Below are 115,343 nucleotides of genomic sequence, written 5' to 3'. Positions count from 1 at the left end.
ACAGCGATACCGGCAGATGACTCAACGTAAGCGGCAGTTGGAGTAGTACCCATAACTGCACCACCTAACATAGAAATAGAATCAGCCATCAAAGCACGACCAATTCGAGGCATCTTGTTGTCCTTCATGAAGCCAGCTTGTTCAGCTAAGCCGATCAAAGTACCAGCAGTATCAAAGAAGGCAACTAATAGGAAGACTAGAACAACGGCCCAAAGTTTGGGATCAGATAGATCAGGTAAGTGAGCGATACTGACACCAAAAGTTGGTTTCATACTTGGGATGGTTGAGATAACTTGTTTTGGCAATGGAATTAATCTCGTTACCAATCCTAAAATAGTAGTCAACACCATACCGATGAAGATTGATCCGGGCACCTTTTTAGCCATTAATAGACCAGTTACGACTAGTCCAAAAATTGTTAACCAAGTTGTTGGAACAGTTAGTGAACCCATTGCGACAAGCGTTGACTTGCTGCTGACAACTAAGCCACCACCTTGCAAACCAACAAAAGCGATGAAGAGTCCAATACCAGAAGCCATGGCCAATTTTAAGTCATGTGGAATTGAGTCGATTACCAATTCACGCAATTTTAATACAGAAATCAATAAGAATAGAATACTGGACATGAAGACTCCAGCCATTGCGGTTTGCCAAGGAATACCCATGGCGAGAACAACTGAGTAGGTGAAGAAGGCATTATCACCCAAACCTGGAGCAATTGCAATCGGATAATTAGCTAATAATGCCATTAAAATAGAACCCAAGATTGCTGAAAGTGCAGTAGCTGTGAAAACAGCACCTTTGTTCATACCCGCGACCCCTAAAACTTGCGGATTGACAAAGAGGATGTAGGCCATTGATACGAAGGTCGTCAAACCAGCTAGAATTTCGCGTCTAACAGTAGTCTGAGCTTCTTGCAAGTGGAACAATTTTTCAATGAAGCTACGATTTGAACCTGTTGAAGAATCCATGATATAACCCCCTAGGTTTTTTTATTACTTAGAAAGTATTACAAAAATTATGGAAAATAGCAAGTAAAATACGATTTATTTGAGCTACGTTTTGGATAATTGTTCGGGATTATTGATATATAGATATAATTATTTACAAATTTAAATGTTTATTATAATTAAATAACGAATAATAACTATTATATACAAAAAAAGATAGCCTAATAGGTTATCAGTTCTTTATTGTGGGCTTGGAATGCGGCGGACGCGGCTTGAAGCTAATAATTTTTCACTTCGCGAAAAATCATGGATCTCCAAGTCCGGTCTTCTACTAACCTTGCTTCGCAAGCTAAGTAGAATTTCACCACTTAGGGCCCACAGATTTTCAACCACCGACTGGATTTCTGTTTCTATTGTTATTTATTGGAGATGCGATATATGGGTAGTTTTTAGTTCTATGTAAAATCAGATGAAGTTAGACTCAAAAAGGCAGCAGGGCTCATCAATTGAACTAATATGTCTGAATATCTGTTTTTATAAACGTTATTTCTACTATATTAGTATCCTAAGAATATATAAACGATAGAACAACACATTAGTCTGGAGTAACAAGGCCGATTGGTCTCAGCCGTGAAATTATACTTAGCGATTTATCGCTTAGTATAAGACCTGTATTTGAAACAGTTGTGGTCTTCAATTGGTTCAAATCAGTGTCCACAGCGTTCCAGACCAATCGGCCTTGTTGCGGAGGACGGGTACTTATTCTATACCGCCTTACTTAGCTAAAAATGTCTTCTTCTGGTTGATCTCCACTTGCAAAGGTGTATTCTTTGCCGATTGTGGATGAATTTTGGATGATTAGGGCGATTGCTTTGGCGACGTCTACTCTTGGAATTGTGTCATTTTCGTTTGGTCCCAACAGCTTGATTTTGCCTGTGCCGTCTTCATTAGTTAGGGTTCCGGGGTGAATGATTGTGTAATCTAGGCTGGTTCCACGTAAGTGATCGTCGGCATAATGTTTGGCAATCATATATGGTTTGATTCCAGAGGCACTCCATTTGTTGCGGTTATCGCTGTAAACAGAACTAACCATGATGTAGCGTTTGATCCCGATTGCTTCGGCTACCATCATCGTTTTGATAGCACCATCGAGATCTATTTCCATAGTTAAAGCATCACTAGCACCACCAGATCCAGCTGAGAAGACGATTACATCGGCATCGGATTCTTCTATTGAATTCTTAATATCGTCTAGAGAAGCGGTTAAATCGATAAATTGAGTCTCAATATTGTTTTCGTTGTAGGCCTTGATCTGTTCTTGACTACGCAATCCGGCAACAAATTCGATGTTCCTTGATTGCAATTCACCAATCAGTAAGTGTCCTATCTTGCCGTGGGCACCAATTATAAGAACTTTCATACTCAGACCTCCTTAGTTAACCATACTGTATCAACAAATTTTTAATAATGCTAGTGTTTTGAATCTTATATTTGAGTATATTAGACTTATATACAAAGGGGAAAATGCGTATGAAAATATTAGGGATTTTGGCTTCACATCAAGAACATGGTCTCAATGCCCAAATGTTGGATGAAGTGTTGAAAAATGTTGATAGTGGAGTCGAAACGGAGACAATTTTTTTAGAGAATTATGATATTACGCCACACAAGTATCATGAGGATAATCCTGTTTTGGATGAATTAGCTCAGAAATTAATGGACAGTGATGTCTGGGTCTTTGCTGCACCGACTTATTGGCGTGAATTGTCGGGTGTTTTGAAGAATTTCTTTGACTGCATGCGTCCAAAATTCGTTTACTTCAAACAAAATGGCGATACGATACCTGGTCAATTCAAGAATAAGCACTATTTGAGTATTTCATCTTGTTACGTTTCTACATTAGAGAACTTTGTCACCGGCGTCACCGACGATTCATTTAAAACCATCGATCGAGTGATGTCAGCTGCTGGCGTGATAAAAGTTGGAGAAATAGTTTTGCCTAATACATTTGGCATGAAAACCATTCCATATAATAAGAAGAAACTGTGTCAAAAATACGCTAAAAAGATTTCTGTCAGGAAGAGAAAGGATGATTCAACCGTGAAAAGATATATAGAGCTATTCTTTATGATTGCCGTTATGGCACTAATAACAATGGGGATTCAATTGCCACTCACAAACTGGATCGGTAATAATTTCTGGTTGAATTACGCTAGTTTTACGGTAATTTTCTTTGTCTTGCTGGCTTGCATCTTGCACTTTATGACTTTTGTTAAGCATCGTCGTCGCTAAAATAAAAAAATCTCGGTCAATTTGTTAGGAATTGATCGAGATTTCTTGTTATTATCAGGAATGGTTCAACGCATTTGTATAGGAATTTTTACAAATGTTGAATTAGTTCAATGGTTCTAGTTCATTTGGTTAATTTGATCCAGCACCTTGTCATAACTTGGTTCGTCAGTTTGCACCGGAACAACCTCAGAATAAGTGATTTCACCGTTAGGGTCAACTACCCAGACCGAACGTGCCAAGATGTCTAAGTCTTCGATCCAAAGATTCGATTTCTTAGCAAAGTCACGATCAACGTCAGCTAGCATTTGCATGTTCTTAACATTCTCGGCAGCACACCAGTGATTTTGCTCCTCAACGGTATTAGTGGAAATGGTGACGAAGTTGATAGCCGTGTGACCGTCGACTTCTTCATTGAAACGTTTAGTTTGAATACTGCAGACACTAGTATTGATATTAGGTACAACACTGATCAGAAGTGGTTTGTCGAGTAAATCACTGAGCTTAACTTCTTGATTGTTCTTATTATATACAGTAAAGTCAGGGAACTTGTCCCCAACAGCAAGAGGTTGACCAATAGTGGCAACAGTTTGTCCTTTAAATTCCAAATTCATACGAATATTCACCCTTTCTTTTTAAATACTAGATTTATTATAAGTTAGGGCTAAATAAAAACCTAGAAATTAGATTGTAAATTAGAGGTTACAACATGTTAATAGAAGGAAAAGATATCAAGATAAGAGATTTCCAAGAAACAGACTTTCCCCAGTTCCAAGCCTTAGTAGGTGATAGAACCAATCATGAGCTGGCAGGATTGGAATACAGCATCGATCCAAGCTATGTTCATGAGTTGTTTGAGATGTATAAGAGAAGAGATGATTCTCATGTGATTGCCGAAGTAAAAAACAATACAATGGTAGGAATAATCGAAATCAATCATCGAGGGGAGTACGCAGACCTTGCGGCAACAAGAGAAATTGGCTTTGTAGTCGATCAAAAGTATCGTCGCAAAGGTTACGCTACTCAAGCTATTCAATTAGTGGTTGATTACGGATTCAATCAAGAGCATTTAACCGAGATTTGGTCATCTACCGAAGAGAATAATCAGGTTCCACAAAAGGTTTTAGAAAAATTAGGATTCAAATACATTTATAGTGCCGACCAAGCGCTTCCATTCGCCACACAGAGCAATATGGTGAAATATTACCTTTTGAAGAAATGATTCACTTTTTGTAAGAAATTCTTAATTATTTCGGAGCAAGTAAACGATATACGGATGGTACTATACTTGTTGTAAGGAGAAAATAGACTGACTTTTGATGAGAGGTTTTTTATATGAAAAGAAAGATGAGAACTAGAAAAAGTCTCACAGTCAAAAAGCGAATAGTCGGTTTCTTCGCAATTGCCGTTATATTATTAGGTGTGGTTGCAGGATTCAGCATTAACAAAGTTATTGCTGAATCTAACAACACGGCAGGGAATGGCGCTGCAGCACCAGTTGCGGTACTTGCCAAGACGTCTGATAGCGATGCTTCAGGCGCAGGCGGGGGAGCAACCAATGCTAACGTCTTAGTTGGTGATAATACCGGAACAAGTACCGGTACACAAACACAGGCTAAAGATACTGACTATATTCCGTCAGTCAGCGTCAACAACATGTCGACATACCCACAAACGGGAGATGCACATGATACCGGATTAGTCATTTTAGGCTTTACTATTTTGATTGGTCTATTCGCTTTTTATGGATTGAAGTTCCGGAAAAGCTTTCAATCTTTACACGTTTCAAAGGTAACAAATTGATTCAATTCCGATAAATAACTTTTACAAATTATGAGATGTACGGTTCGTAAAATTTGTTATTATCTAATTGTAATCAAGAAAGACAAAAACAAAAATAATTTTCTATATCAGGGAGGATATATCATGAAATTATCTAAGAGTGTTTTAGCAGGATCATTAGCAACAGCAGGAATCGTTTTAGGAGCAATCGCACCAGCAGTTACAGCACAAGCCGCTACAGCAACAGGTGCTACAGCTAACGATGGTACTGTTACATATAAAGCAGGTACAAACGTTGGACCACTTGGTGGAGAAGATAGTAAATTAGCAATTGCCTTTGATTCAGCAGAAGGTAAAGGCGATGGTGAAGCAAGTGCAGAATCAAATGCTAACGTTAAGGTTCAATCAGGACTTCTAACATTAGATGCTGTTCCTGACTTTGGATTTGCTAACGCTGCTGAAGGTACAACAGTAGCATTGGATAACAATGATACTAATGGACATCTAGCAACAGATAGTGAAGGTCAAGATAAATTAACAGTTACTGATTCTCGTGCCGGTGCACCTGGTTTTACAGTTGATGCAGCTATTACAAAGTTCCTTGCAGAAGGTTCAACTGATGCTACAAAAGGTAAAGCTTATACATTGAATTTGGGTCAAGCAAAGCTATTGAATGATAAAGGTGATAACGTTTCAACAAATGGTGTTGCTCTTACAAATGAAGCTCACCTTGTTGGTAAGGCTGATGGTACAACAGGTGACACATCTAATGTTATTTCACTAGATAAAGATACATACAACAATGGACCTATCAATGCTTCATTCAATAAGGATGCTGGTAATGCAACTTTGAATTTGAATGATACTTCAGATCCTGCAGCAGGTAATGGTGTTAAATCATACAATGCTACAATCACATGGACATTGAAGACTCTTGCAACATCAACTGATAAAGCTTAATTAAATCAGAATAAAGTGAATAAATAACGACCACTACTACAATAGTAGTGGTTTTTATTTTATAATATGAATGGGTTAATAATCATTAGATAGGTGATTTAAATATGGAGGTTTCAAATGTTAAAAATTAAGTCAAAGATTACATTTATTTTGCCAGTAATTTTTGCATTTTTGTTAAGTTTACTGGGTGTAACAAATGTTAGTGCCGCAACTTCAGGAGATTATACAATTAGAGCTGCCGGAACTAGTAATGATGTCGTTAATGTTGATAACGGAAATTATTTTGTTACTGGAACTCCAGGTCAGACAACGGAAATAAAATTGCAGGTAATTAACAAGGCAAGTTCGACTCGTAATTTCATTTACTATGCTTCAACAGCATATACCAATGATAATGGTGCTTTGGCATATGATAAGTCAAAGGTAACAGATCCATCTCTAAAGATTCAGACAAAAGATGCTATCTCTCCAAATAAATCTACATTTAAAGTTCCAGGGAATACATCTGCTATGATAACTTTGAAGTTAACGATACCTAGCAAAAAGTATGATGGTACTATAATGGGTGGTGTTACTGTTGCACCTTATAAAGAAAAGGCTAAGGGGACTGTTGGAAGTAACGGTAATTTAATTAAGAATAAATTTAGTTACTCTATTCCTGTTCAAATTAAGCAAAAGGGATCTGAAACAGTTCAACCTAAATATTCAATTAGAACAGTTAAGCCTGATTTGACTACTACTTCTAAAGGACAGAAGCAAGGTGTCCAAGCTAATATCCATAATGCAACTAATTCTTACTCTGGATCCTTATCAGCCAAGGCGATAGTAACTAAAAAGGGTGATAAGAATTTTAAAATCACACAATTGTACGATGATCAGAATCTTGCTTCCACAACAAATTATAATCTAGGTATTTCATGGGGAAAGAAGACACTCCAAGCCGGTGATTATCATTTGAAATTAACTTATAAAACTCAAGGTGGTTTGAAGACTTGGGTTCTAAACAAAGACTTTACAATTACAAACAACGATGCTGCTAAGTACAACAAATTAGCAGGTATTAAGCCAAACTATCTATGGTTATACATCCTATTAGGTATTCTTGCATTGGCAATTATCCTAGGATTGGGTATTTACTTAGGTAAGAGAAACAACAATAAGAACAACAACGGTGGAAATGGTAGTCAACCAACAAGACGTCGCCGTTAATATTGTTTGATAAATAATTAAATATTAAGCTGTTCCAAGACTTGGAACGGCTTTTTTAGTATTATTAGAGGTGAAGTAATTATCAGGGGCAGAACAATGAATAAAAAAATAATCTATTTTCTATCAATGGTATTCTTTGCCTTTATAGGCTTTGTGACGATAAATGGTACAACTGTGAAAGCAGATATTAATAATGTTACGGTTACGCCTCTAATTGAAGATGACTCTGCTGATGTCACTGACAGATTCGATATTGTTGGAAAACCGAATGCCACTCGTACAGTTAAAATTTCTATTGGTAATTTCAGTATCAATAAGCTACATCTAAAAATTGTACCGACAAATGCAACGACTTCGATGGACGGTAAAATTGTCTATACTGATAAAGTTCGTGCAGGTCAATATGGTCTTAAGTATGCATTTGCTGATATGACTAAGTCCCAAACTCTAGTTTTAGCACCTAATAAGACCAAAGATGTGACTTTTAAAATTAAATTGCCATCTGAAAAGGTTGACGGTTTAGTTATGGGTGGTTTTAATGTTTACGATGCTTCTAAAGATGGTCTCAAAGGTAACGCTAATGTTCCAGTATGGATAACTGGCGACAATAAAGCGGTTGGTGGCATTGTCAGTTTGCACAACTTAGCTTTGGACGTTATTGATCGTAAGCCGCACGTTATTATTAATTTACAGAATAAAGAACCTGGTCAGATGAAGAATGTTATTGTTCATATGACTGTAAAACGTAAAAGTTGGTTAGATCGTTTTAACTTAGGACCTAAGGAAATGGTTGCCGATACGACGTATAATAAAGTTGCACCTAATTCCGCAATTCCGGTTGATTTTGATCAGAATCAAACGCCGATTCAAGCTGGAACTTACGTTGTTAAAGGTGCGGCCAGAAGTGGAAAAGCCACTTGGACTTTTCACAAGACATATAAAATTACGCAAGATCAAGCTAATGATATCAATAAACGTTGTAAAGGTTTGGTTTACAACAAAACTACAACTTACATCCTTATTGTCTGTGTCTTAGTTTCATTGATCTTCCTTATTTTCTGGGCTATTTGGTATTCAGGTAGGAGTTAAAAATATGAGAAAACGGATAATATTATTTCTTTCAACACTGTTGATGTGTCTGGTTGCCTTTCTGCCAGCGACAACAGTGAAAGCAGCACCAGATAAATCATATGCGATCCAAGCAATTTTACCCGATAATCAAGTTGACAAAAATGAGTCATATTTCGATTTGAAGATAACTCCTAAGAAGGAACAAACTTTGAAGGTGTTGATTGCTAATACTGGTACGAAACCAATCACGGTAACCGCTGAGGTCAATAATGCCTATACGGCGGACTCTGGTGTGATTGGCTATGACAAATACAACGCTAAATTGTACAAGTCAAAACTTCCTTCATTGACATCATTAGTTGATGGTTCAAGGAAACAAGTTGTAAAGTTAGGCACTGGTGAGAATAAGACTGTTTCATTCAAAGTTAAATCGCCAGATTCTGAATATGCTGGGATTATTCTTGGTGGTGTCACGACTACAGCCTCAGTTAGTCCCACTAAGTCAAAGAACATCAACATTAAGAACCAAGTACGTTACGTCAAAGGTGTTGTATTGCGTTCCAAAGATGATGGAGTAATGCCTGATATGCATCTAACATCAGCCGCTCCAAGAGCCGTAGCCGGTTCAACGGGTATTTCATATATGTTGGATAATACAGCTCCAATTAACGTCAACAAGGTCAAATTAACAGCACGTATCAAACATAATGGTAAAACTATTAAGTATAGTGCTGACAATTTACAGTTTGCGCCTAACTCACAATTCAATTATTTCATTCCGATTAGTAAGTTAAGTGCCGGTAGCTATAAAGCACACATTACTTTGAAGAATGATTCTGGATTCTCGAAATCATTCGATAAGAATATTTCGATCCAACAGAAGGAAATTGATAGTGTACAAAAAGCTGTTAATCCAAAACAGGAAAGCAATAATAAGCAGTGGATTGGTATTATTGTTGGAATTATCGTTCTAATTGTTATTGCAGTTTGGATGTACTTGTACTATTCACAACGTAATAAGAATGGTAAAGGACCTAAGGGTCGTAGTGGATTGAGGTTAGGTAAGAAACCTAAGAATGATCCTAATAAGACTACTAGATCTGGTAATACTAGAACCGAAAGACATAAGAAGTAGAGAGTGGAGCAGGGGTGGTTAGCCCACGAGGATTTGCCTAAGAAGTGAAATTATCCGCCGAACTTGCGGATGATTCCACTTCTGTAGCAAACCACAATGGGCTACCCCTGCGGAACTCGTTTCCACTATAAAACATAGGACCATGGTTATTTAAAAACAAAGGGACCAGTGAAGAAGTCATCAATTTTGGATGATTGCTTCACTGGTCCTTTTTTATTTAAGAAACTATTCACAAAATTAGTCAAATAATCATTTAATTAATTGAACTTTTTGATTATTATGGTAGCTAGATTTTATCATTGAGAATATAATCATTCACATAAGTAGTCTCAAGAGGGAGGGACTTACTATTGGAAGAATAGGGAAGTCAGTAAAAATAATTTGCCTACTTTTATTTATTTTGACATCATTTTTATTTATTGGAGGGACTAGAGTTTTGGCTGGTAGTACGCCATCGGGATTAAACTCAGATGATATTTTGGGATATAATCCTTCAGAGTCAATCGGTGGAAGACCAAAAAAAGATGGGATTTTTACATGCCCCACTAAATTAGTCACTGGTGGAGGTAATGGTGCAATTGTTTATACCAGTATTTCTAGTAATTCAACTCATATCAGTTTTTGGAACACTAGAAGCAATAACGGCGTTCTCTGGTCAAATGAAAAAAATAAAATGGATGTCACGAAGAATCATTACTTTTCTTTTTGGTTAAACGTTCCCGCTACAACTGAAGGGGGCGGAGGTCTAGCCTTTGTCATGCAAAATGATTCAAAAGGGACAAATGCATTATCAACTTTGAATGGCAACTTGATTTCACCGATGGAAACATTAGGAGTCTGGGCTGCTGATCAAAATAGTCCGCATATGGCTAATGCTATTCAAAACAGTTGGGCACTAGAATTTGATAATTATCCTAATACGACAGGGACAATTGATAATGCTTTTGACAAAGATTCGAGTTTAGATAACTCACAATTGGGTATCGGTAAACTACATATTGCCTCCAATTATCCGGCTGATGCGACTTCTTATGTGCCATTGAACAATAGAGCGTACACATTGATTCATCGTTCACCGATTTACCGTACGATCGGTTTTGACAGTGGCTGGCATCATGTTTCAATATTGTATAATCCTAATGATGATAAGACTGCAAATGTTACTTATAAATTCAATGATAAGAATATTGATGGGACTCCAAATGTGAATACTGGAGTGGATTCCGTTACGAATCCAATTGAAGAGGACAAAACGGTTCAGCTTGATTTAAGTAAATTCAATTTGGGTACTAATAAGAAACTTACTTGGGGTTTTGTCGGTGCTGGAAAAACAACACCTAGTGCCACTCAAGTAATTTATGAACAATTGTCGTCTCTAGCCGATGTTTCACAAGATGCTAAGATTTTTGATACTACTCAAAATAATCGTGAACTAACATCTAACTATAAAGAAATCAATGCTGGCGATGCTTTAAAAATGCAATATACTTTGAAATATAACGGCGGACAAGAAAATTTTGAAAATGTAAAAACGACGATAGGGTTACCAGAAAATGTTACCTTGAATCATGGGGCCTCGATTAAGTTTGCTAACGGTAATACTGAAGCTATTTCCGATACGGAAATTGATAAAGCCAATAATACTAGAGTCTTGAATCACACGATTAGTGCCACCAGCAATGCAATGAATATGACGAACAATCAGGCTACGATTACTTTAACTGGTACAACGCCAAGTACTGTGGCAGATAATACCGAAGTTCCTGCTAGCCACGCTCATTTTGTCAGTGATACTTATATTGGTGATGCGATGGCAACTGATTTTATTATTCGTAATCCCAAAATTAAGACGTTGAATTTGAGTGCTGATATGACGCCGACTGAGATTTCGGCAGTTACTAGTACCAACTTAACTGGTTCACTCAGTTATGCTGATGGCAGTGCCTTTGAAAGTGAAGGGGCCTTTCTCAACATAACAGTTGATGATAAGGATTTAAGTCAGATGGCGATTACAACTGATGATAATAGTAAAAGGATTGATTTTTCAATTCCCTTTTATGGTAGTGCAGATGCCGGTAATGATTTGTCCTCACAACAAATTTTAGGTGTAGGGACACATAAAATTACAATTTACGCTAATGACCATTACAATAATAAATCTGAAGTGAAGACTTTTAAGATTAAAGTCAATCCACAATCTTTGAAATTGGATTTAGGGAATAGAGTTTTTTCATTTGCTGATATCCAATCATATTATTATGGGGATGTACCTCGTAAAAATGATTGGCATGTAAATGTGATTGTTCAGGGGACTCCTTGGTCATTAATGGCCAGTGCCACACCTTTACATAACAGTAATAATGAAACTTTCGATGGTGAATTAGTTTATAAAGACAATCAAGGGAAAGTAGCTGATTTGAGCTCTCAAACATTAATTAGTAATTCAAAAATTGAGAATTCAGAGAATGGTACGATTGATATAACGCACGATTGGTCAAAGAGTACTGGAATTTTGTTGCATTCAAATGGAAATTTTATTAGTGGTGGGAAATATACTGGTAAGATTAATTGGACTTTGAATAATTCGGTTTAAATTGCATAACAAAAAAGATGAGCTCTCTTTATTGAGGGTTCATCTTTTTTTGTAAATAACCATGGTTCTATGTTTTATAGTGGAAACGAGCTGCACAGGCCAATTTCTTCCGGTTAAGTCAACTATCTCTGCCGGCACTTCGTTGCCGACTGAGATAGTAGTCTTAATCCTCGGAAATTCCCAGGCCTGTTACGCTCTCTGCTCTCTACAAAACTTTCTTCTTTTTATTTACAGTAATTTTATTCTTAAGCTTTTTAACGTAGATTTGGTTCAACTGGATCAACAACCAGATATAATCTGGTCTTGTGGAAGAAATATCCCAAGAAATTACTTTTAAGTTTTCTGGATATTTCTTTCTTTCGATATCTAATGGTAAGACATCAAGTGAGGTAATCAGCACGTCAACATTATCGTAAACGTCACTTGGTACTACTTCGACGAATTCGAGGTTACGGACGGTTCTTAAAACGACTTCGGCTGCTTGGTTACCTGGATCAATCAAGACTTTTACTCTGATGAAATCTTCTTCACGTATCGTTGAAATATAACTTGGCAAAATTTGATACAAATCTTTTGAAATCAATTCAGCTGCGTTATAAATGCCCGGAAATTCATTTTGATCAATGTTCGAGAAGAAGGTATAGACGTCTTTGTACAAGTCGGTATACGATTGCTCATTGCCTTCAGCGTACATTGTGTCTAGATGCATCAAAGAATATGGTGCCATGATGTAATAGAAGACTATATCACGGGTGACATAGGTCATAATGTGCTTTAAGGTCTTTTGATTATGATAAACAGTCATATCATCATGATAATGCTCTTTAAGGAAATCTATAAAGTGATAAACGAGCGCATAGAATTTCGGATTGATACGAGCATCTGCATTGATTGGTTGTTCAAAGGCGGTGTCACTAGGTTGAAAGGCTGTCTTTCTAAAGAGATTGATCAGCTTGTTCTTATTGTGTAAGGCATCCAGTGGCACGATTGGATAGTCATCATGAGTTACGATATCTTCGCCTAATTGTTGATTATCGAAGACATCACTGTAATATGGCAGATCTTCAATATAATTTCGTTTGATTAAACGAATTCTAGAGATTGCCAAGAAATATTTTAGCTGAAAATGCACGATTGGATTGTCAAAGGTGATTCCAGCTTTAGCAATAATTTGATCGATCGAATTCTCCTGAATTAAGCTAAAAGGCCATTCTTGAGCATGATAAGTGTACCAATAGACATAATAAGCCATCCATCGGATATTTTTCTCATTACCCTTAATCTCTAGGGTTGAATTGGAAATTTTAAGTCCGAAGTTCTTGAGAAAAGCTCTGAATTTGGACATTCGACGATTGAGAGTTGACTTACTAGTAAAGTGTTCGTTACTGAAGCTCTCAAAGGATGGATTTGCACTGGTCAAGCCGTAATTAAAGGCTTGGAAAACTACCGAGTTCTTAACTAAGTATAGGCGGTAAGTATCAATGGAAATCTTACTAAAGTCGATTGATTCGATCTTAGTGTCACTAGGATCGATATCAGGGGCGACATCGGCAAAATCTTCTAGCAGTGCTTGGAAAATGTTGTATGTTTTTTGGTAGGTAAATTGTAATCTACTACTAATATTACTCAAGTTTACTTCACGAGGTGGTAGCGACTTAATAACAGTTAGCATTCGATATTTTTCTACGTCTTGCTTAACTAAGAAAATTTGCTCCAACATGTTTGTTTCCCCCGGCAATGTTAAATTGTTAATTGAAAAAGATTAATAAATATAAGAAACACTACTTGCTACTATCTTAACATTTATTTATAATATTTTGTAATCAGATAGAGGCGCAATTTTTATTAGTCGTGTTTTTGAGTACGATAGGGTACCTTGAAAAAACATTAAAGGAAAAGTTGCCGAAATCGATTTATCCCTATTCGGTAGGTCGGTTGGGCTATTACTTAAGAGGTAGTAGACTGTCGTACGTCTAAAAAATAGAATAATTTTTATTTTTTGGAAAACGTTGAGCTATTGATTATTGGGATAATTATTATAATCCTTATTGTCAGTAGTTCCTCTGATAATAGGGACTTTTTTTTATGTCCAAATAAAAGGGGAATGAAAGATGGAAAATAATGATGTGAGTCGTTCGTTAAAGACTCGTCATCTATCAATGATTGCGTTAGGAGGTTCGATTGGAACTGGGTTATTCGTTGCCAGTGGTTCTTCAATCTCGACCGCAGGACCTGGAGGAGCTCTGATAGCTTATGTGGCTATTGGTGTCATGGTTTACTTTTTAATGACAAGTTTAGGTGAGATGGCAACTTACATGCCAGTCTCAGGTTCCTTCGCAACTTACGCAACCAAATTTATCGATCCAGCCTTCGGATTTGCATTAGGTTGGAATTACTGGTTCAATTGGGCCATTACCTTAGCGGTAGACTTATCAACAATTTCTTTAGTTGTTAAGTATTGGTTCCCAAGTTGGACATCATGGAAAATAAGTTTAACGTTCATGATTGTCTTATTAGTAATTAACTTTATTTCAGTTGGATCATTTGGTGAAACCGAATATTGGTTATCATCAGTTAAAGTTACCGCCGTTATTATCTTTTTGATTGTTGGTGTCCTAAGTATTTTAGGTGTATTAGGCAATCAAAATTTTGTCGGTTTAACTAATTTTACATATAAGAAAGCACCATTTGTTGGCGGAATACCAGCAATCCTGAGCGTTTTCGTTGTGGCTGGGTTCTCGTTCCAGGGAACTGAATTGATCGGTATTACTGCCGGTGAATCAGCTACACCTGAAAAGAGTATTCCAAAGGCCATCAAACAAGTATTTTGGAGAATTTTGTTATTCTACATTTTCTCAATCGCTGTAATTGGAGCCTTGATTCCTTATACAAGTCCTAACTTGTTAGGTTCAGGAGCTGGCGATATTGCTATCAGTCCATTTACTATCGTCTTTACAAAAGTCGGAATTCCATTAGCTGCCGGAATAATGAACGCCGTAATTTTGACATCAGTTATTTCTGCCGCTAATTCGGGATTATATGCTGCCAGTCGTATGCTTTGGTCAATGAGTAAACAAGGCATGGCACCAAAAGCCTTTGAAAGAACCAATAGCCGTGGCGTACCAGTATTTTCATTGTTGTTAACAGCCTTAGTAGGGGCAATCGCACTATTTACAAGTTTGTACGGAGATTCATTCTACGAACTATTAGTTGCTGCTTCAGGACTAACAGGATTCATAGCTTGGCTAGGAATAGCTTTTTCACATTATCGTTTTAGAAAAGCTTATTTGTACAAAGGATACGATTTAGACGATCTTCGTTACAAAGCAAAGTGGTTCCCATTTGGGCCAATTTTAGCCATTGTTTTAGGGATTATCATTATCCTAGGACAAGACGTACGATCAATGGTCGACTTCAATATTGGAAGATTATTGATTAGTTACAGTGGATTAATTATTTTATTTGTCTGCTGGCTATATTATAAACTCAGATATAAGACAAAATTCTTAAAACTAGAAGATATTGATGTAAAACAAGAACAAAAACAGAATCGCTATTGATAATTAGGTAAGTTTAAATTATCATTAGGAATGAATATAACGCTAAGAGAGTGCCTACTCATAAACCTTTCAGAGAAGCGATGGTTGGTGGAAATCGCTAAGGCTTTTATTCCAGCATTCTGGCAACGGGTAATGCCGTTCGGGTTGATCCGATAAAGTCTGAAAGTGCAGTGTATTTGTGTACACTGAAGCTGGGTGGTACCGCGAATGGTCGATTCGTCCCTTTATTGGGATGAATCGGCCTTTTTTTGTAGAGAGCGGAGCAAGGGCGCTTAACCCACGAGGATTTGCCTAAGACCTGGAATTAGCCGCTGAACTTGCGGATGATTTCAGGTCTGTAGCAAACCGGAATGGGTTCCCTTGCGAAGCTCGTTTCGGAATAGAGAGTGGAACAAGCCGCTTAGATTCTGAGCATTTGCAGGACTTTGCGAATTGACTGCGCAGCAGGCGATTTGTGAAGTCAGGCAAAGCACAGGAATCTGGCTTGTGGAACTCGTTTCCACTATAAAACATAGAACAATGGTTATTAAACAGAGAAACCCCAAAGTTCTATAAAAAAAGACACGTTACCCCAAAAACCAGCAGAGAAAAGCACTCAAAAGCGAAAAAAGAAAAAGGAGAGAGAACCCCAATGTTAGATATCAAATTGATCAGAAAAGATCCAGAATGGATCAAGAACAAGTTAGCATCAAGAGGCGTAACAAGTGAGGAAATCGATGAACTATTAGGTTATGACAGCAAACGTCGTGAACTATTAGTTAAGAGTGAAACACTTAAGGAAAAGAGAAATACTGTTTCACAAGGTATCGCTAACAAGAAACGTAATAAAGAAGATGCTAGTGAAGAAATTGCTGCAATGAAACAAGTTGGTTCTGATATTAAGAATTTGGATACAGAACTTGAAGAAACAGAAGGCAAGATGAACTACATCTTAGTTCGACTACCTAATATTCCTGATGATTCAGTTCCTGTTGGACCTGATGAAAGTACTAACGTTGAAGTTCGTAAAGTTGGTGCTATTCCTAAGGAAGGCTTCAAACCTCGTCACCACTGGGATATCGGTGAAGAACTAGGTATCTTAGACTTTGAACAAGCTACAAAAGTATCTGGTTCACGTTTTGTTTATTACATTGGTATGGGTGCTAGACTTGAACGTGCTGTTTACAACTTTATGTTGGATCAACACCAAAAAGAAGGCTATACAGAAGTTATCCCTCCATACTTGGTAAACAACAATGCCATGTTTGGTACTAGTCAATTCCCTAAGTTTACTGAAGATGTTTATACTGTTATGGTTGATGAAAACCCATTGACTTTGATTCCAACAGCTGAAGTTCCTTTGACAAACTACTTTGCTGACAAGATTTTGGACGAAAAAGACTTGCCTAAGTATGTTACAGCTCTAACACCATGTTTCCGTTCAGAAGCAGGTAGTGCCGGTCGTGATACTCGTGGTTTGATCCGTATGCACCAATTTAACAAAGTTGAAATGGTTAAGGTTACAAAACCAGAGGAATCATACAACGAACTAGAAAAATTGACAGCTAACGCTGAAAACATTTTGCAAAAATTAGGACTTCCATATCACGTTATCGTACTTTCAAGTGGGGATGCCAGCTTTAGTTCAGCTAAGACATATGATCTTGAAGTTTGGATGCCTGCTCAAGACAAGTATCGTGAAGTTTCAAGTTGTTCAAACTGTCTTGATTTCCAAGCTCGTCGTGCACATATCCGTTACCGTGACGAAAATGGCAAGACACAATTGGCCCACACATTGAATGGTTCAGGACTTGCTGCCGGACGTACAGTAGCTGCTATCCTTGAAAATTACCAAAATGAAGATGGATCAGTTACAATTCCTGACGTATTGGTACCATACATGGGTGGAGTTACAAAAATTACTAAAGAAAATGCTAAATAAGTATTGACTCAATCCGTATAGATTGATAAAATTTAATAGTTCTGTTAAAGAGCTATTGAATTATTCCGGATTAGCTCAGTTGGTAGAGCATCTGACTGTTAATCAGGGTGTCGTCAGTTCGAGTCTGACATCCGGAGTTATAAATACTTAGGAAATCCTAGGTGTCTTCAATAGAAATACATCTAGTTCATTTGAATTAGATGTATTTTTTTATAGGATTTCTTTTTCTTGCCGTGTTAGCTCAGTTGGTAGAGCATCGGTATCGTAAACCGGCGGTCACAGGTTCGACTCCTGCACACGGCATAATAAGAACGTCATAGAGAACATCAGCTAAAAATAAAAGAGCCTTTGAATGTTGTTAAATCAGCATTTAAGGGCTCTTTTATTATTTGTAGAAATCTGAGAACATAGAAAGTCAAAAGACTTTGCACAAAAGTTTGCACGGCTGACGATTTTTTTGATTTTTAAATTTGCTGTGCAAAATAATCGCTCTAATCCTTGTCCAGCAAGGCGACAATGTCTTTGTCGTGTATTTGCTCAGAAATTGAGATTTTTACAATTATGTGCACAAATTGTACACAATAAAAAAGAAAAACTAATATTGATATAATACCAATTGCTAAAGTTCTTCAAGAAAATCTAGTCTTGTGTTGGTTGGTTTGAAATAACCGTTAGGTTTTGTGTCTGCAGTATCTTTTTTGTATGGTCCAATGCAGTCATTTAATTTTGAAGATTAGTTAACAGCCCTAAATTATTTATAGCAATTATTCCCTGTAAGAAATTTTGTTTAGTAGTTGGAAAATCATGTTTATTACAGCTAATGGACAATTCATCATCAATCAAAGTAATTTTAAAAACTTTTAGAATGGCATGTAGAGAGTTGAAAAGATAACTGTCCTTAGAAAAATCGAATCCATGTGATTCTAAATTGTCCAAAGTCCATCCATCGTCTGTGAGAGTTATTTTTGAATCATTTGTTTCAGCATAAATAATTATGGTATCTAGAGAATTATCCAAAAGAGAAGTTTCAATTTTTACAGTATTGGATGCCATATCGGTATATTTTTCATTGTTACGAAGCCATTCAAGCGATGTTTTCTGCATTTCTTTTGCGTTCATAATTTACTCTCCTCTAATAAATTATTTTACAAATCAAACCAGAGAATATCAAAAATATATTACAATTTGATATAAGTACTGTAATTTTGTTCGCATTAATTATATAATGTATGTATTAGATAATGAATTGAGAAATACCTCCCAGGGGAAACACGACGTGTTTCTCCATTTTTTTGATAAAAAATTAACAAAAAAAAGCTAATCCCGCGGGATTAACCTTTAAAAACGAAGTCGACAATTAAATACTAATTGTTGACTTTTTTGTTATCAATTTGATTTAAAGCATTTTGAACAGCTTCTTTAATAGCCTTGCTTGAAGCGGAAGCACCAGACACTGTATCAACATCTACTGAATTCTTAGCGACGATTTCTTTAGGTAATTCTTTGACAGCTTTTAGACCATAGTCGTCGGATTCACTTTGTTTCAAAATTTCAACATCTTGGATATTGTCATCGTCATCAACTGTGACACGAACGACAATTTCATTACCCATGCCGGCAGTGGATTTGCCGATATATTGATTATCTTTTGTTTCGTAGTGTTCTTCAACAACGTCAGATCCAAGTCCTTCTTCGTGAACACTAGCTGAAGTTTGTGCATCGACTTCTTTAGCAGCGGCTTCGGGTTTAACACTTGCAGCATTTTCACCAGCAATTTTACCGAAAATTAAGTTTTCAGCTAAATTACTACCACCGTTATATTGACGACCCATCAAGCTTCCTAGTTCACCAGCTGCATAAAGGTGAGGGATTACTTGGTCATCGTTGTCGACTACTTCTGCGTGAGAATTGTGAACTGGACCACCTTGAGTATTCAATAGTCCTTGAACCATGGCTAGAGCATAGTAAGGACCATCATCGAAGGCAGTCAAAGTTTCAGGATCACGGTTGAAAGCATAGTCACGTTTTTGTTCGGCAAAGTAGTTGAAATCTTTGATAGTCTTTTCCAGTTTATCGGAGTCAACATTCAAAGTTGTAGCTAGACTTTCAAGATCATCAGCTTTAATGACAGCCTTCAAAAATTCTGGATAAGGGGCGTTCTTGTCATTAGATAACTCATCGTACTTCTTCTGATCGAAAACAACATAAGGATGACGTTGAGCGAGAGGAATTCTCCAGTTACCGTGATCTTGGATGTGTCCGTGTCTGTGAATTTCGTTTTCGTCAAAGTAACGAGTGCCATCATCACCGACAACAATTAAACTGCCTTGATGGAAAGCAGGCCAATCGAATGGCAAAAATTGAGAACGTTGGCCCTTGGCAGGTTTAGGTGTTAGCCCATGGAAAATACCGTATGATTCATAATTGTTCATGTTGTAAAGTTTTGCACCGACTTCGCTAGCCATTTTGACACCGATACCCTTGTTGTAGAGGGAACCGATAGGATTAAGACTAGTTTCGCCCAAGTAGTTTTCAATCATTTCAGGATTATTTTCAAAACCACCAGTTGCCATAACGACACCGTTATTGGCTTTGACATTCAATAGTTTACCGTTACGTTCGATTTGAACGCCGATGATAGCTCTTGTCTCAGGGTTTTGAATCAAGTGTTTAGCTGGTGTTTGATAGAGTACGTCAATTTTGTCAGCACGGTCGAGGACTTGTTGACGCAAATTCTTCCATAATGCTGAGTCGGCAACTCCTTCGTGGACAGCAACTAACTCGTGTGTAGCTTGACCCCTGAATTCGGGATATTCGTGAGCCATGAAGTACAAGGCTTTAGAAACTGGTGATTCAGGATGTTTGCCCATTATAAAAGGCTTTACACCAAGATACTTTTCCAAATAATCAGGGATCTTGTACAATCCTTGAATAAAAGTCTCCATAAGATCTTGATCGTAAGATAAGGGATAGGCTAAATCTTGATAATATTTTCTCAAATCGTCTAAATCATCACCTGAGGAAATAACTTGTCCAGCGTAGCGAGTATTGCCACCCTCATGACCCTCGGGAGCTGAATCAGTAATTAGGACTTTGGCACCGTTATCAGCGGCAAATCTGGCAGCCGTAGCACCGGCACCACCGAAGCCCAATACGATTACATCATAATTAGCATTCCAATTTAATTTTGAATCCTCAAACATATTATTCACTCCATTTCCGTAAGGTGTTAAGGTTAATATAACTCTAAAATAGGACATTGTGAACATTTTATAAATCTGGAACTGAAAACGAGGATGAAAATGAGTTTAGTTAATAAAAAATATTATGCCTTAGGAACAGTGATCAATCTGACCGTTGCGACTCCAGCAGGGGAAGAAGAATTGGAAGCAGCTTACGAATTGATCAAGAATTTTGAAGATAAGTTGACTGTTAATCGAGATAAATCCGAAGTCATGTCGATCAATCATATGGCTGGAATTAAACCAGTAACAGTGCCGTCTGATACTTATGCTCTGATCAAACGTGCGGTACTAGTCAGTCGTCAGCATTTAGGCTTCAATGTGGCAATCGGTCCATTGGTTAAATTGTGGAAAATTGGTTTCAAAGGTGCTAACAAGCCTAGTGACGCAGATATTCAGGAACGTTTACGAATTATCGATCCTGAAAGAATTCAGCTGGATGATACCAAAGAGACGGTTTTCCTAGAAGAAAAGGGCATGGAGATCGATCTCGGTGGAATCGCTAAAGGTTATATCGCTGATAAAATCAAAGAACTCTGGTCAGGCATGGATGTTGAGACAGGGATTATTGATCTCGGTGGTAATGTGCTCTTAGTCGGTCCAAGTTTGCATGAAGATAGAATGTGGAATATTGGTGTACAGAATCCAGTCGAGAAGCGGGATGTTTCACTTGGTGTTTTGCGCACTACGGCAAAGTCGATTGGAACTTCTGGAATTTATGAGCGTAAGTTAGTTATTGATGGTCACGAGTATCATCATATGTTCGATTCAAAGACTGGTTACCCAATCAAAAATAATCTTGCCAGCGTGACAATTGTCAGTGATAAGTCGATTGATGGTGAGGTTTGGTCGACGATAGGATTTTATCAAGGCATTGAAAAAGGATTGGCTTTGATTGAAAGCCAACCCGGAATTGAAGCTATTTTTATTACGAAAGATTTAGAATATAAGACTACTAGTGGACTACGTGACAAGTTTTTTAAAATATAACAATTATATATCATAACAATTCCAAAATTGTGTTGCTTTATATTGTGAATGAATTTACAATGAACGTGTAAGATAATTATAAATAAGGTGATTGATATTATGAATAAATTTATTGCGATAGTGGGATCTAATTCCAATAAGTCAACTAACCGTGAATTATTGAAGTATATGAAGAAACGCTTCCAATCGGCTGCTGAGATCGAATTAGTCGAGATCAAGAATCTACCTATTTTTAAGAAGAGTGAAGATAAGTATGTTCCTCAAGAAGCCTTAGATATGGCTACTAAGATTGAGGCTTCCGATGGTGTAATTATCGCCACTCCTGAATATGACCACTCTATTCCGGCAGTCTTATCGAGTGCTTTGGCTTGGTTATCATATGGAATTCATCCTTTTGTTGATAAGCCAGTTATGATAACAGGGGCTTCATATGGTTCTTTGGGATCATCACGTGCTCAAGCACAACTACGTCAAATTTTGGATTCACCAGAATTAAAGGCTAGAATTATGCCTAGCTCAGAATTTCTATTAGGTCACTCATTACAAGCTTTCGATGACAATGGTGACTTGAAAGATGAGAAAATCATTAAACAATTAGATGGATTGTTCCAAGACTTTTTGGACTTTGTTAATATTTCCAAACAATTAAACAATGCTCATGAGATCAACAAACAAAAAGCTAAAGAATTTTCTTGGGATAAGGACTAGGAGTGACGAATATGAAATTAGTAGGTATTGCAGGTTCAATTGCTGATCAATCATACAATCGAACATTATTGAATTTTATCGCCAAACACAGTAAAGGTGTTATTGATATTGAAGTTTTGGATATCGATGAAGTACCAATGTTTAGTCAAGATGATGACCAAACTAGTAGTGCTGTGATTCAAAAACTAAGTAACAAAATTAAGTCAGCTGATGGTGTAATCATTGCTACTCCTGAGCACAATCATACCGTTCCCGCTGCTTTAAAGAATGTTATCGAATGGTTGTCATATGAGATTCATCCTTTCGATGGCAAGCCCGTTATGATCGTAGGCGCTTCTTATCATACACAAGGTTCATCACGTGCCCAATTGCATTTGAGACAAATTTTGGAGGCACCTGGTGTTAATGCTATCGTATTGCCAGGTAACGAATTCTTATTAGGCAATGTTAAAGAGGCCTTCGATGACAATGGTGATTTAAAGGATCAACGTACAATTGATTTTCTTGATTCAACTTTACAGAAGTTTATTAAATTTGCGAAGGTGATTAATATGATCGATGCTGATAATTATGAAAAAGAAGATTTAACAGCTTCAGGAAGTACTGATACTACTGTAGAAGGTGTAGATATGGCTGATGATGACTGGTTAGATAAGGCTGCTGCAAAGGTTAATGCTGTTGAAGGTAATACATATGTTAAGTTGGATGCTGGTTTGTTAACAGTTAATCAATTGAATTACATGTTGAAGACAACACCAATTGAATTAACTTATGTTGACGAAAACAATCAATTTATCTATTACAATCGTTTCTTACCAACTGAAAAGATGCTTGCTAAGAGAACACCTGCTCAAGTCGGTGATTCATTAGCTGATGTTCACCCTGGTAAAGAACGTGTTATCAAGCACGTTAAACAAGTTATCAACATGTTGAGAAATGGCAAGACAGATCTAGTATCAATGCCAGTACCTGGTGGCGATAGCAATCATCATGTTATGCATTACTACAAAGCTATGCACGATGAAGAAGGTAACTACAAGGGTGTTAATGAATGGGCTGTTGATTTGAAACCAATCGTTGATGAGTATTTGAAAGAAACAGGTCAAATGTTAGTTCCAGATCCAAATGCTAAGGTTGACGCTACTGCTGGTGCATCGAAGAAAGCTGATGCAGAAGTGGATGCAACATCTAGTGCTTCTAAAGAAGAAGCTGAACCTGAAAAGCCTGAAGTTGATGCTACAAGTGGAGCTTCTGAACACTAAAAACAAAGAGATCAATAACTCGATTTTGAGTTATTGGTTTTTTTGTCAAAATCTCTTTTTCCTAAAAATGTAATATCCAAGGACGAAGAAAATTAACGTATATATCAGAGTCCCAATTAACAATTCAGGATTGCTTAGGTGACTAGTGTCGTGATAAACAGCATAGTTGTAATACTGGGCAGTCAAATTGTACATATTTAAAGGATTCCATTTAACGAAATTCAATAATTTAGCATTAGTCAACAAAAGCTGTGAGGAAGCTGTTTGTCCCATAAAGACGATAGCCATATTGACCGTTATAACGATTGAATTAGACTTGATCAAACAGGAACTGAGGAAAATCAGACTGACGATTAAAGTCGAGGCAGCCAAATCAACGAGGGTTGTGTTCAACATGTTAACAACTAGAATTTGCGAATACTTGTTGATAACTAGCCAGGAGACGTGTGCTTTTAGAGGTGTCAACTGTAATAACAAAGTGAAGATGATGGCTAAAATATGAAGGAATAAATTGTAGATAGAGAGGACCAATAATTTGGACATGAAAACTTGAAATCTACTAGGTGATTTGTAAATTGTTAGGAGAATGGTCTCATTTTGATATTCCATCGTTAGTACTGTTGAACCAACAATGATTAAAGCTAATAGAATCCATTCACTGGAATTGTAAGTTGCCATGATCAACAGTCTCTGTTCGGAGTTGTCGGTAAACGCCCTCGTTAACATCATTAAAATTAAAACTAGTATTGGTGCAATCCAAGTAACTTTTTGATGTGTCAGTTTGAAAAGTTCATTTTTTATACTCTGCTTCATAATTTTCACCTAAATTGACCTTTTCTTAAAGATTTGATAGCCAACAATTAGGAATAGAGCCGCATAAAGACAGGTGGCAACAATTAATTCTGAGTTATTCAGATGTGAACTGTGAATAAAGTGTGGATTAGCTAGTTGATTTGAAACGTAGATCATATTCAGTGGGTTCCACTTGATTGGATTAAAGATGCTGTAAAGTGCTGTTGAAATACTAGCACCCAAAAAGCCCATGACAAGTCCAATTCCGATAACTAATGGATTAATTTTTAACCAAGAGATCAATAGGAATGCTAAAGCGATAATGAAAAAAGAATAGATAAATCCACCTGTCAGATTTAATAATAGAGGTTTTAAAAAAGCGTTGTGATAGTTATTAAAAAGAATAAATTTCAAAATTATAGTAAAAATAAGGTTCATTAATAGTAGGAAAAGACTGTAGAAGAGCATGACTAAAAATTTAGCCAGATAGATCTGCCATTTTTGAGACGTTTTGTAGAGTAGATTAATAATCGTGTTATTTTGGTATTCTATGGATATGATCGAAGAGGCGACGGTTATCAAAATAATAATGACCCACTGGCTGGCCCCAAAACCACTTTTTAAAAGAAAATCAGCATTATGATTGGTGAGGTAAGTGTAAATCATCAGGATCAATAAGGTCATTAATCCATACAGTGGCATTCGCTGATAGCGGAATTTGAAGAATTCTTGTTTTAAGCTTCTAAGCATGATTCTCAACCTCCTGACCATTTAATAGTGTGACGATAGTTCTTTCAAGTGTGGGCCGTTTAGGGATTAATTCCAGCAAGCTAATCTGATTAGAGTAAAGTATTTTTTGAATCGTGGAAATGTCTTCACGGTTAACGATTAGATGTTCATTTGTGAAATTTGTCGTCTGGTAATTTACCAGTAACTCTTTAGTTTTCTCAGGCTGATCAGTTAAAATTACGTAATGGTCGTAATTATTTTTTAGAAAAGCCGACATAGGTTTGGTCAAGATAATTTTGCCATTATCTATTAAGACGATTTCGGTCATGACTTTTTGTAATTCGCTTAAGATATGACTAGAAATTAGGAAGGAACAACCTTTTTGAGCGTACTGTTTGATAATTTTTCGTATTAATATAGTTGCCTCAATGTCTAAGCCGTTCATTGGCTCATCAAGAATGACTAAAGAAGGATGATTCAGTAGAGCAATGGCGATTCCTAATTTTTGTTTCATTCCAAGTGAGTATTCTTTAGCTTTTTGATCGATATAACTGTCCATACCTAGTGAGTGGACAATCTGTCTTAAATCATCTGGATCGGTCGAATAGAGGTTGAGGTTTTGAATACCAGTTAAAAATGGATAGATAGCGGGATGTTCAATTAAAGCACCGACCTTTTGTAGTGCTTGATGATTGTTTTCAGTGATGGCCTGGTTATCTAATTTGATTTCCCCATTGAACTTAGTTAAACCTAGGATAGTTTTCATGATAGTGGTCTTACCAGCTCCATTAGGACCGATTAGTCCTACGATGCTGCCAGACGAAATGGAAAAAGTTGCGTTCTTAATAATTTTTTTCTTGCCAATGATTGTATTGACCTGCTTGATTTCTAACATCTGTAACACCCTCTGTGATCTATTTGATACTTTCAATTTCGACCAAAACGCCGTAACAAACAAGCAAGTATTCATCAGCTTTGGTACAAGAGAAACTGACAAGGGCGCAAATATTAGTTACTTTCATAGTTAAGAATCCTGATAGGTAAGGGTTTGTTTGGTTGACTTAAAATTTTGGACAAAAAAACAGCTCATCTGAGGGGGGATGAGCTTGTTTTTGTTGTACAAGAGTACAACGACATTACCAGTAGTGTCAGGAAAAAAGATATGAATGCTCTTATATGAGGATTTCCAATTTTAATAATAGAGAGGGATTTGTTGATTAATTAATGAAAGCATTCAAAGTAAATTATTGTAATGGGATTTTTCTTAATTGATTGAGGGGGTCAATTAAGAATTCAATTTTTGTGAGTTAACGATATGAGGATGTATCGTAACTGTTTTAAGAGTTAAAGGAAGGAATGGCATCTCATATCTTTTCCCTTTCACGGTTATAAATATACCATATATGTTTAAACATGTTGGTTCAAAATAGAACAAAATATTTTTTTATTTTTAGGATAAATCAAAGAATCTTTTGCGCAATAATGATTCGATATTGCGTCTCTTAGAAAACGTATACATAAAAGGACATAAAAAGAGCTCATCTGAGGAGGGATGAGCTTTTTTATCGTTACGATTATGCAACGACATTACCAGTAGTGTCAGGAAACAATGCATGAATCTTTTCGATAAAATTTCCAAATTGAAGGATTTGGTATTAAATAATGAAAAGTATTCAAAATTGAATTGTAATTGGGATAACTCGCAATAAACATAAATTGATTGAGGGGGCAATTTATATTTATTAGTTTGTTTAGTTGGGAGATCATAGTATGAGGGGTACTAAGATCTTCATATTAAAAGTAATAAAGGAGGAATCATATCGATTCATGCCTTATCCCCTTTCACGGTTATAAATATACCACATGTGTTTAAACATGATTATTCAATTATTGTAAATTTATTTGTTTGTTTTTAATATCACAATAATAATTTTTTGTAAAATGAAAAAGCATTAAAAGAAGGTTTGATTGGAAAGAAAAGCTAGCCTATTAATTAACGTAATTAAGTTGGCCTGATACAAATATTGAAAATTTATTGATTATAATGTTCCTTTTATGTTCGTACTAATAAAAAAGGGCAAAAAAAACAGCTCATCTGGGGGGACGGGCTTGTTTTTTTGCTACACCATGTGTGTAGCAGCATTACCAGTAGTGTCAGGGGAAGATATGAATGCTTGTGAGGTTTCCATATTTGTCAAATAGAGAGGGATTTGTTAATTAATTAATGAAAGCATTCAAAGTAAATTATTGTAATGGGATATTACAAACGTATCTTTCAAGTAAAAATTGATTGAGGGGGGCAATTTTTATTATTGATACGAATGAGCTTTATAGATCAACGATATGAGGATGTGTATCGCGACCTTCATTAAGAGTTAAAAAAGGAAGGAATTGCATTTCCATATCTCCCTAGCACATATATAATATACCACATGTGTTTAAACAATTAAATTCATTTTTGAAAAAAATATTTATTTGTTTTTAATATCACAAATTTCATCATTTATTATATGATAGCGGTATCATAAATCCTGTTGTCAAAAGAGTTAATCCACAAAGTTGAAGGAAGTGAGGATTAAAAAGGGGATTTATTGGAGAATATCAAGATACTATATAAACGGAATATATTTTTTTAAATATTCTGTAAACGCTTTTAATGTATTAGTGAATAAATTATAATAATAAGAAAAAAGGACGGTGTCTATTATGAAAGTAAGTATTGTAGGTTGTACTCATGCAGGAACTTTTTCAGCAATGAATATTTTGAAAGAGCATCCAGACTGGGAAGTTTCCGTATTTGAAAGAAACGATAATTTATCTTTTCTATCCTGTGGTATCGCACTGTGGGTAAGTGATCGTGTTTCAGATCCTAACAAGATGTTCTATGCAAGTCCAGAAGCTCTAACTGATTTGGGCGCACATATGTACATGCAACATGATGTGACTGATATCGACTTTGATAACAAGAAATTGTCAGTAAAGAATTTAGTTAATGGTGATACTTTTGGCCAAACATATGACAAATTGATCATCACAACTGGTTCAGCTCCAATTATTCCTCCAATTCCTGGTATTGATTCAGATCGTGTAATGCTATGTAAGAACTGGACTAATGCAAATGAATTGAAAGAAAACGCTAAAGACATCAAGAGTGCCATCGTTATTGGTGCCGGTTATATCGGTGCTGAATTGGCAGAAGGTTACGCTACTTTAGGAAAAGAAACAACTTTGATCGATGCTCTACCAAATGTTTTGGCTAAGAATCTTGATCCAAATATGTCAGCTGTTGCCGAAAAGGATTATCGTGACAATGGTGTAACTTTGGGCTTGAGTGAAAAGGTAGAATCATTTGAAGAAACAGATCATAGTGTGATCGTTAAGACAGACAAGAATACTTATGAAGCAGATATTGCTGTTATGTGTGTTGGATTCCGTCCTAATACAAAGATGTTTGCTGATAAATTTGAGACATTGCCAAATGGTGCCTTAATTGTGGATAAATATATGCATACAAGTATTCCTGATGTCTTCTCAGCAGGGGATGCTGCATCTGTTCACTACAATCCAACTAATGATAACCAATACATTCCTTTGGCAACTAACTCAGTACGTCAGGGTATTCTAGTTGGTAAGAACATTGAAGAAGATAAGATGCCATACATGGGTACACAAGCCAGTTCAGCTGTTGAACTATTTGGTAGAACATATGCTGCTAGTGGTTTGACAAAAGTTCACGCTGATGTTTTAGGTAAAGAGGTTGCTGAAGTTTCACTTGAAGACAACTATCGTCCAGAATTCATGTTGTCAACAACACCAGTTTTGATGAACTTAGTATGGGATCCAGAAACAAGAGTTGTTCTTGGTGGCGCTTTGACAAGTATGTACGATGTATCACAGTCAGCTAACTTATTGTCACTAGCAATTCAAAAGAAAGTTACAATTGATGAACTATCAATGGTAGACTTCTTGTTCCAACCAAACTTCGACAAACCAGTTAACTATGTCAGTGCTCTAGCCGGTGCTGCTGTTGAAAAAGCTGACTCAGCTGTTAACGAATAATATTATTGCTTAATTTATAAAGTAGCTTTAGGGCTGCTTTTTTTGTATAAACTGTTTTTAGAAGGTGTTGTTGATGGAAGATGATGACTTTATTTTGCGTCAGATTAAATCTTTTGCCGAAGGATTTGGAGCTATTCTTGGTAAGGGTAAAGAGAAGAATGAAGTAGTATTTGAGCAACAACAGAACCAGAAGGGAAAAATTTATACAAATTTAGATCGGTTATTGTTGCATCGTAAATATGAAGAAGCGATTCATTATGTTTATGCGCAAAAATTTGAATTGGATGGAGATAGTTATTATCGGTTGGGTATTTGATTATATGGTAAGTTAGATGGTGTTTCTGGGGTTGATCCTGGGTTGTTGGAGGAATTTTTGGGGCAGATTGAGAAGAATAATAAATAACCATTGTTCTATGTTTTATAGTGGAAACGAGCTTCGCAGGGGCAACTCCTTCCGGTTAAGTCAACTTTCTCTGCCGGCACTTCGTTGCCGACTGAGAAAGTAGTCTTAATCCTCGGGAGCTGACCGCCCCTGCTCCGCTCTCTGCTCTCTAAAATTCACAAATTATTCTTACTTTGTTTAAACTCAATTCATAAAATCAGGCTATTATGTACACATAGTCAAATATGGCTATTCAAAAAAACGAGGTGAACGTGTATGAAAAAACATCCGTTTCTTGTTCTTACTGGCGTCTCTGTCTTAGCTACTGTTTGTACTAAGATGATCAGAAGCCACAATGAAAAGAAATTTTTGAACTAATTTAAGTACTAAATCATTCAAATCAAAAATACAAAAACCATTCAAAGCAAATAACTATTTAACTGATCCGAGGTAAATAATATGAAAAACGATAATAACATGGGCTTGCGTAAGCAAGCCTTTTTTGTGTTTGAGCGTCAATAATTTTACTTATTGTTTAATTTCTCATATTATTTTCTTAGTTAGTAAGGAGAATTTCGATATGAAAAAACGTCGTCTGCTTTATTATTCCGGAGCTTTTGTCATTAATTTGGTTATTATTTCGATTATCTTTGCTAGTGCTAATTTGGTCCCTTTTGGTAATAATAATTTTTTGAGTAGTGATTTGGGAACGCAATACTTAACTTTTTTGACTGAATTGAGACGGCAATTGGTGTCGGGTAATGTGCATCTTTATTTGTTCAGTCAGTCTCTGGGCGATAATTTTTTCCCGGTTATTAGTTACTATTTGTTGTCTCCGTTTAATCTGTTATTAATTTTTTTCAGTGCTAGAAATATCCCGGTTGCGGCTGATATTTTGATTATGCTCAAGATATCCACAATGGGTGTAACGATGGCATATTTCTTAAAAGAATACTTTCAAGAGCGAAGTGTCACTAACTGGTTATTTACTATTGCTTATAGTTTTTGTGGCTTTGTAGCCTCATATTTCTACGATTTAATGTGGTTAGACGCTCTGATCATGTTGCCGTTGGTTGCGGTTGGGGTAATGCATGTTATTAAACATCATCAGTATGTGCTGTATTACTTTTCCATTCTATTGTCGATAATTTTTAATTATTATTTGGGTTACATGCTCTGCATCTTTTCACTTTGTTTCTTTATCTTTATTGGTCTGGAAGACAATCTATTTCATCAAAAAGATAAGTGGCTGGTTATTAGACGTTATCTGATTTCGTCAATTCTAGCAGGTCTTAGTTCAGCAGTTCTACTGTTACCAACTTTGTCTGGGATGTTAAAGACAGCTAAGACATCATTTGATATTTTTAACTATTTACCGTCAGCTCGGTTTGGGTTAGAGGCTTTAACTGAACTAGGAATCGGGGGTAATAGTTTCGATCAACGTTTGGAGCATGGTCCGTCGGTGTTTATAACGTCGACTATTCTAATTTTATTATTAAGCTATTATTTAAGTTCGCAGGTAAGCAATCGTGACAAACAGAATTCAGTTTTCCTATTAGGAATTTTGTTGGTCAGTATGTTTGTAACGACTTTTAATACAATGTGGCATATGTTCCAAAATCCAGCTGGTTTTCCGTTCAGAAACAGTTTTATCTTCTCTTTCGCCTGTATTTTCATTGCAAGAAAAGCTTGGCAGAGGGGAGTTGTTAATGAAATAGGCGTTATAACGAAGAGTACATGTGTGGCCGGAATCCTGATTTGTTTGGGTTACTTAACGGAATGGCTATTACCTAAAATAATTGAACAACTCGGCTTTGACAGTATCAATATAGAATACAGTATTGGTTACTTTTGGCTAAGTTTGGCTTGTATCATTTTTTCAGGCTTCTTATTATTAATGTTGAATCGGAATAAGAATTTCTTATTGATTATATTCTTAATGGTCGGCTTTGAGGCTATCGCTAACTTTAATTCAGTTATGGCGACGGCTGACTTTGGAAATCAGGCTACTTATGAGAATGAATTTGATCGTGAGAATGAAATTTTAAAAGAGGTAAAGGCACGTAGTAATTTAGGTCACCGAATAATTGTGTCTAAATCGGGTTTGAATAAAGCCTTTCCTGAAAAATATAACAATTATAACGACCCCATTTTGTTTAATATCAATGGATTAAGTCTGTATAGTTCAACTTTGAATCAAGATACCTTAAAAATGATGCAAAATTTGGGATACTTCAGTTATAACGTTAGAAGAGTCAGTTATTATGGTGGTACCAAATTGACTAATGCTTTGCTAGGTGTCTATTATCGGGTTCGACAGTGGGACAATCATTATCATGTTGAAGAAAACTACGATGCACCGACTTTGGGCTTTTTGGTGGATAAAAATGTTTATGATTTTAAAATGAAATCAGGTCAAGCTTTATCTAATCAAGATCGTCTCTGGCAAGCTTTGAACGGTAATAGTGCAGAATACTTTAAGAATGCCTTGTTGACCAGCATGCAACAGCGTACTGTTGGCAATCGCGAGCTCTATACCTATCAATTGGCAACTAGAGCATCAGGACCGTTATACTTCTATGTAACGCCTTTTAATTACGATAAAGCTAAGATTTACGTTAATGGCAAGCGTATCAAGACTTCGCCAATGAATGTTTATAGTGCCGCTACGTTATACTTAGGTGATTTCAAACGAAATAAGCAACTTGAAATTAAAATTTTGACTAATAAGTCACTAGGTTTAAATCCAAGATATTTCCAATCATTGGATGAAGCTAAGTTTGAATTATCAGTTGATAAATTTAAAAATAGATCTTTACAAATCACTTCTGATTTAAATCACGATACAGTTCGAGGTTCAATTAATGTTGATGAGGATTCACCATTGTTGCTAAGTATTCCATATGACGATGGTTGGAGTGCTTCTGTAGATGGGAAGAAAGTTAAAATCCATAAAGTGGTTTCGAATCTGATGGCTATTGACCTCAAAAAAGGACAACATACCGTAATTTTAAATTATCAGGTCCCAGGACTAAAACTAGGCTGGTTTGTTTCTATTATTGTCGTTATACTGTTCTTGAGTTTTCTTTGGATTATAAAGGTCAAAGATAGATCGCAAAGAAAATACAGCTAAATTTTATAAATATTATCGAAATATTTGCAAATTTCTGTATATGTTATAAGATTTTGATATGAAACGTTTACATTAAAAACGGGGTGAAATGTGATGTCCAATGAATATATTATGGCGATAGATGAAGGTACGACTAGTACTCGTGCAATCATTTTTGACCAAAAGGGGAATAAAATAGCTGATGCTCAACGTGAGTTTACGCAATATTTTCCTGAACCAGGCTGGGTTGAACACGATGCAAATGAGATTTGGAATGCAGTTCAATCGACAATAGCCAATGTTTTTATTGAATCAGGCATTAAGCCAGATCAGATCAAGGGTATCGGAATCACTAATCAACGTGAAACAACCGTTGTTTGGGATAAGACGACTGGGTTGCCAATTTATAATGCAATTGTTTGGCAAAGTCGTCAGACTACTGATATCGCTGAAAAATTATCTGGTCGTGGCTACGGCGATATGATCCACGAAAAGACTGGTTTATTGATTGATCCTTACTTCTCAGCCACGAAGATTCGTTGGATCTTGGATCACGTAAAAGGCGCTCAAAAACGAGCTGAAGATGGCGAATTGTTATTTGGAACGATCGACAGCTGGTTGCTTTGGAAATTATCTGGTGGAGCAGCTCATATAACTGATTATTCTAATGCTAGTCGTACGATGCTTTTCAACATTCATACATTGGAGTGGGATAAAGATATTTTGAGAATTCTAAATATCCCTCAAGCAATGTTGCCAGAAGTTCGTCCTAATTCAGAAGTATATGCTAAGACTAAGGATTATCACTTCTATGGATCCGAAGTTCCTATTGCTGGTATGATTGGTGATCAACAAGCTGCTTTATTTGGTCAAATGGCATTTGAACCAGGGATGGTTAAAAATACTTATGGAACTGGTGCTTTCATCGTTATGAATACTGGTGAAAAGCCACAGTTATCTGATAATAATTTATTGACTACTATCGGTTACGGGATCAACAATAAAGTTTATTATGCTTTGGAAGGTAGTATCTTCGTTGCCGGATCAGCTATTCAATGGCTAAGAGATGCAATGAACTTGGTTGACTCAGCTCCTGAATCTGAAGAGGCTGCTTTAGCTTCAACTGACCAAGATGAAGTTTACGTTGTACCTGCCTTTACCGGATTGGGTGCACCTTATTGGGATGCCGATGCCCGCGGTGCTGTCTTTGGTTTAACTCGAGGAACAACTAAGAATGACTTCATTAAAGCTACATTACAGTCATTGGCATATCAATCACGTGATGTTTTGGATACCATGAAAAAAGATACTGGTATCGCTATTCCAACGTTAAAAGTTGATGGCGGGGCAGCTAATAATCGTTATCTAATGCAATTCCAAGCTGATATTTTACAAACTCCAGTCCAAAGAGCAAAGGATTTGGAGACAACTGCACTAGGGGCTGCCTTTTTGGCCGGATTAGCGGTAGGATATTGGAATGACCTAGATGATATAAAGAAACAATATGCTACTGGTGCTACTTTTGAACCAGAGATGGATCAAGAACATGCTGATTATTTGTATGAGGGTTGGCGTGAAGCAGTCAGTGCAACAAGAAAATTCAAGCATAAGACAACTAAATAAAAGGCGAAATATCGCCTTTTTTGCTGTTTAGGAGTTAAAGATGGAAAAAGATTACATTTTAGCAATTGATGAGGGAACTACAACAGCTCGAGCAATAGTTTTTGATCACAATGGACAACAAGTAGCGATGGCCAGACACCCAATTAGACAGATTTTGCCTAATCCGGGTTGGGTTGAACATGAGCCTAATGAAATTTGGAATGCGGTGCAAACAACTATTGCTACAGCTTTGATCGATTCAGGGATTAAACCTAAACAGATCAAAGCTATCGGAATCGCTAGTCAACGAGAAACGACGGTTGTTTGGGATAAGAAAACAGGACTTCCTATATATAACGCAATTGTTTGGCAGAGTAGACAGACATCTAAAATGGCTAATGATTTGATCAAAGAGGGTTATAAAGATGAAATTCATCAAAAAACCGGCTTGATTATTAGCCCTTATTTTTCAGCCACTAAAATTCGTTGGATTTTGGATCACGTCGACGGTGCCCAAGAGCGAGCTGAAAAGGGTGAACTCTTATTTGGAACTATCAATACGTGGTTATTATGGAAATTAACTGACGGCGAAAGTTTTATGACTGATTGTGCTAATGCCAGTCGAACAATGCTTTATAACATCAATACACTTGAATGGGATGAAGATTTATTAAAACTCTTTAACATTCCACGTGCGATGTTGCCTGAGGTTAAATCTAATTCAGAAGTATTTGGGATAACAAAGAACTATCAATTTTACGGTTCAGAAATCCCTATTTCAGGAATGACAGGATCACAACAGGCTTCTTTGTTTGGGCAAATGGCGTTTGAACCAGGGATGGTAAAGAATACCTATGGTACTGGGGCTTTTGCGGTTATGAATACTGGTAATAAGCCAGCGATGTCTGATAATAATTTGCTAACGACAATTGCGTATGGTTTGAATGGTGAGATCAAATACGCCTTAGAAGGTAGTGTCTTTGTGGCCGGAGCTGCTTTACAGTGGTTAAGGGATGATATGCGACTAATTAGTTCCACACCAGCTACATCCGATGCCGCTAAAAATTCTAAGGATGACGATGAAGTTTACGTAGTACCAGCTTTTGCTGGTTTAGGTGCACCATATTGGGATAATGAAGCCCATGGAACTATCTTTGGTCTAACTAGAGGCACAACTGATAAAGATGTGGTTAAGGCTACATTGCAGGCGATTGCTTATCAGACTAAAGATATTATTGAGACAATGAGCTCTGATGCAGGTATTCCAATTGAGATGTTAAAAGTTGACGGTGCAGCTTCAGCTAATGACTATTTAATGCAATTTCAAGCCGATATTTTAGGGATTTCTTTACAGAGATCCTCCGAATTGGAAACGACTTCTTTGGGCGTAGCTTTTATGGCTGGTTTAGGAGTCGGTTATTGGAAAGATTTAGATGATATTAAGAAAAATTACGAAACTGGGAAAACTTATCAACCAGAAATGTCAGAATCCACGCGGACAAATCTGTATGATGGTTGGAAAGATGCCGTTGAAGCAACGATGGCATTTAAGCATAATATCTAATTAAAATAAGAGTCTATCTTAAAAGACTCTTATTTTTTATTGCTTATATAAAAGGATTCTTATGAATTTTATTAAAAAAACTTTGACATGAAGTTTCTGAAAGTTTAATATTAATACATCGTTGTGTAATGTAAGGAGAATTTTTTAATGGATGAGAAAAAGGACCGAGGGTTCTTCGGTCAACCGACAGGCTTACGTACACTGTTCTTAACTGAATTTTGGGAGAGATTTAGTTATTACGGTATGCGTGCCATTTTGCTTTTCTACATGTACTACGCTGTAACTAAGGGCGGTCTAGGAATGGATCGTACTACAGCTGCTTCAGTTATGTCTATCTACGGTTCACTAGTTTACATGTCTAGTGTTTTAGGTGGATTTATCAGTGATAGACTTTTAGGAGCCAGAAGAACAGTCTTCTGGGGTGGTGTCTTGATCATGCTTGGTCACATCGTCCTATCACTTCCTATTGGTGAAACTGGTTTATTTGTTTCTATTGGACTTATTGTTATTGGTACTGGACTTTTGAAGCCAAACGTATCCGAAATGGTTGGTGGATTGTACAGTGAAGGTGATCCAAGACGTGATTCTGGATTCAGTATTTATGTCATGGGTATCAACCTAGGTTCATTATTTGCTCCACCTGCTGTAAATGCTATGAGTAACCACTTTAACTTCCATGCTGGTTTCTCATTAGCCGCTATCGGTATGTTTATTGGATTGATTGTTTACTGGTGGGATGGTCGTAAGTATCTTCCTGAAGAAAGTTTACATGCTCCAGATCCAATTACCGATAAAGAGCGTAACAAGTTCTTCCAACGCGTGGCTCTTTCTGTTTTAGCAATCGCTATTATTGTAATCGTAATGATTTTTGCTCATGCCTTTACAATCGATAACATCATCACGATTATCAGTATCCTTGGTATTGCTTTACCAATCGGTTACTTCATCATGATGTTAACAAGTAAGAAAGTTACTAAGATCGAAAGATCACGTGTACTTGCTTATATTCCTTTGTTCCTAGCTGCCGTTATTTTCTGGGCTATTGAAGAACAAGGATCAGTTGTTCTAGCATTATTTGCTGCTGAACAAACAAATCTTAACTTTGCTGGCTTTAAGTTGTCAGCACCATTGTTCCAAATGCTTAACCCATTCTTCATTATTATCTATACACCATTCTTTGCTTGGTTATGGATCAAGTTGGGTAGACGTCAACCATCATCACCATCTAAATTCTGGATGGGATTAGTTGCTACGGCTATTTCATACTTTGTATTGATTATTCCATTGATGGGAATAGCACCTGGCGCTAAGGTTAGTCCACTTTGGCTAGTATTGAGTTGGGGTATCATTGAAATTGGTGAAATGTTAATTTCTCCAGTTGGTTTGTCAGCTACAACTAAACTTGCTCCTAAGGCCTTCAAGGGTCAAATGATGAGTATGTGGTTCTTAGCTGATTCAGCCGGACAAGCTGCTAATGCTCAAATTGTTAAGTTATACAATCCAGGAGATCCTCATAACGAAATGATGTTCTTTGGGGTAACTGGTATCGTAACACTTGTTGTAGCAGTTATCTTGATCATGTTTGTACCAAAGATCAAGAAGCTTATGCAAGGTGTTAACTAAAACTAAATTTAATATGGTCTCAACTGGAAAATAAACCGGTTGGGGCTTTTTTGTTTAGTCCTCTATTTGGCGAACGACTGAATAACGTGTTTTATTATTTGTTTCAGTTAATTTGAAAAGGGAAGAGATATCTGTTAGGAATTAGAAGTTTGAATATTGGGAGTTGGTATAGTCGTTGTATGATACTTATTAAAATTAGATGGAAATATTTTTTAGTTAGAATATTGTATTCAGAATAGAAATAAATATTTCTGGGATCATTTATTTTGGTAGTTTTTCAATATGAAAATATTTCCCGAAGTGCAATATAGTGGATTAAATAGTTTATCTGAAACTAAACAACAGAAATACTATTTAGGCCGGAGTAAAACTTGAGAATGCCTTCAGCCGCGAAATTATTGTTATCGGCTATGCCGATTACAATAAGGCCGATTTTGGAAATCTATTATTTTGCACGGAGTGTAAAATAATTAGTTTCAAAACGTGCCCGCAGCGTTCCAAGGCATTCTCAAGTTTTACGGAGGCCGGCAAGTTAAGCATATTTTGTACCAAACTAACAATTATTTTTAAAAATCACTTGAAATGAAGTCAGTTTTTCGTTAATATAATTAAGTCGAATAAAGACAGAGCAACTCATGGAGGGGTAGCGAAGTCTGGCTAAACGCGGCGGACTGTAAATCCGCTCCTTCGGGTTCGGTGGTTCGAATCCACTCCCCTCCATTCATTGGGTTATAGCCAAGCGGTAAGGCAATGGACTTTGACTCCATCATGCGCTGGTTCGAATCCAGCTAACCCAATTAATGAAAAAAGGCAAAATTCTGAATATGAATTTTGCCTTTTTATTTTTCTAATTTTCGAGCAGTTCTTAATTTTTAATCGAAATACTGTATAATTGATGGAAGTAATGCGCATAAAGGAGTGCCAAAAATGAAGGTACCAGTATATATACAAATTCACAATCAGATAAGAAAAGAAATTGAGTCTGGCAAATGGAGCGTTGGAGAACGTATTCCGTCTGAAAGACAACTCTCACAAGATTTTGATGTTAGTAGAATGACATTGCGTCAGGCCATCCAAACGCTTGTAGACGAGGGAATTTTACAACGACAGGTAGGTTCTGGGACCTATGTAGCTAGTAGTAAGGTTCAAGAAAAAATGTCTGGAACAACTAGTTTTACTGAGATAACTGAAAGCCAGGGTAAGAGACCATCAAGTAAGACGGTTTCCTACCATGTTGCTGATCCTTCAATCAGTGAAATGGAAAAATTAAAATTAAAAGATGGCGATCAGATTTTACGAATGGAAAGAATTCGTTATGCTGATAACCAACCAATTTGTTTTGAAGTTGCGACAATTCCAGTTGATATTGTAAAATCTCTTGATAAGGAAGACATTACGTCTTCTTTGTACAAGGCCTTGGAAAATAAAGCAGGTCTCAAATTGGGCAATGCTACACAAACCGTATCTGCAATCCTTGCATCTGAGAAGATAGCTAATTTTTTGAATGTTAAACGTGGTTCTGCTATCTTACGAGTAAGACAAGTTACTACTTTGGACGATGAACGTCCTTTTGAATATGTTCGTTCACAATATGCCGGAGATAGATTTGAATTTTATTTAGAGCGATAATCATTTTCTTTCGCAAAAAAATTAGGGTAATATATTGTTTGATATGTTTTTAAATCTTTAACTGGGAGTCACCACATATGCAAAGTTTTATTAAAAAGTACAGTATCTTCTTGATGCTATACATTGTTTTTCAACCAGTACTAGATGCTGTTACTGGATTGATGGCTCAAGCACATATGAACGTTTCGTTTGGGGTATTGATTCGTATGGCCGTTATGGCGGTCACGGTTTTCTATTTGCTGATATTTCTGATTTTAAATCGGGACAATAGGCGTGGCTTCATGATGATCGGCTATTTTGTCTTGTTAGCAGTTATTTCGGCTATCAGTTTGTTTATAAATTACAAAACTAAAGTATTGTTTATCACAACTTTGGAAGTTACGACTTTAGCCAAAAGTTTGTACTATCCAGTCATGTTGCTAGCTTACTTATATGCTTTTGAAGAATTGGCAGAGGATCGGATCATTAATCGATTCTTTCCTGGGGTTGTTTTCTTAGCTGTAAATATTATTAGTATTATTATGGTCGTTGCTCACTTTACTAATTCGAGTTTCAGTTCATATTCATACTATAAGTTAGGTGAGAGTGGTTGGTTCTTTGCCGCTAATGAATTGAGTGCGATTGTTTCTATTACTTTCCCAATCATGATTTGGTTCGCTCTGAAGAAATTAAACACTTGGACACGACTTTATTATTGGATCACGATTATTGTTGCTATCTATGCAGATTTATTGATTGGAACAAAGGGTTCATTGTTAGCTCTACTATTCAGTATCTGTATGGGACTTTTGGCAACGATTATTCAATTCTTTATGTACAAAGATGGTCGCAAATATTTTGCCGGTATCTTTGTATTATTAGCTATCACTTTAGGTGGGATTATTGTTGCTTATCCAGCTATGGCAGTTGCCAAGACATCTGAGTTACACACGGAAATGATTGAGGATAAGAAACAAAAGGCTAAGACAAAGAAGGGAATTACTAAAGATCAAAAGAAATATGTTCAAACTAATAAGACTGTTTCTTATCTCTTTAGTGGTCGTACCGTTTACTTTGAAAATGCGGCACATAACTTTGCTAAATCTACGCCAGCTCAAAAAATGTTTGGAATGGGTTATGCAACTAGCTTTAAACGTGAAAAAGAAGCTAAGTTGGTCGAGATGGACTATGTTGATATCTTCTTCCAATTTGGATTGATCGGTACGATCGTCTTTATGGCGCCATTAGCGTACTGCTTAGTTTACTTGCTAGGAGCATTCCTCAGAAAATTCAAATACATGTGGTCCTATAAATGGGCTATGTTGGTAGCTAGTGTGGCATTAGGATTTGGAATGGCGCTGATGACGGGACACGTTATTGAAGCTCCATCAGTAAGTATTTACTTTGTTTCGATCCTAGCTTATGCAATGCTTAATGCACGAATCTTCTTAAGGACAAATGAAGATCCTTATACAATCGATGTTGAATCGTAAATAAAAAAACAGGCTGTCAATTGACAACCTGTTTTTATTTACGATTTTTTTCTTGTCTGATTAATCTCATATACTTAGGAATAGCCAGCATTCTTACGAATCTTGTTGGTTCAGTAATTAAACGATAGAACCACTCTAATCCAAGTTTTTGGAATACTTTAGGAGCACGTTTCTTAGTTCCCGAGAAAACATCAAAACTGCCACCGACACCGATCCAGATGGCATCAGCTGTTTGACGATATTTTTCAATGAAGTATTCTTGTTTAGGAAATCCTAGAGCTACTAGGATAACATTTGGTTTCTTTTCAGCAATTTCATCAATGATTGGAGCATCATCTTTGAAATAACCATCGTGATAACCGACTAAATCTACTTGAGGATAATCTTTAGTAATTTTGTCAGCAGTAGCCTTGATTACTTCGGGCTTAGCTCCCAATAGATAAACTTTCAATTGTTTGCGGTCTGCTGTTTCAATTAAATATTTTAGTGTGTCAAAACCAGTGATACGTTCGTGCAAAGGAGTACCTAGGCTTTTAGCTCCCTTGATAATGCCGATTCCATCAGGAACTACATAGTCAGCGTTGTTAATAACTTTTAAAAATTTGCTGTCTTTTCTAGCTGAAAGGACAATTTCGGGATTAGCTGTTACGATAAATTTGTTTGCTTTAGTATCTAAATCGTAGTCTAAATATTTATGAAATTGTTTTTCGGTAAAATTATCAAATTCAGTACCTAAAATATCTACTCTATTTTTGTGCATAGCATTCTCCTTTAATGTATTATTATACACGAGAAAGATTAATTTGAGAGGTGTCAAAATGCGTATTTTACATATCAATGCCGGTAATGAAGACGGCGGAGCTCGTACTTATATTGTTAGTTTAATGAAAGGCCAAAAGAATATCGGTGAGGAAAGTGCTTTATTGACTTTTCAAGAAGGACCTGTTTCTAAAATGGCACGTGAGAACGGTTTGAATGTTGCTGTCATGCCGCAGAAACAACGATTCGACCTTTCAATTTTGAAACCACTAGTAAAATATATCAATAATAACGATTTTGATATCGTGCATACGCATGGTCCACGTGCTAACTATATTTTCTCCTTAATACAGAAGAAAGTTAATGCTAAATGGGTGATTACAGTCCATTCTGACCCCCGTATCGACTTTTCAGGTATGAGAGGACAAGTTATGCTCAGATTAAATCTTCATGCCTTAAAACGTGCAGATTTGCTATTCTACGTAAATCCTGATCTGGAAGAATACTTCGAATCATTGAAGATAGATCCTAAGAAGACTTTTGAAGTGTTTAACGCCGTTGACTTCACTAACGCTAATCCGAAATTCAATCGTCATTCAACGTTTAACATTTTGGAAGTGGCTCGTTTAGTTGAAGTTAAGAATCATCGTCTTTTGTTGAATGCTCTAAGCAAGGTTAAATTTAACTATCGTTTGACTTTGGTGGGTGATGGTCCATTGATGGAAGAATTGAGGAAATTGACTGTCGATTTGGGAATTGCCGATAAAGTTGATTTCGTTGGTTTTAAGGAAAATACTAGTGATTTCTATCAAGATTGCGACGTTTCAATTTTGACTTCTAAATCGGAAAGTATGCCCGCTGTCTACTTAGAGTCTGCCGCTAATGGAAAGCCCGTTATTGCCACGAATGTTGGTGCTACCGATAAAGTAATCAATAATGAAAATGGTTGGTTAGTCGAATCAGATAATGAACAAGAATTGATTGAAGCTCTAAATGATGCACATTCTTATTGGAAAGATGACAACTTGGGCCAAAAAGGGATGACTTTGTATCAAGAGGTAAGAGATAACTACTCGATCGAAAAGTTGGCAGAGAAAGTAAATGATGGGTATCAAGCGACTTTGAATGCCAATTAGAGTAAAATAAAACCGTGATATCAAATAAATAAGGGAGTAATCATGACTCAATTTCAAGATGAAGATTTAACATTGCATACTGATTATTACGAATTAAATATGATGTATACATACTGGAAGAAAGGTTTGCACAATCGTCGTGCCGTTTTTGAAGTTTACTTCAGAAGTTTGCCCTTCGACAATGGATTTGCAGTATTTGCAGGTTTGGAACATGTCGTAGATTACTTGAAGAACCTCAGCTTTTCTGATTCAGATATTGAATACTTACGTGAATATGGGGAATATGACGAAGAATTTTTGCGCTGGTTAAAGGACATGCAATTCAGTTGTACAGTTCGATCAGCACTTGAAGGAGACTTGGTTTTCAACGAAGAACCTATTCTCCAAGTAGAAGGTCCATTGGCTCAATGTCAATTGATCGAAACAGCTATCTTAAATATGGTCAATTTCCAGACATTGATTGCTACTAAAGCAGCTCGTATCAAGACTGTCTGTGGCGATGATCCTGTCATGGAATTTGGCTCACGTCGTGCACAAGAAGTTGATGCAGCAATTTGGGGAACACGTGCAGCTTATATTGCCGGTTTTGATGCTACAAGTAATGTTTTAGCTGGTAAGTTGTTTGGTATTCCTATCTCAGGGACTCATGCTCATGCATTAGTTCAAACATACCGTAACGAATATGATGCTTTTAAGGCTTATGCCACAACACATAAGAATTGTGTCTTCTTAGTTGATACCTATGACACCTTGAAGAGTGGTGTACCAAGTGCTATCAAGGTGGCAAAAGAAATGGGCGATAAGATCAACTTCTTGGGTGTCAGAATTGATTCTGGTGACATGGCTTATATTTCTAAACGTGTTAGAAAACAACTTGATGAAGCTGGTTTCCCTAATGCTAAGATCTATGCTTCAAACGATTTGGATGAGAAGACCGTTCTTAACTTGAAGATGCAAGATGCTAAGATTGACGTTTGGGGAATTGGTACAAAAGTTATTACAGCTTTTGATCAACCAGCTCTAGGTGCAGTATACAAATTGGTAAGTATCGAAGACAATCGTGGCAACATGATGGATACTTTGAAATTATCAAGTAATGCTGCAAAGATTTCTACTCCTGGTAAAAAACAAGTTTGGCGTATTACTAACAATCGCAAGAACGATAAATCAGAAGGTGACTATGTAACATTCTGGAACGAAGATCCAAGAGAACACAGTTCACTTTATATGTTCCATCCACAATACACTTATATCAATAAGACAGTTGAGGATTTCCAAGCTAAACCTTTACTACATGATATTTTCGTTGATGGTAAATTGGTTTATGACTTGCCAAATGTCAAAGAGATCAAGAAGTATTGTATGGATAATTTGGATTCACTTTGGGATGAATACAAACGTATCTTGAATCCTCAAGTTTATCCAGTTGATTTATCTTCAAAACTATACAGTCATAAGATGAAATATATCGAAAAAATCCGTAATGACGTAAACAATATTAGATTAGGTGACTAAAAAATGAGACCATTGCAAAAAGAAATTATTGAATTTGAACATACAAAGCCAGAAATTGATCCAGAGACAGAAATAAGACGATCGGTTGATTTCTTGAAGAATTATGTAAAGGAACGTAGTTTTTTAAAAACACTAGTTTTAGGTATTTCTGGAGGACAGGATTCAACCTTAGCTGGAAAATTGTCAGAAATGGCAATGACTGAGCTTCGTACGGAAACAGGCGATGACAGTTACCAATTTATCGCCGTACGTTTACCTTATGGTGAACAAGCTGATGAATCAGATGCTATGCAAGCAATTGAATGGATGCAAGCTGACAAGGTCGTTCGAGTTAATATCAAAGATAGTGTTGACGCAATGGTTAAAGCTGTTGAAGCTAATGACTTACACATTTCTGATTTTAATAAAGGTAATGTCAAAGCAAGAACTAGAATGATTGCTCAATATGCTATTGCTGGTGATAATAAAGGCGTTGTGGTCGGAACTGATCATGCGGCTGAAAATATCACAGGCTTTTATACTAAATATGGTGATGGCGCCGCTGATGTCACACCACTATTCCGTTTAAACAAGCGTCAGGGTAAATCACTACTTGAGAAGCTTGATGCACCAAAGAACCTTTACGAAAAGATACCAACGGCCGATCTTGAGGAAGAAAGACCAAGTTTACCAGATGAGAAGGCTCTAGGAGTTTCTTATGATGAAATCGATGATTATCTTGAGGGCAAAGATATCGATCCTAAGAGCGCCGAGATTATTGAAAATTGGTACAAGAAAACAGCGCACAAACGTCGCTTGCCATATACCGTCTTTGATTAATAGAATAATAAAAAAATATGAATTAAAATTTGAGGGCATTCGATTTTTTGAATGCCTTTTCATGTGGACGCAACAGTGTGTTAGAATTGAGTTGTAATATTTGTATATTTTACGAAGAGGTGTTTAACAGTGAACAATAATTTAGTTTCCCTTATGAAACCATCCGTTGTTGCAATCAAGCAACAGGAAATTTTTAAATTCAATGCGCGCGCCAAAAGTATTCCGGGTGCGATTAATATGACTGTTGGTGAACCTAACTTCCATACCCCAGAACATATTAAACAAGCTGCCATCAAGGCTATCAATGATGATGAAACTCATTACACAGTACCTGAAGGTAACCACGATCTTTTAAATGCGGTAGCTGACTATTTGCATGAAAAATATGGTTTAAATTATGATCCTAAAACCCAAATTGTAGCCACAACAGGCGTTACTGAAGGTGTCTTTTCTGCCTTCAATGCGATTTTGCAAACAGGGGATGAAGTTTTGATCCCATCGCCAGCCTTTACTATTTATGGACCTGACGCTAACTTTAATGGTGCGTCACCAGTTTATATCGATACTTCAGAGACTAATTTTAAAGTAACTCCCGATGTATTGAGTGAAGTTTTAAGAACTAATCCACGTATTAAAATCTTTATGTTTAACTATCCAAGTAATCCAACAGGCGTTAGTTATACCGAAGATGAGCTAAATGCTTTAGCTGAAGTTATAAAAAAACATAATATTTTCGTAATAAGTGACGAAATTTACAGTGAATTGACTTATAATTTTAAGCATATTTCATTTGGCAATATTCTTCCTGAACAGACAATTTTGTTGAATGGTTTATCTAAATCTCATGCCATGACAGGTTGGCGTTTTGGTGTTGTCTGTGGTCCAGCCGAGGTTATCTCTCAAATCAATAAGATTCATGAGTTGGCCACGACTTCGATTACTTCAATTACTCAATTTGCTGCCTTAGAAGCTTATAAGAATGGATTTGATGATCCTATTCCAATGCGTGAAGAGTATCAAGCAAGACGTGATAAATTATTAGCTGGATTAAACAAACTCGGTTTGGAATGTCCTACACCTAATGGTGCCTTTTACTTATTTGCTAAGATACCTGAACAATATGAGCAAGACGATGTGAAGTTTGCGAACGATTTGCTTGATAAAGAGCATCTAGCTATTTTACCAGGTAGCTTTTTCGGAATTGGTGGAGAACATCATTTGAGATTTAGTTATGCCGCAAGCATGGAAGATATTGATCAATGTCTATCCAAGTTAGAGGATTTTCTAAACCTGGAAAAAAGCGATAGTTTAGAGGAAGAGTATGTTAAGCAAATTTCAGAGAATTATTAGCAAATTAGTGCTTATTTGCGTAGGAATATTTACCACCGTAGTTTTTGTACAGATGGGTGGATTCTTTACATTAAATTATTTAAAACCGGAACCAGTACTAGCCATACTGGTTTTTCTTTGTGCAATTATTTTTGTTGCTGGAGTGGGGTATCTACTTTATCGAATTCGTGATGATGATAAGAATTTGAATAGATTGATCTTACTGAGCATGTTATTTATTTTTTTCGTGGTAGCGATAATTTGGTTAAAGGTAGTTCCACAAACGCAGATCAGTGATTTCGGAGAATTTTGGAACTCAGCTCCCAGAGCGTTAGCGGGAGATAAGATTTTTAGTTATGATAACGATTATTTTGCTAAGTGGGCCTATCAAACTGGCTTCTTAGTTTACGTAATGACAGTTGTAAAAATTTTTGGTCAACATGTTATTGCAATTCAATTATTGAATGTTATTTATCAAGTTTTGATCCTATATTTGGCTTACTTGATTTCGTTACAGATCTTCAACAAGGTTAAAGTAGCGCGTTTGACAGTTTTCTTGTTGATGATTGATTTGGATTGGTTTGCTTTAAATAGTCAATCTGACAACCAGTATATTGGGATGTTGTTGTTCCTGTTGACATTCTACTTAATCATGCAAAATAAATATTGGACCTATGCCTTAGCTGGATTAACTTTGGCAGTCGGTAGTATTGTGAGACCAATTGGACCAGTAATTATTGCTGGAATCGTGGTTTATGGATTATTGTATGTATTCATTGCTAACAATAAGTTTTCTTGGTCAGGATTAGGTAAGATTGTAATGACCTTGGTTATTTATCAAGTAATCTTTTCAGGGGCTAGTTTAGCCATCAAGAGTTCAGGTTTGAATTCCTATGGTCTAACTAACCGTGATTCGGAGTGGAAATTCGTTGTTGGTTTGGATGCCTATTCTGCTGGTTCCTATGATCAGAAGATGGTTGACCGATTTGATCTTCAAGAGAGCCGTGCCAAAATGAGTAAAAAAGAGCATAAGATTATTCGTGAGAATATTAATAATCTAAATGCAACTCACGGCTGGCTAAGATTGTTCTGGGCTAAGAATCGTACACTTTGGGCCGGACGTTCAATGGCAATTGATTTTACAGAATTTGGTAAAATCCATTCATTAAGGATGGATAATTTAGTAAAATTATTAGGGTACATGGGTAGCGTTATATTGATAATCTTTTCCTGGATTGGTTCGTTGAGTCTATTTAAGCGAAAGATTGATAACAAGGTTTTCTTGATCTTATTACCACTAATGGCCTACGCCGTTGTACAATTATTAATTGAAGTTCAAGGTAGATACCGACTTGAATTCTTGCCAGTAATCGCTGTTTTGGCGGGAATTGGTTTGTATAGTTGCTTTGATTGGATCAAATCAAGACGGGAGAAGAAGTTAGATGTCTGATGTATTTAAATTAAGCATTGTTGTTCCATGTTATAACGAAGAAGAAGTTTTACATGAAACTACTAAAGAATTGACAGCCATTATTCAGGGCTTAGTGACTGATAATAAAATTTCTAAAGATAGTAAGATTGTGTTTGTCGATGATGGTAGTAAAGATAAGACTTGGCAATTGATTTCTGAATTCTCAAAAGAACATTCTTCCGTTTCAGGAGTTAAGTTGAGCCGTAACTTTGGACATCAAGGAGCATTACTGGCTGGTGTAACGACTGCTTCTAATGATTCAGATGCCGTTATAACGATAGATGCTGATTTGCAAGATGATGTTAATGCTATTCCTAAGATGGTTGACGAATATCTAAATGGTGCAGAAGTTGTTTATGGAGTAAGAAACAATCGTGATACCGATACGGCCTTTAAACGTGGAACCGCTGAAATGTTCTATCGTTTCATGGGATTCTTAGGTGTCAAAATAGTACCTGATTCAGCCGATTATCGTTTGATGAGTCAACGTGCTTGTAAAGTTTTGCTAAGTTATCGTGAGCGTAACTTGTTCTTGCGTGGAATCGTACCTTTAGTAGGATTCAAATCTGCTAAAGTTTACTATGCTCGTAAGGAAAGATTTGCTGGGGAATCAAAGTATCCATTGAAGAAAATGATCAAGTTTGCCATGGATGGAATCACTTCATTTTCAATCGTGCCAATCAAAATGATCATGGGATTAGGATTTTTCATCGTTTTGATCAGTATCGTGTTGTTGATTTATAGTTTGGTTCAAAAAATCAATGGCAACGTGGTCAATGGTTGGTCGTCACTAATGATATCAATCTGGGCCCTTGGTGGTGTACAATTGATTAGTATTAGTGTGATCGGTGAATATGTTGGCAAAATCTTCAGTGAAGTTAAACAACGTCCAAGATTTACCATCGAAAGAGATATTTATACTGAAAAAACGCAAGAAGAAAATAAGAGGTAACTATTATGAATGCCGCACAAAAAAGAGCTATGCAATATGGTAATTTGATCAATAATACCGTTAATACAATTCAAGAAGAACAAGATAAATTAAATCCAGAATTCGAAAAAATTCGTGACGCTTTGGATCGTAGCAAAGTTGATCAATTAGACGATGTTGAATATACAAAGATTCAAAAGAATTTTGCTGAAGGAACAAAGAGATATCAAGAAACTCTAGCTAATTTGGAAAAAAGTAAAGCTCCTGCAAGATTGATGGGAACTCATATTAATTTAGTTTCAGCTTTTAGAAAATACGTTGAAGCCTGTGCTGCTATGACTGATAGTATTGGCGATGATAAGAATATCGATCGTCATGAGTTTGATGAATCAGAAAAAGCCCAAGATGATGCTATGGACAAGTTTTCAAAATTAATTCAAAAGTTGACGAACTTAGCTTAATATGACTGATTCAGAATTGAATGAGTTGGTAAAAAAGGTTTCCCAAGAGTATTTTGGGAAGCCTTTTGTTCACCAAGCATATTTTAATAATCGTCTAAAAACGACCGGTGGTCGCTTCCATTTAAAAGATCGAAATATTGATATTAACCCTAAAGTTTATCAGCAATTTGGAGAAGAAGCTTTGGTAGGCGTTATCAAGCATGAGCTGTGCCATTATCATTTGTATAACGATGGCTTTCCAGCTCAACATCGAGATCGTAATTTTAAAGTTCTTTTGAAACAGGTTGGTGGGTCGAGATATTCTCCAATTCAAAGACAAAGAAGAAAGAAAAATTACCATCTATATCAATGTACCAAATGCCAAACAGAGTATTATCGAGTTAGAAAAATTAATACTAAACGTTTCGTCTGTGGCAAATGTCATGGGAAACTTGAGTATTTGAGAGATGTTAGTGCTTAAAAAGATGTCAATTAGGGTAGTTTAAAATGCCCGTCGGCCGTAGAAAATCTGTGGGCCACTGGAACGTGGTGGACACGGCTTGAAGCTAATGATTTTTCACAGAGTGAAAAATCATGGATCTCCAAGTCCGGTCTTCTACTAACCTTGCTGACGCAAGCTAAGTAGAATTTCACCACTTAGGGCCCACAGATTTTCTACGGCCGACTATATTTCGGGTTCTAGTTATTACCAGTTGGAGTTACAGTGATTGAATATTTTTTATTATTAAGGCATGTTTCCATATACAAATGGGAGCATGCTTTTTATTTTTCCCAATTTGGATAAGCAGAAATGATATTTAAACAAAAAGTACTCCATAATTATCAGACTTCTTGTCTAACGAATATGGAGTACTGGTCATAGGAGCTATTATTTTGATTCAAAGGTAATTCACAAAATGAAGGATAAATAATTTATCTCAAACCAAACAGTAGAAATACTCTTTAGTCCGGAGCAAAAACTGGGAATACCTTCAGCTGCAAAATTATTGTTATCGGCTTTGCCGATTACAATAAGGCCGATTTTGGAAATCCATTATTTTGCACGAAGTGTAAAATAATTAGTTTCAAAACGTGCCTGCAGCGTTCCAAGGTATTCCCAGTTTTTGTGGAGGACGGGAACCTAAATACTATCTTTTACCATATTTTAATTTTGAAGATTTCCTTCAATCCAGACAGAATAAAGGTTGGTAACGCTGGAATAAAGATCACCATTAAGTAAACTATTCCTGGCAATTGTGCTGTTCCCATCACCATATTAAAGAATGGAATGGCAGTCACTAAGATAGAACTGATTCCTGCAAATAAAACAGCTACGATGAGGTGCTTATTCTCGAATGGATTTCTTCTGAAAATTGATTTGGAACTACGTGCATCGAAAACGTGCCATAGTTGACCGAATACTAATGTTAAAAAGGCTACTGTCTGAGCTTGTTGAGCAGTTGCTCCCATTTGAGCAGCCCAGGCGAAACCTAGATAAACCATGGCTCCCATAATTGATCCACGAATCAAAACTCTGGACCAAGTGTGATTTGCTAAAATTGATTCATTGATATCACGCGGTTTTTCTTTCATAATATCTGATTCAGCGACATCATAACCTAAAGCAAATGAAGGTAGGGAGTCACTGATCATATTGACCCATAATACCATCAAGGCACTCAGAGTGGCTGTGCCTGCAGGTACTTGACCTACTGTTTGGGTAAAGAATAGGCCAAATAATAGAGAAGATACTTCCGCCACATTAGTGGTTAATTCATGGCGCATAAAGTTTTTAATATTAGCGTAAATCATGCGGCCACTACGAACAGACTTTTCAATTGTCGTGAATTTATCATCTAGCAAAATCAAATCTGCGGAATCTTTGGTAACTTCAGTTCCTGTAATACCCATGGCAATTCCGATATCGGCGGCTTTTAGAGCAGGAGCATCGTTTACTCCATCACCAGTCATTGCTACGACTTGTTTGTGGCGTTGCAACTGTTTAATGATTCGTTGCTTATGTTCAGGAGTAACGCGTGCGTAGATATTAGTACCAATAACGGCATTGAATAAGTCATCGTCAGTCATGTCTTCAATTTCTGACCCCTCAATTACACGAGCTTTTTTTGATTTAACAATTCCCAGATCATAAGCGATTGCTCGTGCTGTTTGTGCGTGGTCTCCAGTGATCATAACTACTTCAACCTTAGCGTCATTCAGTGCTTGCACAGATTGTTTGACCTCTGGACGTGGAGGGTCGATGATTCCCGCTACACCAACAATTGTTAGTTGATGTTCTAATTCTTCCACGCTGCTAGTTTGAGCTTCTCGTTTTGTCAGGTCACGATAGGCTACAGCTAAGGTTCTAAGGGCCTTTTTAGCATAATTATCTACGATTTCTTCAAACTGTTTACTTTGAGAACTAGGAATAATTTCACCGTTTTGTAAAATGTTTTGACTGTTTTGTAATAAAACATCCGGTGCACCTTTAGTGTATAAACGATAACCGGTATCAGTTTGGACCACGACACTCATCATTTTACGATCACTCGTAAACGGTAAAGTTCTCACTAATTTATTTTGACTAGCAAGTGTTTCTTTTGTGACACCAGCTTTTTGTCCTAAAACGTGCAAAGCAATTTCAGTAGGATTACCAAATGGTTTGAATACACCATCAACTTCTTTGACACTTGCTTCATTACATAAAACTGCACCTGCTAAAAATAAAGAATTGCGATTAATTTTTTGCCCAACGTCATTTTTGATCGAGCCGTTAGGTTCATATCCCAATCCTTCAACCTGATAAGTTGCGTTTCCGTCATAAAAATTGGTTACGGTCATTTGATTTTGTGTTAGAGTACCGGTTTTGTCGGAACAAATGTAGGAGGTACTTCCTAAAGTTTCTACGCTATCGAGTGATTTGATAAGTCCATTGTTCATGGCTGTTTTAGTAGCCCCAATAGTTAAAACAATGGATAAAACAATTGGCATCGCATCAGGTATCGAAGCAACTGCTAAAGAAATTGACGTTGATAAAACTGAAGTTAACGATGCTATACTTAATTCTCCAGCTTTAATAATTCCTATAACAAAAGTCATTAAAACGATTGCACCAGAAATCTTCATCAACGTACCAGTTAATTTTCTGATAGTGATCTGTAATGGTGAAACTTTTGTATCAGTGTTTTGGATCATCGAAGCAATATTTCCTAATTCCGTATTACTGCCGACGCCAACGACGATTCCGACTCCTTGACCGTTAGAAACAGTTGATCCGGAATATCCCATGTTGGTTCGATCAGCTAATTGAATTTCATCCGCAATAGCTTCAGTATCTTTGGAGATAGCGTCGGCTTCTCCTGTCAGATGGGATTCAATAACTTGTAGCTCGGAACTTTTGATCCAGCGAACGTCGGCTTCAACGAAATCACCCATTTTTACTTTGATGATGTCGCCGACTACAATTTCTGAGGTCGGAATTGTTTGCCATTCGTGATTTCTTAAGACAACACTGGTTCGATTATCCATTTCTCTTAAGGCATCCAAGCTTTTTTTAGTACTCATCTCTTGGAAAAAGACGATCGAGGCGTTGATAATTACCAAAATAAAGATTGCACTGGCCTCATACAAGGCTTCTTTTCCGTGTTGAACGTTATTTTGGATTTTAAAAGCGTATAGGGAACTCATCAGTGATAAGATGATGGCTCCCAATAAAACAATTACGATAGGTTCTTTGAAACCTTGGAGAAAAATTTTCCAAGCTGGGTCTTCATTTTTCTCATCCAGTTTATTTGCGCCATATAGTTTACGATTTTGTTGGACTTGTTCATCATTAAGGCCACGCGTTGAATCGACTAATAGCTTGTCTAGTACATCTGAAGTTGTTAGTTGATAGAATTTGTTCAGAAAATCAGTCCTTTCATATTTATTCCAAAAAAATAGACCTTGATAATTTCTTCTCTTAAGAACGAATTATCAAGGTCGGATAGCTTGAATGTTATTCGCCTACAATTAATGATAGCAAGCAAATATACGTCATGTCAATTTAGGCGCTTAGATTATAGGTGAATAATTTTTTAAAAAGTGACTCAATCAATGAAAAAAAGGGCACAAAAAAAGCAGCTGAACAATCGTCCAACTACTTTAGTAGTGCGGGTAAGAAGATTCGAACTTCCACGGAGGAAACCCTCCACAAGATCCTTAGTCTTGCGCGTCTGCCAATTCCGCCATACCCGCATGCAACAGAGAATATTATACATATAATCAAAAAAATTATCAAGATGATTATGAGTACTTTCTTGTGGTTGATTAAATCAGTGTTTTTTTAATTCGATTGGAACCTTGCTTATTATTTCTTGTTTTGAAAATCATCCAAGATTTGGCGAACTTCATCAGTTGATTTAGCATTCATCATATCATTACGTAGATCAGTTGCCCCAAGTTCTGGTCGAGCATAGATTTTGAAGAATCTCTTTAATGATGGAAAACGTGGTACGTCATAGTGTTGTGAGAAATCATCGAAGAGATCTAACTGTAATCGAAGTAGATTCAATAGTTCATCTAGGGAATGAGTTTGAGGTTCTTTTTCAAAAGCAAATGGATTAGCAAAGACGCCACGTCCAATCATAATTCCATCGAGCCCGGGGTGTTCTTGAGCTAGTTTTACTCCGGCTTGATAGTCGGGAATGTCACCGTTAATTTGTAAAAGTGTTTCTGGCGAAATTTCATTACGTAATCTGATTAGGTCATCAATAACTTCAAAATGTGCCGGAACTTTACTCATTTCCATTTTGGTACGTAAGTGAACTGTTAAGAGTTCAACATGTTGATTAAGTAGGTGAGGAATCCACTCTTTGTATTCCTCCAATTTACTGTAACCTAAACGTGTTTTAATACTAACGGCTAGTCCTGAATTTTTTGCGGCAGACACAATGTTATCAATTTTTTCTGGATTACGGATTAGAAAAGTACCACCGTGATTTTTAATGACAGTCTTATCCGGACAACCGGTATTGATATCGATTGCTTTGAATCCTTTATTTTTTAAAACTTGAGTGCCATTCTCGAAATCTTCGGGAACATCTCCCCAAAGTTGTACAACTGGAAAACTTTTTTCTCGTGGGTCAATGTACAAACGTCCATCGACGGGGAATTTGGTGGTAGGGTCGGTAATACCTTTAGCGTAGACGAACTCGCTGAAGAAAATGTCTGGAGCAGCGGCCTGGACAATTACTTGTCTAAAAACAGTGTTGCTGACGGCCTCCATTGGTGCCATTGAAAAGAATGGACGATTTTCCTCTTTAGCTTGAGTTGCTATTTGTGACCAGAATGATTTTGTCACAGTTGGTTCCTCCTTATTTGAATCACAATACTCTTATGATACTAGTTTCTGAATTTTGACGCTAATATCTAAACCTAGATGATTTTAGCCCGTAGACCAATTATTGTAAATAAAAAATTAATTCGACAAAATTTTACAAAAGGCGCGTTGAAACGCTTGCGTTTTCTGGGTTTTAATCGAATTATATATTAATATTTGTTTAGAACTTAATACAATATTTTTTAACAAATGAATATATTTTTTATTGAGGTGTTATAGTAATATTGATTAAATATCAATATTAGATAGATGGGAGTGTTGTTCTTGTTTCTTGGATCTATTATTTATAATAAAAGACGAGAAATGAATTTGACGCAAATTGAGCTTGCCAACGATATTTGCACTCAAAACACTATTAGTAAAATTGAAAAACACAATATAGCACCGACGGTCAATATTTTAATTAAGATCTGTCTCAAGTTAAATTTGTCATTGAATGATGTGTTCAGTGATTTTGCTAACAAGGATTCAGATAAGGGTGAGAGTATCTTAGATAAAATTGAAAAAGATGCTCTAATGGGTGAATTAACAGATATCGATACTAAGTTGTCGAATTTACAGGGAAAACTGAATGATAACGATATGAAACAATACGAGTTGATTACTGGTGTTATAGATTATCGCGAGGGTAAGACTGACAGTTCATTGTTTACCTTGGATAAAGTTTTGCAACTAACGAAGTCGGCGGATAATGATGTTTATACATTATTAGCTTATTTGTTTAAAGGTTTAGATTATTTGAGTCAAAATCATGTCGATCGGGCACAATATTATTTTCAAATGATCAGTGATGCTTTGAAAGAGAGTACTGATATTCAGAATGCCAATGAATTAGAAGTACTTTTTGTCTGCAAGACCTTGGCTAAATCTTATAATGAAATGGAACTTTATAAGAAAGCCTATCAATTCAGTCGTTGTGGATTGAATTATGCTCAAGAAAAACATATTTCTTATTTTCTTGATGAATTGAATTACGATGCGGCTGTGGCCAGTAAAGGGTTTGATGAAAAGTCAGAAAAGTATGAAGATTATTTCAATCTTGCTTATTATTTGGCCAAAGTTAATCACAATGAAGAGTTACTGACAGTTATAAACCATTAGGAATAGTCTTAATGGCTTATTTTTTTCGGATAATTTTTAAATTAAAAGTGTACGAATTTTTTGTAAAAAAATGTTTAAACAAATTATACTATGCTTGGTCTAAGGAGACTAAGGAAGTATAAATTATGAGAAGAAAAGTGATTGTAGCCTTTCTGGTTGCGTTGATGAGCTTTACTTTTTCAATTTTATCCGTCCAAAGTGTCAAGGCTGAGTCCGTAACTAAAGGCAGTTATGTTGAAGTGTACGCAAAAAAAGCTGAACTTTATAGTTCATCAGGCCGCAAATTAGGCATTTATGAACCGAAGAACAGCGATTGGTATCTTGGTAATACAATTAAAATTTCTGGGAAGGATTTTTATCAAGTAGCTACGGATGAGTACCTAAGTTCCGATGATAGTTATGTCTACCACAATAGACCGGAGATCATCACTGTAAGTAACGATGGGGATGTACCGGTTTATAACAGCAAGCTTGTTGAGAGTACAGAAGTTGCATTAGGACCAGGAACATCCTGGTATTCTGATCGAATCATTTACGCATCAGGTGGAATGCCGTTTGTTCGGGTGGCAACGGATGAATACGTAGGAATGTGGTACGTTGTTCAACAAAAATTTACACAAAGATTATAGTTTCTAAGAAAGGGATATCCATTTTTATTAACGGAATATCCCTTTTTTTATGAAAAAATCTTATATTTTAGCAATGTTGTTAGACTGGGCTGGAATATCGCTTATATAAAAAAATTGATAAAAGTATATGTCATTATAGGTAAATATATGTTGAAAATTCTGCGGAATCCTTGTACTATTAAGTTGCCTATAAAATGCCAATAAAAGAAATAGGCAACGTGTGAATTAAATATAGATTTATTTTATATACAAGAATCAATCTTATGTACGCTATTTTTATGCCAAAAAATAGCTAGGAGATTACTTTATTAGATATAGTGAGGAAAATATTATGAAGAAAACAATCGCATTTTTAGTATGCGCAATACTAGGTAGTAGTGTCGCCACAGCAACTGCAGTTACTGATGTTAATGCCGACTCAGTAACAAAGGGGAATTATGCACAAGTTACAGAAACAGCTGCTCTTTACGACCAAAACGGTAATAAAACTGATACTTCCGTTCAAAAGGACAGTACATGGAAAGTAAATAAATTACAAAAGATCAACGGTAATGAGTATTTCCAAGTTGCCCCTAATCAATTTTTGAGTACAAATGATGGTTTTGCATACAAAAAACGCCAGATGACTATTAAGGTTCAATCATCTGACGATAAGGACTATGTACGAGTTTATGATCATAATTTGAAACAAAGAACAGACGTATCACTTGCATCCGGATCTAAGTGGTACTCCGACTCTGCAATTTATACGTCTCAAGGAATGCCATTTTTAAGAGTTGCTACAGATCAATACGTTGCCATGTTTGATGTTACTGAACAACAATATACAGCTTCCATTAATTAGTTTAATACGTGTGTGTGAATTATTAGTTTAAGATGTTTGTGGTATGCCGACCACTTACATCTTTTTTTATTTTATATATCAATCATTATGTACACTGCCATATGTACGATTAACTTTTATTAGATATATGAGGTGTTTCCTTATTACAAGAGATAGTGTACTATCGTTTCGATCTTGTTTGGATTCACTTTTTGTAAAAAGCTTTTTCCAGAAGTGGAATAAAATTATCGATTATAAATAAAATGCAATATTTTTGATTGAATAAATTATAAAACACAATATTGGTCTAGTCCTCACTGCAAGTATACCTCTAAATCTACTTAATTGGTATATTCCAGTGAGGATTTTTGATTTCGCACATGTTTATTAGTGATTTTTGAAAACAGTGATAGAAATTAATTAATAATGTGCAATATTATGCAATTCTCATCTTGGAAAACTTTTGAAATATAAAAATAATTGTTATCATTTTGATCTTAGACGAATGGTCTATGATACTTTGAAAATTCTATAGTAATTGGTATGACTGGCTTAAGAGGGTATTTTATATAAATATTGAATGATTCATATCTGTGGTATATGAGTAATCTATGACTTAGTATCTGTCTGAAATACAGAAAAGAGTGATAAAAATATGCTATTGGATAAGAAATATATTTATTTAGGTGCTTCATTATTTTCAGCAGCAATCTTAGCATCGCTGTCTACTCAAAATGCTAAGGCTGATACAACAAGTGTTAGTCCTTCGACGACTGATCCGGCAAGTTCAGTGACTGATAAAACTAGTACGGATCCAACAAAATCCAATGATACTAGTGTAACGGCTTCAAATACAACACAAGTGGTTGTAGCAAAGCCCACGACTTCGGGAGTAAAACCAGTTAGTGCCACACTTGTGACACCGGAGACCACAACTATTTCGACAGCCTCGACAGCTAGTCCAACATTAAGTACAACACCAACAAGTACCGTGGCTACTCCGAGCACGACGGCTGCAACAACGAGTACGGTAACAGGTAGTAGTACGACTTCGGGTTCAACTGCAAGTACTACACCTAGTTCAACTACGACTTCAAGTACATCTCCAGTAAAAAGCAGCAGCATTACCACCAGTACGACAATCAATTTAACCGGTGGTCCAACGACCACACCGGAAACAAAACCAACAACTCCAAGTACCACAGCTCCAACAGGTCCTTATGCATTGCCAAGTAACGTGACTGACAATACTGTAGTAAATTTCACTGATCCGTTCTTAAATTATATGGTTAAGAAAGAATTTGGCTTGCAATCAACTGATCCACTGACCGTCGCTACTATTAAAGGATTTAGTGGCAATATTTTGAACTTAGTAGGTGACTTCTATTATGGAAATATGCCGAAGTCTGTAACTAGTACGAACGTAACCAGTTTTGACGGTATGCAATATTTATCCTATTTACCATCTTCGACTGAAATAGCTTTGACGGTAAATGTTTCATCGGATTCTACATCTAATCCCGATTTGACTCCTATGAATGGTTTGAAATTCGAATCATTTGATTTATTCGGTAATTATAGTGACCCCTTATATAAAGAAATTCCTCTCAGTCAAATTCCTAAGTTAAATATAAGTAATGTTGATGAATTAGGATTTCATGGGGACGGAGATATAGCTGCCAATGCTGGTCTTAACAATAAAGAGTTGGCAATGATGGCACCAACAATTGTAGAACTTGCTAACAAGGGTGCGGCCATCTATATAGGTAATTCTTCAATTACTGACTTTTCTCCATTAAATGGAATTGATCAAACTAAAAATTCATACATAAATGTTATCAATAATGTTTACGATCCTACTCCGGTTCATGCAGTGGTTAAGCAACCAATTAGTTTCACGGCAACGCATATTGAAGGTCTCTATGGCAATGATTTATCTACAGGATATGATTATTCGACTTCTGTTCCTGCCGCAGACTTGTCTGAAAACAATCTTGAACATATTAGTGGTGACGAATATAAATTAAGTAATGCTGATCCTTCGTCCAATCTTTTAACCTATGGATATTTGAATGATTATTCCAAATCTGATTCTTATATTCATACAACTTACGGTACGGTTACATTTATTTATGCAGGTACAATGGCACGTCCAATTCTTTGGCAAGATCATCCCAATGTCACACTTAACTATGAGAATGAGGATGGCTCACCAATCATTACTAATGGCACTCGTTTAACTAAGGTGGCCAATGGGACAACAATTGGAGATGCATATGATTTAACATCTGATGCTCAATTAGCTGGATACAAATTTGTCGGCGATTTGGATTCATTGAAGGGCAATTACACTCAAGATCCACAAGTTATTGATTTAAGATTCAAAGCAGATCCCGTTGTTACACCACCTGTTACAACACCAACAACCACCCCTTCAACGGCAGTTTCAAATAAACCAGCTTCAATTACAAGAAGCGATGTTGACTTGCCGGTTTTGGCCGTGTCTGCTAAACCAGTTTATACTTATGACTCAACTGGTACACCTACAGGTAAACAAGTAGTTTTGACGGATACTACTATTAAGGAGTCAGCTAATATAAATGGTGATTTATACTATCAAATTGGACCTGATGAGTGGGTTTTGGCTGATAGTTATAATCCATATGTAGCTGAAACTGGTGTCGTTAAAACCCTTGATGGTGCTTATACGTCATTAGTTGATTCAACTGGTAGTAAAATCAGTTCTACCCTTGGTCCCAACACTTCGTGGAAATACGATAGAATCGTTGAAATTAAGGGTAGCAAGTATTATGAAGTCGGAACGAATAACTTCTTAGCTGTAGACAGCAGTTTACCATTTAAACCAGTCAGTGACTTGAGATTGACAGTCAGGGATGCAGCCGTAGTTTATGATTCTAAAGGACAACGGGTTGGCAAAATTTTATCAAGCAATAGTGATTGGAGAACTGATGGTATAGCTGTGATTGGTGGTATACCAATGTATCATGTCGGCAGCAATCAATGGATTTACGCACAAGATGTGAATACTTATCAACCGGCTGATTTCACCTATCATAATGTTTACTTAACCAATATTTACACTAGCGACGGTCAAATGACCATGAAGATGTTAGGCGCTGAAACGCTCTGGAAAGTAGATCGCATTGTTTATATTAATGGTACTAAGTATTATCGTGTTGGCAGCGATGAGTACATTAAGGACTATGCATCAAGTACTACTAGTTCTGAAGGAGTCTTTATACCAGCAGAGAAATCAGTTGTTCATATAGCAGGAGAGGCACGTCTTTATAATGAAAAAGGCGATTCTCTTGCCGAAAGCTTAGCAGCAAATAGCAGTTGGCAAACTGATGGCTATGAGAATATCGGTGGTCAAATGATGTATCGAGTTGGAAAAGACGAATTTGTCAGCTTTAGTGATTTGAAACCATATACTTTATCAAAAGATATCATCTCGGTAGCTGTGAATACACCGCTTTATGACAGTAAGGGTGCATTGTTGGACGTATTTCTACCAAGCGGCAGTTTATGGAGATATGACAGAACTACAACGATTGGCGGTCATGAGTACGTTCGTGTGGCAGCTGATGAATTTGTAAGAGTATAGGAATAGCAAAAAGACATTCACATTAACCGGTTGGTTGATATGAATGCCTTTTTGATTTGAAAAATATTTTTTAATTCTTATCTTTAGCTTGAATCAATTTAACTTTTTTTAGAATTTGTTTATCAAATGCACGCATGTAATCGTCATGGGTCTTGAATTTCTTTCCCTTTAGTTTACGTGCAGCATCGGTCCAATCGTAATAGTTGATAGGAATCATATTACGATCCTTATTCTTAACATATAATTCAGAGAAATTATTGTCATTTTGAATAGGAGCGGTGAGCCAAATGTACTTGTCGCTTCTATATCGTAAGAAGTATTGGTCATCACGTGTAATAGTATTTTGATATTGTGAGTATTGAATTTGCATATTGAAGGTTTTGCCATAATCGTGTGATAGGTAATCCATACGAACGCCCAGACAAAGTGTCAATAGAGCAAAAATTGGTAAGAGAATTTTCTCATAATTGTTGAAGAAAATATCGAGGTTAACAGTAAAGATAGTAACTAGGAAAACGTAACTAGCAAACATACATCTAGAACCAAATGGTGAAACGATGATGAATGGTGCAATTGCTACATAAGTTGATAACAATAGAGCAAAGTTAGCAATTTTTTGTTTAGTGTTATTGATTCTTAGACTGTAGAAAATCATAAAGATCGTAAATAGTAAGACTAATGTGCCGACGACAATTAAGTGTTTAGGCGTATAAGTTATTTTCAAATAATTGAATAACGTATCCTTTGAGCCGTTACTTACAGAACGATAAGCATCAGATCCGAGAAGAATCTTGATATAGGCTCCATTGATGAACATTAAAATAGCTCCGAGAATATTACCAGCTAAAATAAGGTTCAAGACTTTCTTAAATTGTTCACCGAAGTGTTTTCTGAAGAAGATCCAAACTAAAACGACGTTAAAACAGTTCAATAGGGTGATATGTTCAGCAAAAAATTGTGTAGCTACGGAAGCTAGAAAAATGAGAAACATACTTGTTCGATAATAATGAACATTTTTATTGTCGTAGTTCTTCAAAACTAGATAGAGCATAAATAGTGGGAAAATTGCAGAAGGCAGATAGTTAGCGAACCCAGCATGCCAACCTAAGATTTGTTTGAAAATCATAACTGGACTTAAAAGAATAAGTGCAGCGGCTAAAGCTGATGAAACTAAACCGATATTTTTTTGCGGTACGATTTGTTCACGGATTTTTTGAATCAGGTAAACAATTGTCGTAGGAAAAATTCCATAGGCCATGAAGGCAACCGGTTTGATCTTAGTCATCGCAATAACGAGAAGATCGCCTAGATAACGACCATCGTAATAAGTGAAGATTCCATGTGGGAAATAATTGCTACCAAAGTAGGTTCCCCAATGCAGGTCATCGCCGAGCAGTGGCATCCAAAGACCGATCAGACCGAAGATGATGAATAATATGAAGTAAAAACTGAGCTTAGCTGTTCTTGTCATAATATATCCTTTGAAGTTTCTTTTACTAAAAATATATTTTATCATGGATTGATAAGGATATGCGGCACTACTTGCAGTAAAACGCTTTATATTGGTAATATAATTTACTAATATCTCAAAATTTATAATTATGAAGGGATGAAACTTATGAAGAAAATTGTTGTACTCGGTTCAATCAATGTGGATACGATTCTAAACATTCCACGTTTACCTTTACCAGGAGAGACTATGGCAATGGGAGACCAATCCACAGCCGGTGGTGGAAAAGGTGCTAATCAAGCAATTGCGGCCGTTCGTGGCGGTGCAGAAACCACTTTTATCGCTAAAGTTGGGCAAGATCATGCAGCTGACTTTATGTTGGAGACCTTTAAAAAAGATGGACTAAATATGGATCATATTACGGTTGATTCTAAAGCTGGTACAGGTAAGGCCTATATTTTATTAGATAAAGATGGTCAAAACAGTATTTTAATTTACGGCGGTGCCAATCAGACAATTACGGTAGACGATGTGGAAAGTGCGCGTGACTCGATTGCCAATGCAGATTGTCTTGTTTCAGAATTTGAAACACCTCTTGAGGCAACTGTTAGAGCATTCGAAATTGCTAAGCAAAACGGCGTCATAACAATCTTAAATCCGGCTCCAGCTAAGACCGATATTCCTCAAAAATTGTTAACGCTTACCGATATTATTGTTCCAAATGAAACTGAAGCTGAGGCTATAACTGGCATAAAAGTTGTCGATAAAAAATCAATTATAAATTCTGCAGCTAAATTGAATAAAATGGGCGTAAAGCGTGTTATAATAACTATTGGTAGCAGGGGATCGCTTTATTACACTGATGGTAAAGAATCTTTTGTGGACGCTTACAAAGTTTCCGCGGTCGACACTACTGCAGCAGGTGATACATTCATTGGATATTTAGCCGCTAAGTTAGATTCTGACTTAGATAATATGGTTGAAGCAATGAAGTTTGCCAGCAAGGCTTCGTCGATAGCGGTTCAAGTAAAGGGTGCGCAGAATTCCATTCCTTACGTTGATGATGTAAAAATTTAGACGTTTATAGGGGAAACTTTATACATACTTGATTGTAATAAGTTGTTAATCATGTTACTATAATAGTTGTATTTTTGAATGGTGAATGGTTCGGATGGTTTGAATGTTTCGTACTTTAGACTTTCTTCCATAATGTACCACGAAATAATGCACAACTAATATATTATTTATCAGGAGGAATAGTCTGATGGAACACGGAACAGTTAAATGGTTTAACGCAGAAAAAGGCTATGGTTTTATTACACGCGAAGATGGTAGTGACGTATTTGTACACTTCTCAGCCATCCAAGGTGACGGTTACAAGACACTTGAAGAAGGTCAAGCCGTAACATTCGATATCGAAGATAGCGATCGCGGACCACAAGCTTCAAACGTTGTTAAGGACTAATTATAACTTTAATAAACTTTGAACTTTTAAGCTAACCCAACAGGGGTTAGCTTTTTTTTTGCCCAAATTTGAAATCTTTACATAAAATTTACAGTATCTATACATTGCTAGTCTATCATTAATATTTAAAAATTAAGGACGATGAGTAATGCAGGTAACTTGGAAGAGAAATTTTAGAATACTTTGGTTTGGTAGTTTGATAACTGGTTTAGGAAATGCAATGACTTTGCCTTTTATTGTTTTATTCATCGAAACACTTGGTGATTTTAATAAAGCAGAATTAAATCTTTTAGGAGCAGCGGCTTTCTCATTAACCTACCTAAGTAAAGCTCTAGTTTCACCACTTTGGGGTAAACTAGCCGATCTTAAAGGTAGAAAATTAATGTGTTTGCGAGCATCAGGAGTTATGACTTTTACAATTTTTATGGTCGGTTTATCTCCAAATGTTTGGTTTCTTTTATTTTTTCGAGCAATGCAAGGAGCTTTCTCCGGATATATTAATAACGCCAATGCATTAATGTCGGTTTCAGCTCCGGTAGAAATTCGTGGCCGAGTGATGAGCAAATTGATTACTGGTGATATCACCGGATTATTGATTGGACCTTTAATAGGCAGTTTTTTAGCTACAGGCGTTGGTTATCGAGGAGCTTTCTTTGTTACCAGTTTTTTGATGGCAATAGTTTTTTTAATCACATTAATTGGAGTAAAAGAGGATTTTGTACCCATTACTAAAAAAGAATTACAACCAGTTCTACCTATTATGAAGAAGATAGGTTGGCAATTCTTTTTGGCCTTGTTTGGGTCTCTCTTAGCAGTTCAAGTGACGACTAATGCAATTACACCAATGATCAGTTTATTAGTCAGAGAGATTGATTCTGGTAGCAATAATTTGGTGATTATTACGGGAGTAGTTTCGGCAGCACCAGGATTAGCAACAATTGTTATGGCTAGTTTAGTGGGACGATTAATTGATAAATTGGGCGCCTTAAAAAGTATGCTGATATTTTTAACGTCAGCAATTGTTTGTTTAATTTTAACAAGTATGGTTCAAAATATCTGGGAATTGGTAGTACTGCGGTTCGTTTTAGGAATTTCTGATGCTGCATTGATACCCTCGATTCAAGTTCTAACTATACAAAATGTCCCTAATTCTATTTTTGGACGAATTTTCAGTTATAATCAATCAGCACAGGCAATGGGAAATGTCCTAGGCCCTATGTTGGCAGCTGTGATAGCGACTGGATTTGGATATAAGAGTATTTTTCTGTTTTCGGCTATAATTGAGATTCTAGCTTTAGTATCTTGGTTGATCTATTCAAAACAACATGCGGCTGAATCAGAAACTTAGATTGAGAGATAGGTGGTTGATTGCCGTCCTCCGCAAAAATTGGGAATGCTGTTGGAACGCTATGGGCACGATTCGGAGCTAATTATTTTACACTTCGCGTAAAATAATGGATCTTCGAAGTCGGCCTCATTGTAACCGGCAAAGCCGGTAACAATGATCTCATGGCTGAACGCATTCCCAATTTTTGCGGAGGACTAAAGGGTGCTTCTATTGTTTGTACGTTTTAAAATATTTAGATAGCAAGACAGTGAATTACAGTTATTTTGTTAATATTTATTTTAACCAAACTTTTTTAAGAACCAATAAACTGCTAAGGCAGATTTCAGTGTTGAGCCAGTTTTCTTTGTGTTTCTAATATGTATATACGTGATTTTTATCTGGTGACGTGGAATTATAGACTATCTAAATACTGCAGTTTTAGTGAATAATAATAGAATCAGAAATATAGTCGGTAGTAGAAAATCTGTGGGCCCTAAGTGGCGAAATTCTACTTAGCTTGCGAAGCAAGGTTAGTAGAAGACCGGACTTGGAGATCCATGATTTTTCGCGAAGTGAAAAATTATTAGCTTCAAGCCGTGTCCACCGCATTCCAAGCCCACAGATTTTCTACTGCCGACGGGCATCCTTAACTTACAATAGTTGATATTAATTACAATTGAATTTATGAATTTAAATGATTTGTAAAATTATTTTTCAAATCACAAAAATTTCAAAGTTATCGGCTATAATTAGAGTTAATAAACTTAAAAGGGATAGATCAATTGCCACAAAAGAGAAGATACACAGTGCACCGGAATTATCGGCGTAAGCGTAGTAGAAAAAATAATAATACGACCTTAATTTTATTAGCAATTGTTGCTGTATTTGTTATCAGCTTCTTTGGATACAGGCGATATGTCCAGTACAAAAGAGAAACGCAAGTTGAAATGGTTCAGCAAAGTCACGCAGCATTCATAAAAAAAGTTTCGCCGTATGCGGTCGAGTTAGGCCAGACTTACGGAGTTTTACCTAGTATTACGATTGCCCAAGCTATTTTAGAAAGTGACTGGGGCTCCAGTACTTTAGCTAGTCAATATAACAATTACTTTGGTATCAAAGGGGACGACCCTTCCAATACTAAAGTTTTGCAGACGAAAGAATATACTGATGGCCAGTGGGTAACAATCAATGGACGTTTCCGAGTTTATTCGGATTTTCGTGAGTCGATGAAAGATCATACTAAATTGTTAGTTAATGGTACGTCGTGGAATTCGCAACAATACAAGCAAGTTCTACAATCGAAGGATTATATTGATGCAGCAGTCGCATTGCAAACTGATGGATATGCGACCGATCCGGGATATACAAGTAAAATTATTCGGATTATACAAAAATATAATCTTAAAAAGTACGATGAAGGTATCAAGTAAAAAACAAAGTATGATAGACTCTAATTATTCTTATTAAATGAGGGAGAAAGTAATGAAGGAATTAGAAGAAAGAATCAAAAAAGATGGTCGCGTTCTTGGTAAGGATGTACTTAAAGTTGATAGTTTTTTAAACCATCAAATTGACCCAATGTTAATGGAAAAAATGGGCGAAGAGTTTTACGAACATTTTAAAGATGCCGGCATCAACAAAATTTTGACAGTTGAATCTTCAGGTATTGCTCCAGCTGTTATGACTGGTTTGAAATTCCAAGTACCAGTTGTTTTTGCTAGAAAGCACAAATCTGTGACATTGAGCGACGATCTTTATTCATCAGAGGTTTATTCATTTACAAAGAAGACTTCTAACCACATCAGTATTGCTAAGAAGTATCTTTCAAGTAGTGATAAAGTTTTGATTATTGATGATTTCTTGGCTAATGGTCAAGCTGTAAATGGTTTGAATACAATTATTGAAGCTGCTGGTGCTCAATTGGCAGGTATCGGTATTGTGATCGAAAAATCTTTCCAAAAGGGAAGACAAATGATCGACAAAACTGGTACACCAATTTATTCATTGGCAAGAATTACAGCTTTTGAGAATGGACAAGTGGTCTTCGGTGAAGAAGACGATTAGAAATTAAGAAGGTGGAATTATGACTTTTATTGCGCCCGGTAAGACATTAGGAATAATTGGCGGCGGCAGTGAAACTTATATTTTTGAATTGGAAGCTAAGAGAATGGGCTTTAGGACCATGCTTTTAACGTCTGAAGAAAAGGATATTGCTACACAGGCTGCTGACAGTTATTTGGTCGGTACATTAGAGGACAGTAAGAATCTAAGTGAGTTGGGCCATAGAAGCGACATTCTTTTATATATGGATGAGAATTTTGACAGTAGTGTTCTAAAGGAACTCGCAAAGAATTTTGATGTTGCGCAGGGTTCTGATCTACTGGAAATTGTTCAAGATCGTTATATTGAAAGAACCTTTTTAAATGATTTAAATATAAACGTTCCACCATTTTTCTCGATTGTGACCGTTGATGACATTAAACATGCAATTGATGAGATTGGTTTTCCTTGTATCTTAAAACCAATTCAGAAGAATCAGAACGTGTTGAAACGTCATATTATTTACAATTACGATGACGTTGAACGTGTTCAAAAATTGTTAAAAGATGGGACTTACATTTTGGAAGCTTGGATTGAAACAAAGACTGAGTATTCCATTATGGTAAGTAAGAGTAAAGATCAAAAGATCCATACTTTCCCAATGGTTCAAGAGATTTATGATGGTGAACATCTGATGAGTTCCTTCATATACAAGAAGAACAATCCAGATGTTGAAGCGGAGATGCAACGAGTAGCTTTGTTAGTGGCACAGAATATTAACTATGTCGGAATATTTGGAATTGGATTCATCTTATCCGATTCCGGCGTCTTGTATGTCAAAAGAATTTTCCCAGGAATTAATTATTCCGCTAATGTTTATCAGGAAGCTACCGGTATTTCCCAGTTCGAATTACATATCAGAGCTATTTGCGATTGGCCAATTCCTGAAATTTTTCCAATGGTCAATGCGGCAACCTTGAAGATCATCGAGGGCAACTTACCGCAGAGTTTGGATCTACTTCAGGAGAAAGCACAATGGAAATTTAACTATTACACAGGTTTTAAAGCTAAGAATCAAGCTGACAGAGATGTCGGATATATTTCAATTTTTTCCGATGATATAGAAGAATTAAAAAATGATATCTTAACAACTAATATTTGGAGAGTAGAATAATTCATGATTGATAGATATGTAACTGAACAAATGAAACCAATTTGGACTGACCAAAACAGATTTCAGGCTTGGCTTGAAGTAGAAATTGCCGCTGTCGAAGGATGGAGTAAAGAAGGCGAAATTCCTGCTGAAGATGCTAAGTTAATTGCTCAAAATGCTAAGTTTGATGTAGCTGAAATTGCTGAGATCGAAAAACAAACAAAGCACGATGTAGTTGCTTTTACCAGAGATGTTTCACGTTATTTAGGACCTGAAAGAAAATGGGTTCATTTCGGACTTACTTCCACAGACGTTGTGGATACAGCTTATGGATATTTGATGAAGCAAGCCAACGATATTATTCGTGAAGATCTCAATGAATTTCTCGAAGTAGTTAAACAAAAAGCTCTAGAATACAAAGATACTGTTATGATTGGTAGAACTCACGGTGTCCATGCTGAACCAACAACTTTTGGTTTAGTTTTGGCTAACTGGTATTCTGAAATCAAACGTGATATTGAACGTTTCGATCATGCTGCTAAAGGCGTTGAAGCGGGTAAGATCAGTGGTGCGGTTGGTAGTTATGCTAATGTGCCTACAAGTGTTGAAAAATTTGTCTGTGATAAATTAGGTATTCGTGCTCAAGAAATCTCAACACAAGTATTGCCACGTGATCTTCACGCAGAGTACATTCAAACAATGGCTTTGATTGCTACATCAATTGAACGATTTGCTCTTGAAGTACGTCATCTTCAAAGAACTGAAGTTAGAGAAGCTGAAGAATATTTTGCCGCTGGACAAAAGGGTTCAAGTGCTATGCCTCATAAACGTAACCCAATCGGTTCAGAAAACGTAACTGGTTTGGCACGTGTTATCAGAGGTCATGCCTTTACTGCTTTGGAAGATGTTCCATTGTGGCATGAACGTGATATCTCACATTCTTCTGCTGAACGTGTTATCATTCCTGACACAACTGAATTGTTAGATTACATCTTAAGAAGATTTACTAAGATTACTAAAGACCTTACTGTTTTCCCTGACAAGATGTTAGAAGATATGAATATTACTCACGGTTTGATTTACTCACAACGTGTCTTGCTTAAGTTAGTTGAAGCAGGTTATGCCAGAGAACAAGCTTACGATATTGTGCAACCTATGACTGCTAAGGCGTGGGACGAAAAGAAAGACTTCCGTACTATGCTAGAAGCTGATTCTCGTGTGACTGATAAGCTATCTGAAAAAGATTTGGATGATGCTTTTGATTATCACTGGCACTTACGTAACGTTGACGAGATTTTCAAACGTGTTGGATTAGAATAAAAACTTAATTTTTGGATAGGTGGTTGATTGCCGCCCTCCATAAAAAAGCTGATTTGGCTGGAACGTAGTGGATCGACTTGAAGCTAATAATTTTTCATTTTATGAAAAATTATGGATCTCCAAGTTCGATCTTATCCTAAGCAATAAATTGCTAAGGATAATTTCACTACTGAGCCAATCAGCTTTTTTATTCCGGGTTAATTAACTGTTCTGATCATGAAGATATGCAATCCTAATTTTTATTTTTTAATAAAATAGTTACAGTGCTATTATTTTCCATTCAGTAATATTGGTTTTGAAATGTTATGAGTATAATTAATATTTAATGATTTATTTCAGATTACACAATAGAAGTACTCTTTAGCCCGGAACAAAAACTGGGAATGCCTTCAGCCGCGATATTATTGTTATCGGCTTTGCCGATTACAATAAGGCCGATTTTGGAAATCCATTATTTTACGCGAAGTGTAAAATAATTAGTTTCAAAACGTGCCCGCAGCGTTCCAAGGCATTCCCAGTTTTTGTGGAGGACGGGAATCTAAGCATATCCCTATTCCTACAAATTTCTAGAAACATACGTTCTAATTTCGACCGTACTTTTTCGCCCTAGACACAAAAATTTGCTACAATATAAACAGCTATTTTAAGTTAAACTAAATTTTTTACACAAAGATTTGAGGGATTTATAAATTGGACGAAACTATGTTAAAAGGTCTTAACCCTGAACAACAAGAGGCTGTTAAGGCTACTGAAGGACCACTTTTGATTATGGCAGGTGCCGGATCTGGTAAAACTCGTGTTTTAACTCACCGTGTGGCCTACTTAATTGAAGAAAAAAATGTTATGCCATGGCACGTTTTAGCGATTACTTTTACTAATAAAGCTGCCAAAGAAATGAAGGAAAGAATCGGTAAATTACTAGACGAATCTGCCAGTGATGTGTGGGTTTCAACTTTTCACTCTCTTTGTGTAAGAATTTTAAGAAGAGATATTGATAAGATGGGTAAGCCTAAGACATTTACGATTGCTGACCCTAGTGAACAAAGAACTTTGATGAAGCAGATTCTTACAAAAATGAATCTGGATCCTAAGCGTTATGATCCTAGAGCTCTTTTAGGGACTATCAGTAATGCTAAGAATGAATTGCAAACTCCAGAACAATATGCTCAAGTAGCTGCTAGTCCTTATGAACAAACAGTTGCTAGTGTTTATGATGCCTATGCTAAGGCAATGGATCGTAACAATTCGCTTGATTTTGATGATTTGATCATGACAACTAGTCAATTGTTCGATGAAAACCCAGACGTATTGGAAAAATATCAAGATAAATTCCAATACATTCACGTCGATGAGTATCAGGATACTAATGAGGCTCAATATAAGTTGGTTAAACAACTGGGTGCTAAGTATCGTAATGTCTGTGTTGTTGGTGATGCTGATCAGAGTATCTATGGTTGGCGTGGTGCTAACATTCAAAACATTATGAACTTTGAAAAAGATTATCCTGAAGCTACGACAATTAAGTTGGAACAAAACTATCGTTCAACTAAAACTATTTTGAAAGCCGCTAACGAAGTTATCAATCACAACTCTAACCGTAAGCCTAAGGAATTGTGGACTGACAATAATGACGGCGATAAGATCAAATTCTACCGTGGGCAAAATGAGTCAGATGAAGCTTTGTACGTCGTCGACCAAATTAAGAGTCTATTGTTACAAGGCTTTAACTACGGTGACTTTGCGGTGCTTTACCGTACTAATGCGCAATCACGTACATTTGAAGAGAAACTTATGCAAGCCAATATGCCTTATAAGATTATCGGTGGGCATAAGTTCTACGACCGTAAGGAAATCAAGGATGTTTTAGCTTATTTGAGATTAGTTGCTAATCATGATGATTCAATGAGTTTTCAACGTGTTATCAACAGTCCTAAACGTGGTATTGGTCCTGGTACGATTGAAAAATTACAAAACTACGCTGATGAACATAGTTGGTCATTACTCGAGGCGGCAGAAAATATTGAATTATCGCCATTAGGTGCTAAACCTAGAAAAACAATCGGTCACTTTGCTAAAGTGATGGATGATTTAACTGAGCTTGCTGAAACTGAGTCAATGACTGTTTTGATGAATCACTTATTGGAAGATTCTGGATATATCGATGATTTGAAGCAACAAAATAATTTGGAATCACAAGCTCGTGTGGAAAATATTGAAGAACTTTTGACTGTTACGACACAATTTGACCAAGGCTATGAACCGGATCCTGAAGTTGATGAAACTCGTTTAACGACATTTTTGACTGAATTATCATTGGTCAGTGATCAAGATGATATTGAAGAAGAACAAACAGAAGTTACATTGATGACTTTACATGCTGCTAAAGGTCTGGAATTTCCAGTTGTCTTCTTAGTTGGTATGGAAGAGGGCATCTTCCCACTAGGTCGTTCACTATTGAAAGAGGACGATTTGGAAGAGGAACGTCGTTTGGCTTATGTTGGTATCACTCGTGCTGAAAAGAGATTATACTTAACTAATGCTTATAGCCGCACACTTTACGGACGTACACAGAATAATCCAACTTCTCGTTTTGTTGAAGAAATCAATGAAGATGCACTAGAACCAGTTAATACTAATGCTGGTAATCTTGGTGGTGGCAAACAGACTTATCGTCAACGTCGTCATCGTGCTGCTACAGCTGCAACCTTTACTTCACCAACTTTGAAAGCTAAAGGTGCTCAAGGGGCTGAGAAGTTAAATTGGAATGTCGGCGATAAAGTTGATCACAAGAAGTGGGGTCAAGGAACCGTCGTCAAAGTTAATGGTGATGGTAAAAATGCTGAATTGGATGTAGCCTTTGATAGCCAAGGCATTAAACGTCTGTTGGCTGAATATGCACCAATCAAAAAAGTTACTGATTAATAAGAGGTGAGAGCATGGCTGAAATAACCAAATCCCAAGCTAGTCAAGAATTAGACAAGATTCGTCCCCAACTGAATAGTTGGCGTGATGCTTATTACACAAAAGATGCTCCCTTAGTTGAAGATAATGTCTACGACAAGCTTTATAATCGTCTGCTGGAATTAGAAAAAATGTATCCGGAATTAGTTACTCCTGATTCACCTTCGCAAGAGGTAGGGGACGAGACTTTACCAGATTTCAATAAAGTAACCCATGATATCCCTATGTTATCGATGGGGGATGTTTTTTCTGAGTCTGAATTGGCAGAATTTAATGATCGAATTGAAAAAAATGTTGGACATGAGGTTGATTATAATGTTGAATTAAAAATTGATGGATTATCTCTTTCATTAATTTATGAAAATGGTATCTTAGTTCAAGGTTCAACTCGTGGAAACGGGACTATTGGTGAGAATGTAACTGAAAATGTTAAAACCATTAAAGATATTCCTCAAAAATTAAGTCGCCCATTGTCCATTGAAGTTCGTGGAGAATGTTTTATGTCTAAGAAAGAATTTTTACGTTTGAATCAGGAGCGTGAAAGTCAGGGACATCAGGTATTTGCTAATCCTAGAAATGCTGCGGCTGGTAGTCTTCGTCAATTAGATCCGAAGATCACCGCTTCTAGAAAACTGGATACTTTCATGTACACGATCGTTACGTTTGATGGATTGGAAGTTACGACACAACATCAAGCTCTAGAAACTCTGAAGGAACTTGGTTTCAATGTTAATCCAACGGCTCAAGTAACAACTGGCTTGAAGGGTGTTAAAGATTTTATCGAACATTATGGTGAAATCAGGGATGACCTTAATTACGGAATTGATGGTGTCGTTTTAAAAGTTGATGATTTAGCTTTGCAACGTGAATTAGGAAATACTGTTAAAGTTCCACGCTGGGAAATTGCTTATAAGTTCCCACCAGAACAGGCTGAATCAATTGTTCATGACATAACTTGGACCATTGGACGTACTGGTGTCCTAACACCAACAGCAGTGATGGATCCGGTAAGTTTAGCAGGAACGACCGTTTCACGTGCAACCTTACATAATGAAGATATGATTCGTCAAAAGGATATTCGTATTGGTGATACCGTATTGCTCCATAAGGCTGGTGATATTATTCCTGAAGTTTCTCAAGTCGTATTGAGTAAACGTCCAGCTGATTCTGTACCAGCTGAAATTCCTACTCACTGTCCATATTGTGGATCGAAGTTGATTCATCTTGAAGATGAAGTGGCCTTGCGTTGCATTAATCCTAAGTGTCCGGCCCAAGTCAAAGAACAGTTGACTCATTTTGCTTCTAGAAATGCGATGAATATTGATGGGTTAGGACCTAAAATTATTGAACAGTTATATACCAAAGAATTGATCAAAGATGTCGCTGATTTATACAAATTAACGGCAGATGATCTAGCCACTTTGGATGGTTTTAAAGAAAAATCAATTAACAACTTATTAACAGCTATCGATAATTCCAAAACTAATTCAGTGGAAAGATTGTTGTTTGGTCTAGGTATTCGTCATGTCGGTGCTAAGGCCGCAAGAATTTTAGCCGAGCATTTTGGCGATTTAGATAGTATAATGAAAGCTTCGTCTGAAGAAATTCTTGAAGTTAATACTATGGGTGAGATAATTGCTAATAGTATTTCAACTTATTTTGAAAATGATGATGTTAAAAAGTTGATAAATGAACTAAAATCAGTAAATGTTAATATGAATTTTATTGGTAGTTCTAATTCTAATGAAACAAACAGTCATTTTACTGATAAAATAATTGTTATAACCGGAACTTTAAAAGATTATAAACGTTCACAATTGTCAGAGATTTTGGAGAATCTTGGTGCTAACGTTACGAGTTCAGTGACTAAGAAAACTGATATTTTAATTGCTGGTGAAAAAGCTGGTAGTAAATTAGCCAAAGCTCAAAAATTGGGAACAGAGATTATTGATGAAACAACATTATCTGATTATTTGGATAATGACAAAGAGTAGGAGAACAGTTTTGAAAAAATTCTTAAAAACTACATCGTTATTACTGATGTGTGCACTACTTTTATCCGCCTGTGGTAACCTACAAAATTCGAGTTTGTCATCAGGTGGTGGTGATACAAGTAAGAGTACAGTTCAGACGACTTCATCATCTGACTCAAGTAGTTATGATGTTTTGTTAAGTGGTGGAAAATATAAAACTAGCCCCATTTCAGGTATTACTGCTGCTGATAATTCTAACCAATTTAATAGTAGAAGTTTTGAAAGTGGCTTGATGAGTTTGTCGAAGAAACAATTTTCAACTAACTCATATGTTTTCCAAGAGGGTCAAGTATTGTCTGCTACTACCGTAACTAAGTGGTTGGCCAGAAAGTCTAAGAAAAACTCGATTGGTTTAAATCCAGCCTCAAATGGTTCAAAGGATGAGAATAAGCGTGCACCAATGTATTTCCAACAAATGTTAGAAGAGGATTACCTCACTAAACAAAATGGTAAATACAAATTAGCTGGGATGTCGATCGGTATTGCAATGAATAAAGTCGATTATTACCAAAAGAAACAGTATGGTGCTACTTACAAGACAACTATCAGTACTGAGCAACAAAAGGAACAAGGCGAGAAGATTGCCCAAGAGGTAGTCAAACGTTTAAGAGCCGATAAACAGGTTGGTAATATTCCGATTGTTGTTGGTTTGTATTCAGTTGCTCCAGAGGATACATTAGTAGGTGGAACATATTTCCAATATGCTATTAGTAAAAGTGATACTCTAGGTAATTGGTCGACATTAGGTTATAAGAATCAGATGTTGCCAACGGTTAATGGTGAAAGTGCCATTAATAGTGGTGATTCGGATGCCTTTACTAACTTTAAAGACAATATTCAAGATTATTTCCCTAACTTGTCCGGTGTAACTGCAGAAGCACATTATGATGGAACTGATTTGAAGTCAATGGATGTAACTATCAATACTCAATTTGATGGTTTGGCTCAAATCACTAGTTTTACTCAATTTGTTCAACAGAGTGCTTCGAAGTACCTACCATCTGGAGCTGATCTAGATATTAATATCCAGACCGTTGATGAACAACAAGCTGTTGTTACAAGGAATAACGGTAAGTTCTATTCACACGTTTATAATGCAGATTAAAAGGAGAAACTTATGATTTCAAAAGATGAAATTTTGCACGTTGCCGCTTTGGCTAATTTGAAATTGGAAGATAGCGAAGTTGATAGTTTTGTCAGTCAATTAGACAAGATCGTTAATATGGAAAGTAAGCTATCTAGTGTTGATACAACAGGTGTTGAACCAACATACAATATGGGTGACACTAACACTGTCTTCCGTGAAGATAAGGGTATTCGTACTCAAACTAGAGAACAAATGCTTGAAAATGTTCCTGAAACAGATAATAACCTTATCAAGGTTCCAACAATTGTTGACAAGGAGGACGATGAATAGTGGATATCAAAAAAGAAACAATTGCTTCTTTGCATGACAAATTGGTCAACAAAGATGTAACTGCTGAAGAATTAGCTAATGATGCTATCAACAAGATCAATGCTAATGAAAAGAAACTTAATACATTTATTACAGTAAATGACAAGGCTCCTGAGACTGCTAAGAAGATCGATGAAGCAGGTATTAAAGGACCTTTGTCAGGTATTCCAATTGCTTTCAAGGATAATATTGTAACTAATGGTATCAAGACTACTGCTGCAAGTAAGATCTTGTATAACTTTATGCCTGTTTACAGTGCTACTGTTTTGGAAAGACTAGAAGCTGCTGGTGCTGTTGATATTGGTAAGACTAACCTTGACGAATTTGCCATGGGTTCATCTACTGAAACTTCATATTTTGATACAACCGTTAATCCTTGGGACTTAAGTCGTGTTCCCGGCGGTTCTTCAGGTGGTTCAGCTGCTGCCGTTGCCTCTGGTGAAGTTGTGGCCGCTTTGGGTACAGATACTGGTGGTTCAATCAGACAACCAGCTGCTTTTAATGGTATTTTTGGTATCAAACCAACATACGGTCGTGTATCACGTTGGGGTGTTATTGCTTTTGCCTCAAGTTTGGATCAAGTTGGTGTACTATCTAAACGTGTTGAAGATTCAGCTGCTGTTCTTTCAGTAATGGCTGGTCATGATGAACATGATTCAACAAGTTCTGAAAAACCAGTTCCTGACTATCGTGCTAACTTAAGTAAAGATATGAGCGGTGTAAGAATCGCTGTTCCTAAGGAATTCTGGCATGAAGGAACTCATCCAGAAGTTCTAGAAAATGTTAATAAAGCTCTTGAAGCTTACAAGAAGATGGGTGCTACTGTGGATGAAGTTAGTCTTCCTTCATTGAAGCATGCCGTTGAAGTTTACTATGTTTTAGCATCTAGTGAAGCTTCATCTAACCTTCAAAGATATGATGGTGTTAGATATGGTTATCGTGCTAAAGATGTTAAGAACATCAAGGATTTATTCGTTAAGTCAAGATCAGAAGGCTTTGGCGACGAAGTAAAACGTCGTATCATGCTTGGTACTTTTGCCCTATCAGCTGGTTCATACGATGCTTACTTCAAGAAGGCTGCTGAAGTTAGAACACTCTTCATCAAAGAAATGAATGACGTTCTTAAAGATCATGACTTGATCATGGGACCTTCAACAACTACACCTGCTTTCAAGATTGGTGAAAAAGTTGATGATCCATTGGCAATGTACATGAACGATATTTTGACAATTCCTGCTAACTTGGCTGGTCTTCCAGCTGCTTCTGTTCCTGCAGGTTTTGCTGATGGACTACCTGTTGGTCTACAAGTCATTGGCCGTCCATTCGATGAACAATCTGTCTTCAATGCTGCTTATGCATTGCAAGAAGAAAACAAATTCTATGAAAAAATACCAACTGCACTTAAGGGGGAAGACTAATGAATTTTGAAACAACTATCGGACTAGAAGTCCACGTTGAGTTAAAGACAAAGTCCAAGATGTACAGTCCTTCACCAGTTGCTTATGGTGCTGAATCTAATATCAATACCAACGTTATTGACTTTGGTTTTCCAGGAACATTACCAACTGTAAATAAGAATGGCTACCGTTTAGGTATCATGGTAGCTTTAGCTTTGAATGCTGAAATTGAACATCACACACATTTCGATCGTAAGAACTACTTCTATCCAGATAATCCAAAGGCTTACCAAATTACACAACAAGATAAGCCATTAGGTCATGATGGTTACATCGAAATTGAAGTTGATGGTGAAAAGAAGAAAATCGGTGTTGAAGAACTTCACGTCGAAGAAGATGCTGGTAAGAATACTCACGGTAACAATGGTTATTCTTATGTTGATTTAAACCGTCAGGGTACTCCTTTGATTGAAATTGTTTCAAAGCCTGATATGCACTCACCAGAAGAGGCTTACCAATATCTAGAAAACCTACGTAAGATTGTTCAGTTTACTGGTGCATCTGATGTTAAGATGGAAGAAGGTTCAATGCGTGTTGATACCAATATTTCTATCCGTCCTGTAGGTTCAAAGGATTATGGTACTAAGGTCGAATTGAAGAACTTGAACTCATTCAACCACGTTAAACTTGGTCTTGCTTATGAAGAACAACGTCAAGCCGCTATCTTGAAGCAAGGCGGACATATTGGTCAAGAAACAAGACGTTTTGATGAAAAGACTGGCGAAACATTCTTAATGCGTGTTAAGTCTGGTGCTGATGATTATCGTTACTTCCCAGAACCAGATCTACCTGATTATGAAATTTCACCAGAATGGATCTCAGAAATTAAAGCTAGCTTGCCAGAAACAGCTGCTAAGAGACGTGAACGTTATATCAATGAATTAGGTATTCCTGAATATGATGCTGGCGTTCTTACAGATACTAAGGAAATGTCAGATTTCTTTGATGAAGCTGTTTCATACAAAGCTAATCCAAAACTAGTTTCTAACTGGTTGATGGGTGAAGTTAATGGTTACTTGAATGAAAAGAAGATTGGTTTGTTAGATACTAAGTTGACACCAGAACACTTAGCTAAGATGATCAATTTGATTTCAAATGGTACTATTTCTTCTAAGATTGCTAAGAAGGTCTTCCAAGAAACAATCAGTAATGGTACAGAACCTGAAGCATGGGTTAAATCTAAGGGACTTGTTCAAGAGTCTGATCCAGCTGTCTTGAAGCCAATGATCTTAGAAATTCTTGATAATAATCAACAATCAATTGATGACTTCAAGAATGGTAAAGATCGTGCAGTTGGTTTCTTGATTGGACAAATTATGAAACAAACACATGGACAAGCCAATCCAAAGGTTGCTAATAAGCTATTGATGGAAGAGTTAAAGAGTCGTTAGTGAGGGAAAAATATGCGTCGTGCTAGACTTATTTATAATCCAACTTCAGGTCACGAGACCATGAACAGTAATGTTGGAGACATTTTGAATATTATTGAAAAAGCTGGTTATGAGGCTAGTGCTTACCGAACTACACCGAAAAAGAACTCAGCCAAAAATGAGGCCAGAAGAGTAGCAAAAGAAGGTTTCGATTTAATCGTTGCTGCTGGTGGTGATGGAACTATTAACGAAGTCGTTAATGGGATTGCTGATTTGGACAAACGTCCAGAAATGGCAATTATTCCCGCCGGAACAACTAACGATTATGCCCGTGCCTTAAAGATTCCACGAGATGACGTTGTCGAAGCCGCCAAAGTTATTTTAAAGGGTCAAAAATTACCAGTTGATATTGGTCAAGCAGGTAAGAAGTACTTTATTAATATTGCCGGTGGTGGCTCAATGACTGAGTTAACCTATGAAGTGCCGTCAGCTTATAAATCTATTTTGGGTTATTTGGCCTACTTAGTTAAAGGTGCCGAAATGTTACCTCGAGTTAGTCCAATTGATATGCACATTGAATATGACGATGGTGTTTTTGATGGTAAAGCCACAATGTTTTTAATTGGTTTAACTAACTCAATCGGTGGTATGGAACAAATTGCCCCTAATTCAGTTATTGGCGATGGAACTTTCTCTTTGATTATTGTTAAGGAAACTAATTTAAGAGACTTAGTTCACTTAATTGCTTTAGTTCTAAACGGTGGTCGTCACGTTTATAATCCTAAGGTTATTTATACTAAGACTAAGCGAATCTCAGTTCATGCTAATGATGAGAATCGTTTGATGGTCAACCTTGATGGTGAATATGGTGGGGATGCACCAATGGAATTTATCAACTTGCATAATCATTTGAATATTTATGCTAACGTTGATTCAATTCCGCTTAAAGCACTCGATACTCCAACGCTTAGCGAAAAAGATGCTGGCGAGAAGATTATCGAAGAAGAACGAAATCTTGATAATAAGAATAAAGATAAGAAATAAAAAAGAAATTGGGAGTGTATCAGTTTTGGACACTTCTTTTTTCTATGTATAGGTGAAAAATGGAAAAACCAAACTTAAAGAAGAACCAACAATTAGATTTAGATATTAAAGACTTATCATATGAAGGTAAGGGTGTTGCTAAAGTTGATGACTTTACACTCTTTGTTGATAATGCCTTACCCGGTGAAACAGTGAATGCTGTAATCACTAGAATCAATAAGAACTTCGGTTTTGCAAGAACTTTAAAAGTCTTGAAGGAATCTCCAGATCGTGTTCATGATATCGATGCTATCTATGCACAAACAGGAATTGCCCCATTGAGCCATTTGAAGTACGACAAGCAACTTGAATTCAAACATAATCAAGTTGTAACTGACTTCAGTAAAATGGGCTTAAAAGACGTTACAGTTAACCCAACACTAGGGATGGAATCACCATTCAATTATCGTAACAAGGCTCAAGTACCAGTTCGTCAAGTTGATGGTAAGTTGACAACTGGTTTCTATCGTCGTCGTTCACACGATCTAGTACCAATGGAAAACTTCTTGATTCAAGATCCTAAGATTGATGAAGAAATTATCAAAGTTCGCGATATCCTTCGTAAGTACAAAGTTCGTGGCTATGATGAACAAAATCAAAAAGGTCAAATTAGAACAATCATGGTACGTCGTGCTTACTTTACTGGTGAAATGATGGTCGTGCTAGTTTCAAGAACACGTGATATCTCACATTACAAAGACATCACTAAAGAAATCATGGATAATCCTGAAGTTAGATCATTGTATTTGAATGTTAATTCAAAGAATACCAACGTTATCTTTGGACAAGAAATGACTCTATTAGCCGGTAAGAAGTACATTGATGATGAAATTTTAGGACACAAGTACCGTATTTCACCAAGATCTTTCTACCAAGTAAATCCAGTTCAAACACAAAATCTTTATCAACTAGCTATCGATAAAGCTGAATTGACAGGCAAAGAAGAAGTAGTCGATGCCTATTCAGGAATTGGTACAATCGGACTATCATTAGCTAACAAAGCTAAACACGTTACCGGTATTGAAGTAATCGAAGATGCCGTTAAAGATGCCGACCAAAATGCCAAATTGAATGGTATTGAAAATGCTGACTTTGTTGTTGGTAAGACAGAGGATGTTTTGGATGAGTGGGCTAAGAACAAAATGTCAGTTGACGTTTTGATGGTCGATCCTCCACGTAAAGGATTGGCAAATTCATTGATGGATTCATTGAAGAACATCAAGCCAGAAAAGATCGTCTATATCAGTTGTAACCCAGCAACATTAGCACGTGATCTTTCATTGTTAAGCGATACATATAATATTGGCGATGTAACACCAGTTGATATGTTCCCAATGACAAATCATATTGAAAGTGTTGTTGCTTTGACAAAGAAATAGAGAGAGCGGAGCAGGCCCGGGAATTTCCGAGGATTTGCCTAAGTCCTGGAATCGCACGCGTACTTTGCGGGCAATTCCAGGACTGTAGCAAACCGGAAGAAATTGGCCTGCGTAGCTCGTTTCCACTATTCAGCATAGAACCATGGTTCATTAAAATAGAAAAGCTAAAATAAAAAAGAGTGAAGTAGGAAGAAATAATTAACCTACATCACTCTTTTTTCGTATACGGAAAAAACAAAAGTCCAATTCATTTTTAAAAAGCTAAAAATCGTGTAATATTGAATTGAGGAAATACAACTATTAAAGGCGGATTCTCAAAAAAGTTTGGTTAAAATATATATTAATGAAATAGCGTTAATTGCTGTCTTACTATCTAATATTTAAAAACGTACAAACAATAGAAGTACTCTTTAGTCCTCCGCAAAAATTTAAATATATCTAACCAAACTTTGGCAAGAACCTAAAGGTGAACAAGATGAACTATATAATTGGAATTGGCGCGATAGCTTTGGGAATTTGGCAGTTAATCGTTTCTAAGCAGTACTTCGATAATATGAAAAAACAATCTGCACCAGTAATTTTTGCACTAATTGCATTAATTTTTAGTATGTTCTTTGGAGCCTTTCTTATTATTTTTGGAGTACTTCGATTCTTTCGTTAACGTTAATCGGTAAAAATCATACGTTCATAAGTATTTTATGTTTCGTTTATTGTTTCTGAAATATAATGTTTTCATGATCAAGAATTGAGGGAACATTATGAAAGAATTTGTATTAGATCGTAATAAGATTTTTTTAGGTGATAATTTAAGAGAATGCCGTAAGCAATGTAATTTATCAGAGCGTGAAGTATCTAAGATGTTGCATGTGGATATTACGACCATTTCCAAATATGAACATAATACTAGAACTCCCGATATCTACATGATGGTACGTTTTGCTGACGTTTACGGCGTTAGCTTAGATACTTTGGTTGGCAGATAAAATTTTGTCTTTCACAAAAATAAAAAAGCAGCATTTATTTAGAATTTTCACAATATGCAGTGGTGCATCGTGAACTCTAAATAGTGCTGCTTTTTTGTAGTTATTAATGATTATTAGACATTAATTTGATTAATTCTTTATTTTTTCTAAATGAAACTTCACAAGTTGAACCGTCAATGAATGATAAAATTCTAGTCTTACTGTCATAATTAATGGCATTGTCGACATTGACTAAGAAGCTACGATTGCAGCGAAAGAGATTAGGATAATCTTCTTCAAAGGTATTTAAGGAACCGTTGAATTCGGCTAACTGATACTTGGTGATGATGAAAATTCTACCAGGAGCATCTTTATTAGTGTAAAGCATGATGATATCGTCCATTAAAATTGAGAAGTAACGACTGCCAATTTTGTAATCAAGGACATTTTTCGATAGGTGATTGTACGCCCGTAATTCTTGTTGAGTCTTTTGAATATCATCAGTAATACTTTGTTTAATATTTTCCAAGCCATTATCTTTTAAAATATAATCCATTGGAGCAATTTTTCTTTCCAAAGTGGTCAACGATAATTCATCATGAGTAGTTATGAAAACTATTTGAGAGAGTGGTGAATCCTGACGGACTTTTTCGGCTATTTTTAAGCCGGCTAGTTTATCGTCTAAAATTTCCATATCTAAAAAGTAGAGGGCCTGTCTTTTTGGTGTATAGTGTTGAAGAAAGTCGTCAACCGTACCAGAAGCCACTTCTAAAGCCATATTGGCATCGTTAATTAAAATACCATTTTGAATGAATTCGGCGTATTGATTTCTTTGTAATTCGTTATCTTCCAGTAAATAAATGGGATACATTCAATCACCCCCAACAATAATAAGCGTCATCATTAAATGATTGTGGACCGTTTTTGTTTCTAGATAAAGGTTATCGGATTGATTAATAAGTTTACGAACATTAGCCAGACCAAAGCCAGAGTGATCCTTTTTAGTTGAGTAACCACTTTGAAAAATATCTTTTAAATTAAGATTTTCATTCAAAGGATTATCAATTGTGACTTCGGTAGTATTTTTAGTCTGAGTAATGGCACAAGTTACTTCTTTGTCGGCAATTTCTTCGACATATTCCAAAGCATTATCGATCAGGATCCCTAAGATACGAACAATAATTAGAACTTCATTGGGAAATTGATAGTGTTCCTGATTCAATTCAAGGTGAAAATTGATATGACGACTTTTAGCAATAAAGAATTTTTGAATAATTAGTCCACGAATCAAATCGTTATCAATAGCTTGAATCTGTGAAATATTACCACGACTAACTAACGACATTTCGCTCTCTTCTTTAGTGATATCAAGATAGTAATCTTTCAATTCCTGTGAATCACTTTGATCAATTAGAGGCTTAATCGCAAGCATGATATTTTGAAAGTCATGTTTAAACTTACGCAATTCAGTATATTGCTGTTGAACACTAGTTAGATATTCATTCAATTGCTTGTTGTAAGTCAATTTTTCTTGAGCTTCGTTTTGAATGGCAATCGCATGTACGAATACGGTCAATTGGTAGTAGGCAAAAATTAGAAGAATTGAGAAAATCAGAATTAGACTAGCTTGAATGGTAGCCGTCACGGATTGAAGATCACTGATGATCATAATAACCATAAATGAAATGAAGATTCCCAGTGATAGTATTAATACACGTTTACCTAAGTGATATTTTTCAACTTGAAGCCATAGTTTGATAGTTTGGTAACGAAAATGCTCAAAGACTAATACGACAATGAGCAAATAAATCGTATTAATGACTAAAGAAATGGGAACAAAATATTCCTGATAAGTCTCTAAAAGTTTTAATTGCCACTGATTGTAAGCGATGAAGAAGAAAATTCTAGCCGTGTAAGTTCCCAGACTGAATAAGACTAGTTCGATATTAGCGGCCATGATCAATGCAATTGAATTTTGCATATTAGACCGATATTTTTTAACGCACCAATTGAAGATCAGAATCGCCCCAATAAAGAAGAGAACGAACAATTCATCAAAAAATAAACCGATATAGCCAAAAATTAAAGACAAGGCTATATCGGCAAGAAAAAAGCAAACAGTAAATTTTCTAATAAAGTAGTGTTTTAATTGTAAAACTGCAAAGAGCATAAAGAAGTTTGCAATCCATTCTAGTTGCCAGTCTATGTATACCATAGCTCAATTGTATTTAAAAAAACCGACTAATACAAGGATTGGTTAAGATAAGAAGGTACTTAGATTTTCTACTACCGACTAGATTTCTGATTCTATTATTATTTACTAAATTTGCAGCATTTGAATAGTTCTATGTAATCAAGTAGGGGATTATGAAATTTGATTTAAGAAATTAATAATGTCTATTAAGTATATGAATTTACGGCTGAATGCATTCCTAACGTTTGCTCCGAACTAAATAGTATTTCTGTTATTTTATTTCAGAAGAATAATTGTTTCTTCTAAAAAGATATTTTAAAATCTCTAAATCAAAATTAAAGGGGAAACGACTCATGTTAATTTGATTTTTGATAAATATTTTTAGTCATTTACGTTGTCTAGTTAGAATTAAAATAGCATCTATTCGGAATTTAGTAGGATTCTGAATAGACGCTATTATTTTTTTAAAAGTAGAAAAGTAAGCCAAATAGAATCGTTATCTAACCCGGAGCAACAAGTCCGATTGGTCTCAGCCGTGAAATTTTACTTGGTGATTTATCACCTAGTAAAAGACCTGAATTTGAGACAATTGTGAACTTCAATTGGCTCAAATCAGTGTCCACAGCGTTCCAGACCAATCGGGCTTGTTGTGGAGGGTGGCATATTTAAACTAACTTATTGTGAAGCGATGGCACTTCTCTTGCTATCTGGTGAATTAGGATTGTTAACTCCGTTACCGATAATGTATTGATGGAAAATATCCAAGAACTCATTACTGTCGATCATATCTGAGTGTTGGGCTTTGTTACCGGTTAAAGTAATTAGTGTGTAATGTTTGATATGACCCTCATAGATATACTTACCGGCATCAACGCTTCCTAGTGGTACGATTCCATCATCAGAATACAACTGAGTTCCGGCAATTGAGTAATAGGTCATGTTGCCTGGAATGTTATCACGTTTGCTGATGAGGTCATTGAGCATCTGTGTATGATTGGAAGTGTTTTTCTCTTCAAAATTATACGGTGTTCCAACGGTTAGAAGCTGATCAATATTCATATTATCATCGTTGAAATCATTCTCTAAGAACATGGTCCAGATCAAGCCACCGTTGGAATGGCCGAAGCCGTTGAATACACTGAAACGATAACGTTTTTTTATAGCATTGAAGGCTATATTGAACCAACGGGCTTGTTTCTTGATGTTCTCATAGCCGTCGGAATTATTTTCAAAGCCGACGACGAAAACAGGTTGGGGATCGTTGGCTCGAATTTTACCGGTGTAGGTCAAAGAATCATCTGTATGGACGGTAATCTTCATCAGACTGTGATGTTCGCCGTATTTGTTGTTTATTGTGCTGACTAGGTTATCGAAACGATTGGCTGAGGCACTACTACCAGGAATCATGATGATAGGTGTCATGGGTGAATTGTATCTTCCAGCTAAGGTTGTAACATTTTTTTGCGTCCAGATATACGAGGGGATGCCGAGGATAATAAAGAAAACTAACATCATAAAGAGATATTTGAAGTTTTTATTCTTGGTTAATCTATGCATTCAAGCCACCTTCTTCAATACTCAAATTATCATATCCTTTGATCTTGATAGCCATTTTTACGAAGGGAATATAGATCAAGGTAGAAATTATGATTGCGATAATTGAGAATATTAGAGCCTGCCAGCTACCGTTTGTACCAATGAAGGCAATTAGTGGTCCTGGTGTTCCAATTGGCACAGGATAGACGCTAGGCGGCATTAAATGCAATTGAATCGCTAAGGCAGCCATAGCCATATCGGCTACAGGAGCCAGGATATATGGGATAAAGAAAATAACGTTGAAGAAGACCGGTATGCCGGCCATCAGAGCACTACCGATATTAAAGAGACTGGGGAAGATAGCCAATTTAGCAACGGTTTGATAGTCATTATCTTTACCGATGATCAAGATAGCAATGATTAGTCCCAAAGTAGCTCCGGTACCACCAAAGGTAGCGAAAGCATGGTAGAGTGAGGAACTGGTAAACGGATTAGGGGCATTCCAAGCGGTATGTTTATCTAAAGCATAATAGAGATTGATATTGGAAAGAACATCCATTTTTTCGGTTCCATTTGGTGAGTAGGTACCAGACCAACCGAAGAATGACATTACCAAAGTGTAGATAGAGAAGATAAAAGTCTTTATTAATTGTGATAAAGGGCTTTTAGAATTGTATTCAGAGGCTAGAGCATTGATATAATTTCCAGGTGCTTCAGCGTAATAAGTAACATTGACTAAGATACTGAAGACCATCGCCAATAGTAAACAAATTATGATTGGTTTTGCGGAAATAAAAGAACGTTCAGTAACGCTGGATACGCCGAAATGTGTAACGTGGTCAGGAATAGGTCGACTTGTTTTTTTAAAAATCCAACCGACAAATATTCCTAGGAAAAATGCAAATAGAAGACCACGTAAGCCCAAAATTTGTGGATGAAACGATACTGCTTGGACTTTGGAGTAAGTGTAATCAATGATTAACAAAGAGCTCATTGCAGTGATACCGGCCAATTGATCGTCCCGATTGAAATGTTTAGCGGTATATTTGGCTGCACCGAAAACGGCAATAACTGAGACCCATCCCAAAGATAGGTTGTAGAGGACTGTAGCAATGTTATCGATTTGGAGATAAATAAAGTCATTACTTAGGTTGGGAAAGACATCGGTTAAGAATCCTTCCTTACCAATAATGACCGTTTGAATTACTTTAATGAAACTACCGAAGAGAGCAAAGGGAAAAATCAGTAGTAATGTACGTTGAATAATACGGTAGATGAGTAGTTTTTGAATTTTGAGAGTTCCCAGAATTAATTTCTCTTCAAATTTGTTGTTAAATTTTGTTTTCATGAAAGCACCACATCAGCTTTTTATAGATTTCAGGAAAAGTATACCGCAAATAAAAAAAGCCGCCATCATAGCGACCTCTTTTTATACAAATAGTGTATGTAATAAATTGGTAAACCTAATAAGGTGATTCCAATTCCCATCATAGCTAGACCAGTTTGACGGAACAAAGTGGAAATAATGATATAAGCTCCACCTGCTAAGGCAATGATTGGTGGAATAGGATAAAAATTGATCTTATAAGGACGTACCAGTTCGGGTTCTTTCTTTCTTAAGATGAAGACACCAATGAACATCATCATTGAGAAGATCCACATAACGAAAACTAACATATCGGTTAAATAATCAAAACTGCCCATAAAGATCATGATGACTGCAATAACGGTTTGTACTAAGCCAGCGTTTGCAGGAACACGAGTATTCTTAGTTAATTTACCGAAGAATTTGGAAAAGACAATGTCGTCGTCAGTTCCTAAAACGTAAGGTACACGTGCACCGGTCATAGTATAACCGTTAACTGATCCGAAAACAGAAATCAGAATACCAATTGTAACGATTTTTCCACCGATCTCACCGAAAATATGAACGGCAGATTCAGATGCGGCATTTTGATTTCCAGGAATCAAGTTGAATGGCAATTCTTTAATGAATACGAAACTAATTAGAACGTAAATTAGAGTAATGGCGAAGAGTCCAACAATGATTGATTTAGCAAGATCCTTTTCGGGACGCTTCATTTCACCAGCCAAACTACCAACATTCATCCAGCCATCAAAAGCAAACATGGTTGCTAGTAGTCCGCCACCCAGCGAAGACCAGAAACTAGCATGATTACCAGAAGTGATTGGAAAGAGTGAAATAGGATTAGTTGAAGGTGTAAAAATCCCAACGACGATAATTAAAACGATCGGAATCAATTTAGCAATCAAAGAGACGGTCTGTATCGTCCCACCGACTTTGGCACCTAATAAGTTAACGACGTAGAGGAAGACAGCTAATGAAATGGCAATTGGTATTTGCCAAACAGAAGAAATGTTACAAAGGTTCATAACTTGTGTAGCAAAAATAATTGATAGAGCTGAGATTCCCGCTGGGTAATAGATAACTGACTGTGCCCAGGCTAGTAGAAAAGCAGGAACTTTTCCGTAAATATATTCGATGTATTTATAAATACCACCAGCGACTGGAATGGCTGAGGCTAATTCGGCAATGGTCAAACCAGCGTTGATCGTAATGAAACCGGCAAGTAACCATACAAAGATGGTCAAACTAGGACTACCGGTGGCTGCAGTTACACTGGAGATCTTGAAGAAGACTCCACCACCGATAACGAGCCCCATTACCGTTGATAGTGCTGAGAAGAAACCGAGATCTCTTTTCAGACTGAATTTATCTGTTTCCTTGTTCATGAAAAAAAACTACCCCCTCAAATGGCTTAAATTGCAATTATATACCATATTGATATAATTCTGGTACTTTTTTAGTAGTAATTGCGCTTACATATAAGTAGAATTAAGGCGAGGTGATTTTATGATAAATTTAGGAATAATTGGAACAAATTGGATTACAGAACAATTTGTTAATGCAACAGATGAAACAAAGAGCTTTTCATTAACGCATGTCTATTCAAGAACTGAAGAAAAAGCTGACAAGTTTATTGAAGACCTCCAAAAGAAGAATATTAATATCAGTACCGATCTAGAAGAATTTTTCAGTAGCGACGATTTTGATACTGTTTATATTGCTTCGCCTAATGGATTACATTTCCAACAAGCTAAATTAGCACTGGAACATGGCAAAAACGTTATTGTGGAAAAACCAAGTACTTCAACAGTTAGAGAGTTTACTATTTTGGACGATCTAGCTCATGAAAAAGGACTCTTTTTGTTTGAGGCTGCTCGTCACATTCACGAACCAATTTTCAAAAAGATTCAAAATTATGTTGAAGAAAATCGTGCTGAATTGAGTGGGGCAACACTTTCTTACATGAAATATTCGAGCCGTTATGACGACTTCAAAGCTGGTAAGTTGCCTAACATCTTTAACCCTAAGTTTTCTGGTGGGGCTTTGTATGACTTAGGAGTCTACACAGTTTATGACGCCGTTGTATTATTTGGACAACCCGAGTCTGTCAGTTATGTGGCTGAAATACTTTCATCTGGAATTGATGGTAGTGGTAGTTTGACTTTGAAGTATCCTGAATTTGACGTCAATATTTTAGTTGGTAAGACTAAGAATTCATATGCAAATTCAGAAATTTATTTCGACAGAAAAACTTTGTTGATGGACAGTGGTGGCGACATCACACACGTTCAACTTGCCGACGACAATAAGAATATTACAACTATTCCAACTGTTAAGAGTGAAAATCCCATGGACTCTGAAGCAAAAGAATTTGCACGAATTATGACTGAAAATGATCAAGAAACTTATGAAAATCTCTTGAAGTACGCTAGAATTGTAAATAGAATTCTAGAACAAGCTAGAACAAGTGCAGGACTTGTTTTTGGAGCAGATGAGGATAAGTAAAGTGGAAATACCAAAATTATATCAAGATTATTTTAAGCAAAATCAATTTAGTGCTTTAACAAAGATTCAAGAAGCAGTCTATTTACCTTTTAAAGAGGGCAGAGATTTTGTCGCTATGGCACCAACTGGTTCCGGTAAGACTTTAGGGTTTGTGATGCCAATGTTGGAAACCTTAGTACCCAAGGATGGCTTACAAGTATTGATCTTAGAACCTTCACAGGAATTGGCTATGCAAGTTAGGGATGTCATTCAACCTTTAGCTAAATTAGTTGATTGCAAAGTTCAAGCAGTCACTGGTGGTGCTAATCCCCAACGTCAATTGAAGAAATTGAAGGAAAAACCTGAAATTATTGTGGCTACGTTAGGGCGTTTAAATGAATTGACTCAGGCCCGTAAGGTGAAATTGGGTAAGATCAACACTGTTATTGTTGATGAAGCCGATGAGATGTTGAATGAATCGAAGTTGGAAACGGTTCGTGAGACAATTGCTCAGATGCCAGCCGATGTTCAGATGACTTTCTTCTCAGCCACTGGTAATGAGACCTTCAAAGATATGCATAAGTGGTTTGGACAGGACTTTGAGATTATTGATCAACGCCACGATACTAGTTACACCGCTGGAATTAAGCATTACTTTATTGATGCTAATAGTGAATTTATCAAGAATGCTTTAGTGCGTGAGTTGGCACACAATAAGAAGTTTTTGGGAATCGTCTTTTTCAATAATTCTCGTTCACTACACAAAGCAATCAGTGATTTGAATCATAATAAGACTAACTTTGTGGCTTTGGACAGTAAGATGTCGTCACAACAACGTAAGTCAGCGATTCAACTCTTTTCAACTAAGAAAGTTAATTTGTTGTTAACAACTGATGTGGCCGCTCGTGGGATGGATATTGATAATATCACGACAATTGTTAACTACATGGTTCCAAGGGATGAGAGCGAGTACGTTCATCGTGCTGGAAGAACTGGAAGAATGGGTAAGAGCGGTATCGTGCTTACCTTTGGTAACAGTCATGATTTGAAGAATATGCGTGATTTCACTGATATTGAGATAAACAAAGCTTATCTTAAGAGTGATGGAACACTTTCGAATAAGCCTGTTACTCGTAAGAAACCAGTTAGTCATAAAGACAAGCCTAAGGCTAAGAAACGTTTACGTGATCAAAAGAATAAGGGTAAGCGTCGTAGTAGTAAATAAAGAAACAAAAAAGCTGATTTGGCTAAAACATGGCCAATCAGCTTTTTGTTTCAATTTTTCCAGTGTTGAATAATTGCGTATATGAGATATAATTTTCTTATAGCTGTTTTTTATTGGCTATAAGATCTTGGTCCCTTGGCCCAGTTGGATAGAGCAACTGCCTCCTAAGCAGTAGGTCCCCGGTTCGATTCCGGGAGGGATCATTAGAAAAAATGTTAAAAAGCACTAGAATTTTTATTTTCTAGGAGTAATTTATGAGAGAAATTAAATGTAGCGATACTTTATCCATCAGTAATCATCGAGTTTTTTCATCAGATTTGAATGAACATGAGACAGTATTTGGTGGAAGAACGTTAACGACAATTGACGATAATTCTTCGATTTCAGCTTCGCGAGTTGCTCGAATTGAAACAGTGACTGCTTCGATTGATCAAGTTAATTTTATTTTACCGTTCAAGCTTCAAGACTCAATGTGTACGGAATCCTATGTTACGGGAGTAGGCAGTCGATCAATTGAAGTTTTTACTAAAATTATTGGTGAGCATTTGAAGACAGGAAAACGTTTCTTAGGATTAACTTGTTTTTCAACTTTCGTTGTAACAGACAAGGATATTGTTCTACCACAGATTGTTCCAGACAATGATGAAGCTAAGTATGTTTGTAATGGTTATCATCAACGTCAAGATGAACGTTTAAAGAAGTTATTGGAACAAGAAAAATTCAATAAAAATATCAGTTTGCAATTCCCATGGCAAATCAAAAAAGACGCAGAATAATATCTACGTCTTTTTTCATGCTCTGGAAACGATTTGGTTTAGTTTTAAATTTATCAGTAAAGCACCTAAAGCAAAGATAGCACCACCGAAGCCAACTTGTGTAAGACCAAAGTTACCAACGATCAATGATCCGACGGCTGACCCTAACGATATTCCCAAATTGGAGGCAATAGGATTTAAAGATGAGGCTAGAGCAACTGCTTGGGGATATGATTCTTCAGCAATATTTAAGAAGTGTATTTGAATGGGTGCATTAATTAGGTACATAACAACACCGACAATAAGTAGATTGATTAACCCCAAATATTTGTTGTGAATCAAAAACGGTACAGCTAAAAGGATGAAGATTTCAACCGTGTAAACTTTAGGCATGAATTTGAGACCACCGTGTTCAGAAATTCGTCCTGATAGTTGATTGCTTACTAGTGAGGCAAATCCAAAGACGGCTAAAAAGATGCTTAGACTGGTTTTGGAAAATCCCAGTGTGCCATAAAGTGGTTGAAGATAAGTGTAAATGACATAGATAGCCGCAATGGCGAAGAATGGCAGAAAGAACCCTGTATAAATACGAGGATCTTTGATCAATTTGAATTGACTCTTCAGTGGGCTATTGATTTGTTCAAATTCTCTTGGCAAAGATAACATCAACAGAACAAGCGTTATAACGCTGACTAGAGATATGATGAAAAAAGTCATGCGCCAGTCAAAAACAGTACTGATAGCGGTACTAAATGGAACCCCGAAGACAGAAGCAATACTGAAACCAGAAAAGATCCAGGAAACGACGGTTCCTTGTTTCGACCTTGGAGCGATAACATTAGAAAAGGTCATTGACAGTGAAATAATTGCACCAGCTACCGAGGCCGCAATGACACGGGAAATAATTAAGACAGTATAATTACTGGCAAACCCACTCAGGGTATTACCCAGAATAAAGACAACTGTCAAACCTATCAGAGTATAGTAACGATTAAAGTTACCGAGTAAAGATGTGATAATCGGTGTACTGATGGCATAGATTAGACCGTAAGCTGTGATTAATAAACCAACATTTGCAATGGAAACATGATAAGTTTTGGAAATATTGGAAAGAACGCCCATGACTAAAAATTCGTTATTACCGAGAACGAATGACAGTAATACTAAAATGGTAGTTTGAAACTTATAATTGTGCATAATTTGCTCCTCTTTTAGACAAAGAAAAAAGAATCACGAGGATTCTTTACTCAGTCTCCGTAGTTAAGATTGCTTCTCTCAAGTTTTGAAACTCTTTACTTGAGAATGATTCATTTAAGGATTGATCAACTACTTCAGAGGCTTCTTTAAAATGTTTGATACCAGATTCAGTAATTTTTAGGCAAACTTCTTTTTGATTTTTATCGCTATGATAACGAATGATAGGTTTGCAGTCCTTGTTTTCTAGACGAACAGCCATCCGCGAAACGGCGGCAGAACTCAATTTTAGTGAGTCTTTAATTTCTAGCAAGCTAGCTTTGGATTCATATTGGTCATAAAGATAGTGTAAGAAACTAAATTCAGCAGGAGATAAGTCATATTTAATTAATACTTTTTCAAGGTTTACTTGAACATCATTTTCAAAGTGTTTCATATTCAACCAAGTACAAAGGTTTGAAGTATGATTCATATTTACCACCTCCTATTTTAGATTGTTGCGTAATTGCAGTTGTAGTGTTTAATTGCCGTCCTCCACAAAAATTGGGAATGCTGTTGGAACGTTATGGGCGCGATTTGAAACTAATTATTTTCCACTTCGTGCAAAATAATGGATTTCCAAAGTCGGCCTCATTGTAAATGGCGAAGCCATTAACAATGATTTCATAGCTGAACGCATTTCCAATTTTTGCTCCGGACTAGTATCCGGTTCTATTTTTGGGGGACTTTAAGATATCAGATGGTAAGAATGGTATTCACTAAAAATGAGATACATCCATGTATTTCACTAATAAACATCTTTTTCACTTAATCCAGACCTCATAATCCTTATCTGACCATATGAAGTTAGAGAATATTCGAATAACGCAATGTTGTAATAATAGAATCAGAAATATAGTTGGTAGTAGAAAATTATTAGCTTCAAGCCGTGTCCACCACGTTCCAGTGGCCGACAGATTTTCTACTACCAACGGCATCTTTAACGTATATAAGTTGATATTATCTATACCTGAATTTAAGAATCAACGTTTATGTATTATGAAACAAATCAATTGTTTGCGCAAGAAAATATTTTTATTAATGAATTGTTTGATAAATCCTTGATGATGACTTTTTGCTATACTAATCGTAAATAAAAAAATAGTTGAGGGGATATAAATGAGTTTTTATTCGTATCAGTATTTGGTGGAACACAATAATGAACCGAATTTCTTGTTTATTATAGGAATTCTAGTACTAGCGACGGCTATTTTTGTAACTAGTTACTTGTATTTTAAAAATCGATCTGACAATAAATATCGAGATCTGTTGATTATTTTTGGACTTGGAATCTTTTTATTTATCGGTATCAATTACAACAATTATGAACAACAGTTGGATATCAATAATAAGACTAATCAGACTTTAAGTTTGATGGAATCGGTTGCTAAGGATAAGAAGGTTTCCAAGAATAAACTGTACTCGAACAGTTCTAGTTTGACTGAAGGAATGTTGATCAAGGCGGGCAAAGATATTTATCGGGTCAGTTTTGATAATAATTTGAGCAGTTATACGCTTTCGAAGGCTAATATAATCAGCTCACAAAAAATACAATTGGTTAAAAAATAGGTGACATAATGGTATTACAATACGGTGATTTAACTTTAAAATTTATTATAGGTTTCTTATTCATGGTCTTGCAGATCAATCTGTTTGGACGAGGTAACATTGCGCCTACTAGTGCAATCGATCAACTTCAAAACTATGTTCTTGGTGGTATCGTTGGTGGGATGATCTACAACGCTAGTATTACGATTCTACAATTCACTTTGGTTTTATTGATATGGACTTTAGTTGTCTTTATCGCTAAATTTCTAACTAATCACAATAACTTTTTCAAAAAGGTTATCGAAGGAACGCCACAGATAATTGTTAAGAATGGACATATTGATGTTAATTTGGCTTTGAAGAATGGTTTGTCGGCTAATGATCTATCTTTTAAATTGCGCCAAGCGGGCGTTTTAGATGTCAGAAATGTTAAACGAGCTGTATTTGAACGTAACGGTCAGTTAACGATTATTTTGAAGGATGAAGATAGTTTCAAATATCCTCTGATTTTGGATGGCAAGCTTGATATGGATGAATTATCAACATCAGGTAAAGATGAAGCTTGGGTCGAAGAGGAATTAAAGAAGCGTCAACTCGAAATTTCTGAAGTATATATGGCTAATTACATCAACGGTGAGTTAGTTATTTATAAATATTAATTTTTTAGGTTAGCCAAAAATCCATTTTCATAAAGCCTCAACTGTATTAGAATGAAATTGTAATAACTTTTGGTGGTGATAATAATATGGCAGGTGGTTCTAGGGTTTTCGCACTAATCATGCTAATTTTTTATGCAATTTTATTGTATTTTGTCTTCGCTGATAAAAATATGATAGCTATGTATATGATGGCTATCGGTATGTTTGTTGAGGCTTTAGTAAATTGCGTTTGTACGTTTCGATCAAAAACTAAATAGGGTGGCGATTATGAATGTCAGAAACAAAAGTTTACAATGATTATTTCTTTGATGAACCAGTATTTGATTTGCACGATGGAGGTTATGTACCACTAGAAAAAGTGGATATGCCTGATCATCCATTGAATATCCCAGCTGCTTTGAAACCAGACAAGGTAGAGGGTAACGATGTTTATTACACAATCACAGCACAAGAGGGTGAAACTCAAATTTTGCCTGGTGCTAAGACTAAGACATGGGGTTACAACACTTCATTATTGGGCCAAACGATTGTTTTGAAGCAAGGAGTTCACTACCATGTGCATCTTGTTAATAAATTACCAGAAGTTACTACTTTCCATTGGCATGGACTAAATGTTACAGGACCTATCGTTGATGGTGGTCCCCATGCTCCAGTTTATCCAGGTGGCAGTCGTGATATTGACTTTACACTAGATCAACCTGCACAAACTGATTGGATTCACCCACATCCATGTCCTAACACAGCTCGTCAGGTTTGGAATGGATTAGCTGCAGCTGTTGTTGTAACAGATGCCCAGGAAGCCAAATTACCATTCCCACGCAATTATGGTGTGGATGATATTCCAATTATTTTACAAGATAGAAGTTATCATGATAATCAATTGGATTATAAGAAAGATTACGATATCGATGGTACTTTAGGTAAATATGCTTTAGTTAACGGCACAATCAATGGTGTCTTTGATGTTACAACTCAAAGAGTTCGTTTAAGAATTTTAAATGGTTCCGATCGTCGTGAATGGCGTCTTCATTTTGACGATAATCATGAATTTACTCAAATTGCTTCTGATGGTGGTACTTTGCCAGAGCCAGTTGAGTTAACTAAGTTGATGTTAACTTGTGCTGAACGTGCTGAAGTTATTGTTAACTTTGGTGACAAGAATCCTGGTGATGTGGTTACTTTGATGAGTGATGACATGCCAATTATGAAATTTAAGATTGGCCAATATGCTCCAGATGATACCAAACTTCCCGAACATCTCACAACAATCAATGCTCCAGAAGTAACACCTGGTTTACCTATCACTCGTACCGTTATGTCAGGTATGGATGATCAAGTTAGACTTGATGGCAAACTCTTTGATATGCAAAGAATCGACCGTCGTCAAAAAATTGGTGACACCGTCCTATGGGATGTTGTTAATACTAACGATATGGATGCTGGTATGATTCATCCGTTCCACATGCATGGCTGTCAATTCTTAGTTATCAGTCGTAATGGTAAGGCACCATATCCTAATGAACATGGTTGGAAGGATACTGTTGGTGTCAATGCTGGTGAAACAGTTAGAATTGCTGTACAGTTCACTAAATTTGGTGTCTACATGTATCACTGTCATATCCTTGAACACGAGGATACAGGGATGATGGCTCAAATTGAGGCTTATGATCCAGATCATGAACATAAGTATCATCTATTAAGTATGGATGAAATGAATCACCCAATGAATAAATAAGGATACTTGCTAAAGTTTGGTTAGATTGGAGAATATATTTAAATTCCCGTCCTCCGCAAAAAATGGGAATGCTGTTGGAACGCTATGGGCGCGATTTGAAACTAATTATTTTCCACTTCGTGCAAAATAATGGATTTCCAAAGTCGGCCTCATTGTAAATGGCAAAGCCATTAACAATGATCTCATAGCTGAACGCATTCCCAATTTTTGCTCCGGACTAAAGAGTACTTCTATTGTGCAATTACAATGAATTACTTAATCCAGTATCCTTTCTATTTCTAAAAATCACTTTTAAATCGAAAGAAGCATCCATATAACCAGGTACATTGGTTGATATGGATGCTTCTTCTTTTATTATTAACAATTCTAAATTGTGAAAAACCAAAAACACCTTTCAAATTTGTCTAATAATATTAAAACCATGAATCTAGTCGGTAGTAAAAAATCTGTGGGCCCTCAGTGGTGCCATTCTACTTAGCTTGCGTAGCAAGGTTAGTAGAAGACCGGACTTGGAGATCCATGATTTTTCACAGAGTGAAAAATTATTAGCTTCAAGCCGTGTCCACCACGTTCCAGTGGCCCACAGATTTTTTGCGGACGGCGGCATATTTCAACTACATCAGTTAGTATTAACGACTACAACCAAACTTAAATAAGTTTTATTGACAACGTTTTCAGTCTAATTTAAACTAATTCTTAGTAATCAGGCTGTTAAGAAAGCAATACCAATTACAAAGTTGGTATTGCTTTTTATTTTGGGGGATAAAAGATTGGAAGATAATAGTTTCAAAAAACGTTTAGGTTATTTAATTTTTGCGATTGTACTGGATGCTTTCGCGAATGCATTGATGATTGACAGTAATATGGGAAGTGCGGTGTGGACGGCTTCAGCGGTCAATATTTCTACTCTGCTGCATACTAGTTACGGAACGACATTGTTTATCTATGCCGTAATCGTCACGATTGTTAATCAATTATTAATAGGAAAGTTTGATAGTCATATCTTTATTTCCAATTTATTATTCTCATTACCATTTAGTTATTTAGTGGGATTTTTCAGTGATATTTTAAATCCACTCAATTTAAATTATTTGCCAATCTATTCACGCTTTTTAGTTGATCTATTAGGATTAATTTTCGTTTCAATGGGAACTTCAATTTATCAAAGATGTAATCTAATTCAACATCCTAATGATGAAATGGCTTATCTTTTGCGATTCAAATATTTACATGGTTCGGCTGGTTGGGGCCAGTTGGTCAGCTATACACCACCAGTGATCATCATGATAATTTGTTTCGCGGTAACCGGTCACATTTTGTCTGTTGGAATCGGAACCATTTTGGCAATGTTCTGCCAAGGAATTATTATTGGTATTTCGGATAAAATCGTTGTCCCATCGCTGAAACATCACTATTCTTTTTAACTGGTATTTAAGAAATTATATTAATTATTAAAAAAAGAGTTAAGATTCTCAATTTATACTATTGCGGTCAGGCCGAACATGGTTTACTATGACATATAGGGACTACCAGATTTAAAAACAACTGATTCCTTCCCGACGGTGAGATTAATTTCTCACTATTTTTTTGTCTTGAAAATAGGGAAATTGGCTCAGTAATGAAATTTATTGGTTCTTAAAAAGTTTGGTTAAAATACATATTAACGAAGTAACTGTAGTTCACTGTCTTGCTATCTAATATTTAAAAACATACAAACAATAGAAGTACTCTTTAGTCCGGAGCAAGAATTGGGAATGCGTTCAGCTGTGAGATCATTGTTAATGGCTTTGCCATTTACAATGAGGCCGAGTTCGAAGATCCATTATTTTGCACGAAGTGTAAAATAATTAGCTCCGAATCGCGCCCATAGCGTTCCAACCGCGTTCCCAATTCTTGTGGAGGACGGCAATCTCCACTATAAAAAATAAATAGCACCCATTCAAATTTTCCCCAGAATCGGAGGAAATCTGAATGGATGCTATTTTTAATTATTCAGTTTTATCAAAATCATATGTGACATTTTCAATGGTCATTTTATTACGACCGGCATTTTTAGACTTGTAAAGATAACTGTCAACTCGGTTGAACAAATCAGCGAAGCCACTATCAGTTGGCTTTAATTCTGAAATACCAAAAGATACACTGACATTTAGTCGCATGCCATTAAAGAATAATGGTGAATGAAGTAAGGTGTTTCTTAAATCGGTAATAATGGGTTTGCATTCTTCGGCGGTTTTACCACGAAAGACGATGATAAACTCCTCACCACCAAAACGAAAAATTTGTCCGTGTGTTTTCTTCAAGTATAATTCACGATCCATTGTATGGGCAACGTGACGTAAAACTTCATCACCAGTTGAGTGGCCGTATTTATCATTAAAAAGTTTAAAATGGTCGATATCAAACATGGCCATGCTTAGAGGAACATCATCTTCATGTGAATACTGTTTATAGATCTCTTTGGAATTCTTATCTAAACTGGAACGATTTCTTATTCCAGTTAATTCGTCATAATTAACGACTTTCTTTAAAGTATCATACCCATTCAAAGTTAATTGCATCTTATGTTCACAATACCTGATAATGGCCATGTAAATAACGAAGACTATTAACATATTGAAAATATTATAAAATGGAAAACTGTGATCGACCCAGAGTAATATCCACCATGCAGCTCCGTATAGGATTTGTAAGGTGAGATATTTGATTGTACTATCTTTTAGACTGTCAGTTTGCCAATAGATATAAATGATGATAGCTACCAAGAAAATGTATGAGATAAGAAAATAGGGCCATCTACTGCTACCTAAGCGTTGAATATTTGCGGATTGGTGATATGCAAAAGGCATTAGTAAATTAATAAGCAAAATTATTTTATTTCGTAGAAGATACATAGCATATAACAGGATAGTTAGTTGAGCGTTGGCGTATAACCAACCGTTGTTGACCGATCCATTGTTTAATACTAGGAAAGTCTTTTGAAGGATGATCATGCTACCTGCCAAAACAGCACCTTCAGCTAAATGAACTGGCAGTTTAAAATAAATAGGGGACTTATCGTCAATTCTTCTTTCCAAACCATAAGCAATAATAGTAATAACGGTAATTAGACCGATAGTAACTAAGGTGATAATGGTTGAAGTGAGATTCACGTATTTAGTGGTGATCTCGTTTAGGATATTCAAAATTACCTCCTCCATTCGGTGATTCATAAAATTGGTGCCTATGGGATTATGTTGTAGTAATATAAAGTATTTAATGATTGATTACTTTTGAGTAATGTTATGTATCAGTATACACGTATTTATTTATAATTTTATAGGTTTATAATGATGGGTGAAACGATAGATATTTTTTAAAGTTATGCTTCATTATTCGTTTTCTAATATAAATTTTACTCAAATTTTGAGAGGGGAAAATCAAATGAAAGTAGTAGTTGTAGGATGTACTCACGCAGGGACTGCGGCCGTAGAACAAATTCTTCAGGAACATCCAGATACAGAAGTTACAGTTTATGAACGTGACGATAATATCTCATTTTTATCTTGTGGAATTGCCTTGTACCTAGGCGGTAAAGTAAAACGTTTGGAAGATATGTTTTACGCTAGCCCCAAGGATCTAGAAAAATTAGGTGCTACAATCAAAATGAAGCATGATGTCTTGAAGATTGATTCTGAAAACAAGACTTTGATGTGCGAAAATATGGAGACTCACGAAATAATTAATGATACTTATGACAAATTAATTATGACAACTGGCTCAACTGTAGTAGTGCCACCTATTATGGGAATTTCGGATTCAAGAATTTTGATGTGTAAGAGTTATGCACAAGCAATTCATGATACTGCAAAAGACTACAAACATATCGCCATTGTTGGTGGTGGTTATATTGGGGTAGAGTTGGCTGAAAGTTACGCTAATACAAACCATCAAGTAACTTTGATTCAATCAAGAGATCAAGTCTTGAACCACTACATTGATCCTGACATGTCTGAAAAAGTTGTTGATTTGTTAAGAGAACATGGTGTTGACGTTTATTTGAATGAAAATGTTAACGGCTTTAATCGTGATGACGATGACAATGTTGTTATTGAAACAACTAAAGAAGATCACAAGGCTGATTTAGTTATCGTCTGCACAGGTTTTGTCGCTAATACAGGTTTATTGCGTGGACAAGTGGATATGGATCGTCGTGGTGCCATTATTATTAATGAATATACCCAAACTTCAAATCCTGATATTTATGCTGCAGGGGATGCATGTACAGTTTACTTTAATCCAACACATGAACATGCTTATATGCCACTAGCAACTAATGCAATCAGACAAGGTGCTTTGGCTGGTATTAATGTTTTTGGAAATATTCAAAAGTATATGGGTACACAAGCTACTTCGGCTATGGAATTATTTGGATACACAGTTGCTTCAACCGGATTGACATTAGGACATGCGTTAGAACATGGAATGAACGCGGATGTTGTTGAATACCACGACTACTATCGTCCAGCTTATATGCCAACGACAGCGATGTTAACGATCAGACTAGTTTATGATAAGGACACACGTTTGATTCTTGGTGGACAATTGTTCAGTAAACATGAAGTTGCTCAGTCAGCTGATACTTTGTCAGTATGTATTCAAAATAAGAATACGATTGATGATTTGGCTTTCATGGATATGTTGTTCCAACCAAATTACGATAATCCATTTAACTACTTGAATTTGGTTGCTCAAATGGCTGTCGCTAAAGAACGTCAAGAAAAATAAAATTTTGTATAAAGTAAAAAGGGGATGCTTTGAGTTTTAGCATCTCCTTTTTTTGTTTGGATTTTATTTTTTTAATAACCATGGTTCTATGCGGAATAGTGGAAACGAGCTCCACAGGCCAATTTCTTCCGGTTTGCTACAGTGTCAAAATCGCCCGCCAAGTGCGCGTGCAATTCTGACACTTAGGCAAATCCTCGGAAATTCCCGGGCCTGTTTCGCTCTCTAAAATACGTCATCGTCTGCTTTTAATTTTAACAATCTTGGCTTTCCGTAATAGTATCCTTGACGTAGGTCGATTCCTAATTTGTCTGCTAGGGCATCGTCTTTGTCGTCTTCTATTCCTTCAAGGATAAAACGGATATTTTGTTTTTTGCAGATATCGCGCCAATAAATCACTTTACTCTCAATGTCAGGATCGCGTAATTTCTCTCCAAAATTTTGAATGGCAAATTTGATTTCGGCGGCTAGTGGGATCATGTCTTTGATCTGATCCATTTGGTTTGTTCCGGTACCACAGTCATCAAGGCTGAAGTCCATGCCATAGTCGATAAATTCTTTAATTAAGGAAATGTATTCTTCGTTGCTCCAATTTTGATTAGGCGTATCTTCGGTTAGTTCTACTACTAATCTTAAGGGACGGAGGATTCTTTGTGCTTCAATGATGGCATCTCGTACTTCTTCGTCCATTAGTTGGTTACGGTTAATATTTACTGAAACGGAACCAATCTTTAATGATAGTAATTTCGTTGTTTCAACTAAGACTTGAGCCATAAGGTGAGAAGGGACATCGGAAAAGTTTGCTGGTGGACGCCATCCTTCGGGCTTTTTTTCCTTCATTAATAACTCATAACCAATTAATGAGTTATTCACCTTATCAAGTTGGGGTTGAATAAAATATCTGTACATAACAAACTCCTTTGTTAGTTCTAATCGATTCTTGATTTATTATTTCTTAACTTGGAATAAATGCACCGAACCAATAATACTACAAGCTTAATCTCATGTCATGATGAAGGATCCCGGCTTCTTCGTATTGTTCACCGACAACCTTAAATCCTAATTGTGTATAAAAAGCTTGAGCGTGATCTTGGGCACCTAAAATAATGTAATTAAAATTGTGTTGTTTAGCATAGTTAAAAATGTATTCTAAGAGATCTGACCCTAAATGTTGGTGACGAAAACTTTTAAGTACGGCGACTCTTTGAATGTGGATTCCATTATCTGAAGTGACTTGGAATCTGGCAGTAGCTGCGGCTTTGTTGTTACTGTAAAGAACAAAATAAGTACATTTGTCTTCATCAGCATCTATTTCGATTTCAGCTGGAACATTCTGTTCATCTACGAATACTTTGGTTCGAATGTTGACACTGTCTTGATAGATATCAGAATTTATATCATTGGAAGATTTGATTTTGTTCATTATTTACCACCGCTTTTAAAAAAGTCAATACACTTGTTATTATATTACAAATAATCAACTGTGCATTGTCGATATTTGAAATTTAAAAAGTCCATTTATAACATATGAAAATTTAAATAGATTGATATAATGTAACTAGGTGTTTGTATAAGCTTTAATGAGCAGAGAGAATAATTTATTGGGTACTGTAGAGGAGGAACCGACTGTTGAAAGTAATCGTTGTCGGATGTACACATGCTGGAACAGCTGCAGTGGAACAAATATTAAAAAAACATCCAGATACGGAAGTTACCGTATATGAACGTGATGATAATATTGCATTCCTATCATGTGGGATAGCATTGTATTTAGGAAGAATCGTCAATCGACTAGAAGACATGTTTTATGCTGATCCAACCACGCTTGAAGGTTATGGCGCTAAGGTTCATATGAAACATAACGTTATTAAGATTGATTCAAAGAATAAGAAAATTATTGTTCAGGACTTAAACACAGAAGAAATTTTTGAAGACAGTTATGATAAATTGATCATGACAACTGGTTCAGAAGTTGGCGTTCCACCAATTGGCGGAATGGACAACCCACGTGTTTTATTATGTAAGAGTTATGACCAAGCCAAAAAGATTTATGAGTCTGCTTTAAACTATCCTAGCATTGCCATTGTTGGTGCTGGATATGTGGGAGTAGAATTGGCCGAAAGTTATGCTAATACCGTTCACGAAGTAACCTTGATTCAATCAAGAGAACAAATTCTCAATAATTATGTTGATGAGCCACTATCACAGACTATCATTGAAAAGCTTAAAGAACACGATGTAAAAGTTGCACTTGGTGAACGTGTTGCGGAAATTGAAGATGGCGATCAGTTAACTATTAAAACTAAAGCTGGTCACGCTTATAAGGCTGATTTGGTTATTGTATGTACTGGCTTTTTCGCTAATACTGATTTGCTACGTGGTCAAGTTCAAATGGACGGTTATGGAGCCATTTTAGTTAATGATTACATGCAAACTTCAGATCCTGATATTTTTGCTGCCGGTGATTCTTGTGCAGTTAAATTCAATCCAACTGGTGAGATGAAGTATATCCCATTAGCTTCTAGTGCTGTTCGTCAGGGAACTTTGGCCGGATTGAATGTCTTTGGCAATGTTCGTAAGTATATGGGAACACAGGCTACCACAGCCATGGCATTATTCGGTTACACTTTAGCTGAAACAGGATTGACTTTAAAGAAAGCTTTGGCAAACGGATTAAATGCTGATTGTGTTACTTACCACGACAATTATCGTCCAGATTATATGCCAACGACAGATATGCTAACGATTTATCTGATTTATGATAAGGACACTAGAAAAGTCTTAGGTGCACAATTGTTCAGTAAACATGAAGTTGCTCAGTCAGCTAATGCATTGTCAATCTGTATTCAAAATGGGAATACAATTGATGATTTAGCTTTTGTTGATATGTTATTCCAACCAAATTACGATAATCCATTTAATTATCTTAATTTAGTTGCACAACAAGCAATTGATAAAGAAGATAATAATAATTAAAAATCATTAAGGACAAAACTATTTTTAGTTTTGTTCTTTTTTTATGAAAATCATATAAGAATCCGGTTAATCTGTCACTTTCAATTTAATAGGTAACTTATTAATGCTAGACTTGGATATATAAATGAATGTGTGAGGGGTTCCTTTTGGGTAATTTAACGGAAATTTTAAGAGTCTGTTTCAGTGCAAATGCCTTAGTCACAGGAATAGTCACAATCGGATTAATTTCGATTATTACATATATATCTTTTGTTCTAGAACGAAAAGTTAGTGTAGCATCGTCGTTTTTCAAAAAAGTTTCGATAAACGTTGCCGAGATGCTACTGTTAATACTGATGCTCTTTATTATTACAATAGTTTTTAAGAGTTTCACGGGAGGAACAGAAGTAGAATTAGGTGGCTTGTTAGCAAATGCCGAGTTAACAATATTATTCTATTGCCTGTTTATATTTAACAATCGTTTGATTGTTTTATTAAATGTGTTTCTACCTTTCTTATATCATCCATCATCCGACATCTCGAGAATTCAAGGGCCGTATGCATGGTTATTTGTCGTTGCTTATTTAATTTTAATAATTGTTATAGATTATCTTTACAGTCATAAAGATGTTCTAGCAATTTCTAATTACCGATATTTATCGTCACAAGTATTGTTTGGCGTTTGTTGGTGGATTTTTCTTTGGATTGATTATAAATTTCCATTAGTCGATATTATTGGAATGTTGATTCTATTCGAAGTTTATATGTTCATCGTTCGTGTGATTGAACTAAAGATGAGTATGTATATGCATGCTTATAACGATTTAGAAAATAAAGTCAATTATGATGCATTAACCGGAGTTCGTAATAGAGCTAATTTGAATAAAATTTCAAAAGAAGTATTTGAGAAATATAATCAAAGCAATGTTCCTTTAACCGTAATGCTATTTGATATCGACCATTTTAAAGAATTCAACGATCACTATGGGCATGATGTAGGGGATGAAGTCTTAAGACACGTTTCCCATATCGTTGAACGTGAGTTACATATTGATGATAGCAAGGGACAGTTATTCCGTTATGGCGGTGAGGAATTTGTTATTTTATTAAGAAATAACGATACACAAAGAGCCAGAGAAATCGTCAATAGAATCAATCAAACCTTAACAGCAATGCCATTGTTCATACAGGAAACACGTTTAGATGTGACGTTATGTTTTGGTGTAACGATGTTACGAAGAACGGATAAATCCTTTGATGATACCTTTAAGAGAGTAGACAATTATCTTTATCTATCGAAGAATAATGGACGTGACGAGATGACAATTGAGGGCAAGATCTTCCAATATGAGAAAACTAATGTGGTTAAAATATAGAAGACTTACTACTGATCAAACAGAGCATGTTTTATCATTATCACAATTATTTTAGAAATTAAATTAGCACCTATTCATAGTTTCATGGTTATTTGTTTAGAAGCCAGAATTGAAACTAATGAATGGGTGCTATTATTTTGATTTTAAATATTTAGAAAAGTAAATATTGGATGAACGGTTTACTAGTCCGGAGTAAACCTGGGGAATGCGTTCAGCTATGAAATTATTGTTACCGGCTTTGCCGGTTACAATAAGGCCGACTTTGGAAATCCATTATTTTGCACGAAGTGTAAAATAATTAGTTTCAAATCGCGCCCATAGCGTTCCAATGCATTCCCCAGGTTTATGGAGGACGGCATATTTCTCTCTTCACCAAAAAAAGAAGCATAAAAAACAGCTTAGCGGGGAACTAAGCCGTTTTTTATATAATATTGATTTGCTGTAGGAGCAAAAAATTAATATGTCATTGAATGATGGGGTATTCAATTAACAGGAGATCAATATTGGTCTGGGAGTTAAATTCTAGGCAAATCGAAGAATTGAGTGAGCTCCTACCTGACAAATCAATTACTAGAATAAGTGTTTATCATAGAAACAGATTTTCTACATGGGAGGCACAAGATAGGACTTTGAAAACTACCTATTCTAGTTGTAAACAAAGTTGCTATTAGTGTCCCTCCTTTCTATGTTAACGCTTTCTTTATGGTACATCTGAAGTATAGCAAGTTTTTGTGAATTTCACAATTTGTAAGCTCATAATTCGAAAAATAATATCATGCCAAGTGTAAGGGGCCGTATGGATTGATTAATTAATTTATTTATATTCTGTTTAAACAGAAATTTTCACAAGCAGAAAATGCCGCTAAAAGTGGATGAATATACTTGTTTAAATAAACGAAGTATTATACTATGAGCTTGTTCGAAGAGGCGATGACGTTCGCCGAAAAATATTACTTAATCGTAATTGATGACGTCTACTCTATTTAAATAACCAGTAATAATTGAGGAAAATTATTGAGGGTTTTTTAAAGTGGAGTAGTCGTCTTTTTTTATGATTAAGAAAGGGAGAATTTATTATGTCAAGAGTAACTATTGAGAATGTTAAAGCTAGGGAAGTATTTGATTCACGTGGTAACCCAACCGTTGAAGCAGATGTTGTTCTTTCAAACGGCGTTTTAGGTCGTGCTAGTGTTCCATCTGGTAAATCAACTGGTGACAATGAAGCCGTTGAATTGCGTGATGGTGGCGACAGATTAGATGGCAAAGGTGTTTTGAAAGCCGTCAACAATGTTAATACTTTGATCAATGATAAATTAAAAGGTGCGGATCCTTTCAATCAAGCACATATCGACCAAATGATGATCGATCTTGATGGTACACCTAATAAGGCTAAGTTAGGTGCCAATGCTATTTTAGGTGTTTCAATTGCCACAGTTCGTGCTGCCGCTAATGCAGAAGGTGTTCCTGTTTACCGTTACCTTGGTGGTGTTGACCTTGAATTGCCACAAACATTCCACAATGTAATCAATGGTGGTGAGCATGCTGACAACGGAATCGATATGCAAGAATTTCTAATTACACCTATCAAACGTACAACCTTCCGTGATGGTTTTGAAAAGATTGTTAATGTTTACCATCAATTGAAGAAGAACCTTGAAAAAGAAGGTTATCAAACAGGTTTAGGTGATGAAGGTGGATTTGCTCCCGATCTTCCATCAAGTGAAGCCGCAATTGATGAATTAAATCGGGCTATTAAAGATGCTGGTTATGTTCCTGGTGAAGAAATTGGTATCGCCTTTGATGCTGCTGCTTCAAGTTTTGCTCAAGATGATGGTTCATACATGTTTGAAGGCAAGAAACGCAGTGCTGATGAAATGGGTTCATACTATGAAGGATTATTAGACAAGTATCCAGCAATCGTATCAATGGAAGATCCATTTGGTGAAAATGATTGGGATAATTTTGCTAAATTCACTCAAAAGAATGGCAATCGTGTTCAAATTATTACTGATGATAACGTATGTACAAATCCTGCTCTCTTCAGAAAAGCTATTAAGAAAGGCATGGCTAATAGTTTCTTGATCAAATTGAATCAGATCGGTACTGTATCTGAAACCATAGAAGCTATCCGTGTTGCTAGAAAGAATGGCTATACAACAATGATGTCACATCGTTCTGGTGAAACTGAAGATTCATTCTTGGCTGACTTTACAGTTGCAATGCACGCTGAGCAATTGAAGTCAGGTGCTCCAGCCCGTGGTGAACGTCTAGCTAAATACAATCAATTATTAAGAATTGAAGAGGAATTAGGCGAAGAAGCCAACTTAGCTCATTTCCCTAATGACGTTGACTTTGACTAATTAATAAATCATGGCAGAAAAATACGGTCTTACTACACAAGAAGCCGAAAAAGCTAGACAAGAGTACGGATATAATGAAACTCCAAAGATTCAAAAGTCATTTATCAGCTTAATTTTGAAACGTTTGATCGGTCCAATTCCGTATGTAATTGAGTTAGCCTTAGTGATTGAACTGATACTAGGAAATTATATTCAAGTAGCTTTTATCTTTGCTTTGCTACTATTTTCAGCAATTGATGGAGCTATTCAAGAGAATCGAGCATCAGAATCGATTGGTGAATTGGATACGAAATTAATTGCTTATGCTAGTGTATTGCGTGATGGCAAATGGCAAAAATTATCCAGTCGAGAGTTAGTCCCAAGTGATTTGATTCATTTATCGGTAGGATCAGTGATACCAGCCGATTGTAAAGTAGTTAAGGGTGCAATTTTGGTTAATCAGTCGGTTGTTACTGGTGAAACTAAAGCCGTTACCAAAGCAGAAGACGATGAATTGTATTCTGGATCAACGGTAATTGAAGGTACTGCGGATGTGCTGGTCGAAAAGACGGGTGTTCACAGTAGTCTTGGGAAAACAACGGAATTGGTCAGAACTAACGAAGCTCCAGGTAGATTGGAAAATTTACTTTTCACAGTAGTTAAATATCTGGCTTATCTTGATGTTGTTTTAGCAGTTATCCTGACAATTGCCGCACTGTTCAGACACACACCATTTCTTTCGTTATTACCATTCTTGGTAATTCTGTTTGTTGCCACAATTCCTATCTCAATGCCATCAAGTTTTGCTGTAGCAAATTCTTTGGAAGCAGGGAATCTGTCTAAAAAGGGAATTCTAGTTGGTGGATTGACTGGTATTCAGGAAGCCGGATCTATGAACGTTCTGTTGATGGATAAGACCGGAACGATTACTAAAAATGAACCCCAAGTTAGTCAGATAATAAGTTTAAATGGTGTAGACGAGACAAAATTATTTGAATATGCTTTGGCAACAGTCAAACCTAGCAGTGTTAGTCCGCTTGATTTAGCGATTTTGCAAAAAGCAAAGTTGGATAATGTAACGGCAACAGGAGTTAAAGAACAAGTATCCTTTGATCCTAAAATGAAGGGTGCCCGAGCTATCTTAGATAATGGAGACGAAATATTCTTGGGATCACCTGCAACAAGTGATTTGGAAAATACCGTTAAATCAAAAGTTGACGAATTATCACAGCAAGGACTACAAGTGATGGTCCTGACCATTAATCAAAATGCCATTGGTTTGTTGACTTTTAGGGATCAAATCAAAGAAGATATGCCCGAAACAATTGCCGCATTGAAGAAACAGGGTATTACTATTCTAATGTTGACTGGTGATACAGCTCCAACAGCTAAGGCAATTGCTCAAAAGGTCGGTCTGAATGATCAAATTGGTTCCGTTGATCAAGCTCTATCTGATCCTATGTCTTTTGGCGGTTTTGCTAATGTTTATCCAGAAGATAAGTTTAAGATTGTCAAATCATTGCAAGATAAAGGTTATGTAGTTGGTATGACAGGTGATGGTATCAACGATGCTCCAGCTTTAAAGAAAGCTGATGTCGGAATTGCTATTGATACAGCAACGGATATTTCTAAATTAGCAGCGAGAATTATTTTGACTGAACCTTCGTTAAAGGGAATTATTGAATTGGTCAATGCTGGTCATCGGGTTTATCAAAGAATGATGACTTGGTTAATTACCAAATTAGCAAGAACAGCCCAATTGGCTCTGCTATTATCAATTGGTTATCTGTTTACTAATTTCTTCCCAATCTCGTTGAATATCATTGTTTTCATCGTTATTTTTAACGATTGTGTTACTTTGACTTTAGGAACAGATCGAGTAAAAATCAATCATTTACCAGAAGCGTGGAATTTAAGGAACCTAACGAGAATCTCTGCCATTTATACGATTGGCTGGTTGATTCTAGGGTTTCTGATGTTATGGTACAGTGTGAGCTTCACAAGTTTTACGCATGCACAGATCAGCGGATTGCTGTTTGTCTACTTGATTTACTCAGCAATGGGAATGATTCTTTCAACGAGAACAAGAGATCATTTCTGGTCAATTAAAACGAGTAAGTCCGTTGGTATAGTTATATTTATCAATCTGGTTTTATCTAGTTTAATAAGTATTCTGTGGTTGCATACGGCTGTGTTGAATGTATTGATGGTATTCTTGATTTGTTTTGTAATGTTTTTCTTACTAGATTTGATAAAAGTTTCTTATTATAAGCAGGGTAGATAACAAATAAAAAAGCTGATTTGGTCATAGCGTAGTAAAATACGTCTATTGAACCAATCAGCTTTTTGCATTGTCTTAACTAATTAAATTTTAGGAGAAAAAAATACAGGGACCGAAGTCTCTGTATTTTTTATTTATCAAATAATTATTTGATTGAAGGTGTACCGAACCACTTGATACGTTCCTTAGTAGTTTCAGTAATAGCTTTAGCACCAGGTGCAAGCAATTTACGTGGGTCATAACCCTTTTCATCAATATCCAAGTCTTTCTTAGCTTCGATATATTCACGTGTTGCTTTAGCGAATGAAAGTTGTAATTCAGTATTAACGTTAACCTTTGAGATACCCATTGAAACAGCCTTGATGATTTGTTCCTTAGGAATACCTGAACCACCATGAAGAACAAGTGGTGTCTTGATAACGTCAGCTAATTCCTTAAGACGGTCAAAGCTTAGGCCTTTCCAGTTGTCAGGGTAAACACCGTGGATGTTACCAATACCAACAGCTAGGTAATCAACACCAGTAGCAGCAAGAGTCTTAGCTTCTTCAACGTCAGCTAATTCACCTAAACCAACGATACCATCTTCAGTACCACCGATTGAACCAACTTCAGCTTCAACAGACATGTTCTTAGCATGAGCTAATTTAACAATTTCCTTTGTCTTTTCAAGGTTTTCTGCGAATGGAAGGTCATGACCATCGAACATAACTGAGTTATATCCAACTTCGATACATTCCTTAGCAGCTTCGTAGTTACCATGATCCAAGTGCATTACAACTGGAACTGTGATACCCATTGATTTGATTGTGTCTTGTACAAGGTGTAGACATAATTCGTAACCACCCATGTACTTAGCAGCACCCATTGATGTTTGAACCAAGATAGGTGTTTGTGTTTCTTGGGCAGCAGCCAAAATTGAGCGTGTCCATTCCAAGTCGTTGATGTTAAAAGCACCAACAGCATACTTGCCTTTACGGGCGTTATTGAAAATTTCGTTACCGTTTGTTAAAACCATCGATAAACCTCCATAAAATTCATTTTCGAATACATTGATAATTCTAACTCAAAACTCCAAAAATTAATACTTTTTTTAACAAACTATTTCTGTAAACCTCCTAATGGACGTGAAAATAGATGTAAAACGCCATCAAATAAAGGATTACCAATCCAATTAAAATAAACCACCAGTATTTTTTGCTCGTGGATTTGATAAAAGTATTATAAATTGCCATGACAGCGAAGAAAGCAATTAAAGTAGTTAAAATACTGAGTATTACTAATATTGGAAGATTAATCATAATACCTATATTATACGCAAAAACTTTCAGAAAACGACATCTAATAAAGCAGGCGTATCTTCCTATATTAATCAATTTATCTTTGGTATACTGTAAGTAATTTTACTGAGGTGATAATTTTGGACAAAATTAAAGTTATGACGGTCTTTGGTACCAGACCCGAAGCAATTAAAATGGCACCACTAGTTTTAAAATTAAAGCAGAATAGTGATCGATTTGATACTGTGACTGTAGTTACAGCTCAACATCGTGAAATGTTGGATTCAGTGCTTGAGATTTTTGATATCAAGCCCGACTACGATTTGAATATCATGAAGGAGCGCCAAACTCTTAGTGGTATCACTGGGTTAGTTTTAAAAGAACTAGATAGTATCATTGAAAAAGAAAAGCCTGATATTGTTTTAGTTCACGGTGATACAACAACAACTTTCAGTGCCGCTCTATCAGCCTTTTATCATCAAACACGTATTGGACATGTTGAAGCTGGTTTGAGAACTTGGAACAAGTATTCACCATGGCCAGAAGAAATGAATCGTCAAATGACTGATGATTTGACTGATCTATACTTTGCTCCAACTGATGAAAGTAAAGCTAACTTGTTGAAGGAAAATCATCATGGCGAAAATATCTTTGTAACTGGTAATACTGCCATCGATGCCTTAAAGAGTACTGTTCATAAAGATTACCATCATGATATTCTAGATGTCATCGACCCTGATAAGAAGATGATCTTGATCACAATGCATCGTCGTGAAAATCAAGGTGAGCCAATGAAACAAGTCTTCAGAGCAATGCGTAAAGTAGTTGCAAAACATGATGACATTGAATTAGTTTATCCAGTTCACTTGAATCCAGTTGTTCAACAAACAGCTAAGGAAATCTTAGGTGGAGTAGATAGAATTCACTTGATCGAACCATTAGATGTGGTAGACTTCCATAACCTTGCATCAAGAAGTTACTTCATCATGACTGATTCTGGTGGTGTTCAAGAAGAAGCCCCATCACTAGGAAAACCAGTTCTAGTATTACGTGATACCACAGAACGTCCCGAAGGTGTTAAAGCCGGTACTTTGAAGTTAGTTGGTACTGATGCTGAAGTAGTTGAAAGAGAAATGACACGTTTAATTACTGACAACGCTGAATACAGTCGTATGGCTAACGCTAAGAATCCCTATGGTGACGGTAAAGCTTCCGAACGTATCTTGGACGCAATGAGTTATTACTTCAAACAAACAACTGAAAAGCCAGATGAATTTAAATAGGCTGTAGTTGTTTTAAAGAGCATTCCCAAGTTTTGCGGACAACAGCATATCTATCCAACCAAAAAAGTCGTAATGAATTAAATTTCATTACGACTTTTTCTACGTTCTTTTAAGTTTTTAATACGATCGATTAAACGTCGATTTTGATAGTTGAAGATCAATTTCGATGAAAAATAATTGAACAGTCCAACAATCAATTGATCAATAGCTTTGATAATCAAGTTATTCCAAGGAAAAATGAAAACAGCTACGACCATGAAAATGTCATCAAAGATCAACGAGAAGATACGTGAAACGAGGAAGAACATCCCCTCTTTAAATAGTTTCTTTAAACTTTCCATTTCAGATTTGAAAACATATAATTTCGTTACAAAGAATGAAAAGAAATTGGAGATAAACCATGCGATTGTGTTAGCAATCCATAAAGTAATATGGAAATAGTTATGCGATAAATCGAAGATGCCGATATTCAATAAGGACGCTAAGAAACCAAACAGGCAATAGACTCCAAAATTACGATATTTTTTTAAAAAGTTCATTTTTTAGAGATCCATTTCTTGTGCCTTTTTATAAATTTGTTCAGCAAAGTTATCGAGATTGTCGATATCCTCTTGTTGAGGTCCCAATTCTACTTTGACTGATTCAGCTCCACGAGTGGCACCAGTTTGGGCAAAGGCTTTGTCAAATTCCTCAACAGCACGGCAGTAATCTTCATAGAAAGTGTCACCAGAACCACAAACACCATATACTTTTCCAGCTAAATCAAGGTCTTGCATGTCGTCATAGAAATCCAAAGCTTCGTCAGGCACAACGCCTTGATCATAAGTATAACTAGCGATAACACAGATATCAGAGTCTTCAAAGTCAGACACATCTGTTTGAGAAACTTCGCTCATATCAACATCGCAGCCTAAATCCTCAAACTTCTCCGTTAGAACATAAGCGATATCTTCATCGTTACCAGTAATACTAGCAAAAACAATTTTTACTTTTGTCATAATTGTCGCCTCATTAATTAATCTTTAGACATTATAGCAAAAATTAATATTCCGGGCTATCTAATTCCGAAACGCTCTAATGTTATAATGAAACTAACATATTTTTGAAGGGACATGTTATAAAGTGATTACATTAAAATCTGCAAGAGAAATCGAAGGAATGAGAAAGTCTGGAGAATTGCTTGCTAATACACATATTGGTTTACGTGACATTATTAAACAAGGAATTTCTTCAATGGAAATTGAAAATTTTGCTAACGATTATATCGTTTCACACGGTGGTCGTCCATCAGAAAAGGGCTTTGAAGGCTACAAGTATGCAACTTGTGTCTGTGTTAATGATGAAGTTGCTCATGGTATTCCTCGTAAAAACCTAATTTTAAAGAGTGGCGACGTTCTAAAAGTAGATATGACAGTTAACCTTAATGGTTATGAAAGTGATTCTTGCTGGACTTATGCAGTTGGAGATTTGTCAGCTGAGGATCAAAAATTAATGGATGTAACTCATAAGGCACTTTACCTAGGAATCGACCAAGCCGTAGTTGGTAATCGTTTAGGCGATATTGGTTATGCCATTCAACATTACGTTGAAGATGAGAATCACATGGGTGACGTTCGTGATTTGATTGGTCATGGTATTCAACCAACTATGCACGAAGCTCCCAATGTCCCTCACTATGGTGAACCAGGACAAGGTTTACGTTTGCGTGAAGGGATGACTATCACAATTGAACCAATGGTCAACCTAGGAACATGGGAAATTAAAGACAAGTTTGTTAAAGCTGATGGTTGGGAATATTTTGTTTCTGCCGACGGCACGGATTCAGCGCAATATGAACATACCATTGCCATCACTAAAGATGGTCCTAAGATCTTGACTTCTCAAGATCCAGAATATGATGCCAAATACTTACTTTAAAATAGTGAGGAAAAATAATGGAAGAAGAAAAGCAACAGATACCGCTGTTTAAGCAGTCGATAACTAAAAAACAAAAGTTTCTTGGCTTTGCTAAATATGTTGCTCAAGCCGTGAGTGACTCGAATGTCCCCATGGCTTCAAAAGCCATCACATATTATATTTTGTTGTCGTTGTTTCCAGCGGTAATTGTTGTGGGAAATTTGATCCCATTATTACATTTGGATAAACCGACAGTTATTAGTTATATCGAGTTTATTTTGCCAGATGATCTGCATCATTACTTTTTACCAACGATAGTTAAAGTTTTGTCCAGTTCCAATAAGGGTGTCTTGTCTGTTGGTATTGTCGTAGCCTTATGGGCGA

Annotated in this window: 90 protein-coding genes, 6 tRNA genes and 2 riboswitches (2 of these 98 running past the window's edge); of the genes, 69 read left to right on the top strand and 27 right to left on the bottom strand. The window is 36.3% G+C overall.

The genetic code is table 11. From position 1 onward, the window contains the following. Both U8526_RS08055 and U8526_RS08050 read right to left on the bottom strand, forming a co-directional pair. Positions 1–971 carry the 5' portion of an NCS2 family permease gene (locus U8526_RS08055; RefSeq protein ID WP_334341437.1) on the bottom strand. Its footprint begins 370 nt before the window's first position, so only the first 971 of its 1,341 coding nucleotides appear in the window; its start codon is at positions 969–971; its stop codon lies off the left edge, out of view. Positions 972–1,728: 757 nt separating this feature from the next. Continuing rightward, on the bottom strand, positions 1,729–2,370 hold the full coding sequence (locus U8526_RS08050; RefSeq protein ID WP_334341436.1) for an SDR family oxidoreductase: 642 nt from the start codon (positions 2,368–2,370) through the stop codon (positions 1,729–1,731). 110 nt (positions 2,371–2,480) lie between these two features. Between U8526_RS08050 and U8526_RS08045 the strand changes: the two genes are divergently transcribed. Beyond that, the gene (locus U8526_RS08045; protein ID WP_334341435.1) at positions 2,481–3,242 is read left to right on the top strand and encodes a flavodoxin family protein; all 762 of its coding nucleotides are present in this window, start codon (positions 2,481–2,483) and stop codon (positions 3,240–3,242) included. A gap of 116 nt (positions 3,243–3,358) precedes the next feature. On the opposite strand, the gene tpx is transcribed toward U8526_RS08045, so the two are convergent. Continuing rightward, a complete protein-coding gene (tpx, locus tag U8526_RS08040; protein ID WP_334341434.1) occupies positions 3,359–3,853 on the bottom strand; it encodes a thiol peroxidase in 495 nt (164 codons plus the stop codon). A 95-nt stretch (positions 3,854–3,948) separates the two neighbouring features. On the opposite strand from tpx, the gene U8526_RS08035 reads away from it, so the two are divergent. The 7 genes from U8526_RS08035 to U8526_RS08005 all read left to right on the top strand — a co-directional run bounded on the left by U8526_RS08035 (position 3,949) and on the right by U8526_RS08005 (position 11,989). Then, positions 3,949–4,461, top strand: coding sequence for a GNAT family N-acetyltransferase (locus U8526_RS08035; protein ID WP_334341433.1), 513 nt, complete (start codon positions 3,949–3,951; stop codon positions 4,459–4,461). A 113-nt stretch (positions 4,462–4,574) separates the two neighbouring features. Beyond that, on the top strand, positions 4,575–5,042 hold the full coding sequence (locus U8526_RS08030; protein ID WP_334341432.1) for an LPXTG cell wall anchor domain-containing protein: 468 nt from the start codon (positions 4,575–4,577) through the stop codon (positions 5,040–5,042). Positions 5,043–5,165: 123 nt separating this feature from the next. Further along, positions 5,166–5,981: a WxL domain-containing protein gene (locus U8526_RS08025; protein ID WP_334341431.1), complete on the top strand. Its 816-nt coding sequence runs from the start codon at positions 5,166–5,168 to the stop codon at positions 5,979–5,981. A 117-nt stretch (positions 5,982–6,098) separates the two neighbouring features. Next, complete coding sequence (locus U8526_RS08020) at positions 6,099–7,190, top strand: DUF3324 domain-containing protein (protein WP_334341430.1); 1,092 nt, start codon at positions 6,099–6,101, stop codon at positions 7,188–7,190. Between the two features lie 96 nt (positions 7,191–7,286). Next, on the top strand, positions 7,287–8,279 hold the full coding sequence (locus U8526_RS08015; RefSeq protein ID WP_334341429.1) for a WxL protein peptidoglycan domain-containing protein: 993 nt from the start codon (positions 7,287–7,289) through the stop codon (positions 8,277–8,279). 4 nt (positions 8,280–8,283) lie between these two features. Next, positions 8,284–9,396 carry a DUF916 domain-containing protein gene (locus U8526_RS08010; protein ID WP_334341428.1) on the top strand — a complete coding sequence of 371 codons (1,113 nt, stop codon included), beginning with the start codon at positions 8,284–8,286 and terminating at the stop codon, positions 9,394–9,396. 436 nt (positions 9,397–9,832) lie between these two features. Then, positions 9,833–11,989, top strand: a complete 2,157-nt coding sequence (locus tag U8526_RS08005) for a hypothetical protein (RefSeq protein ID WP_334341427.1) — start codon at positions 9,833–9,835, stop codon at positions 11,987–11,989. Between the two features lie 205 nt (positions 11,990–12,194). Here the strand turns inward: U8526_RS08005 and U8526_RS08000 are convergent, their stop codons facing one another. Then, positions 12,195–13,709, bottom strand: a complete 1,515-nt coding sequence (locus tag U8526_RS08000; RefSeq protein WP_334341426.1) for a helix-turn-helix domain-containing protein — start codon at positions 13,707–13,709, stop codon at positions 12,195–12,197. 100 nt (positions 13,710–13,809) lie between these two features. Beyond that, a riboswitch (Lysine riboswitch) is annotated at positions 13,810–14,014 on the top strand. Positions 14,015–14,100: 86 nt separating this feature from the next. Between U8526_RS08000 and U8526_RS07995 the strand changes: the two genes are divergently transcribed. The 4 genes from U8526_RS07995 (at position 14,101) to U8526_RS07980 (ending at position 17,773) form a co-directional block, all read left to right on the top strand. Beyond that, positions 14,101–15,549: an amino acid permease gene (locus tag U8526_RS07995; RefSeq protein ID WP_334341425.1), complete on the top strand. Its 1,449-nt coding sequence runs from the start codon at positions 14,101–14,103 to the stop codon at positions 15,547–15,549. 631 nt (positions 15,550–16,180) lie between these two features. Next, positions 16,181–17,470, top strand: coding sequence for a serine--tRNA ligase (serS, locus tag U8526_RS07990; RefSeq protein WP_334341424.1), 1,290 nt, complete (start codon positions 16,181–16,183; stop codon positions 17,468–17,470). 64 nt (positions 17,471–17,534) lie between these two features. Then, a tRNA-Asn gene (locus tag U8526_RS07985) sits at positions 17,535–17,607 on the top strand. A gap of 93 nt (positions 17,608–17,700) precedes the next feature. Then, a tRNA-Thr gene (locus U8526_RS07980) sits at positions 17,701–17,773 on the top strand. A 417-nt stretch (positions 17,774–18,190) separates the two neighbouring features. On the opposite strand, the gene U8526_RS07975 is transcribed toward U8526_RS07980, so the two are convergent. Next, a complete protein-coding gene (locus U8526_RS07975; RefSeq protein ID WP_334341423.1) occupies positions 18,191–18,589 on the bottom strand; it encodes a DUF1828 domain-containing protein in 399 nt (132 codons plus the stop codon). Between the two features lie 245 nt (positions 18,590–18,834). After that, a complete protein-coding gene (locus U8526_RS07970; RefSeq protein WP_334341422.1) occupies positions 18,835–20,673 on the bottom strand; it encodes an FAD-binding protein in 1,839 nt (612 codons plus the stop codon). Positions 20,674–20,772: 99 nt separating this feature from the next. Between U8526_RS07970 and U8526_RS07965 the strand changes: the two genes are divergently transcribed. The 3 genes from U8526_RS07965 (at position 20,773) to U8526_RS07955 (ending at position 23,672) form a co-directional block, all read left to right on the top strand. Then, complete coding sequence (locus U8526_RS07965; protein WP_334341421.1) at positions 20,773–21,702, top strand: FAD:protein FMN transferase; 930 nt, start codon at positions 20,773–20,775, stop codon at positions 21,700–21,702. A gap of 99 nt (positions 21,703–21,801) precedes the next feature. Continuing rightward, positions 21,802–22,410, top strand: coding sequence for an NADPH-dependent FMN reductase (locus U8526_RS07960; RefSeq protein WP_334341420.1), 609 nt, complete (start codon positions 21,802–21,804; stop codon positions 22,408–22,410). Between the two features lie 11 nt (positions 22,411–22,421). Next, a complete protein-coding gene (locus tag U8526_RS07955; protein ID WP_334341419.1) occupies positions 22,422–23,672 on the top strand; it encodes an NAD(P)H-dependent oxidoreductase in 1,251 nt (416 codons plus the stop codon). Positions 23,673–23,717: 45 nt separating this feature from the next. Here the strand turns inward: U8526_RS07955 and U8526_RS07950 are convergent, their stop codons facing one another. Genes U8526_RS07950 through U8526_RS07940 form a run of 3 tightly spaced genes read right to left on the bottom strand, consistent with a single transcriptional unit; the run spans position 23,718 to position 26,088 of the window. Then, positions 23,718–24,485 (bottom strand): ABC transporter permease, encoded by a 768-nt coding sequence (locus tag U8526_RS07950; RefSeq protein WP_334341418.1) that lies wholly within the window; start codon positions 24,483–24,485, stop codon positions 23,718–23,720. Positions 24,486–24,494: 9 nt separating this feature from the next. Further along, the gene (locus tag U8526_RS07945; protein WP_334341417.1) at positions 24,495–25,214 is read right to left on the bottom strand and encodes an ABC transporter permease; all 720 of its coding nucleotides are present in this window, start codon (positions 25,212–25,214) and stop codon (positions 24,495–24,497) included. After that, entirely contained in the window at positions 25,207–26,088 is an 882-nt protein-coding gene (locus U8526_RS07940) for an ABC transporter ATP-binding protein (RefSeq protein ID WP_334341416.1), read from the bottom strand. Before U8526_RS07940 ends, U8526_RS07945 begins: the two co-directional genes overlap by 8 nt. 1,811 nt (positions 26,089–27,899) lie before the next feature. On the opposite strand from U8526_RS07940, the gene U8526_RS07935 reads away from it, so the two are divergent. The 10 genes from U8526_RS07935 (at position 27,900) to U8526_RS07890 (ending at position 40,636) form a co-directional block, all read left to right on the top strand. Then, positions 27,900–29,252, top strand: coding sequence for an FAD-dependent oxidoreductase (locus tag U8526_RS07935; RefSeq protein WP_334341415.1), 1,353 nt, complete (start codon positions 27,900–27,902; stop codon positions 29,250–29,252). Between the two features lie 73 nt (positions 29,253–29,325). Then, on the top strand, positions 29,326–29,568 hold the full coding sequence (locus tag U8526_RS07930) for a hypothetical protein (RefSeq protein ID WP_334341414.1): 243 nt from the start codon (positions 29,326–29,328) through the stop codon (positions 29,566–29,568). 646 nt (positions 29,569–30,214) lie between these two features. After that, positions 30,215–32,767 (top strand): YfhO family protein, encoded by a 2,553-nt coding sequence (locus U8526_RS07925; RefSeq protein WP_334341413.1) that lies wholly within the window; start codon positions 30,215–30,217, stop codon positions 32,765–32,767. 93 nt (positions 32,768–32,860) lie between these two features. Then, positions 32,861–34,369: a glycerol kinase GlpK gene (gene glpK, locus U8526_RS07920; protein ID WP_334341412.1), complete on the top strand. Its 1,509-nt coding sequence runs from the start codon at positions 32,861–32,863 to the stop codon at positions 34,367–34,369. A 40-nt stretch (positions 34,370–34,409) separates the two neighbouring features. Then, the gene (glpK, locus tag U8526_RS07915; RefSeq protein WP_334341411.1) at positions 34,410–35,912 is read left to right on the top strand and encodes a glycerol kinase GlpK; all 1,503 of its coding nucleotides are present in this window, start codon (positions 34,410–34,412) and stop codon (positions 35,910–35,912) included. A gap of 147 nt (positions 35,913–36,059) precedes the next feature. Next, on the top strand, positions 36,060–37,535 hold the full coding sequence (locus U8526_RS07910; protein WP_334341410.1) for a peptide MFS transporter: 1,476 nt from the start codon (positions 36,060–36,062) through the stop codon (positions 37,533–37,535). A gap of 637 nt (positions 37,536–38,172) precedes the next feature. Beyond that, positions 38,173–38,255 (top strand) — tRNA-Tyr (locus U8526_RS07905). 5 nt (positions 38,256–38,260) lie between these two features. Next, positions 38,261–38,332, top strand: a tRNA-Gln gene (locus U8526_RS07900). A 130-nt stretch (positions 38,333–38,462) separates the two neighbouring features. Next, positions 38,463–39,164: a GntR family transcriptional regulator gene (locus U8526_RS07895; RefSeq protein WP_334341409.1), complete on the top strand. Its 702-nt coding sequence runs from the start codon at positions 38,463–38,465 to the stop codon at positions 39,162–39,164. A gap of 77 nt (positions 39,165–39,241) precedes the next feature. Then, positions 39,242–40,636 carry an O-antigen ligase family protein gene (locus U8526_RS07890; protein ID WP_334341408.1) on the top strand — a complete coding sequence of 465 codons (1,395 nt, stop codon included), beginning with the start codon at positions 39,242–39,244 and terminating at the stop codon, positions 40,634–40,636. A gap of 34 nt (positions 40,637–40,670) precedes the next feature. Here U8526_RS07890 and U8526_RS07885 read toward each other — a convergent pair whose 3' ends face one another. Further along, a complete protein-coding gene (locus tag U8526_RS07885; protein ID WP_334341407.1) occupies positions 40,671–41,396 on the bottom strand; it encodes a WecB/TagA/CpsF family glycosyltransferase in 726 nt (241 codons plus the stop codon). Between the two features lie 58 nt (positions 41,397–41,454). Here U8526_RS07885 and U8526_RS07880 point away from each other — a divergent pair, with 58 nt between their 5' ends. From U8526_RS07880 to U8526_RS07845, 8 genes are all read left to right on the top strand, one after another. Further along, positions 41,455–42,531: a glycosyltransferase gene (locus U8526_RS07880; RefSeq protein ID WP_334341406.1), complete on the top strand. Its 1,077-nt coding sequence runs from the start codon at positions 41,455–41,457 to the stop codon at positions 42,529–42,531. Between the two features lie 42 nt (positions 42,532–42,573). Continuing rightward, complete coding sequence (locus tag U8526_RS07875; RefSeq protein ID WP_442886220.1) at positions 42,574–44,046, top strand: nicotinate phosphoribosyltransferase; 1,473 nt, start codon at positions 42,574–42,576, stop codon at positions 44,044–44,046. Between the two features lie 3 nt (positions 44,047–44,049). Next, complete coding sequence (gene nadE, locus U8526_RS07870; RefSeq protein ID WP_334341405.1) at positions 44,050–44,865, top strand: ammonia-dependent NAD(+) synthetase; 816 nt, start codon at positions 44,050–44,052, stop codon at positions 44,863–44,865. Positions 44,866–44,994: 129 nt separating this feature from the next. Continuing rightward, entirely contained in the window at positions 44,995–46,215 is a 1,221-nt protein-coding gene (locus U8526_RS07865; protein ID WP_334341404.1) for an aminotransferase class I/II-fold pyridoxal phosphate-dependent enzyme, read from the top strand. Further along, a complete protein-coding gene (locus tag U8526_RS07860) occupies positions 46,187–47,644 on the top strand; it encodes a hypothetical protein (RefSeq protein WP_334341403.1) in 1,458 nt (485 codons plus the stop codon). The genes U8526_RS07865 and U8526_RS07860 overlap by 29 nt, the downstream gene beginning before the upstream one ends. Then, the gene (locus U8526_RS07855; protein ID WP_334341402.1) at positions 47,637–48,617 is read left to right on the top strand and encodes a glycosyltransferase family 2 protein; all 981 of its coding nucleotides are present in this window, start codon (positions 47,637–47,639) and stop codon (positions 48,615–48,617) included. The genes U8526_RS07860 and U8526_RS07855 overlap by 8 nt, the downstream gene beginning before the upstream one ends. Positions 48,618–48,622: 5 nt before the next feature. Continuing rightward, positions 48,623–49,057, top strand: a complete 435-nt coding sequence (locus U8526_RS07850; RefSeq protein WP_334341401.1) for a hypothetical protein — start codon at positions 48,623–48,625, stop codon at positions 49,055–49,057. Between the two features lies 1 nt (position 49,058). Next, positions 49,059–49,517, top strand: coding sequence for a SprT family protein (locus tag U8526_RS07845; RefSeq protein WP_334341400.1), 459 nt, complete (start codon positions 49,059–49,061; stop codon positions 49,515–49,517). A gap of 674 nt (positions 49,518–50,191) precedes the next feature. On the opposite strand, the gene U8526_RS07840 is transcribed toward U8526_RS07845, so the two are convergent. The 3 genes from U8526_RS07840 to U8526_RS07830 all read right to left on the bottom strand — a co-directional run bounded on the left by U8526_RS07840 (position 50,192) and on the right by U8526_RS07830 (position 54,377). Beyond that, the gene (locus U8526_RS07840) at positions 50,192–52,942 is read right to left on the bottom strand and encodes a cation-translocating P-type ATPase (protein ID WP_334341540.1); all 2,751 of its coding nucleotides are present in this window, start codon (positions 52,940–52,942) and stop codon (positions 50,192–50,194) included. Between the two features lie 244 nt (positions 52,943–53,186). Beyond that, a tRNA-Leu gene (locus tag U8526_RS07835) sits at positions 53,187–53,272 on the bottom strand. A gap of 112 nt (positions 53,273–53,384) precedes the next feature. Further along, positions 53,385–54,377 (bottom strand): tRNA-dihydrouridine synthase family protein, encoded by a 993-nt coding sequence (locus U8526_RS07830; RefSeq protein WP_334341399.1) that lies wholly within the window; start codon positions 54,375–54,377, stop codon positions 53,385–53,387. Positions 54,378–54,665: 288 nt separating this feature from the next. Between U8526_RS07830 and U8526_RS07825 the strand changes: the two genes are divergently transcribed. The 4 genes from U8526_RS07825 (at position 54,666) to U8526_RS07810 (ending at position 60,594) form a co-directional block, all read left to right on the top strand. Then, the gene (locus U8526_RS07825; RefSeq protein ID WP_334341398.1) at positions 54,666–55,517 is read left to right on the top strand and encodes a helix-turn-helix domain-containing protein; all 852 of its coding nucleotides are present in this window, start codon (positions 54,666–54,668) and stop codon (positions 55,515–55,517) included. A 125-nt stretch (positions 55,518–55,642) separates the two neighbouring features. After that, positions 55,643–56,146 (top strand): SLAP domain-containing protein, encoded by a 504-nt coding sequence (locus tag U8526_RS07820; RefSeq protein ID WP_334341397.1) that lies wholly within the window; start codon positions 55,643–55,645, stop codon positions 56,144–56,146. A gap of 331 nt (positions 56,147–56,477) precedes the next feature. Continuing rightward, a complete protein-coding gene (locus tag U8526_RS07815) occupies positions 56,478–56,990 on the top strand; it encodes an SLAP domain-containing protein (RefSeq protein ID WP_334341396.1) in 513 nt (170 codons plus the stop codon). A 634-nt stretch (positions 56,991–57,624) separates the two neighbouring features. After that, the gene (locus U8526_RS07810; protein ID WP_334341395.1) at positions 57,625–60,594 is read left to right on the top strand and encodes an SLAP domain-containing protein; all 2,970 of its coding nucleotides are present in this window, start codon (positions 57,625–57,627) and stop codon (positions 60,592–60,594) included. A 70-nt stretch (positions 60,595–60,664) separates the two neighbouring features. Here the strand turns inward: U8526_RS07810 and U8526_RS07805 are convergent, their stop codons facing one another. Then, positions 60,665–62,065, bottom strand: coding sequence for a hypothetical protein (locus tag U8526_RS07805; protein WP_334341394.1), 1,401 nt, complete (start codon positions 62,063–62,065; stop codon positions 60,665–60,667). A 147-nt stretch (positions 62,066–62,212) separates the two neighbouring features. On the opposite strand from U8526_RS07805, the gene rbsK reads away from it, so the two are divergent. The 16 genes from rbsK to U8526_RS07725 all read left to right on the top strand — a co-directional run bounded on the left by rbsK (position 62,213) and on the right by U8526_RS07725 (position 82,071). Further along, positions 62,213–63,121 (top strand): ribokinase, encoded by a 909-nt coding sequence (gene rbsK / locus U8526_RS07800; RefSeq protein WP_334341393.1) that lies wholly within the window; start codon positions 62,213–62,215, stop codon positions 63,119–63,121. Positions 63,122–63,308: 187 nt separating this feature from the next. After that, entirely contained in the window at positions 63,309–63,509 is a 201-nt protein-coding gene (locus U8526_RS07795) for a cold-shock protein (protein WP_010020786.1), read from the top strand. A 148-nt stretch (positions 63,510–63,657) separates the two neighbouring features. Further along, positions 63,658–64,857: an MFS transporter gene (locus U8526_RS07790; protein WP_334341392.1), complete on the top strand. Its 1,200-nt coding sequence runs from the start codon at positions 63,658–63,660 to the stop codon at positions 64,855–64,857. Positions 64,858–65,783: 926 nt separating this feature from the next. Further along, positions 65,784–66,266 carry a glycoside hydrolase family 73 protein gene (locus tag U8526_RS07785; protein ID WP_334341391.1) on the top strand — a complete coding sequence of 161 codons (483 nt, stop codon included), beginning with the start codon at positions 65,784–65,786 and terminating at the stop codon, positions 66,264–66,266. Positions 66,267–66,318: 52 nt separating this feature from the next. Further along, the gene (locus U8526_RS07780; protein ID WP_334341390.1) at positions 66,319–66,900 is read left to right on the top strand and encodes a xanthine phosphoribosyltransferase; all 582 of its coding nucleotides are present in this window, start codon (positions 66,319–66,321) and stop codon (positions 66,898–66,900) included. A gap of 19 nt (positions 66,901–66,919) precedes the next feature. Continuing rightward, positions 66,920–68,050, top strand: a complete 1,131-nt coding sequence (locus U8526_RS07775) for an ATP-grasp domain-containing protein (protein ID WP_334341389.1) — start codon at positions 66,920–66,922, stop codon at positions 68,048–68,050. Positions 68,051–68,053: 3 nt separating this feature from the next. After that, the gene (purB, locus tag U8526_RS07770; RefSeq protein ID WP_334341388.1) at positions 68,054–69,349 is read left to right on the top strand and encodes an adenylosuccinate lyase; all 1,296 of its coding nucleotides are present in this window, start codon (positions 68,054–68,056) and stop codon (positions 69,347–69,349) included. A gap of 702 nt (positions 69,350–70,051) precedes the next feature. Further along, entirely contained in the window at positions 70,052–72,271 is a 2,220-nt protein-coding gene (gene pcrA, locus U8526_RS07765; RefSeq protein ID WP_334341539.1) for a DNA helicase PcrA, read from the top strand. A gap of 14 nt (positions 72,272–72,285) precedes the next feature. Then, a complete protein-coding gene (gene ligA, locus U8526_RS07760) occupies positions 72,286–74,304 on the top strand; it encodes an NAD-dependent DNA ligase LigA (protein WP_334341387.1) in 2,019 nt (672 codons plus the stop codon). Between the two features lie 10 nt (positions 74,305–74,314). Continuing rightward, the gene (locus U8526_RS07755) at positions 74,315–75,448 is read left to right on the top strand and encodes a CamS family sex pheromone protein (RefSeq protein WP_334341386.1); all 1,134 of its coding nucleotides are present in this window, start codon (positions 74,315–74,317) and stop codon (positions 75,446–75,448) included. Between the two features lie 12 nt (positions 75,449–75,460). Continuing rightward, positions 75,461–75,760, top strand: a complete 300-nt coding sequence (gatC, locus tag U8526_RS07750) for an Asp-tRNA(Asn)/Glu-tRNA(Gln) amidotransferase subunit GatC (protein ID WP_334341385.1) — start codon at positions 75,461–75,463, stop codon at positions 75,758–75,760. Continuing rightward, entirely contained in the window at positions 75,760–77,217 is a 1,458-nt protein-coding gene (gene gatA, locus U8526_RS07745; protein WP_334341384.1) for an Asp-tRNA(Asn)/Glu-tRNA(Gln) amidotransferase subunit GatA, read from the top strand. Before gatC ends, gatA begins: the two co-directional genes overlap by 1 nt. Continuing rightward, a complete protein-coding gene (gene gatB / locus U8526_RS07740; RefSeq protein WP_334341383.1) occupies positions 77,217–78,647 on the top strand; it encodes an Asp-tRNA(Asn)/Glu-tRNA(Gln) amidotransferase subunit GatB in 1,431 nt (476 codons plus the stop codon). Before gatA ends, gatB begins: the two co-directional genes overlap by 1 nt. A gap of 12 nt (positions 78,648–78,659) precedes the next feature. After that, positions 78,660–79,670 carry a diacylglycerol kinase gene (locus U8526_RS07735; protein ID WP_334341382.1) on the top strand — a complete coding sequence of 337 codons (1,011 nt, stop codon included), beginning with the start codon at positions 78,660–78,662 and terminating at the stop codon, positions 79,668–79,670. Positions 79,671–79,729: 59 nt separating this feature from the next. Continuing rightward, positions 79,730–81,088, top strand: a complete 1,359-nt coding sequence (rlmD, locus tag U8526_RS07730; RefSeq protein WP_334341381.1) for a 23S rRNA (uracil(1939)-C(5))-methyltransferase RlmD — start codon at positions 79,730–79,732, stop codon at positions 81,086–81,088. Between the two features lie 758 nt (positions 81,089–81,846). Continuing rightward, a complete protein-coding gene (locus tag U8526_RS07725; protein WP_334341380.1) occupies positions 81,847–82,071 on the top strand; it encodes a helix-turn-helix domain-containing protein in 225 nt (74 codons plus the stop codon). 103 nt (positions 82,072–82,174) lie between these two features. Here the strand turns inward: U8526_RS07725 and U8526_RS07720 are convergent, their stop codons facing one another. From U8526_RS07720 to U8526_RS07700, 5 genes are all read right to left on the bottom strand, one after another. Next, the gene (locus U8526_RS07720) at positions 82,175–82,921 is read right to left on the bottom strand and encodes a DNA-binding response regulator (protein ID WP_334341379.1); all 747 of its coding nucleotides are present in this window, start codon (positions 82,919–82,921) and stop codon (positions 82,175–82,177) included. Continuing rightward, complete coding sequence (locus tag U8526_RS07715; protein WP_334341378.1) at positions 82,922–84,265, bottom strand: sensor histidine kinase; 1,344 nt, start codon at positions 84,263–84,265, stop codon at positions 82,922–82,924. Positions 84,266–84,919: 654 nt separating this feature from the next. Then, complete coding sequence (locus tag U8526_RS07710; RefSeq protein ID WP_334341377.1) at positions 84,920–85,801, bottom strand: alpha/beta hydrolase; 882 nt, start codon at positions 85,799–85,801, stop codon at positions 84,920–84,922. Beyond that, positions 85,794–87,128, bottom strand: coding sequence for a PTS transporter subunit EIIC (locus U8526_RS07705; RefSeq protein WP_334341376.1), 1,335 nt, complete (start codon positions 87,126–87,128; stop codon positions 85,794–85,796). The genes U8526_RS07710 and U8526_RS07705 overlap by 8 nt, the downstream gene beginning before the upstream one ends. Before the next feature lie 65 nt (positions 87,129–87,193). Continuing rightward, positions 87,194–88,534 carry an APC family permease gene (locus U8526_RS07700; RefSeq protein WP_334341375.1) on the bottom strand — a complete coding sequence of 447 codons (1,341 nt, stop codon included), beginning with the start codon at positions 88,532–88,534 and terminating at the stop codon, positions 87,194–87,196. 121 nt (positions 88,535–88,655) lie between these two features. Between U8526_RS07700 and U8526_RS07695 the strand changes: the two genes are divergently transcribed. The 4 genes from U8526_RS07695 to U8526_RS07680 all read left to right on the top strand — a co-directional run bounded on the left by U8526_RS07695 (position 88,656) and on the right by U8526_RS07680 (position 91,634). Further along, the gene (locus U8526_RS07695) at positions 88,656–89,654 is read left to right on the top strand and encodes a Gfo/Idh/MocA family protein (protein ID WP_334341374.1); all 999 of its coding nucleotides are present in this window, start codon (positions 88,656–88,658) and stop codon (positions 89,652–89,654) included. A gap of 1 nt (position 89,655) precedes the next feature. Further along, positions 89,656–90,858, top strand: a complete 1,203-nt coding sequence (locus U8526_RS07690; protein WP_334341373.1) for a DEAD/DEAH box helicase — start codon at positions 89,656–89,658, stop codon at positions 90,856–90,858. Positions 90,859–90,987: 129 nt separating this feature from the next. After that, positions 90,988–91,061: transfer RNA gene (locus U8526_RS07685), tRNA-Arg, on the top strand. 51 nt (positions 91,062–91,112) lie between these two features. Beyond that, complete coding sequence (locus U8526_RS07680; protein WP_334341372.1) at positions 91,113–91,634, top strand: acyl-CoA thioesterase; 522 nt, start codon at positions 91,113–91,115, stop codon at positions 91,632–91,634. A 15-nt stretch (positions 91,635–91,649) separates the two neighbouring features. Here the strand turns inward: U8526_RS07680 and U8526_RS07675 are convergent, their stop codons facing one another. After that, on the bottom strand, positions 91,650–92,810 hold the full coding sequence (locus U8526_RS07675; RefSeq protein ID WP_334341371.1) for an MFS transporter: 1,161 nt from the start codon (positions 92,808–92,810) through the stop codon (positions 91,650–91,652). 46 nt (positions 92,811–92,856) lie between these two features. After that, positions 92,857–93,279 (bottom strand): hypothetical protein, encoded by a 423-nt coding sequence (locus U8526_RS07670; protein WP_334341370.1) that lies wholly within the window; start codon positions 93,277–93,279, stop codon positions 92,857–92,859. A 686-nt stretch (positions 93,280–93,965) separates the two neighbouring features. Between U8526_RS07670 and U8526_RS07665 the strand changes: the two genes are divergently transcribed. The 4 genes from U8526_RS07665 to U8526_RS07650 all read left to right on the top strand — a co-directional run bounded on the left by U8526_RS07665 (position 93,966) and on the right by U8526_RS07650 (position 98,212). After that, on the top strand, positions 93,966–94,415 hold the full coding sequence (locus tag U8526_RS07665; protein ID WP_334341369.1) for a DUF3290 domain-containing protein: 450 nt from the start codon (positions 93,966–93,968) through the stop codon (positions 94,413–94,415). 8 nt (positions 94,416–94,423) lie between these two features. Next, positions 94,424–95,053: a DUF421 domain-containing protein gene (locus tag U8526_RS07660; RefSeq protein WP_334341368.1), complete on the top strand. Its 630-nt coding sequence runs from the start codon at positions 94,424–94,426 to the stop codon at positions 95,051–95,053. A 271-nt stretch (positions 95,054–95,324) separates the two neighbouring features. Beyond that, positions 95,325–96,788: a multicopper oxidase family protein gene (locus tag U8526_RS07655; protein ID WP_334341367.1), complete on the top strand. Its 1,464-nt coding sequence runs from the start codon at positions 95,325–95,327 to the stop codon at positions 96,786–96,788. A 770-nt stretch (positions 96,789–97,558) separates the two neighbouring features. Then, the gene (locus U8526_RS07650; protein WP_334341366.1) at positions 97,559–98,212 is read left to right on the top strand and encodes a YczE/YyaS/YitT family protein; all 654 of its coding nucleotides are present in this window, start codon (positions 97,559–97,561) and stop codon (positions 98,210–98,212) included. 564 nt (positions 98,213–98,776) lie between these two features. On the opposite strand, the gene U8526_RS07645 is transcribed toward U8526_RS07650, so the two are convergent. Continuing rightward, the gene (locus tag U8526_RS07645; protein WP_334341365.1) at positions 98,777–99,973 is read right to left on the bottom strand and encodes a GGDEF domain-containing protein; all 1,197 of its coding nucleotides are present in this window, start codon (positions 99,971–99,973) and stop codon (positions 98,777–98,779) included. Between the two features lie 238 nt (positions 99,974–100,211). On the opposite strand from U8526_RS07645, the gene U8526_RS07640 reads away from it, so the two are divergent. After that, positions 100,212–101,555, top strand: coding sequence for an FAD-dependent oxidoreductase (locus U8526_RS07640; protein ID WP_334341364.1), 1,344 nt, complete (start codon positions 100,212–100,214; stop codon positions 101,553–101,555). Positions 101,556–101,777: 222 nt separating this feature from the next. Here the strand turns inward: U8526_RS07640 and U8526_RS07635 are convergent, their stop codons facing one another. Both U8526_RS07635 and U8526_RS07630 read right to left on the bottom strand, forming a co-directional pair. Beyond that, positions 101,778–102,461, bottom strand: coding sequence for an EAL domain-containing protein (locus U8526_RS07635; protein WP_334341363.1), 684 nt, complete (start codon positions 102,459–102,461; stop codon positions 101,778–101,780). 79 nt (positions 102,462–102,540) lie between these two features. After that, a complete protein-coding gene (locus U8526_RS07630; protein ID WP_334341362.1) occupies positions 102,541–102,975 on the bottom strand; it encodes a GNAT family N-acetyltransferase in 435 nt (144 codons plus the stop codon). Between the two features lie 206 nt (positions 102,976–103,181). Here U8526_RS07630 and U8526_RS07625 point away from each other — a divergent pair, with 206 nt between their 5' ends. From U8526_RS07625 to U8526_RS07610, 4 genes are all read left to right on the top strand, one after another. Further along, positions 103,182–104,528, top strand: coding sequence for an FAD-dependent oxidoreductase (locus U8526_RS07625; protein ID WP_334341361.1), 1,347 nt, complete (start codon positions 103,182–103,184; stop codon positions 104,526–104,528). A 146-nt stretch (positions 104,529–104,674) separates the two neighbouring features. After that, on the top strand, positions 104,675–105,883 hold the full coding sequence (locus U8526_RS07620; protein ID WP_334341360.1) for a GGDEF domain-containing protein: 1,209 nt from the start codon (positions 104,675–104,677) through the stop codon (positions 105,881–105,883). Between the two features lie 917 nt (positions 105,884–106,800). Next, a riboswitch (Fluoride riboswitch) is annotated at positions 106,801–106,867 on the top strand. Between the two features lie 92 nt (positions 106,868–106,959). Further along, complete coding sequence (eno, locus tag U8526_RS07615; protein ID WP_334341359.1) at positions 106,960–108,243, top strand: phosphopyruvate hydratase; 1,284 nt, start codon at positions 106,960–106,962, stop codon at positions 108,241–108,243. Positions 108,244–108,253: 10 nt separating this feature from the next. After that, the gene (locus U8526_RS07610; protein ID WP_334341358.1) at positions 108,254–110,506 is read left to right on the top strand and encodes an HAD-IC family P-type ATPase; all 2,253 of its coding nucleotides are present in this window, start codon (positions 108,254–108,256) and stop codon (positions 110,504–110,506) included. Between the two features lie 142 nt (positions 110,507–110,648). On the opposite strand, the gene fba is transcribed toward U8526_RS07610, so the two are convergent. Next, a complete protein-coding gene (gene fba / locus U8526_RS07605) occupies positions 110,649–111,518 on the bottom strand; it encodes a class II fructose-1,6-bisphosphate aldolase (protein WP_334341357.1) in 870 nt (289 codons plus the stop codon). Positions 111,519–111,920: 402 nt separating this feature from the next. Here fba and wecB point away from each other — a divergent pair, with 402 nt between their 5' ends. Then, positions 111,921–113,063, top strand: a complete 1,143-nt coding sequence (gene wecB, locus U8526_RS07600) for a non-hydrolyzing UDP-N-acetylglucosamine 2-epimerase (protein WP_334341356.1) — start codon at positions 111,921–111,923, stop codon at positions 113,061–113,063. A 77-nt stretch (positions 113,064–113,140) separates the two neighbouring features. On the opposite strand, the gene U8526_RS07595 is transcribed toward wecB, so the two are convergent. Together U8526_RS07595 and U8526_RS07590 are read right to left on the bottom strand one after the other, a co-directional pair. Further along, positions 113,141–113,602 carry a GtrA family protein gene (locus U8526_RS07595; protein ID WP_334341355.1) on the bottom strand — a complete coding sequence of 154 codons (462 nt, stop codon included), beginning with the start codon at positions 113,600–113,602 and terminating at the stop codon, positions 113,141–113,143. 3 nt (positions 113,603–113,605) lie between these two features. After that, a complete protein-coding gene (locus U8526_RS07590; RefSeq protein ID WP_334341354.1) occupies positions 113,606–114,061 on the bottom strand; it encodes a flavodoxin in 456 nt (151 codons plus the stop codon). Between the two features lie 124 nt (positions 114,062–114,185). Between U8526_RS07590 and map the strand changes: the two genes are divergently transcribed. Together map and U8526_RS07580 are read left to right on the top strand one after the other, a co-directional pair. Next, complete coding sequence (map, locus tag U8526_RS07585; RefSeq protein WP_334341353.1) at positions 114,186–114,980, top strand: type I methionyl aminopeptidase; 795 nt, start codon at positions 114,186–114,188, stop codon at positions 114,978–114,980. A gap of 17 nt (positions 114,981–114,997) precedes the next feature. Next, positions 114,998–115,343, top strand: the 5' portion of a protein-coding gene (locus U8526_RS07580; protein ID WP_334341352.1) for a YihY/virulence factor BrkB family protein. Its footprint extends 614 nt past the window's final position; 346 of the gene's 960 nt are visible here — the first part of the coding sequence; its start codon is at positions 114,998–115,000; its stop codon lies off the right edge, out of view.

The organism is Companilactobacillus sp. HBUAS56275 (assembly GCF_036913655.1).
Lineage (GTDB): Bacteria > Bacillota > Bacilli > Lactobacillales > Lactobacillaceae > Companilactobacillus > Companilactobacillus pullicola.
The sequence above is the reverse complement of the archived record's forward strand: the minus strand, read 5'-3'. Positions and strand labels throughout refer to the sequence as shown.

Bases quoted from the DNA above. Each gene is read 5' to 3' on its own strand.
- U8526_RS08050 (WP_334341436.1), bottom strand. From the start codon at position 2,370: ATGAAAGTTCTTATAATTGGTGCCCACGGCAAGATAGGACACTTACTG.
- U8526_RS08045 (WP_334341435.1), top strand. From the start codon at position 2,481: ATGAAAATATTAGGGATTTTGGCTTCACATCAAGAACATGGTCTCAAT.
- tpx (WP_334341434.1), bottom strand. From the start codon at position 3,853: ATGAATTTGGAATTTAAAGGACAAACTGTTGCCACTATTGGTCAACCT.
- U8526_RS08035 (WP_334341433.1), top strand. From the start codon at position 3,949: ATGTTAATAGAAGGAAAAGATATCAAGATAAGAGATTTCCAAGAAACA.
- U8526_RS08030 (WP_334341432.1), top strand. From the start codon at position 4,575: ATGAAAAGAAAGATGAGAACTAGAAAAAGTCTCACAGTCAAAAAGCGA.
- U8526_RS08025 (WP_334341431.1), top strand. From the start codon at position 5,166: ATGAAATTATCTAAGAGTGTTTTAGCAGGATCATTAGCAACAGCAGGA.
- U8526_RS08020 (WP_334341430.1), top strand. From the start codon at position 6,099: ATGTTAAAAATTAAGTCAAAGATTACATTTATTTTGCCAGTAATTTTT.
- U8526_RS08015 (WP_334341429.1), top strand. From the start codon at position 7,287: ATGAATAAAAAAATAATCTATTTTCTATCAATGGTATTCTTTGCCTTT.
- U8526_RS08010 (WP_334341428.1), top strand. From the start codon at position 8,284: ATGAGAAAACGGATAATATTATTTCTTTCAACACTGTTGATGTGTCTG.
- U8526_RS08000 (WP_334341426.1), bottom strand. From the start codon at position 13,709: ATGTTGGAGCAAATTTTCTTAGTTAAGCAAGACGTAGAAAAATATCGA.
- U8526_RS07995 (WP_334341425.1), top strand. From the start codon at position 14,101: ATGGAAAATAATGATGTGAGTCGTTCGTTAAAGACTCGTCATCTATCA.
- serS (WP_334341424.1), top strand. From the start codon at position 16,181: ATGTTAGATATCAAATTGATCAGAAAAGATCCAGAATGGATCAAGAAC.
- U8526_RS07975 (WP_334341423.1), bottom strand. From the start codon at position 18,589: ATGAACGCAAAAGAAATGCAGAAAACATCGCTTGAATGGCTTCGTAAC.
- U8526_RS07970 (WP_334341422.1), bottom strand. From the start codon at position 20,673: ATGTTTGAGGATTCAAAATTAAATTGGAATGCTAATTATGATGTAATC.
- U8526_RS07965 (WP_334341421.1), top strand. From the start codon at position 20,773: ATGAGTTTAGTTAATAAAAAATATTATGCCTTAGGAACAGTGATCAAT.
- U8526_RS07960 (WP_334341420.1), top strand. From the start codon at position 21,802: ATGAATAAATTTATTGCGATAGTGGGATCTAATTCCAATAAGTCAACT.
- U8526_RS07955 (WP_334341419.1), top strand. From the start codon at position 22,422: ATGAAATTAGTAGGTATTGCAGGTTCAATTGCTGATCAATCATACAAT.
- U8526_RS07950 (WP_334341418.1), bottom strand. From the start codon at position 24,485: ATGAAGCAGAGTATAAAAAATGAACTTTTCAAACTGACACATCAAAAA.
- U8526_RS07945 (WP_334341417.1), bottom strand. From the start codon at position 25,214: ATGCTTAGAAGCTTAAAACAAGAATTCTTCAAATTCCGCTATCAGCGA.
- U8526_RS07940 (WP_334341416.1), bottom strand. From the start codon at position 26,088: ATGTTAGAAATCAAGCAGGTCAATACAATCATTGGCAAGAAAAAAATT.
- U8526_RS07935 (WP_334341415.1), top strand. From the start codon at position 27,900: ATGAAAGTAAGTATTGTAGGTTGTACTCATGCAGGAACTTTTTCAGCA.
- U8526_RS07930 (WP_334341414.1), top strand. From the start codon at position 29,326: ATGGAAGATGATGACTTTATTTTGCGTCAGATTAAATCTTTTGCCGAA.
- U8526_RS07925 (WP_334341413.1), top strand. From the start codon at position 30,215: ATGAAAAAACGTCGTCTGCTTTATTATTCCGGAGCTTTTGTCATTAAT.
- glpK (WP_334341412.1), top strand. From the start codon at position 32,861: ATGTCCAATGAATATATTATGGCGATAGATGAAGGTACGACTAGTACT.
- glpK (WP_334341411.1), top strand. From the start codon at position 34,410: ATGGAAAAAGATTACATTTTAGCAATTGATGAGGGAACTACAACAGCT.
- U8526_RS07910 (WP_334341410.1), top strand. From the start codon at position 36,060: ATGGATGAGAAAAAGGACCGAGGGTTCTTCGGTCAACCGACAGGCTTA.
- U8526_RS07895 (WP_334341409.1), top strand. From the start codon at position 38,463: ATGAAGGTACCAGTATATATACAAATTCACAATCAGATAAGAAAAGAA.
- U8526_RS07890 (WP_334341408.1), top strand. From the start codon at position 39,242: ATGCAAAGTTTTATTAAAAAGTACAGTATCTTCTTGATGCTATACATT.
- U8526_RS07885 (WP_334341407.1), bottom strand. From the start codon at position 41,396: ATGCACAAAAATAGAGTAGATATTTTAGGTACTGAATTTGATAATTTT.
- U8526_RS07880 (WP_334341406.1), top strand. From the start codon at position 41,455: ATGCGTATTTTACATATCAATGCCGGTAATGAAGACGGCGGAGCTCGT.
- U8526_RS07875 (WP_442886220.1), top strand. From the start codon at position 42,574: ATGACTCAATTTCAAGATGAAGATTTAACATTGCATACTGATTATTAC.
- nadE (WP_334341405.1), top strand. From the start codon at position 44,050: ATGAGACCATTGCAAAAAGAAATTATTGAATTTGAACATACAAAGCCA.
- U8526_RS07860 (WP_334341403.1), top strand. From the start codon at position 46,187: ATGTTAAGCAAATTTCAGAGAATTATTAGCAAATTAGTGCTTATTTGC.
- U8526_RS07855 (WP_334341402.1), top strand. From the start codon at position 47,637: ATGTCTGATGTATTTAAATTAAGCATTGTTGTTCCATGTTATAACGAA.
- U8526_RS07850 (WP_334341401.1), top strand. From the start codon at position 48,623: ATGAATGCCGCACAAAAAAGAGCTATGCAATATGGTAATTTGATCAAT.
- U8526_RS07845 (WP_334341400.1), top strand. From the start codon at position 49,059: ATGACTGATTCAGAATTGAATGAGTTGGTAAAAAAGGTTTCCCAAGAG.
- U8526_RS07825 (WP_334341398.1), top strand. From the start codon at position 54,666: ATGGGAGTGTTGTTCTTGTTTCTTGGATCTATTATTTATAATAAAAGA.
- U8526_RS07820 (WP_334341397.1), top strand. From the start codon at position 55,643: ATGAGAAGAAAAGTGATTGTAGCCTTTCTGGTTGCGTTGATGAGCTTT.
- U8526_RS07815 (WP_334341396.1), top strand. From the start codon at position 56,478: ATGAAGAAAACAATCGCATTTTTAGTATGCGCAATACTAGGTAGTAGT.
- U8526_RS07810 (WP_334341395.1), top strand. From the start codon at position 57,625: ATGCTATTGGATAAGAAATATATTTATTTAGGTGCTTCATTATTTTCA.
- U8526_RS07805 (WP_334341394.1), bottom strand. From the start codon at position 62,065: ATGACAAGAACAGCTAAGCTCAGTTTTTACTTCATATTATTCATCATC.
- rbsK (WP_334341393.1), top strand. From the start codon at position 62,213: ATGAAGAAAATTGTTGTACTCGGTTCAATCAATGTGGATACGATTCTA.
- U8526_RS07795 (WP_010020786.1), top strand. From the start codon at position 63,309: ATGGAACACGGAACAGTTAAATGGTTTAACGCAGAAAAAGGCTATGGT.
- U8526_RS07790 (WP_334341392.1), top strand. From the start codon at position 63,658: ATGCAGGTAACTTGGAAGAGAAATTTTAGAATACTTTGGTTTGGTAGT.
- U8526_RS07785 (WP_334341391.1), top strand. From the start codon at position 65,784: ATGGTTCAGCAAAGTCACGCAGCATTCATAAAAAAAGTTTCGCCGTAT.
- U8526_RS07780 (WP_334341390.1), top strand. From the start codon at position 66,319: ATGAAGGAATTAGAAGAAAGAATCAAAAAAGATGGTCGCGTTCTTGGT.
- U8526_RS07775 (WP_334341389.1), top strand. From the start codon at position 66,920: ATGACTTTTATTGCGCCCGGTAAGACATTAGGAATAATTGGCGGCGGC.
- purB (WP_334341388.1), top strand. From the start codon at position 68,054: ATGATTGATAGATATGTAACTGAACAAATGAAACCAATTTGGACTGAC.
- pcrA (WP_334341539.1), top strand. From the start codon at position 70,052: ATGTTAAAAGGTCTTAACCCTGAACAACAAGAGGCTGTTAAGGCTACT.
- ligA (WP_334341387.1), top strand. From the start codon at position 72,286: ATGGCTGAAATAACCAAATCCCAAGCTAGTCAAGAATTAGACAAGATT.
- gatC (WP_334341385.1), top strand. From the start codon at position 75,461: ATGATTTCAAAAGATGAAATTTTGCACGTTGCCGCTTTGGCTAATTTG.
- gatB (WP_334341383.1), top strand. From the start codon at position 77,217: ATGAATTTTGAAACAACTATCGGACTAGAAGTCCACGTTGAGTTAAAG.
- U8526_RS07735 (WP_334341382.1), top strand. From the start codon at position 78,660: ATGCGTCGTGCTAGACTTATTTATAATCCAACTTCAGGTCACGAGACC.
- rlmD (WP_334341381.1), top strand. From the start codon at position 79,730: ATGGAAAAACCAAACTTAAAGAAGAACCAACAATTAGATTTAGATATT.
- U8526_RS07725 (WP_334341380.1), top strand. From the start codon at position 81,847: ATGAAAGAATTTGTATTAGATCGTAATAAGATTTTTTTAGGTGATAAT.
- U8526_RS07720 (WP_334341379.1), bottom strand. From the start codon at position 82,921: ATGTATCCCATTTATTTACTGGAAGATAACGAATTACAAAGAAATCAA.
- U8526_RS07715 (WP_334341378.1), bottom strand. From the start codon at position 84,265: ATGGTATACATAGACTGGCAACTAGAATGGATTGCAAACTTCTTTATG.
- U8526_RS07710 (WP_334341377.1), bottom strand. From the start codon at position 85,801: ATGCATAGATTAACCAAGAATAAAAACTTCAAATATCTCTTTATGATG.
- U8526_RS07705 (WP_334341376.1), bottom strand. From the start codon at position 87,128: ATGAAAACAAAATTTAACAACAAATTTGAAGAGAAATTAATTCTGGGA.
- U8526_RS07700 (WP_334341375.1), bottom strand. From the start codon at position 88,534: ATGAACAAGGAAACAGATAAATTCAGTCTGAAAAGAGATCTCGGTTTC.
- U8526_RS07695 (WP_334341374.1), top strand. From the start codon at position 88,656: ATGATAAATTTAGGAATAATTGGAACAAATTGGATTACAGAACAATTT.
- U8526_RS07680 (WP_334341372.1), top strand. From the start codon at position 91,113: ATGAGAGAAATTAAATGTAGCGATACTTTATCCATCAGTAATCATCGA.
- U8526_RS07675 (WP_334341371.1), bottom strand. From the start codon at position 92,810: ATGCACAATTATAAGTTTCAAACTACCATTTTAGTATTACTGTCATTC.
- U8526_RS07670 (WP_334341370.1), bottom strand. From the start codon at position 93,279: ATGAATCATACTTCAAACCTTTGTACTTGGTTGAATATGAAACACTTT.
- U8526_RS07665 (WP_334341369.1), top strand. From the start codon at position 93,966: ATGAGTTTTTATTCGTATCAGTATTTGGTGGAACACAATAATGAACCG.
- U8526_RS07660 (WP_334341368.1), top strand. From the start codon at position 94,424: ATGGTATTACAATACGGTGATTTAACTTTAAAATTTATTATAGGTTTC.
- U8526_RS07655 (WP_334341367.1), top strand. From the start codon at position 95,325: ATGTCAGAAACAAAAGTTTACAATGATTATTTCTTTGATGAACCAGTA.
- U8526_RS07640 (WP_334341364.1), top strand. From the start codon at position 100,212: ATGAAAGTAGTAGTTGTAGGATGTACTCACGCAGGGACTGCGGCCGTA.
- U8526_RS07635 (WP_334341363.1), bottom strand. From the start codon at position 102,461: ATGTACAGATATTTTATTCAACCCCAACTTGATAAGGTGAATAACTCA.
- U8526_RS07630 (WP_334341362.1), bottom strand. From the start codon at position 102,975: ATGAACAAAATCAAATCTTCCAATGATATAAATTCTGATATCTATCAA.
- eno (WP_334341359.1), top strand. From the start codon at position 106,960: ATGTCAAGAGTAACTATTGAGAATGTTAAAGCTAGGGAAGTATTTGAT.
- U8526_RS07610 (WP_334341358.1), top strand. From the start codon at position 108,254: ATGGCAGAAAAATACGGTCTTACTACACAAGAAGCCGAAAAAGCTAGA.
- fba (WP_334341357.1), bottom strand. From the start codon at position 111,518: ATGGTTTTAACAAACGGTAACGAAATTTTCAATAACGCCCGTAAAGGC.
- U8526_RS07595 (WP_334341355.1), bottom strand. From the start codon at position 113,602: ATGAACTTTTTAAAAAAATATCGTAATTTTGGAGTCTATTGCCTGTTT.
- U8526_RS07590 (WP_334341354.1), bottom strand. From the start codon at position 114,061: ATGACAAAAGTAAAAATTGTTTTTGCTAGTATTACTGGTAACGATGAA.